The sequence below is a fragment of the Robiginitalea aestuariiviva genome, assembly GCF_029537735.1.
GTDB lineage: Bacteria > Bacteroidota > Bacteroidia > Flavobacteriales > Flavobacteriaceae > Robiginitalea > Robiginitalea aestuariiviva.
On record NZ_JARPUQ010000002.1, the window covers coordinates 301,133 to 413,780 of the forward strand.

The 112,648-nt window shown below is 56.2% G+C and carries 109 protein-coding genes and 1 tRNA gene (2 of these 110 cut by a window edge); 55 read left to right on the forward strand and 55 right to left on the reverse strand.

The window, feature by feature from the left end; all coding sequences use genetic code 11:
• The 3 genes in view from OZ410_RS08020 to OZ410_RS08030 are tightly spaced (at most 50 nt apart) and all read right to left on the reverse strand, a layout consistent with a single transcriptional unit that may run on beyond the window.
• Positions 1-47 carry the beginning of a hypothetical protein gene (locus OZ410_RS08020; RefSeq protein ID WP_277707432.1) on the reverse strand. It extends 547 nt beyond the left edge of the window, so only the first 47 of its 594 coding nucleotides appear in the window; its start codon is at positions 45-47; the stop codon falls past the left edge of the window.
• A 4-nt stretch (positions 48-51) separates the two neighbouring features.
• Positions 52-630: a 3-keto-disaccharide hydrolase gene (locus OZ410_RS08025; RefSeq protein ID WP_277707433.1), complete on the reverse strand. Its 579-nt coding sequence runs from the start codon at positions 628-630 to the stop codon at positions 52-54.
• A gap of 50 nt (positions 631-680) precedes the next feature.
• Positions 681-1,181 carry a hypothetical protein gene (locus tag OZ410_RS08030; RefSeq protein ID WP_277707434.1) on the reverse strand — a complete coding sequence of 167 codons (501 nt, stop codon included), beginning with the start codon at positions 1,179-1,181 and terminating at the stop codon, positions 681-683.
• Positions 1,182-1,477: 296 nt separating this feature from the next.
• On the opposite strand from OZ410_RS08030, the gene katG reads away from it, so the two are divergent.
• From katG to OZ410_RS08045, 3 genes are all read left to right on the forward strand, one after another.
• Complete coding sequence (gene katG / locus OZ410_RS08035; protein ID WP_277707435.1) at positions 1,478-3,715, forward strand: catalase/peroxidase HPI; 2,238 nt, start codon at positions 1,478-1,480, stop codon at positions 3,713-3,715.
• A 163-nt stretch (positions 3,716-3,878) separates the two neighbouring features.
• Entirely contained in the window at positions 3,879-4,733 is an 855-nt protein-coding gene (locus OZ410_RS08040) for an SPFH domain-containing protein (protein ID WP_277707436.1), read from the forward strand.
• 3 nt (positions 4,734-4,736) lie between these two features.
• On the forward strand, positions 4,737-4,907 hold the full coding sequence (locus OZ410_RS08045) for a type II toxin-antitoxin system antitoxin (protein WP_277707437.1): 171 nt from the start codon (positions 4,737-4,739) through the stop codon (positions 4,905-4,907).
• Between the two features lie 33 nt (positions 4,908-4,940).
• Here the strand turns inward: OZ410_RS08045 and OZ410_RS08050 are convergent, their stop codons facing one another.
• Positions 4,941-6,470, reverse strand: coding sequence for a carbon-nitrogen hydrolase family protein (locus OZ410_RS08050; RefSeq protein WP_277707438.1), 1,530 nt, complete (start codon positions 6,468-6,470; stop codon positions 4,941-4,943).
• A gap of 156 nt (positions 6,471-6,626) precedes the next feature.
• Between OZ410_RS08050 and OZ410_RS08055 the strand changes: the two genes are divergently transcribed.
• Complete coding sequence (locus OZ410_RS08055; protein ID WP_277707439.1) at positions 6,627-7,157, forward strand: DinB family protein; 531 nt, start codon at positions 6,627-6,629, stop codon at positions 7,155-7,157.
• 36 nt (positions 7,158-7,193) lie between these two features.
• Here OZ410_RS08055 and OZ410_RS08060 read toward each other — a convergent pair whose 3' ends face one another.
• From OZ410_RS08060 to OZ410_RS08090, 7 genes are all read right to left on the reverse strand, one after another.
• Complete coding sequence (locus OZ410_RS08060) at positions 7,194-7,640, reverse strand: SRPBCC family protein (protein ID WP_338156650.1); 447 nt, start codon at positions 7,638-7,640, stop codon at positions 7,194-7,196.
• A 166-nt stretch (positions 7,641-7,806) separates the two neighbouring features.
• The gene (locus OZ410_RS08065; RefSeq protein ID WP_277707440.1) at positions 7,807-8,595 is read right to left on the reverse strand and encodes a PhzF family phenazine biosynthesis protein; all 789 of its coding nucleotides are present in this window, start codon (positions 8,593-8,595) and stop codon (positions 7,807-7,809) included.
• A gap of 206 nt (positions 8,596-8,801) precedes the next feature.
• The gene (locus OZ410_RS08070) at positions 8,802-9,650 is read right to left on the reverse strand and encodes an aminotransferase class IV (protein WP_277707441.1); all 849 of its coding nucleotides are present in this window, start codon (positions 9,648-9,650) and stop codon (positions 8,802-8,804) included.
• A gap of 95 nt (positions 9,651-9,745) precedes the next feature.
• The gene (locus OZ410_RS08075) at positions 9,746-11,029 is read right to left on the reverse strand and encodes an MFS transporter (RefSeq protein WP_277708353.1); all 1,284 of its coding nucleotides are present in this window, start codon (positions 11,027-11,029) and stop codon (positions 9,746-9,748) included.
• A 9-nt stretch (positions 11,030-11,038) separates the two neighbouring features.
• Positions 11,039-13,732 (reverse strand): prolyl oligopeptidase family serine peptidase, encoded by a 2,694-nt coding sequence (locus OZ410_RS08080; RefSeq protein WP_277707442.1) that lies wholly within the window; start codon positions 13,730-13,732, stop codon positions 11,039-11,041.
• A gap of 68 nt (positions 13,733-13,800) precedes the next feature.
• Entirely contained in the window at positions 13,801-14,442 is a 642-nt protein-coding gene (locus OZ410_RS08085) for a response regulator (protein WP_277707443.1), read from the reverse strand.
• A 6-nt stretch (positions 14,443-14,448) separates the two neighbouring features.
• Entirely contained in the window at positions 14,449-16,302 is a 1,854-nt protein-coding gene (locus OZ410_RS08090; protein ID WP_277707444.1) for a tetratricopeptide repeat-containing sensor histidine kinase, read from the reverse strand.
• Between the two features lie 316 nt (positions 16,303-16,618).
• On the opposite strand from OZ410_RS08090, the gene OZ410_RS08095 reads away from it, so the two are divergent.
• Positions 16,619-17,944 (forward strand): adenylate/guanylate cyclase domain-containing protein, encoded by a 1,326-nt coding sequence (locus OZ410_RS08095; RefSeq protein WP_277707445.1) that lies wholly within the window; start codon positions 16,619-16,621, stop codon positions 17,942-17,944.
• Positions 17,945-17,987: 43 nt separating this feature from the next.
• On the forward strand, positions 17,988-19,385 hold the full coding sequence (locus OZ410_RS08100; RefSeq protein WP_277707446.1) for an FAD-binding oxidoreductase: 1,398 nt from the start codon (positions 17,988-17,990) through the stop codon (positions 19,383-19,385).
• Between the two features lie 587 nt (positions 19,386-19,972).
• Here OZ410_RS08100 and OZ410_RS08105 read toward each other — a convergent pair.
• Positions 19,973-20,046, reverse strand: a tRNA-Arg gene (locus tag OZ410_RS08105).
• Positions 20,047-20,122: 76 nt separating this feature from the next.
• Between OZ410_RS08105 and OZ410_RS08110 the strand changes: the two genes are divergently transcribed.
• Positions 20,123-20,635, forward strand: coding sequence for an adenine phosphoribosyltransferase (locus OZ410_RS08110; protein WP_277707447.1), 513 nt, complete (start codon positions 20,123-20,125; stop codon positions 20,633-20,635).
• On the opposite strand, the gene OZ410_RS08115 is transcribed toward OZ410_RS08110, so the two are convergent.
• The 3 genes from OZ410_RS08115 to OZ410_RS08125 all read right to left on the reverse strand — a co-directional run bounded on the left by OZ410_RS08115 (position 20,629) and on the right by OZ410_RS08125 (position 23,570).
• Positions 20,629-20,784, reverse strand: coding sequence for an SsrA-binding protein (locus OZ410_RS08115; RefSeq protein ID WP_277707448.1), 156 nt, complete (start codon positions 20,782-20,784; stop codon positions 20,629-20,631). The two genes, OZ410_RS08110 and OZ410_RS08115, sit on opposite strands and share 7 nt — an antisense overlap.
• Positions 20,785-21,291: 507 nt before the next feature.
• Entirely contained in the window at positions 21,292-23,208 is a 1,917-nt protein-coding gene (locus tag OZ410_RS08120) for a M56 family metallopeptidase (protein ID WP_277707449.1), read from the reverse strand.
• On the reverse strand, positions 23,208-23,570 hold the full coding sequence (locus OZ410_RS08125; RefSeq protein ID WP_277707450.1) for a BlaI/MecI/CopY family transcriptional regulator: 363 nt from the start codon (positions 23,568-23,570) through the stop codon (positions 23,208-23,210). Before OZ410_RS08125 ends, OZ410_RS08120 begins: the two co-directional genes overlap by 1 nt.
• Before the next feature lie 226 nt (positions 23,571-23,796).
• On the opposite strand from OZ410_RS08125, the gene OZ410_RS08130 reads away from it, so the two are divergent.
• Positions 23,797-24,732: a calcium/sodium antiporter gene (locus OZ410_RS08130; RefSeq protein WP_277707451.1), complete on the forward strand. Its 936-nt coding sequence runs from the start codon at positions 23,797-23,799 to the stop codon at positions 24,730-24,732.
• Between the two features lie 57 nt (positions 24,733-24,789).
• Here the strand turns inward: OZ410_RS08130 and OZ410_RS08135 are convergent, their stop codons facing one another.
• Positions 24,790-25,806: a glutamine synthetase beta-grasp domain-containing protein gene (locus OZ410_RS08135; RefSeq protein WP_277707452.1), complete on the reverse strand. Its 1,017-nt coding sequence runs from the start codon at positions 25,804-25,806 to the stop codon at positions 24,790-24,792.
• 215 nt (positions 25,807-26,021) lie between these two features.
• Between OZ410_RS08135 and OZ410_RS08140 the strand changes: the two genes are divergently transcribed.
• The 5 genes from OZ410_RS08140 to pyrF all read left to right on the forward strand — a co-directional run bounded on the left by OZ410_RS08140 (position 26,022) and on the right by pyrF (position 31,948).
• Positions 26,022-28,196 carry a glutamine synthetase III family protein gene (locus tag OZ410_RS08140; protein ID WP_277707453.1) on the forward strand — a complete coding sequence of 725 codons (2,175 nt, stop codon included), beginning with the start codon at positions 26,022-26,024 and terminating at the stop codon, positions 28,194-28,196.
• Positions 28,197-28,245: 49 nt separating this feature from the next.
• Positions 28,246-29,424, forward strand: coding sequence for an AIR synthase related protein (locus OZ410_RS08145; protein ID WP_277707454.1), 1,179 nt, complete (start codon positions 28,246-28,248; stop codon positions 29,422-29,424).
• Between the two features lie 64 nt (positions 29,425-29,488).
• A complete protein-coding gene (locus OZ410_RS08150; protein WP_277707455.1) occupies positions 29,489-29,917 on the forward strand; it encodes a QcrA and Rieske domain-containing protein in 429 nt (142 codons plus the stop codon).
• Positions 29,918-30,059: 142 nt separating this feature from the next.
• Positions 30,060-31,136, forward strand: a complete 1,077-nt coding sequence (gene prfA / locus OZ410_RS08155) for a peptide chain release factor 1 (protein WP_277707456.1) — start codon at positions 30,060-30,062, stop codon at positions 31,134-31,136.
• Positions 31,137-31,138: 2 nt separating this feature from the next.
• Positions 31,139-31,948 (forward strand): orotidine-5'-phosphate decarboxylase, encoded by an 810-nt coding sequence (gene pyrF / locus OZ410_RS08160; RefSeq protein WP_277708354.1) that lies wholly within the window; start codon positions 31,139-31,141, stop codon positions 31,946-31,948.
• Positions 31,949-31,961: 13 nt separating this feature from the next.
• Here pyrF and OZ410_RS08165 read toward each other — a convergent pair whose 3' ends face one another.
• Entirely contained in the window at positions 31,962-32,156 is a 195-nt protein-coding gene (locus OZ410_RS08165; protein ID WP_277707457.1) for a hypothetical protein, read from the reverse strand.
• A gap of 142 nt (positions 32,157-32,298) precedes the next feature.
• Between OZ410_RS08165 and OZ410_RS08170 the strand changes: the two genes are divergently transcribed.
• Entirely contained in the window at positions 32,299-32,823 is a 525-nt protein-coding gene (locus tag OZ410_RS08170) for a hypothetical protein (RefSeq protein WP_277707458.1), read from the forward strand.
• Positions 32,824-33,034: 211 nt separating this feature from the next.
• Here OZ410_RS08170 and OZ410_RS08175 read toward each other — a convergent pair whose 3' ends face one another.
• Positions 33,035-33,757 (reverse strand): DUF4197 domain-containing protein, encoded by a 723-nt coding sequence (locus OZ410_RS08175; RefSeq protein ID WP_277707459.1) that lies wholly within the window; start codon positions 33,755-33,757, stop codon positions 33,035-33,037.
• Between the two features lie 59 nt (positions 33,758-33,816).
• On the reverse strand, positions 33,817-34,665 hold the full coding sequence (gene purU, locus OZ410_RS08180) for a formyltetrahydrofolate deformylase (protein WP_277707460.1): 849 nt from the start codon (positions 34,663-34,665) through the stop codon (positions 33,817-33,819).
• A 137-nt stretch (positions 34,666-34,802) separates the two neighbouring features.
• On the opposite strand from purU, the gene OZ410_RS08185 reads away from it, so the two are divergent.
• Positions 34,803-38,258, forward strand: coding sequence for a methylmalonyl-CoA mutase family protein (locus tag OZ410_RS08185; protein WP_277708355.1), 3,456 nt, complete (start codon positions 34,803-34,805; stop codon positions 38,256-38,258).
• 3 nt (positions 38,259-38,261) lie between these two features.
• Here OZ410_RS08185 and OZ410_RS08190 read toward each other — a convergent pair whose 3' ends face one another.
• Positions 38,262-38,666, reverse strand: coding sequence for a hypothetical protein (locus OZ410_RS08190; protein ID WP_277707461.1), 405 nt, complete (start codon positions 38,664-38,666; stop codon positions 38,262-38,264).
• Positions 38,667-38,767: 101 nt separating this feature from the next.
• On the opposite strand from OZ410_RS08190, the gene OZ410_RS08195 reads away from it, so the two are divergent.
• The 3 genes from OZ410_RS08195 (at position 38,768) to OZ410_RS08205 (ending at position 41,567) form a co-directional block, all read left to right on the forward strand.
• Positions 38,768-39,235 (forward strand): Lrp/AsnC family transcriptional regulator, encoded by a 468-nt coding sequence (locus tag OZ410_RS08195; protein ID WP_277707462.1) that lies wholly within the window; start codon positions 38,768-38,770, stop codon positions 39,233-39,235.
• A gap of 113 nt (positions 39,236-39,348) precedes the next feature.
• A complete protein-coding gene (locus tag OZ410_RS08200; protein ID WP_277707463.1) occupies positions 39,349-40,803 on the forward strand; it encodes a hypothetical protein in 1,455 nt (484 codons plus the stop codon).
• A 110-nt stretch (positions 40,804-40,913) separates the two neighbouring features.
• The gene (locus tag OZ410_RS08205) at positions 40,914-41,567 is read left to right on the forward strand and encodes a DUF1684 domain-containing protein (RefSeq protein ID WP_277707464.1); all 654 of its coding nucleotides are present in this window, start codon (positions 40,914-40,916) and stop codon (positions 41,565-41,567) included.
• A gap of 71 nt (positions 41,568-41,638) precedes the next feature.
• On the opposite strand, the gene OZ410_RS08210 is transcribed toward OZ410_RS08205, so the two are convergent.
• The 6 genes from OZ410_RS08210 to OZ410_RS08235 all read right to left on the reverse strand — a co-directional run bounded on the left by OZ410_RS08210 (position 41,639) and on the right by OZ410_RS08235 (position 45,623).
• The gene (locus OZ410_RS08210) at positions 41,639-42,679 is read right to left on the reverse strand and encodes an outer membrane beta-barrel protein (protein WP_277707465.1); all 1,041 of its coding nucleotides are present in this window, start codon (positions 42,677-42,679) and stop codon (positions 41,639-41,641) included.
• A 119-nt stretch (positions 42,680-42,798) separates the two neighbouring features.
• Positions 42,799-44,043 (reverse strand): ammonium transporter, encoded by a 1,245-nt coding sequence (locus tag OZ410_RS08215; RefSeq protein ID WP_277707466.1) that lies wholly within the window; start codon positions 44,041-44,043, stop codon positions 42,799-42,801.
• Between the two features lie 26 nt (positions 44,044-44,069).
• Positions 44,070-44,408, reverse strand: coding sequence for a P-II family nitrogen regulator (locus OZ410_RS08220; RefSeq protein WP_277707467.1), 339 nt, complete (start codon positions 44,406-44,408; stop codon positions 44,070-44,072).
• Between the two features lie 275 nt (positions 44,409-44,683).
• Positions 44,684-45,058: a fluoride efflux transporter CrcB gene (crcB, locus tag OZ410_RS08225; protein ID WP_277707468.1), complete on the reverse strand. Its 375-nt coding sequence runs from the start codon at positions 45,056-45,058 to the stop codon at positions 44,684-44,686.
• A gap of 78 nt (positions 45,059-45,136) precedes the next feature.
• The gene (locus tag OZ410_RS08230; protein WP_277707469.1) at positions 45,137-45,316 is read right to left on the reverse strand and encodes a hypothetical protein; all 180 of its coding nucleotides are present in this window, start codon (positions 45,314-45,316) and stop codon (positions 45,137-45,139) included.
• A 118-nt stretch (positions 45,317-45,434) separates the two neighbouring features.
• Complete coding sequence (locus OZ410_RS08235) at positions 45,435-45,623, reverse strand: hypothetical protein (protein ID WP_277707470.1); 189 nt, start codon at positions 45,621-45,623, stop codon at positions 45,435-45,437.
• 65 nt (positions 45,624-45,688) lie between these two features.
• Here OZ410_RS08235 and OZ410_RS08240 point away from each other — a divergent pair, with 65 nt between their 5' ends.
• Positions 45,689-46,075: a nucleoside triphosphate pyrophosphohydrolase family protein gene (locus OZ410_RS08240; RefSeq protein ID WP_277707471.1), complete on the forward strand. Its 387-nt coding sequence runs from the start codon at positions 45,689-45,691 to the stop codon at positions 46,073-46,075.
• A gap of 3 nt (positions 46,076-46,078) precedes the next feature.
• Here OZ410_RS08240 and OZ410_RS08245 read toward each other — a convergent pair whose 3' ends face one another.
• On the reverse strand, positions 46,079-47,152 hold the full coding sequence (locus OZ410_RS08245; protein WP_277707472.1) for a branched-chain amino acid aminotransferase: 1,074 nt from the start codon (positions 47,150-47,152) through the stop codon (positions 46,079-46,081).
• A gap of 132 nt (positions 47,153-47,284) precedes the next feature.
• On the opposite strand from OZ410_RS08245, the gene OZ410_RS08250 reads away from it, so the two are divergent.
• The 8 genes from OZ410_RS08250 to OZ410_RS08285 all read left to right on the forward strand — a co-directional run bounded on the left by OZ410_RS08250 (position 47,285) and on the right by OZ410_RS08285 (position 54,636).
• The gene (locus tag OZ410_RS08250) at positions 47,285-47,782 is read left to right on the forward strand and encodes a DUF4920 domain-containing protein (RefSeq protein WP_277707473.1); all 498 of its coding nucleotides are present in this window, start codon (positions 47,285-47,287) and stop codon (positions 47,780-47,782) included.
• A complete protein-coding gene (gene mnmC2, locus OZ410_RS08255) occupies positions 47,760-48,458 on the forward strand; it encodes a tRNA (5-methylaminomethyl-2-thiouridine)(34)-methyltransferase MnmC2 (protein ID WP_277708356.1) in 699 nt (232 codons plus the stop codon). Before OZ410_RS08250 ends, mnmC2 begins: the two co-directional genes overlap by 23 nt.
• 61 nt (positions 48,459-48,519) lie before the next feature.
• Positions 48,520-49,437, forward strand: a complete 918-nt coding sequence (locus OZ410_RS08260; protein ID WP_277707474.1) for a TIGR01777 family oxidoreductase — start codon at positions 48,520-48,522, stop codon at positions 49,435-49,437.
• A gap of 108 nt (positions 49,438-49,545) precedes the next feature.
• On the forward strand, positions 49,546-50,115 hold the full coding sequence (locus tag OZ410_RS08265; RefSeq protein WP_277707475.1) for a nucleotide exchange factor GrpE: 570 nt from the start codon (positions 49,546-49,548) through the stop codon (positions 50,113-50,115).
• A gap of 4 nt (positions 50,116-50,119) precedes the next feature.
• A complete protein-coding gene (dnaJ, locus tag OZ410_RS08270; RefSeq protein ID WP_277707476.1) occupies positions 50,120-51,232 on the forward strand; it encodes a molecular chaperone DnaJ in 1,113 nt (370 codons plus the stop codon).
• 216 nt (positions 51,233-51,448) lie between these two features.
• Positions 51,449-52,384, forward strand: coding sequence for an ABC transporter ATP-binding protein (locus OZ410_RS08275; RefSeq protein WP_277707477.1), 936 nt, complete (start codon positions 51,449-51,451; stop codon positions 52,382-52,384).
• Positions 52,377-53,717, forward strand: coding sequence for an ABC transporter permease (locus OZ410_RS08280; RefSeq protein ID WP_277707478.1), 1,341 nt, complete (start codon positions 52,377-52,379; stop codon positions 53,715-53,717). Before OZ410_RS08275 ends, OZ410_RS08280 begins: the two co-directional genes overlap by 8 nt.
• Before the next feature lies 1 nt (position 53,718).
• Positions 53,719-54,636 (forward strand): mechanosensitive ion channel family protein, encoded by a 918-nt coding sequence (locus OZ410_RS08285; protein WP_277707479.1) that lies wholly within the window; start codon positions 53,719-53,721, stop codon positions 54,634-54,636.
• 85 nt (positions 54,637-54,721) lie between these two features.
• On the opposite strand, the gene modC is transcribed toward OZ410_RS08285, so the two are convergent.
• The 3 genes from modC to modA are packed head-to-tail and all read right to left on the reverse strand — an operon-like array spanning position 54,722 to position 57,246.
• Positions 54,722-55,804, reverse strand: a complete 1,083-nt coding sequence (gene modC / locus OZ410_RS08290) for a molybdenum ABC transporter ATP-binding protein (protein WP_277707480.1) — start codon at positions 55,802-55,804, stop codon at positions 54,722-54,724.
• A complete protein-coding gene (gene modB, locus OZ410_RS08295; protein ID WP_277707481.1) occupies positions 55,791-56,477 on the reverse strand; it encodes a molybdate ABC transporter permease subunit in 687 nt (228 codons plus the stop codon). The genes modC and modB overlap by 14 nt, the downstream gene beginning before the upstream one ends.
• Entirely contained in the window at positions 56,464-57,246 is a 783-nt protein-coding gene (modA, locus tag OZ410_RS08300) for a molybdate ABC transporter substrate-binding protein (protein WP_277707482.1), read from the reverse strand. The genes modB and modA overlap by 14 nt, the downstream gene beginning before the upstream one ends.
• Before the next feature lie 201 nt (positions 57,247-57,447).
• Between modA and OZ410_RS08305 the strand changes: the two genes are divergently transcribed.
• Entirely contained in the window at positions 57,448-58,611 is a 1,164-nt protein-coding gene (locus tag OZ410_RS08305; RefSeq protein ID WP_277707483.1) for a sigma-54-dependent transcriptional regulator, read from the forward strand.
• A 3-nt stretch (positions 58,612-58,614) separates the two neighbouring features.
• Here OZ410_RS08305 and OZ410_RS08310 read toward each other — a convergent pair whose 3' ends face one another.
• Positions 58,615-59,301: a hypothetical protein gene (locus tag OZ410_RS08310; RefSeq protein WP_277707484.1), complete on the reverse strand. Its 687-nt coding sequence runs from the start codon at positions 59,299-59,301 to the stop codon at positions 58,615-58,617.
• Positions 59,302-59,489: 188 nt separating this feature from the next.
• On the opposite strand from OZ410_RS08310, the gene OZ410_RS08315 reads away from it, so the two are divergent.
• The 3 genes from OZ410_RS08315 to OZ410_RS08325 all read left to right on the forward strand — a co-directional run bounded on the left by OZ410_RS08315 (position 59,490) and on the right by OZ410_RS08325 (position 62,815).
• Positions 59,490-60,389 (forward strand): PPK2 family polyphosphate kinase, encoded by a 900-nt coding sequence (locus OZ410_RS08315; protein WP_277707485.1) that lies wholly within the window; start codon positions 59,490-59,492, stop codon positions 60,387-60,389.
• Between the two features lie 95 nt (positions 60,390-60,484).
• On the forward strand, positions 60,485-61,840 hold the full coding sequence (locus OZ410_RS08320) for a M28 family peptidase (RefSeq protein WP_277708357.1): 1,356 nt from the start codon (positions 60,485-60,487) through the stop codon (positions 61,838-61,840).
• Between the two features lie 51 nt (positions 61,841-61,891).
• Complete coding sequence (locus tag OZ410_RS08325; protein WP_277707486.1) at positions 61,892-62,815, forward strand: peptidylprolyl isomerase; 924 nt, start codon at positions 61,892-61,894, stop codon at positions 62,813-62,815.
• A gap of 53 nt (positions 62,816-62,868) precedes the next feature.
• On the opposite strand, the gene OZ410_RS08330 is transcribed toward OZ410_RS08325, so the two are convergent.
• Positions 62,869-63,063, reverse strand: coding sequence for a cold-shock protein (locus OZ410_RS08330; protein ID WP_277707487.1), 195 nt, complete (start codon positions 63,061-63,063; stop codon positions 62,869-62,871).
• A 107-nt stretch (positions 63,064-63,170) separates the two neighbouring features.
• Positions 63,171-63,809 carry a peroxiredoxin gene (locus tag OZ410_RS08335; RefSeq protein WP_277707488.1) on the reverse strand — a complete coding sequence of 213 codons (639 nt, stop codon included), beginning with the start codon at positions 63,807-63,809 and terminating at the stop codon, positions 63,171-63,173.
• Between the two features lie 102 nt (positions 63,810-63,911).
• Here OZ410_RS08335 and OZ410_RS08340 point away from each other — a divergent pair, with 102 nt between their 5' ends.
• Entirely contained in the window at positions 63,912-64,454 is a 543-nt protein-coding gene (locus OZ410_RS08340; RefSeq protein ID WP_277707489.1) for a YfiT family bacillithiol transferase, read from the forward strand.
• Here the strand turns inward: OZ410_RS08340 and OZ410_RS08345 are convergent.
• Both OZ410_RS08345 and OZ410_RS08350 read right to left on the reverse strand, forming a co-directional pair.
• The gene (locus tag OZ410_RS08345; protein ID WP_277707491.1) at positions 64,432-65,013 is read right to left on the reverse strand and encodes a GNAT family N-acetyltransferase; all 582 of its coding nucleotides are present in this window, start codon (positions 65,011-65,013) and stop codon (positions 64,432-64,434) included. The genes OZ410_RS08340 and OZ410_RS08345 overlap by 23 nt on opposite strands.
• The gene (locus tag OZ410_RS08350; RefSeq protein WP_277707492.1) at positions 64,995-65,558 is read right to left on the reverse strand and encodes a thioredoxin family protein; all 564 of its coding nucleotides are present in this window, start codon (positions 65,556-65,558) and stop codon (positions 64,995-64,997) included. The genes OZ410_RS08345 and OZ410_RS08350 overlap by 19 nt, the downstream gene beginning before the upstream one ends.
• Positions 65,559-65,636: 78 nt before the next feature.
• Here OZ410_RS08350 and OZ410_RS08355 point away from each other — a divergent pair, with 78 nt between their 5' ends.
• Positions 65,637-66,554 carry a bile acid:sodium symporter family protein gene (locus tag OZ410_RS08355; RefSeq protein WP_277707493.1) on the forward strand — a complete coding sequence of 306 codons (918 nt, stop codon included), beginning with the start codon at positions 65,637-65,639 and terminating at the stop codon, positions 66,552-66,554.
• Positions 66,551-67,591 carry a 1-acyl-sn-glycerol-3-phosphate acyltransferase gene (locus OZ410_RS08360; protein WP_277707494.1) on the forward strand — a complete coding sequence of 347 codons (1,041 nt, stop codon included), beginning with the start codon at positions 66,551-66,553 and terminating at the stop codon, positions 67,589-67,591. The genes OZ410_RS08355 and OZ410_RS08360 overlap by 4 nt, the downstream gene beginning before the upstream one ends.
• Positions 67,592-67,594: 3 nt before the next feature.
• Here OZ410_RS08360 and OZ410_RS08365 read toward each other — a convergent pair whose 3' ends face one another.
• The 3 genes from OZ410_RS08365 to OZ410_RS08375 all read right to left on the reverse strand — a co-directional run bounded on the left by OZ410_RS08365 (position 67,595) and on the right by OZ410_RS08375 (position 72,507).
• Positions 67,595-70,120, reverse strand: a complete 2,526-nt coding sequence (locus OZ410_RS08365; protein ID WP_277707495.1) for a M14 family metallopeptidase — start codon at positions 70,118-70,120, stop codon at positions 67,595-67,597.
• A 171-nt stretch (positions 70,121-70,291) separates the two neighbouring features.
• Positions 70,292-70,678 carry a PUR family DNA/RNA-binding protein gene (locus tag OZ410_RS08370; RefSeq protein ID WP_277707496.1) on the reverse strand — a complete coding sequence of 129 codons (387 nt, stop codon included), beginning with the start codon at positions 70,676-70,678 and terminating at the stop codon, positions 70,292-70,294.
• A gap of 74 nt (positions 70,679-70,752) precedes the next feature.
• On the reverse strand, positions 70,753-72,507 hold the full coding sequence (locus OZ410_RS08375; RefSeq protein WP_277707497.1) for an ABC transporter ATP-binding protein: 1,755 nt from the start codon (positions 72,505-72,507) through the stop codon (positions 70,753-70,755).
• Between the two features lie 189 nt (positions 72,508-72,696).
• On the opposite strand from OZ410_RS08375, the gene nusB reads away from it, so the two are divergent.
• The 4 genes from nusB (at position 72,697) to OZ410_RS08395 (ending at position 75,932) form a co-directional block, all read left to right on the forward strand.
• Positions 72,697-73,638, forward strand: coding sequence for a transcription antitermination factor NusB (gene nusB / locus OZ410_RS08380; protein WP_277707498.1), 942 nt, complete (start codon positions 72,697-72,699; stop codon positions 73,636-73,638).
• A gap of 50 nt (positions 73,639-73,688) precedes the next feature.
• Complete coding sequence (locus OZ410_RS08385; protein WP_277707499.1) at positions 73,689-74,174, forward strand: DUF1573 domain-containing protein; 486 nt, start codon at positions 73,689-73,691, stop codon at positions 74,172-74,174.
• Between the two features lie 23 nt (positions 74,175-74,197).
• Positions 74,198-74,485 (forward strand): preprotein translocase subunit YajC, encoded by a 288-nt coding sequence (gene yajC, locus OZ410_RS08390; protein WP_277707500.1) that lies wholly within the window; start codon positions 74,198-74,200, stop codon positions 74,483-74,485.
• A 103-nt stretch (positions 74,486-74,588) separates the two neighbouring features.
• Entirely contained in the window at positions 74,589-75,932 is a 1,344-nt protein-coding gene (locus tag OZ410_RS08395; protein ID WP_277707501.1) for a Gfo/Idh/MocA family protein, read from the forward strand.
• Positions 75,933-75,935: 3 nt separating this feature from the next.
• On the opposite strand, the gene OZ410_RS08400 is transcribed toward OZ410_RS08395, so the two are convergent.
• The 3 genes from OZ410_RS08400 to pepT form a co-directional block, all read right to left on the reverse strand.
• Complete coding sequence (locus OZ410_RS08400; RefSeq protein ID WP_277707502.1) at positions 75,936-76,697, reverse strand: aspartyl/asparaginyl beta-hydroxylase domain-containing protein; 762 nt, start codon at positions 76,695-76,697, stop codon at positions 75,936-75,938.
• Positions 76,698-76,784: 87 nt separating this feature from the next.
• Positions 76,785-77,375: a YdeI/OmpD-associated family protein gene (locus tag OZ410_RS08405; RefSeq protein WP_277707503.1), complete on the reverse strand. Its 591-nt coding sequence runs from the start codon at positions 77,373-77,375 to the stop codon at positions 76,785-76,787.
• Positions 77,354-78,607, reverse strand: coding sequence for a peptidase T (pepT, locus tag OZ410_RS08410; RefSeq protein WP_277707504.1), 1,254 nt, complete (start codon positions 78,605-78,607; stop codon positions 77,354-77,356). Before pepT ends, OZ410_RS08405 begins: the two co-directional genes overlap by 22 nt.
• A gap of 88 nt (positions 78,608-78,695) precedes the next feature.
• On the opposite strand from pepT, the gene OZ410_RS08415 reads away from it, so the two are divergent.
• Together OZ410_RS08415 and OZ410_RS08420 are read left to right on the forward strand one after the other, a co-directional pair.
• The gene (locus OZ410_RS08415; protein ID WP_277707505.1) at positions 78,696-79,118 is read left to right on the forward strand and encodes a GAT domain-containing protein; all 423 of its coding nucleotides are present in this window, start codon (positions 78,696-78,698) and stop codon (positions 79,116-79,118) included.
• 89 nt (positions 79,119-79,207) lie between these two features.
• Entirely contained in the window at positions 79,208-80,254 is a 1,047-nt protein-coding gene (locus OZ410_RS08420; protein ID WP_277707506.1) for a quinone-dependent dihydroorotate dehydrogenase, read from the forward strand.
• On the opposite strand, the gene OZ410_RS08425 is transcribed toward OZ410_RS08420, so the two are convergent.
• On the reverse strand, positions 80,251-80,658 hold the full coding sequence (locus tag OZ410_RS08425; RefSeq protein WP_277707507.1) for a Dabb family protein: 408 nt from the start codon (positions 80,656-80,658) through the stop codon (positions 80,251-80,253). The two genes, OZ410_RS08420 and OZ410_RS08425, sit on opposite strands and share 4 nt — an antisense overlap.
• A 164-nt stretch (positions 80,659-80,822) precedes the next feature.
• Between OZ410_RS08425 and OZ410_RS08430 the strand changes: the two genes are divergently transcribed.
• From OZ410_RS08430 to OZ410_RS08460, 7 genes are all read left to right on the forward strand, one after another.
• Positions 80,823-81,689, forward strand: a complete 867-nt coding sequence (locus OZ410_RS08430; protein ID WP_277707508.1) for a hydroxymethylglutaryl-CoA lyase — start codon at positions 80,823-80,825, stop codon at positions 81,687-81,689.
• A 189-nt stretch (positions 81,690-81,878) separates the two neighbouring features.
• Complete coding sequence (locus tag OZ410_RS08435; protein ID WP_277707509.1) at positions 81,879-83,141, forward strand: DUF4856 domain-containing protein; 1,263 nt, start codon at positions 81,879-81,881, stop codon at positions 83,139-83,141.
• 93 nt (positions 83,142-83,234) lie between these two features.
• Positions 83,235-84,347, forward strand: a complete 1,113-nt coding sequence (locus OZ410_RS08440) for an imelysin family protein (RefSeq protein ID WP_277707510.1) — start codon at positions 83,235-83,237, stop codon at positions 84,345-84,347.
• Positions 84,347-85,714 carry an HTTM domain-containing protein gene (locus OZ410_RS08445; RefSeq protein ID WP_277707511.1) on the forward strand — a complete coding sequence of 456 codons (1,368 nt, stop codon included), beginning with the start codon at positions 84,347-84,349 and terminating at the stop codon, positions 85,712-85,714. Before OZ410_RS08440 ends, OZ410_RS08445 begins: the two co-directional genes overlap by 1 nt.
• On the forward strand, positions 85,695-88,163 hold the full coding sequence (locus OZ410_RS08450; RefSeq protein ID WP_277707512.1) for a TonB-dependent receptor domain-containing protein: 2,469 nt from the start codon (positions 85,695-85,697) through the stop codon (positions 88,161-88,163). The genes OZ410_RS08445 and OZ410_RS08450 overlap by 20 nt, the downstream gene beginning before the upstream one ends.
• A 98-nt stretch (positions 88,164-88,261) precedes the next feature.
• Complete coding sequence (gene guaB, locus OZ410_RS08455) at positions 88,262-89,734, forward strand: IMP dehydrogenase (protein WP_277707513.1); 1,473 nt, start codon at positions 88,262-88,264, stop codon at positions 89,732-89,734.
• Positions 89,731-91,194 carry a PQQ-dependent sugar dehydrogenase gene (locus OZ410_RS08460; protein WP_277707514.1) on the forward strand — a complete coding sequence of 488 codons (1,464 nt, stop codon included), beginning with the start codon at positions 89,731-89,733 and terminating at the stop codon, positions 91,192-91,194. Before guaB ends, OZ410_RS08460 begins: the two co-directional genes overlap by 4 nt.
• Before the next feature lie 20 nt (positions 91,195-91,214).
• Here OZ410_RS08460 and OZ410_RS08465 read toward each other — a convergent pair whose 3' ends face one another.
• Entirely contained in the window at positions 91,215-91,739 is a 525-nt protein-coding gene (locus tag OZ410_RS08465) for a thioredoxin family protein (protein ID WP_277707515.1), read from the reverse strand.
• A 59-nt stretch (positions 91,740-91,798) separates the two neighbouring features.
• Positions 91,799-93,040, reverse strand: a complete 1,242-nt coding sequence (lysA, locus tag OZ410_RS08470; RefSeq protein WP_277707516.1) for a diaminopimelate decarboxylase — start codon at positions 93,038-93,040, stop codon at positions 91,799-91,801.
• Positions 93,041-93,194: 154 nt separating this feature from the next.
• On the opposite strand from lysA, the gene OZ410_RS08475 reads away from it, so the two are divergent.
• The 5 genes from OZ410_RS08475 to OZ410_RS08495 all read left to right on the forward strand — a co-directional run bounded on the left by OZ410_RS08475 (position 93,195) and on the right by OZ410_RS08495 (position 96,832).
• Entirely contained in the window at positions 93,195-93,836 is a 642-nt protein-coding gene (locus OZ410_RS08475; RefSeq protein ID WP_277707517.1) for an LON peptidase substrate-binding domain-containing protein, read from the forward strand.
• 70 nt (positions 93,837-93,906) lie between these two features.
• Positions 93,907-95,100 carry an ADP-forming succinate--CoA ligase subunit beta gene (sucC, locus tag OZ410_RS08480; RefSeq protein WP_277707518.1) on the forward strand — a complete coding sequence of 398 codons (1,194 nt, stop codon included), beginning with the start codon at positions 93,907-93,909 and terminating at the stop codon, positions 95,098-95,100.
• Positions 95,101-95,353: 253 nt separating this feature from the next.
• On the forward strand, positions 95,354-95,713 hold the full coding sequence (locus OZ410_RS08485; RefSeq protein ID WP_277707519.1) for a hypothetical protein: 360 nt from the start codon (positions 95,354-95,356) through the stop codon (positions 95,711-95,713).
• Between the two features lie 155 nt (positions 95,714-95,868).
• Positions 95,869-96,270, forward strand: coding sequence for a TerB family tellurite resistance protein (locus tag OZ410_RS08490; RefSeq protein WP_277707520.1), 402 nt, complete (start codon positions 95,869-95,871; stop codon positions 96,268-96,270).
• A 136-nt stretch (positions 96,271-96,406) separates the two neighbouring features.
• Positions 96,407-96,832 carry an Hsp20/alpha crystallin family protein gene (locus OZ410_RS08495; protein ID WP_277707521.1) on the forward strand — a complete coding sequence of 142 codons (426 nt, stop codon included), beginning with the start codon at positions 96,407-96,409 and terminating at the stop codon, positions 96,830-96,832.
• Positions 96,833-96,950: 118 nt separating this feature from the next.
• On the opposite strand, the gene uvrB is transcribed toward OZ410_RS08495, so the two are convergent.
• The 5 genes from uvrB to OZ410_RS08520 form a co-directional block, all read right to left on the reverse strand.
• Positions 96,951-98,942: an excinuclease ABC subunit UvrB gene (uvrB, locus tag OZ410_RS08500; protein ID WP_277707522.1), complete on the reverse strand. Its 1,992-nt coding sequence runs from the start codon at positions 98,940-98,942 to the stop codon at positions 96,951-96,953.
• A 51-nt stretch (positions 98,943-98,993) separates the two neighbouring features.
• Entirely contained in the window at positions 98,994-100,424 is a 1,431-nt protein-coding gene (locus tag OZ410_RS08505) for a T9SS type B sorting domain-containing protein (RefSeq protein WP_277707523.1), read from the reverse strand.
• Between the two features lies 1 nt (position 100,425).
• Positions 100,426-102,090, reverse strand: a complete 1,665-nt coding sequence (locus tag OZ410_RS08510; protein WP_277707524.1) for a T9SS type B sorting domain-containing protein — start codon at positions 102,088-102,090, stop codon at positions 100,426-100,428.
• A gap of 189 nt (positions 102,091-102,279) precedes the next feature.
• Positions 102,280-103,113, reverse strand: a complete 834-nt coding sequence (locus tag OZ410_RS08515; protein ID WP_277707525.1) for an ABC transporter permease — start codon at positions 103,111-103,113, stop codon at positions 102,280-102,282.
• Positions 103,114-103,129: 16 nt separating this feature from the next.
• Positions 103,130-104,041, reverse strand: a complete 912-nt coding sequence (locus tag OZ410_RS08520) for an ABC transporter ATP-binding protein (RefSeq protein WP_277707526.1) — start codon at positions 104,039-104,041, stop codon at positions 103,130-103,132.
• An 80-nt stretch (positions 104,042-104,121) separates the two neighbouring features.
• Between OZ410_RS08520 and OZ410_RS08525 the strand changes: the two genes are divergently transcribed.
• Both OZ410_RS08525 and OZ410_RS08530 read left to right on the forward strand, forming a co-directional pair.
• Positions 104,122-105,204 carry a hypothetical protein gene (locus OZ410_RS08525; RefSeq protein WP_277707527.1) on the forward strand — a complete coding sequence of 361 codons (1,083 nt, stop codon included), beginning with the start codon at positions 104,122-104,124 and terminating at the stop codon, positions 105,202-105,204.
• A gap of 60 nt (positions 105,205-105,264) precedes the next feature.
• Positions 105,265-105,765: a YybH family protein gene (locus OZ410_RS08530; RefSeq protein WP_277707528.1), complete on the forward strand. Its 501-nt coding sequence runs from the start codon at positions 105,265-105,267 to the stop codon at positions 105,763-105,765.
• 224 nt (positions 105,766-105,989) lie between these two features.
• Here OZ410_RS08530 and OZ410_RS08535 read toward each other — a convergent pair whose 3' ends face one another.
• The 5 genes from OZ410_RS08535 to OZ410_RS08555 all read right to left on the reverse strand — a co-directional run bounded on the left by OZ410_RS08535 (position 105,990) and on the right by OZ410_RS08555 (position 111,027).
• Entirely contained in the window at positions 105,990-107,048 is a 1,059-nt protein-coding gene (locus tag OZ410_RS08535) for a nucleoid-associated protein (protein ID WP_277707529.1), read from the reverse strand.
• 25 nt (positions 107,049-107,073) lie between these two features.
• Positions 107,074-107,577, reverse strand: a complete 504-nt coding sequence (locus tag OZ410_RS08540) for an IS1096 element passenger TnpR family protein (RefSeq protein WP_277707530.1) — start codon at positions 107,575-107,577, stop codon at positions 107,074-107,076.
• Between the two features lie 31 nt (positions 107,578-107,608).
• Positions 107,609-108,655 carry a COX15/CtaA family protein gene (locus OZ410_RS08545; RefSeq protein WP_277707531.1) on the reverse strand — a complete coding sequence of 349 codons (1,047 nt, stop codon included), beginning with the start codon at positions 108,653-108,655 and terminating at the stop codon, positions 107,609-107,611.
• Positions 108,656-108,667: 12 nt separating this feature from the next.
• Entirely contained in the window at positions 108,668-110,098 is a 1,431-nt protein-coding gene (locus OZ410_RS08550) for a CCA tRNA nucleotidyltransferase (RefSeq protein ID WP_277707532.1), read from the reverse strand.
• Between the two features lie 101 nt (positions 110,099-110,199).
• Positions 110,200-111,027, reverse strand: a complete 828-nt coding sequence (locus tag OZ410_RS08555) for a zinc-binding alcohol dehydrogenase (RefSeq protein WP_277707533.1) — start codon at positions 111,025-111,027, stop codon at positions 110,200-110,202.
• 104 nt (positions 111,028-111,131) lie between these two features.
• Here OZ410_RS08555 and OZ410_RS08560 point away from each other — a divergent pair, with 104 nt between their 5' ends.
• Positions 111,132-111,944, forward strand: a complete 813-nt coding sequence (locus OZ410_RS08560; RefSeq protein WP_277707534.1) for a glycosyltransferase family 2 protein — start codon at positions 111,132-111,134, stop codon at positions 111,942-111,944.
• On the opposite strand, the gene OZ410_RS08565 is transcribed toward OZ410_RS08560, so the two are convergent.
• Positions 111,926-112,648, reverse strand: partial view of a glycosyltransferase family 2 protein gene (locus OZ410_RS08565; protein WP_277707535.1) — the 3' portion only. Its footprint extends 69 nt past the window's final position; only the last 723 of its 792 coding nucleotides appear in the window; its start codon lies off the right edge, out of view — the gene reads right to left on this strand; its stop codon occupies positions 111,926-111,928. The two genes, OZ410_RS08560 and OZ410_RS08565, sit on opposite strands and share 19 nt — an antisense overlap.

Here is a 112,648-nt window from a genome sequence, read left to right on the forward strand (position 1 = left end):
TGCAAAGAGGGCCACAACAACAAAAGGGAAAACAGCAGGTTTCTCATGGTATCAGTCGGGCATAATGGGATACAGGTGTACGTTGCGGAAACGGATGGTGCCCGTACCCGAAGCCTGCAGGCCTATGCGGCCAGCATGCAGTTCAGGCCTGGGGATCACAGCCGTCAGGGTGTCATTCACCCAGACCTTCAGGGAATCGGGGCCCGCGGCTACCCGGTAGGCATTCCAGCGGTTCAGGGTGTGTACCTGTGCCAGCGGGGTTACCCGGGTTACAATGGCCCCTGTGCGGTATTCCTGGCGGGGGTGCCGGTCCCAGATGTTGATTTCGTAGCAATCCGTGGCACTGAGCTCGGCCTGCGGGCAATGGATAAAAATCCCGCTGTTGATGGTAGCGTCCGGCAGGAATTCGAGTTCCAGCCGGTAATTCCCATAGGGCGCATTGGTCATCACAAAACCCGCGGTGGAGTCCGCCCGGCCCACCAGGGTCTGGCCTTCAAAGGCCCATTGGGCTTCCCCGTAGGCCTCCCAGTTCTGCAAGGCCGGGTCAAAAAGGGTTTCCGCCTTGCCGGAGCAGCCCGTCGCCAGGGTACTAATCCATCCCAGCAGGAACAAGGGGAGTAGTTTTCTCATGGCGGGAAATTACAAAAGGGGCGGGAATTGTAGGTCCGCAATTCGCACATTTAATCCTGCCGCTCGAAGATGCCCGTAACTTGTAGTGTCTGTTCTACAGGGCCATAGGGAAAAGCAACGTCGAGGGTCACTTCCCACCGGGACTCCGAAAGGCGTTTGCCGGAAATCACCCCTGAGGTTACGGGGTAACTGTCGTTGCTGGCGCAATAGCAAATTTGGCGGTAATAGGGTTTCAGCGAAGCCAGGGCCAGACCTCCCGCAGTAAAGGAAGTCAGTTCTGGGTCTATTTCAAAAAGCAGGATTTCCGTAAATCCGGTATCCGCAATATTCGGCTTCGCGGGAATGCTGTATTCATATCGGAATACGCGCCGGTCTCCAGAGCCCCGGGTGGCGATATACCTGGTGGCAGTATACGGGTCTGCCTGCGGGTCCGGGGGGATCACTATGGCATTCTCAAAATACTCCAACGTTGTGGTGGCCCGGGGTTCTTCTTCCGGGGAGGAACAGCTCAGCAGCAGGCATATACCAAGGGAAATCCAGCAGGTTTTCATAACGGCTTTTGGTTTAAGATACAAAAGCGCCGTGCCGGTGGCGTGCGGATCCCTGGAAATTCGTTGAACGGTAATGGGGTGCTGATGGGGGTAACCCATTGGAGCGGAGGTGATTTTCACGGAAAAACGCTTTTAAATCGCGGCGGTTATCCTTAAATTTAAGGTCCTTTCAAAACCGGGGGAAGACCTACCGGGATTCACTATTTCAGCATAGGTTTTTCCTATGGAAAATCCATTATCATAAGAAAGTGTAATGTTATTTTTGGACATCCGAAAACCTGTAAACCACAAACAACATGGGAGATAAAGATCATTCTCAAACTGCCTACGACGTAAACGATGCGTCTAAGTGCCCCTTTCTAAACGGGGAACTGAACCAGGCTGCCGGCGGGGGAACCACAAACCGCGATTGGTGGCCCAATTCTTTGAACCTGAACATCCTGCGTCAGCATTCGGAGAAAGTAAACCCGATGGACCCGGACTTTGACTATGCGGAAGCCTTCAAAAGCCTGGACCTGGAAGCGGTTAAAAAAGACCTGCGCGAGCTGATGACCGATTCCAAGGATTGGTGGCCCGCGGATTACGGCCATTACGGGCCCTTCTTTATCCGTATGGCCTGGCACGCGGCGGGTACCTACCGAATTTCAGACGGCCGTGGCGGGGGAGGTACAGGCGCTCAGCGTTTTGCGCCCCTGAACAGCTGGCCGGATAACGCCAACCTGGACAAGGCCCGCGTGCTGCTGTGGCCGGTTAAAAAGAAATACGGGAAAAAGATTTCCTGGGCGGACCTGCTGATCCTGGCCGGGAACGTAGCCCACGAATCCATGGGGCTGCCCATGTACGGCTTTGCCGGTGGGCGTGAGGACATCTACCAACCCGAAGAAGACATATACTGGGGGTCCGAAACCGAATGGCTGGGCAACCGGGAGCGCTACAATGATAAAGGGGAACTCGAAAAGCAGATGGGTGCTGCCCACATGGGGCTGATCTACGTGAACCCGGAAGGCCCCAATGGCAATCCTGACCCTGTAGCTGCGGCCCACGACATCCGCGAAACTTTTGGCCGGATGGCGATGAACGACTACGAAACCGTAGCCCTGATTGCCGGGGGGCATACCTTCGGGAAAACCCACGGTGCCGCCAAGGATACCGAATACCTGGAAGCCGAGCCCGCCGGTGCCTCCATCGAGATGCAATCCCTGGGCTGGAAGAACAACTTCGGTTCCGGGAAAGGTGCCGATACCATTACCAGTGGTCTGGAAGGCGCCTGGACGGATACGCCCATTGCCTGGAGCCACAAATACCTGGAAAACCTCTTTAAATACGAGTGGGAGCTTACCCAAAGCCCTGCCGGGGCACACCAGTGGAAACCGAAGGACGGGGCCGGAGCCGGTACCGTACCGGATGCCCACGACCCGGAGAAAAAGCACGCGCCCTTTATGCTGACCACGGACCTGTCTCTGCGGATGGACCCGGCCTATGAAAAGATCTCCCGCCACTTCCTGGAGAACCCGGAAGAATTCAAGGAGGCCTACCAGAAAGCCTGGTTTAAACTTACCCACCGGGATATGGGCCCCAAGGCGCGTTACCTGGGTGCTGAAGTACCTGCCGAAGACCTGATCTGGCAGGATCCGATCCCGGCCCGCGATTACGACCTGATCGATGCAGCCGATGTAGAAAGCCTGAAAGCTTCCATCCTTAAAAGCGGCCTGAGTGTTTCCGAACTGGTTGGTGCGGCCTGGGCTTCTGCCTCTACTTTCCGTGGTTCTGACAACCGCGGGGGCGCCAATGGCGGACGCGTTCGCCTGGAGCCCCAGGTTCAGTGGCAGGCCAATAACCCGGTTCAGCTGGGCCGAGTGCTGGATGCCCTTACCCAGATCCAGCAGGATTTCAACGGGGCACAAGCCGGAAACAAACAGGTTTCCATGGCAGACCTGATCGTTTTGGGCGGATGCGCCGCTGTGGAAAAAGCCGCAAGGGATGCGGGCCACGATGTAAGCGTACCCTTTACCCCGGGGCGTACAGACGCCACCCAGGAAATGACCGATCCGGAGTCCTTCGAACACCTGGAGCCCTTTGCCGACGGCTTCCGCAACTACCTGAAAGGAAAATCCGAAGCGAAGACCGAAGACCTGCTGGTAGACAAGGCGCAACTGCTGACCCTTACGGCACCGGAAATGACCGTGCTGGTCGGGGGGATGCGTACGCTGAATGCCAACTACGACGGCTCCAAGCACGGCGTCTTCACCGATCGTCCGGGAACCCTTTCCAACGACTTCTTCTCCAACCTGCTGGATATGGAGACCGAGTGGAAAGCCGTAGACGCAGACGAGGAGGTCTTTGAAGGCCGCAGCCGCGCTAATGGCAGCGTGAAGTGGACGGCTACCCGTGCGGACCTGATTTTTGGCTCCAATAGCGAGCTGCGGGCCCTTGCCGAGGTATACGCCTGCGACGATGCCCAGGGGAAATTTGTTCAGGACTTTGTACAGGCCTGGAACAAGGTGATGAACCTGGATCGCTTTGATTTGGCTTAAACCACCCGCTTACCTATAGCTTATGCGAAAGCGGCCCGGAAACGGGCCGCTTTTTTTTGGTCCGTACCCTGGTCCAATACCATTGAAGGCATAGAGAAAGGGAGTACTCCCTTGGTCATATCCCGAGAATATCTTATTATTATGATATCAAAATAGTATTATTATGAAAAAAGAAATCGACATGAAGCCGCGCAGCGGGTATACCATGCTGCTGGTGCTGTTAGCTGTCATTGCCGGTACGCTGGCTGGGTTGGTAATGCTGGAGAACCCCTGGTTTCTGCTCGGGGTCATCCTCATAGTGCTCCTGTTGCGGGGCTTCTTTGTGGTGAACCCCAACGGCTCCCGGGTACTGGTGCTCTTTGGGGCCTATAAGGGCACGGTAAAAGAAAATGGTTTTTTCTGGGCCAACCCCTTCTTCGCACGCCAGGGCATTTCCCTGCGGGCCCGGAATTTTGACAGTGAACGGGTCAAGGTGAACGACAAGATTGGCAACCCCATCATGATTAACGTGATCCTGGTCTGGCAGGTGGCAGACACCTATAAATCTGCCTTTGAGGTAGATAATTATGTGGAATTTGTCCGGGTGCAGACCGATGCGGCGGTCCGTAAACTTGCGGGTTCCTATCCCTACGATAATTTTGAGGACGAAGAATCCGAGCTCACGCTCCGTTCCGGGATGGACGAGGTGAACGAGGCCCTGGAGGTGGAAATCACCGAGCGCCTGGCCATTGCAGGGATCCGCGTAATCGAGGCCCGGATCGGGTACCTGGCCTATGCCCCGGAGATTGCCAATGCCATGCTGAAGCGGCAGCAGGCCGTAGCCATTGTGGCCGCCCGCAAAAAGATTGTGGAGGGTGCCGTGGGGATGGTGGAAGACGCCCTGGAGCAGCTCAGCCGGGACCAGATCATCGAATTTGACGAAGATAAAAAGGCCTCTATGGTCAGTAACCTTATGGTGGTCCTCTGCGGGGACAAAGAAGCCGTACCTGTGGTGAACGCCGGGACGCTTAACGCCTGATTTGTGAGCAAGCGAAAGTCATTTGTATTGCGGCTGGACCCGGAACTCTACAAGGCCGTCCAGAAATGGGCGGATGACGAGTTCCGCAGCGTTAACGGGCAACTGGAGTGGATGATCCATAAAGGCCTTAAAGATGCCCGTCGGTTGCCCAAAAAAGGGAAGGACCGGGAATAAGTTCCCGGTCCAACGTCTATATGGCGGTACGCATTAGCTTTTGCGCCGGAGTTCAAACACATCGGTGCGCCGGTCCTTGAGGTTGCGCACAGCTCCGAATTCGTGTAATTCCCGCAACAGGTCAATGTCCAGGTCGGCAATCAGGATCATTTCGGTATTGGGGGTGGCTTCGGCTTTGATCCCGTTTAAGGGGAAGGAAAAATCGCAGGGGGTAAAAACAGCCGACTGGGCAAACTGAATGTCCATATTGTGCACCTTGGGCAGGTTGCCCACACTGCCCGTGATGGCCACGTAGCACTCGTTTTCGATGGCACGCGCCCGGGCGCAGTTGCGTACCCGGGAATACCCATTCTGGGTATCCGTCAGGAAGGGGACAAACAGGATGTCCATCCCCTGGTCCGCCAGCAGGCGGCTCAGCTCCGGGAATTCGCTGTCGTAGCATACCAGCACGCCTATCTTCCCGCAGTCGGTGTCAAAAACTTTTAATTCGGAACCGCCCTGCATCCCCCAGACCTTGGCTTCATCCGGGGTCACATGTAGTTTCTCGTACCGTTCTACGGTGCCGTCCCGTTTACAGAGGTACCCTACATTGAAGAGGATGCCGTCCCGCACCTCCGGCATGCTACCGGTAATGATATTGATGTTGTAGGAAATGGCCAGCCCGGAAAACCGGGTCACGATTTCCGCTGTATGTCCGGCCAGTTCCCGGATGGCCTCGGGTTCGGAGAGGTGGTTGTTCTTGGCCATAAGGGGGGCATTGAAGAACTCCGGGAAAACGGCAAAGTCAGAACGGTAACCGGAAACCGCATCCACAAAATATTCCGCCTGCTGCATCAGGTCTTCCACCTGGTCGTAGGGGCGCATCTGCCACTGGATCAGCCCCAGGCGGATCACCTTCTTGCGCGTGGCGGCCTTCGTGACGGGTTTTTCGTAATAAATGTTGTTCCACTCCATTAGCACAGCGTATTCGTTCGAGGCCGTGTCGCCTTCCAGGTATCCTTTTAAGATCCGCATGGGGTGAAAATCGTTGGAGAGCTGAAAGTTCAGGACGGGGTCGTGGATGGCCTTCTGCCGCACCTTCCCGATGTATTCTTTGGGGCTCATCTGATCCGCATATTTGTGGTAGTTGGGGATGCGCCCCCCAAAGACGATGCCTTTCAGGTTCTGTTTTTCGCAGAGTTCCTTCCTGTAGTCGTACAGGCGGCGCCCCAGGCGCAGGCCGCGGAAATCGGGTTTAATAAAGACATCAATACCATAGAGGATGTCCCCCTGGTCGGTATGGGTGTTGAAGGTATAGTCGCCGGTAATGTCCCGGTAGGTATGCCTTTCCTCGATGAGGTCTTCGGGTACCAGGATGGACAGGGCACAACCCGCCAGTTCCCCGTTAATGCGGATCACCACCTGCCCCTCCGGATACTTCTCGATCAGCGCCCGCACATGGGGTTCCCTCCAGTAGGCATCCGGCATGGACGGATAGGCCGAAACCATGGCAGCTTGCAAATCCTGGTAGTCTTCCAGGGAGAGGTAGGTGAGTTCTATCTTGTCTATATCGCGTAATTCCATACCTGGTATATTCTGGCCTTTGCAGGCCATTTCCCCAAAGGTAAGGCCTAAAACGGGTTGGCTCCAAGTATGGGAAATGCTGCTATCCCTTTCGCCTTCGGAGGCATCAGATCCGCCATTTTACGTACCTTTTCCCAAATCCTTATCCCTTCAGACATGAAAACGTATTTCGCTATCCTGCTCCTGCTACTAATAGCGCCCGGGGTATTCGCCCAGGAAGAACCCAAAACAGACTTTACCCGCATGTACCTCCCGGTCTGGGAGGAAGCGCGCGAACACTGCCTGGCTGTGGCCCGTGCCATGCCGGAAGACTTATACAGTTATAAACCCACCGAGGTGAGCAAGACCTTTGGGGAACAGATGGTGCACATTGCCCATACCGTGGTGCTGCTCACCCAGCGCTATGTGCAGGGCATGGAAGTGGTGCCCAACACCCCGGACGCCTCCACCATGACCAAGGCGGAAATCCTTGCGCTCCTGGAGGAAGGATTCGACTATGTAACCGGGGTGATCCACACGGTAGAACAGGACCAACTGGACCAGACCTGCGTCATGTACCACAGCGGGAATACCGTAAGCCGGGCCTTTGCGTTTTTCTACGTGCAGGACCATATGGCCAACCACCGCTCCAAGGCCAATTTGTACGTCCGGATGAACGGAATAGACCCACCGGAGTATACCTGGTAGGGTCGGTGGTTGAAATGTACGGCCTCCGGGAGCTGCTTACCCTTTCGCCTGACCTTCTGCGTAGGCCTTTAGGCGCTGGTTCAGAAAGTACTCCCACCCGCCCCGGCAGCTTTCAGGTTTGAATTCCGGGATGTCCTGCGGAAAGGATTCCAGCCCTGAATTCCGCACCACAACCCGCGTATGTGTGCCTGCGGGCAAGAGTTCAAAAGTCACCTCCCCCCATCCGGGAATGTCTTTGTAAGTCCACTCCACAGATATCTGTTGCCCCGGCACCACCGTCCTTACCCGCCAAAAGGCATGGAAGTCCCGGCTTGAAGCGGGCATGACAAAATTTGTTTCAAATCCGACTTCCGCTTTGAAGTCGGGCATTTGTTCAAAAAACCACTGTTTCATGTGGATGGGATCTGTGAGCATGTCCCACACCTGTTGGGGTGGGCATGGTAGGACTTGGGAGACTTCAATGGGCGGGACATAGGACATCATTTACACGTTTTGGGGTTCCTTGCCAGGCTTGGGTAATCACAACTGCATGGGGTAGGTGCATCTTTGCATCCTTAAGGTAAGTGTTTTTGGGAAGGAAGGTGCAAAAATCGGTATTTGTATCCCGGGCCTTTGATAGTCTTGTGATGGTTTTAGGCCATCGCTACGACTAGTCCGTCCAGAAATGACCCACCGCGTAAGTGCGGGCCTGTCCGCGTAACAAGACCCGTTTACCCAGGTTCTGGCAGTGCAAGGTACCCCCGCGGGCCGAGACTTGCCGGGCCAGCAGAAAATCTTTTCCCAATTCCCGGGCCCAGAAGGGTACCAGGGAACAATGGGCGGATCCGGTTACCGGGTCCTCCAGGATGCTGGCCTGGGGGGTAAAAAACCGGGATACAAAATCGCAGGAATCGCCCGGGGCGGTTACGGCCACGCCCCCGGGATCCAGATTAATCCGGTCCAGGATACTCCGGTCTACGGCAAGGTCCCGGACGTGTTGCTCATTCGGGTAGACCAGTACGTAATCCCGGGCTTTAAAGGTGCGCAGGGGTGGGAGGCTCAGGGCTGCGGCAATGGGCTGCGGCAAATTGGCGGGTACAGGCATACGGGAAGGGAAATCCAGGGTATATCCGTCCGGGCCTGTGGTTACCTGTAATTCTCCGCTGGCCGTATAGAAGGTCAGCACCTCCCGGGGGTCATGCAGGATGGTTTTCAGGGCATGGGCCGCTGCCAGGGTGGCGTGGCCACATAAATCCATTTCGATCTCCGGGGTGAACCACCGCAGGCGGTAGCCATCTCTTTCCATAACCAGGAAGGCCGTTTCCGCCACCGCGTTTTCCCGGGCCAGTTGCAACAGGAGTGCATCCGGCAGCCACGTTTCCAGCGGGACCACACAGGCGGGGTTCCCTGCAAAAAGCCGGTCCGTAAAGGCATCGATCTGGTAAACGGGCAGTTTCATGCAGTTTTGGATGGCAGCCATTTGAGGCCTGGCATGTTAAAGGTAGCCATTCCGGGGGTGGCTGCAAGGCTTTTGCAGCGGTTGCGGGTATCTTGGTGACTGGGGGTGGGGGGGAGCCCCCCCAAAAAAAAAGCGAAGACATGCACTTAAAGGCAGGCCGTGCAAACAGCTAAAACCCGGGAGCCCGTGGTTAAAATGCCTTGTCTTTACCCTTGCTTCAGGCCCAGAAAGGCCTCCTGCAAGCGTTGGGTTACCGGCCCGGCGGCCGCTGTATTGAAAACATGCTTGTCCAGGCGGCCAATGGCCGTTACCTGCGTACTGGTCCCGGTCAGGAAGGCTTCGTCCATATGAGGGATGTCCGCAGCGGCAATGCCTTCCAGGCGTACGGGGATCTGAAGTTTTTCGCAGCACTCCAGCACCACCTGCCGGGTAATCCCGTCCAGGATGTACCGGTCTGCCGGATGGGTGTAAACCACCCCATCCTTCACAAAGAAGACATTGCAATGGGAGGCTTCCGTAACTACCCCTTCCCGCACCAGGACGGTTTCGTAACACCCGTTTTCCACGGCGTTCTGGTTGGCCATCACATTACCCAGCAAGGAAGTCATTTTAATGTCGCAGCGCGTCCAGCGAAAGTCTTCCATGGTAACGGCCTCCACGGGTTTGCCGGGGATGTCCGGCAGGGTTTTGGCCCAGGCGTACATCAGGACGGTGGGTTCCAACCCTCCCGGGAAGGCGTGTTGTCTGGGGGCTACCCCCCGGGTTACCTGTATGTACAACATGCTGTCTTTGTCCTCCAGGCCGGAGGCCTGTAACAGGGCAGGGACTTGTTGCTCCAGGGCCTCTACGTCCAGGCGGATCCCGATTTTCTTCAGGCAGGTGCGCAGCCGGTCCCAGTGAGCCGGCCCGTAAAAGAACTTCCCGCCAATGCGGGCCATCACCTCATAGATGCCGTCCCCGAAGATAAAACCGCGGTCAAAGACTGAAATGCGGGCCTTTTCGGCTTCCAGGATTTCTCCATTCAGGAATACGACTTTGGGATAGGTGGCTGCCATGGGAGGGATCATTTAACGGCCCTGAAGATACGCCGGAAATCTTAGAATACAGGCCTCAATTGGGGGCGCAGGCGTTAGGTTACCTTGAGAAAATTTCAAGCTCCGTCTGCTGGGTTATCCCTGGTTTTGCGGCCATACTTCCGGAAATACGCCCAGGCACACAGGCCCCCCACCAGGGAAAAGGCTGCCAGCATCCAGAACACATGGCGGTGTCCTTCAGGCCCTGGGGTGGCTTCCAGTAAATACCCGTAGGCCGGGCCGGCAAAGATGTCCGGGGTATAGCCCACCAGGGAAATCAGCCCTACCGCCGTACCGGTTAGCAGGAGCGGGATGCGGCCCGCCTTCATCACTGCAAAATACAGGGAACGCGCCGCATAGACTCCGGTGGCCACAATAAGCAGGGAGAGGAAAAACAACCAGGCCGCCGAAGGGGTAATCCAGCCAGAGGCAAAGAGTAGGGCACCCATAAAGGCAAGCCCAAAACTCAGCAACAGCCAGAGCGTAGTGTCCGACCGGTCGGCCAGAAAGCCAATCCCCACCCCAATTATGGGGCGGATAAAGAGCAACAGGGTGCCCACCTGGGCAGAGCCCACGGCGCCGTATCCCATCACCTCCGAGGCGTAAAGGGAATACACGTCTGTGATTTTATAACCCACATAGGCGCAGAGGATCATGAGCATCAGCAACCAGACGGAACGCAGGCGCAATACTTCCCGTACCTGCTGCAGGCTGATCCTTTCGAGTACCAGTTCGGCCTCCGCCTTGGGATCCATCCGCATAAAGGCCCAGACCAGGATGCCCACCAGGGCCACCAGGGTGGCAGAGACCAGCACTACGGAACGAAAGGCCCGCTGACTGTCCTCCACGCTTAGTTCCAGTCCCGAAGCCGGGATCAGCAGGGCCAGGATCCAGACGCCCAGGGCTCCGAACAGGGCGCCTACCAGCCCCCGGCCGCCATCCAGCAGGCCAAATGCCTTCCCCTGGGAGGAGGGGCCGCCCCAAACGCGCGTGGCTTTAATCATGGGCGCCCAGAACAGGAAGATGGTGGTAAAGCCCCAGTACCCGTACAAAACCTGCAGCGTCCCAAATGAAGGGAAGGTGGCGTAGACCAGCCCGCCCAGGGCGGTAAGCCAGAGGGCTGTGGCAATGAGCTTGCGCGGGGGGAATTTGTCGGCCAGGGGCCCGCCAAAAATATAGGAGACCAGGGCCACAATCCCGTAAACTGAGAAGCAGAGCCCAAGTTCAATATTATCCAACCCATAGGCCTGCAGTACCGTCGGGCGAAACACCCGGGCCAGCACAAAGGGGAGGATAAACACGGATTCCCCTGCCAAAATCAGCAAAGGGAGGTACCACCAGGAAAGGTTGGGTTTACCCATCATGCGCGGCTATTGTTCCCGCACAACCCGAAAGCCGGTATGCCCGGCCTCGGGGTGGGTTTCCGGGTCCATGGGATCTACAAAATCGTAGGCGCTGTAGTCGTATGCCTTCAGGGCCTCCCCGTCCATATAGTATTCCGCCACATTCCCGCCCAGGTCAAAGACTTCGGCCCCTTCCGCAAGTTTTACCATGGGGTGGCTGCCCCCATCATGGATCAGGGAGGCTTTCAGGCCTTCCATTTTTTGACGGAGCCCCGGCACATCCAAGGCGGTAAGGGCATAGCCGGCCCATTGGTTCAGGTTATTCTGGTTTTTATAGGCACTCCGGGCCTTCTTGTGCAGGCGCTCGGCCTCTTTGGCGTTGGGTAGGCGGTAGGTATCGCCGGTTTGGGTGCTCAGCCATAGGAGATAACCCGATATTTTTTCTGCGGAGAGGCCGGTTACCGGTCGGTTGGCCTGCAGGCGGTCAAAGGATTCCCCTGTATAGGCATGGTATTGGGCCAGGGTCACCTCATGCGCTCCTATGGCAATACTGTCCTTGCCCAGGGATACCATGGCGGGGTAAAGTTCTCCGTCCACTGATGTTCCAAGCAAGCCGTCTGCAGCCATCTGTTCCTGCAGTTTAAGTAGGCTGGCCAGGGGGCTGTCTTTTTTGAACGCCTCGTTCTCTGCCTTGGCTGTGCCAAAGAGGTAGGTGTCAATCCATGCGATCTCTTCCTTCATCTTGCGCAGTTGGTGGGTAATTTTCTGCAACCCGTGTGGCTGGCCGGGGAACCAGAGGAATTTCACCGGGGCCTGGCCTACCTGCTGCAGCCCGCGGTAGTATTCCCACCCCTGGTCCCGGGGAACCGCCCGGTCTTCACTGCCATGGAAGATAATGGTGGGCGTTTTGATCTTTTCGATTTCGAAGATGGGGGAGTATTTGATGTACCACTCGTTGTAATGCTTCCCGTTGGTGTCGTCCCAGGGCGCCCCCCCAAAATAGCTCTGGTCGAAGGTGACGCCAAAGCGGCAGGTGCCGTAGTCCGAGGTCCAGTTGATGTCGCCGGCCCCCGGGGCGGCCACCTTAAACATATCCGGGTATTTCAGGGTCATCCAGGTGGTCAGGATGGCCCCGTTGGACCAGCCCATGGTGCCCAGCTTGTCCATGTCGATCAGCCCCAGGCTGTTCAGGTGCATGATCCCATTGTAGATGTCAATCTGCTCCAGGGAATAATAATTCCCGTTTTTGATGGATTCGATAAAGGCCTGGCTGTGGTTTCCTGACCCGTGGTAGTTGGGCTTCAGCACAAAGGCCCCTTTATCCGTTAGGATCTGCGGGTAGGTAGACCAGCGCTCGGACCACTGGTCCTGGTCTACCCCGGTAGGCCCGCCGTGGATGCTCAGCACCAGGGGGTACTGCTTCCCGGCCTCATAGCCTTTGGGGTAGTAGAGGATGCCGTTTACCTCCTCGTCATTGGCCCCTTTCCAGTAGATGATTTCGGATTTGGCAATGGGTTTTTTCTTCAGTTTGTCGTTCAGGGAGGTAAGCGTTTGGGTACCTTCCAGCGTCACCCCCTTGCGACCAATGCGCACGGTGGCCAGGTAGTATTCCGGGAGTTGGGAGGCGGTGGAATGCCGGTAGAGGATGCGGCCCGACGCCTCGCTGAAAGCCAGGACGGCGCTGTGCTCCTTCCGGTTGCCCCATTCAAAATCCATACCGGCCCAGGCTGTTCCCCTTTTCTGGTAATAGCGCACTTTGCGCAAAGGGCCGTTGGCCAGTTGTGCAATCACATCATCCCCGTTGAGGTAGTAGGCCCCGCCCAGGCCATTTTCCCATCCCAGGGGGACTTTGGTATAGGTCCCGGCCGCCAGGTCGTAAAAGTAAAGTTCCCGGATGCCGGCCCCGTTCCACTGTGGGTCCGAGGAGGAGGTGGCCGAAAAGTAGAAGCCGCTGCCGCTGCGGGTAAACACAAACCCGCCGGGTTCCTGCAGTTCCCGGAACAGGGTCTGGCTGCTTCCCGTTTGCAGGTCCAGCAGCACATAATTGGGTTTGGGGTTGCCGTCCGTGCCGTAATCCGGGGAGGTAATTTCCGTATAGACCAGGTAGTTCCCATTTTCGGATACGGCATAACCCCCAATACGGTATCGGTTTTCGGTGATGCGGCGGATTTTCTTGTCCTTCAGGTTAAAGGCATAGAGCCTGCGCGGGTTCCAGTGCAGGGTGTCTTCCACGATATTGGTATTGTCCTTTTCGTGGGTAATGTCGTAAAGGGTTTTGCCTTCCCCGGCCACAAAGAGGAGTTCGGTGCTGCCCAGACGCTGCAGGCTGCCAATCCCATTTTCAAATTTGTGGACCTCTTCGGGTTCGCCCCCGCCCAGATTCAGTTTCCAGAGGGATTTCCCTTTTTCGCGGGTGGAGAGGAAATACAAGCTCTGGCCATCCGCAGCAAATACTGCATTGGATTCGCTGGATTTCCCCCGGGTGAGTTGCACGGGCTTAGGGGAGTCTTCGCCCAGGCGGGCCAGGTAGAGCTGGCTTACAAATTTATCCTCCTCCTTCAGGCCTTTGCGCTGGCTCCAGACCAGCTCGCTGCCGTCTTTGGAGAATTCGGCGTTGTCCACATACACGGTGTGGATGATGTCTTCAGGGGTCCATGGGTTTTGCTGGCCCCAGGCCAGGCAGGGAAGGGATGCCAGTAGCATCCAGGCAAATTTTCTCATCAGGGTTCTCGGTTGCGTTAAGCAGCCCCAAGATAGCGGATTTGGGGGAATGGGGGCGCTGCATCCATTTAAATAATCCCCCAGTCCATCGCTTTTTTGATCATGCCCACGGAGTTTTTAACCTCCATTTTTACAAAGAGGTTCCTTTTATGGGTGGCCACGGTATTGGTGCTTACGAACAGCTGGTCCGCAATTTCCTGGGTGGTGAGTTCCTGGGCGATCAGTTTCACCACCTCAATTTCCCGCTTGGTGATCATGGGGATGGCCCCTTCTTTGGCTTTGGGATGATCCGTCAGGCTTTCGATCATTTTTTCGGTCAGGTGGCTGCTGATGACCTTTTTCCCTTCATGGGCGTCCTTTATCCCCTGGATCAGGTAATCCTTGGACGCATTCTTTAGCAAGTACCCGGTAGCCCCGGCTTTAAACAAAGAGGTGATTATACTGCCTTCGTCATTGGTGGTCAGCATGATGATTTTCAAGTCCGGAAATGCCTTTCTGGCGTGCATGGTGGTTTCCAGCCCGTCCATAACCGGCATTTGAAGGTCCAGCAGCAAGACGTCTACCGGTTCTTTTTTAAGGAACTCCAGGGCTTCCAGGCCATTGCCTGCCGTGCCTACTATGTCCAGTGACCTGTCTTTGGCCAGGATGGCCTTTAATCCATCCACCATAATCTGGTGGTCGTCCGCGATAAGTACCTTGATCTTTTCCATACGCTATTATTGATTTAGCCGGGCCTGGTCCGTATCGGTTAGGGGGATATTGATCGTCACCAGCGTACCCACCCCCGGCCGGCTGTTGAGGTCCAGCGTGCCTCCTATAAATTCGGTCCGGAAGGCCATGCTCTTCAGGCCCATGCCTTTCTCTTTTTCCGCCGCATGCAGGTCAAACCCTATCCCATCGTCTTCTATGGTGAGGTCAAACCAGTCTTCGCTATAGGTAATCTGCACCAAAACCTCCGTGGCCTGGGCATACTTTACAATGTTATTCATGGCTTCCTGCACAATCCGATAAAGCATCACGTTGGTGGTATCGTCAAAAATCCTTTCGGTACCGTGTACCTGGAAATCTGCCTGGAACCCGTGAATGGCGTCCATTTTCAGGACCATATCCTCCAGGGCCCGGCGAAGCCCCAGTTTCTTAAGGGATTGCGGCATCATTTCGTGGGCAATCTTCCGCACCTCGGTACACGCTTCATCGATCATCTGGCTGGCGGTGCCATAGATCCTTTTGGAATTCTGGTCGTCGAAATTGATTTGTAAACTGCCAATGTTCACTTTCAGGCTCGACAGGAGGTTGCCCAACCCGTCGTGCAGGTCACGGGCAATGCGGGTGCGCTCGTTTTCCTGCCCCTCCAGCATGGAGCGCATGGAGATGATCTGCTGTTCCCGATGCACCTCATGGAGTTTTAACTTTTCGGACTTGATGCGATTCTTAAAATAGAGAAATCCGGATAAAGAGACCAGGAGCAACCCTATCAAAGAAAATAACAGCAGATTCACCCGCTGCTGGGATTTTTGATTGGTTACCTCTTCTTCAAGCAACTGTATCCTTAACTGGTCCGTTTCGAACCGAACCTTCATATCCGCAAAGGCTTCCAGGCTGCTTTCACTTAGTTTGGACGCTTCCTGCATACGGGTTTGCCGTTCCAGGATGTCATAGGCGGCCTTATAGTCCTGGTACAAAAGGTGTTTCTGGCGCCGCACATCCTGGATGTAATTCTGCAACCCCATCCGCTCCGCAAGTCCCGGGGCTTGTTCGGCCGTTAAAATCAGGTCTGTGGAATGCGCAAAGCCATGCGCCTGGATCGAATCAAACAGGGCGGTGGTATCCAGGCCTTTCCCGGCAGCCTCATACATCATCGACGCCACGCTTATCATCGATTCAACCACCCCGATATTCTGTGCCTGCTTCCGGTGTTTATAGCCTTCAAAGTAGTTGGAGATGGCTGCCCCCAGATCCCCGTTTAACCGGTGGCATTCCCCCATACCCTGGTAGAGCCGGGCAATATCGATATGGGCTATGGGGTCCTCACTTAACCGGTACTTCAGGGCCTGGCGATACTTTTTCAGGGCCTCCCCCGGGTTGCCCCCGGTGTATTCGGCTACAGCCCAATTATTCAGGATGCCTGCCTTGCGTTCTTCGTCCGGGATACGGGAAAAAAAATCATACGCGTTCTGAAAGGCGCGCATCGACTCCTCTATAGCACCGTATTCCAGTAGGATTACACCCCGGGTGTCGGCCACGTTTCCCAGGCCATACAGGTCATCGATGCGTGTGAAATAGGATGCGGCACTATCGAGGTAGGCCGTTTTCCGGTCCATGGCCTCCAGCTTCAGGCACCAGGCCAAGCGGTGGAAAGACTTGCCGATCAGTACCGGGCTGTTCAGTTTCCGGGCCAATTCCAACCCCCGGGAAGCATAGTCTTCTGCGGCATCCCCGGCATACAACAGATAGGCAATCCTGAGATAGGTCTCGCATTTCAGGGAGTCTTCCGGCATCGAAACAACCACGGAGCGCAAGCTGTCCAATTCACTGGACTGACCGCGCATCAGGACAATACTGAAGAGCATTAAAAAAATACATAGCCTTTTTGCGCCCATGCCGGTTTTTGTTTCGGTAAAAATCAGTGCCCCACATGCCCGTTTGGCAAGCACGTTCACCAGGGCCCTAATAAGGGGTTCGAATAAAGTCAAAGGTATTTAATTCCAAATTTCCGGCAATCCCTAAAGCAATGATTATCAGACTCACACAATTGTGTGATGCGGCCTCTGAGGGTTCTGTGATTTTTAAGAATCACAGTATAGGGTGTAAAATATCCCAGAGATCAAATCTAAATTTGAACTATTGGAAATCAACGAGTTAAAGCTCTTTTTAATGCTGTAACCCATGGCGAACCAAATTACTTATGCCGCGATTAACCGACAGGTCCCCTTCGAGGGGGCACCGGGGACCCTTCTGGATATCTCCATCAGGAATAAAATCCCACACCTGCACGAATGCGGCGGCAATGGCATCTGCACTACCTGCAGGATCCGGATTCTGGAAGGTTCCCAGAATTTAAGCCCCAAGACGGAGTTTGAAAAAACCAGTTCGCATGTTCGGAAGTGGGACCCTTCCATTCGCCTGGCCTGCCAGGCCAGGCCTCGGGGAGACGTCACCATCCAACGCCTGATCTGGTCCAGCGGGGAAGTCAACAACCTGCAAAAGGAACTGGTGCCCACCGGCAGGGCCGAGGAACGGCCCATCGCCATCATTTTCTGCGACATCCGGAATTTCACCAACCTCTCTTCCCACAACCTGAACTTCGATATCGCTTATATGCTGAACAAGTTCTACACCGCCCTGGGCGAGCCTATCCTGATGAACAACGGGGTTATTTACCAGTATGTAGGGGATGAAATTATTGGCGTTTTCGGGACCACGGGCGGCACGGCCCGAAAAAACTGCGAGGATGCCATCCGGGCGGCCCTGGGCATGCAATACGCCCTGGATGCCCTGAACCGCTCAGATTTAAAGGACATCGACATCAAACTCAAATCCGGGATCGGCATCAACTTTGGCACCGCATTTATCGGCCACCTGGGCCACCCCACGCACAAACAATTCTCCGTGATTGGCGATCCGGTCAATGTGGCCAGTAGGATACAGAATGAAACCAAGGTTACCGGCACCAACATCCTGATCTCCGATACCGTGCTGGCCAATGTGGACAAGGATATGATCGTAACCGGGCGAGACTTCCTGAACCAGGTGGCCGGCAAGGACGACCCGGTAAAACTGTATGAGCTGCTGGGCTTCCGGGAGATGGATCTGCAGCTGGAGTTGCAGGCATCCATGAACCTGATGCTGGAAGACGAGGAAGCGTTTGCTAAAATCTTCTATGAAAAAGTCTTTACCCTGGCACCCCATGTGCGGAACCTGTTTCGGAATAATATGACCGACCAGGGGAGGCTGCTTACCCATATGCTGGGGGGCATTGTGTATTCCCTGTCCAGGCCGGAACACCTGAAAAGGGGCCTGTCCAAACTGGGCCAGAGCCATGTACATTACGGGGTGAAGGATGAATACTATCCCGTGGTAAAGCAGGCCATGCTCGAAACCATAGACCAGGTACTGGGGGAGGCACAATCCCCCCAGGCCCTGACCGCCTGGGGCACCGCCCTGGATTTTGTGATTGAAGCCATGAGATCCGGTGCTCATGTACATGCTTGATTCATTGCAACCTATCAACCTCTTATAATTTAAAACTGAAAACATGTCAACAAAAACCAAGGTAAAGGAGCTTTCCAAATCGGATTTGGAAGCTTTTGCCAGCCAGATCAGAGGGGATGTCATATTCCCTGAGGATGAGAAGTACAACCAGACCCGGAAGGTCTACAATGCCATGATAGACAAGCGTCCAGGTCTGTTTGTAATGTGCGTGGACGTAGCCGACGTGATCTATGCCGTCAATTTTGGCCGGGAACACAACCTGCTGGTCGCTGTGCGCGGCGGGGGCCACAACGGCGGGGGCCTGGGGTTGTGTAACGACGGGATGGTCATAGACCTCTCCGGCATCAAATTCGTGCATGTAGATACGGACCAGCGCACCGTGAGGGTGGGCGGGGGCAATGTATGGGGCGAGGTAGACCACGCCACCCATCCGTTTGGCCTAGCGGTACCCGCCGGGATTATTTCCAGCACCGGCGTTGGGGGGCTTACTCTGGGCGGCGGGGTAGGATACCTGTCGCGAAAATACGGCCTCACCATAGACAACCTGCTTGAGGCAGACATGGTGCTGGCCGACGGCTCCTTTGTTACGGTGAATGCCAACCAAAATGCCGATTTGTTCTGGGCCATCCGGGGCGGGGGCGGCAATTATGGCATTGTAACTTCTTTTAAATTCCAGGCCCACCCGGTGAAAACGGTGGTGGGAGGCCCTACCCTGTGGCCTATTGAGCGGATAGATGAGGTGATGGCATGGTACCACGATTTTATCCATAAAGCCCCGGACGAGTTGAACGGCTTTATCGCAACCCTGGTGATCCCGGGCCCGCCCTTCCCGGAATCCCTGCACAACAGGATGTTCTGCGGTATTGTCTGGGCGTATCTGGGCGACCCTGCCCGGCAAGAGAAGGTGTTCAAACCCGTCATGGCGATGGAGCCGGAGTTCCACCATGTGGGCGAAATGCCCTATCCCTCCCTGCAAACCCTCTTTGACGGTATGCTGCCTCCGGGCCTGCAGTGGTACTGGCGTGCCGATTACTTCCAGGAACTGGGGCCGGAAGTGCGGGCCCAGCACCTGGAATTCGGTTCCAGGATCCCCACGCCCCTTTCGCAGATGCATCTCTACCCGATTAGCGGGGCCGCCGGCCGGGTGGGGAAGGAAGATACGCCCTGGGCCAACCGGGATGCCTTATACGCCGGGGTGATTGTGGGGGTAGACCCGGACCCCGCCAATGCCTCCAAAATCACGGACTGGTGCAAGGACTACTGGGAAGCCCTGCACCCGTATTCCACCGGCGGGGCCTACCTGAACTTTATTATGGACGAAGGGCAGGAACGGATCAAGGCCAGCTACAAAGGCAATTATGAAAGGCTTGCAAGAATCAAAAAGAAGTACGATCCCGGGAATTTCTTCCGGGTAAACCAGAATATCGTTCCCGCGGAATGAGAGCGAAATCCCCTGCTTGGCAGGGGATTTTGTTTTTCTGATTTCGGATAGATTAGACTAGGGGCAGGATTACCTACGGTGATCCTGAGTGTGCTCCCGCCTGAAAATGCAAACCCAGCACGGCCGCAGGCCGTGCGGGTTTGTTTTCCGTCCCCACTTTCAGACGCAAGCGCCTGACGCGGGTCCGAAAAACAAAACCCCGCAACGAGAGTTGCGGGGTTTGCGCTTTAAGTGACCACGCCAGATTACGCCGCTTCGCGTCGTTTTCCTGACGATCCCGTAGTCTAAATGAAAAGCTCGCCAAACTATCGTTTGGCTTCTTTTTTCGCCCTCCCTTCGGCAATCAAGCAAGTTTGTTGCCGCGCTCAGACGAAAAAAGCCCGCCTTGCGGGCGAGCTTTTCATTCTTAAGTGACCACGCCAGGATTAGTTCCTGATCCATGTCTAAGACCCTTCTGCAAATAGGAAACCTTGCAAAGCCATTAGGCTTTGCGGTTCTTTTTTCGTCCCCGCCTTACAAAAGCGAACTTTTGACGCCGGGTCCAAAAAAATAACCCCGCTCCAAGGAGCGGGGTTTCCTGCTTGATGTGACCACGCCAGGATTCAAACCTGGAACCTTCTGAGCCGTAATCAGATGCGCTATTCAGTTGCGCCACGTGGCCGATGGGTTTCCCTTAAAAAGGGATGCAAATATATTTCTTTTTACTTTTAAGGCAAAATATCAACCGCGGGTTTTACATGAATTTTAAAGCGCATATCCGGGACGTGCCGGATTTTCCTGCTCCGGGCATTGTTTTTAAGGATATTACCACCCTGCTGGAGCACCCGGAGGCATTCCGGGCGGCGGCGGATGCGCTGCTGGCCTTTGCCGATGGGCTGGAAGTAGACAAGGTGGTGGGCATTGAAAGCCGCGGGTTTTTCTTTGCGCCCTTGCTGGCCCGCGAACTGGGGGCGGGGTTTATCCCGGCCCGCAAGCCGGGCAAGCTCCCCAGGCGCACCCAGCGGCAGGATTACGAACTGGAGTACGGGACGGATGCCCTGGAGCTTCATGCGGAGAGCATTTCCCCGGGAGATAAGGTTTTGGTGCACGACGACGTACTGGCCACCGGGGGTACGGCCCGGGCCCTGTGCGACCTGGTAACCGCCCTGGGCGGGCAGGTGGTGCAATGTAATTTCCTGATAGAACTTACCTTCCTGGGCGGGCGGCAGAAGCTGGAAGGCCTCCCCCTGAAGGCCTTGGTGCGCTACTGACCCAGGGCATTACGCGTTACGTAATACCGCCAGCCAATCAGGGCCAGTTGCCATTTGCGGGCTTTGGCCAGGTCCAGCTGCCTTTTACTCAGGGAAGGCAGGAGCCATTTGTTGAGGCGGGCCAGGAGGCGGAAGAGGGTTTGCTTCATACCCCCAAAGATACTCGGTAAAAAAGAAAGGCTGCCCGCGGGCAGCCTTTCCTCGTGTTGGGGTTTGGCGCGGCGCTCAGAACAGGACCGAAATCAGGGCGATAACGAATTGCAGTACATATTTGGCGAGGGCGATCATAAGGCGGGAGTTTTTTGGAATTAGTGCTGTTATTGATTGTTCGTTGAGGGCCGAATATATGAGGAGGCGCAAATGGCCTCCAAATATTTTCTCTTAAAATAATGGAATTAAATACATTATTGTAAGTAATAAAATCCTTTAAACAACAATATGTAACCTTTTTCTCTACGATTGGGTTACATATATTAATTGTTCAGTTCCTTTGAGGTTATAAAGTATCGGTTTTCAAGGGCCTTTTTGCGGGTATTTTGGATTTTCTAGGCGAAAAACGGGTCAAAAAAGGCCGTTTTAATGGGGTTGCATTTTTTCCCATTAAAAAAGCCGGGCACGGTGCCCGGCTTTTTCATGCGCAACGGGATGGGTGGCATTTACTTTTTGGTGGTAATCAGGATCACCCCGTCTTTGGCTTTTTTGCCATAGGCCTCAATGGCTTTTTCGCCTTTAAGGACTTCGATGTGGTCAATGTTGTCCGGTGAAAGTGCCTTCATTTTTTTCTCGCTGGCCTTTTTGCCGTCAATATAGATCAGGGGTTGGCCGCCGTCCCCGGCTTCCACAAAGAAAAAGCTGCCGGTTTTAGGGGAAATCACCTCCAGGTCCGCCTCGTTATCGGATTCCTTCATGATCATCACTTCGGTTTGCACATTGTCCTTGTTGGCTTCCCGGATCCGGATTTTCTGAACCTTGCCTTCCTCCAGGCCTTCCTGCATCTGTTCGAATTCCGCCTCGCTGATCTGTTTCCCATCCATGATAATGACCTGTTCCCCGTCCTCTTCGCGGATTTCCACGGTATGGGTAATGGCCCTTCCATGTGGGATTTCCTCAATCTCCTGGCTTTCGCCGTCCCGCTTTACATGAATCTTGTGGATCTGTATATCCGCATCGGAATCTGCGTCGATTTCCTTGAGCTTCACCAGGATTTTTTTGGCGGTGCCCCCGGCTTTCAGGGTTTCGGCGTCCACTTCCTCCTCATTGATGAAGTAGACATTTTTACCGGATACCTCGTGCACCTTAATCGTTTCCTCTTCCGCTCCGTCTCCGGTTTTATATACCCAAACATGGGTGTTTTTATCCCCTTCCGGGCTGCTCAGGTGAAGGGTATGCCCTTTTTTGGATACCTGGCTGGCCTCGCCAATAAAGATGCCCCCTTCGGTATTGATCCGGATTACAATGTTTCGGATGGGTTCTTCCTCGCTAATGGCATAGGTGCCGCTAAAGCTGTCCCCCTTCTCGGATTTGCCCTTGATATCTAAATCGATGCCGGTGATTTCACCCTTTGCATTGCGAACGGTGGTATAGCTGAAATCCGCCCCTTCCGCAGCCATTTTTGCTTTGATCTCCAGCAGCTGCTCGTCCGAGGTGTCTTTGCCAATCACGAATTCCAGGACTTTTTCTGCCGTTGCAGCCTGAGGCGGGGTGCCTTCCAGCACATAGACGGTACGAACGTTAAAGGCCATCAGGAAGATGCCCAGTACGGGCAGGATAATCAGGTGTTTCAGGCGCCGGGCGCTTTTGGATTGGTTTTGTTGTAACATAAGGATTCGTTTTTTGATGAATGAACTATAAAAGGTGTTAACCAGGGGAGGCGAAAGCCTGTTCCCCGCTGAGACCCGGAGCAGGGCGTACTGGTACGCCTTTACCGATCTGGTGCGGGCCACGGTATGGGCGTCCGCCAGGAACTCCAGGTTTTGTTGGATGCTTTTCAGGTACCACCAGCTTATGGGGTTGGCCCAGAGGACTACGGCGGCCAGGCGCCCCAGCAGGATATCCAGGGAATGGTAAGCTGCAGCATGGGCCCGTTCGTGTTCCAGGATCAGTTCCAGTTCCCGTTCCTGATGCCGGTCCGGGTTGTAAAAGATGTACCGGAAGAAGGAGAAGGGGGCGTCTACCTGCCGGCTGGGCAGGTACCGGAATTTCCCCCGGGGTTCCGCCCGGTGGCGGTGCACCAGGCGCAGGATGCTCCAAAGCTGCCAAAGCAGGAGGGTTAACCCCAGGCCGGCCCCGGCCAGGTACCCCCACCCCAGGTAGGTACCCCAGGACAGGGCCGGTGCCGCTTCCGCTGCCTGCAGGGCGCCGGAAGCAGTGGATTGGGATCCTGCCGTGGCGGTCAGGGTTACCGTACGGGTAAATTCTACCAGGGGCAGCACCAGGGCTGCGGCCAGGCCTGCCAGCAGGTAAGCGCGGTTCAGGCCAAAGTGCGTTTCCCGTTTCAGGTAGGTCTGGTAGGAGAGGTAGAAGAGCCCCAGAATGGCGGAGGCCTTCAACAGGTACATGCCAAGCGCTTCCATCAGTCTTTTTGTTTTTCGATGTGTTGGATAATTTCCCGCAATTCGTCTGCGGAAATTTTTTCTTCCCGTGCAAAAAAGGAAACCAGGCCTTTATAACTGTGGTCGAAGAAATCCGCCAGGGTTTCGCCTATGAACTCCTTTCGATAGGCCTCTTTGGTTACCGTTGGGAAATACCGGTGGGTGTTCCCAAAGGCCTCATGGCCTACATATCCTTTTTCCTCCAGGTTGCGCACCATGGTAGACAGGGTATTGTAGTGGGGCTTGGGTTCCGGGAAATCGGCGAGCAATTCTTTAACGAAGGCTTTTTCGCGTTTCCAGAGGAGCTTCATCACTTCCTCCTCCTTATTGGTGAGTTTATGCATGGGGTGCGGTTTAAAGACTGCCGATAGGACCCGGGTGGGTTCACCACCCGGTGCCTCCGGCGGCAGGAACACAACGGTTCGTTTTTGATTGCAGGACAAACATAACGAAATGTTTCGTTAAGCAACTATAAAAATAGTTAAAAAACTATAAAAGTAGTAGAAAGCCCTGTGGCCCGGGCGCGGGAAGTATGCAGGCGGTATGGTATCTTTACGTCAAATCCCTAAAATGACGGAATCTTTTTACGTGCTCGCCGGGTTGGCCCTGCTGGTCCTGGGCGGCAATAGCCTGCTCAAGGGGGCGGTGGGTTTGTCCATGCGGCTCAACATCCCGCGCATCATAATCGGGATGACGGTGGTGTCCCTGGCTACCTCCGCCCCGGAACTTATTGTAAGTGCCAACGCGGCCCTGGAAGGCTTCCCGGACCTGGCCCTGGGGAATGTAATCGGCTCTAACATCGCCAACCTGGGGTTGGTGCTGGCGGTAACCCTGCTCATTGGGCATGTGGAAGTGCGCCCCAGTTTTTATGTCACGGACTGGCCCATGCTTATGCTGGCTTCCCTCTTGTTCTACGGTTTCCTGGCCTGGGACGGAGTGCTGGGCAGGGGAGAGGGTGCTGTTATGGTAGGGGTACTCTTCCTTTTTCTGATCTACCTGCTCCGCTTCCAGAAACCCGTGGTGGCCCAACCCCCGGAGGCGGCCCTGTCTTCCAAACCGCTTACCCTGGTGCTGGCCCATCTGGCCGTGGGCGGGGTGGCCCTTTGGGGCGGGTCTGAACTGCTGATTTCCGGCGCCGTGGGCCTGGCTGGTATCTTCGGGGTAAGCGAACGGGTAATTGGGATCACGGTAGTCTCTGTGGGTACCAGTATCCCCGAGCTGGCCGCCTCGGTCATTGCTATGGCCCGCAAAGAAAAAGCCATTTCCGTAGGCAACCTGATAGGCTCCAACATCTTCAACCTCCTGGCGGTACTCGGGATTACCGCCCTGATTACCCCCATCCCCGTGGTAGACACCCGTTTGCTGGACTCCGATGTGTTCTGGATGCTGGGGATTTCCTTCCTGATCCTGCCCCTGGTGTTTTTTCCCAAAGGCCTGCGCCTGGGCTGGCGCGACGGGCTGGTGTTGCTGGCCACCTATGCCACCTTTTTATACTTTACTCTGTAACCCCATAAAAAAACCCGGCCGATGGGCCGGGTTTCCTTATAATTAAGGATCGCGCAATTACTTGATGTCTGCGCTCTCCACAGTTTTGATGATGCGGGCGGCCACTTTGTACGGGTCCGCGTTGGAAGCCGGGCGACGGTCTTCCAGCCAGCCTTTCCAGCCTTTCTCCACAGTCATGATCGGGATCCGGATGGACGCGCCACGGTCGGATACCCCATAGCTGAATTCATGAATGGAAGCGGTTTCGTGTTGCCCGGTCAGGCGCAGGTCGTTTTCGTCTCCGTATACCGCAATGTGCTCTTCCGTTACAGGACGGAAGGCCTCGCATACTTTTTCGTATACCTCCTTGGAGCCGCAGGTACGCAGCAGGGTGTTGGAGAAGTTGGCGTGCATGCCACTTCCATTCCAATCCCCACGAACCGGTTTGGGGTGGTATTCAATGTACCAGCCGTAATCTTCGGTCAGGCGGTCCAGCAGGTAGCGGGCTACCCAAACCTGGTCCCCGGCGTTCTTGGCACCTTTGGCGAAAATCTGGAATTCCCACTGGCCGCAGGCTACTTCCTGGTTGATGCCTTCAAAGTTCAGGCCGGCCTCCAGGCAGTAATCCGCATGGCGCTCCACTAGTTCCCGGCCGTGGGTGTTCTTGCCGCCCACGGAGCAGTAGTAGAGCCCTTGGGGACCGGGGTATCCGCCATGGGGAAAGCCCAGGGGCAGGTCGGTATGGGTGTCCATGATAAAGTATTCCTGTTCAAAGCCAAACCAGAAATCGTCATCCACATCGGAATCGATGGTTGCGCGGGCATTGGAAGGGTGGGGCGTGCCGTCCGGGCTAAGGACTTCGCACATCACCAGGAAGCCGTTCTCGCGCCCCGGGTCGGGGTAGATGGCTACCGGTTTCAGGAGGCAGTCAGAAGAACCGCCCTCCGCTTGTTTTGTGGAGGAACCGTCGAATGCCCAAATGGGGCAGTCCTCCAGCTTCCCGCTGAAATTGTCCTCAATCTTGGTTTTACTTCTGAGGTTGGCTGTGGGGGTGTATCCGTCCAGCCAGATATACTCCAATTTTACTTTGCTCATGATTCCGAAGAGTTTATTGTTGATTATAATTTTGACCGTCAAAAATAAAGTTTTTGATCACTCATCCATAGTCCGAAGGGGGTATATTATCAAAAAAAGCACAATAATTATTAACACCCCCTTTTTTGTGGGGGGATATTGCTGAAAAAATAATTTTAGGGGCGTTCAGTACGAAATGTGTAATTTTACCGGCTACCACTTCAAATCTGGATGTCATGCACCGATTTCAGAACCCCGACCTGACTGGTCCGAACCCCGCAGAACCGGGCGCTGCCCGACGTTCCGAGACCTTTGCTTCTCACGTCTTTAACGAGGCCCGGATGCTGCAATACCTGACCGGGGACGCCTATAACAGCGTTAAAAGCGCGATTTTTTCCGGTTCCAAGATCGACCGGAAGATCGCAGACCAGGTGGCGGAAGCCATGAAGGCCTGGGCTATCAGCATGGGGGCCACCCACTATACCCACTGGTTCCAGCCCCTTACGGGAGCCACGGCGGAAAAGCACGACGCCTTCTTTGACCTGTTGCCGGACGGGCGGGCCATCGAAAAATTTGGTGGGGGCCAGCTGGTGCAACAGGAACCGGATGCCTCCAGTTTCCCGAGCGGGGGGATCCGCAACACCTTTGAAGCCCGCGGCTATACCGCCTGGGACCCGACTTCCCCGGCCTTTATTTACGGCAGCACCCTCTGCATCCCCACGGTTTTTGTCTCGTACACCGGGGAGGCACTCGATAATAAAACACCTTTACTGCGTGCCCTGCATGCCGTGGATGAAGCGGCCACCTCCGTGGCCCGGTATTTCGATAAAAATGTTTCCAAGGTGAACGCTACCCTGGGGTGGGAGCAGGAGTATTTCCTGGTGGATGCCCAACTGGCGCGCACCCGCCCGGACCTGATGCTTACGGGGCGTACCCTGCTGGGGCAGGCCGCCGCCAAGGGGCAACAGCTGGACGACCATTATTTTGGGGTGATACCTGGGCGGGCCTTTCGCTTTATGCGGGATTTGGAAGGGGAGTGCATGCAGCTGGGTATCCCCGTAAAAACCAGGCACAACGAGGTGGCGCCCAACCAGTTTGAACTGGCGCCCGTCTTTGAGGAGGCCAACCTGGCGGTAGACCATAACCTGCTGCTGATGGACCTGATGGAGAAGATTGCCGAACGCCATGGGCTGAAGGTGCTTTTCCACGAAAAACCCTTTGCCGGCATTAACGGTTCCGGGAAGCACAACAACTGGTCTTTGAGTACCGATACGGGCACCAACCTGCTAAGCCCGGGGAGCACGCCCATGAAGAACCTGCAGTTCCTGACCTTCTTTGTGAACACCATCAAAGCCGTAGACCGGTACGAGGAATTGCTGCGGGCCTCCATCGCTTCGGCCAGCAACGACCACCGGCTTGGGGCTAATGAAGCCCCCCCGGCCATCATCTCCATTTTTATCGGTTCCCAGCTCACCCAGGTGCTGGACGAACTCGAGGGGGTATCCCAGGGCAAGCTTTCGCCCGAGGAAAAAACGGAACTGAAACTGAATGTGGTGGGCAAGATCCCCGAGATCCTTTTGGACAACACGGACCGCAACCGCACTTCCCCCTTTGCCTTTACGGGGAATAAATTCGAGATCCGCGGGGTGGGGGCCAAGGCGAATTGCGCCAAGCCCATGACCGTACTCAATACCATTGTGGCCCGCCAGCTTACCGAGTTCCGGGAAGAGGTGGACAAGCTCATCGACAAAAAGAAACTGAAGAAAGACGAGGCCATCTTTAACGTGCTTCGCGAATACATCAAGTCCAGCAAACGCATCCGTTTTGACGGGGACGGTTACAGTACCCAGTGGGAGCAGGAAGCCGCGCGCCGCAAACTCAGCAACAACAAAAATACCCCGGAGGCCCTGCAGGTGCTCACCTCGGCCGAAAGCCTGGACCTCTTTGCCCGCACAAGTGTCCTGACAGAAAAGGAAATTCGCGCCCGGCAGGAGGTGGAACTCGAGACCTATATCCTGCAGACCCAGATTGAGGGGCGTGTCCTGAGCGAGCTGGTCTATGGGCACATCATCCCAGCCACGGTGGCTTACCAGAACAGCCTGCTGACCAATATCCACGGCATGAAGGAAGTATACGGGGCTGCCCACAAACCCCTGGCCGAAGCCCAGCTGGGGATCCTGGAACAACTCTCGGAACACCTGCAGGCCGTTCGCAAGCAGACCGATGCCATGACCGAGGCCCGTAAACGCGCCAATGCTATGAGCGATATCCGCAAGAAAGCCAAGGCCTATTGCGAGGCGGTGCTCCCGTATTTTGAGCAGATCCGCCATCATGCAGACCGTCTGGAACGCCTGGTGAGCGAAAAGGAATGGCCCCTGGCCAAGTACCGGGACCTGCTCTTCATCAAATAGGGAGTTGCCGGTCCGCGGGATTCCCGTATTTTTGCCCAAACCGATTGATATGGGATCCAACGCTTCCGAACGCTACCAGAAAAGGGGGGTATCCGCCACCAAAGACGACGTCCACAAGGCCATTGCCAAAGTAGACAAGGGCCTGTTTCCCAAGGCGTTTTGCAAGGTGGTGCCGGATTACCTCACGGGCGACCCGGACTACTGCCTGGTGATGCATGCGGATGGCGCGGGCACCAAATCTTCCCTGGCGTACATGTACTGGAAGCAAACCGGAGACCTTTCCGTCTGGAAAGGAATTGCCCAGGATGCCCTGGTGATGAACCTGGACGACCTGCTCTGCGTGGGGATTACCGATAACATCCTGTTGAGTTCCACCATTGGCCGGAATGCCAACAAGATTCCCGGCGAGGTGATTGCCGCCATCATACAGGGTACGGAGGAACTGCTGGAGGACCTGGCTGGCCAGGGGGTGCGCATCCACAGCACCGGGGGGGAAACCGCCGATGTGGGCGACCTGGTACGAACGGTTATCGTAGATTCTACCGTAACGGCTCGCATCCGCAGGGATGCCGTAATCGACAATGCCCGCATCCGGCCTGGAGACGTTATTGTGGGGCTGGCCTCCTATGGGCAGGCGACTTACGAGTCCGAATATAACGGGGGGATGGGGAGCAACGGCCTCACTTCCGCCCGCCACGACGTTTTTGAAAAGGCACTGGCCAAGGCCTTTCCCGAAAGTTTTGACCCCGAAGTGCCTGCAGACCTGGTGTATTCCGGCAGCGTGGGCCTTACCGACCCGGTGCCCGGGGTGCCCCTGGACGCCGGCAAACTGGTGCTTTCCCCCACCCGCACCTATGCCCCGGTTGTGCGAAAGGTGCTGGAGGAACTGGGTACCGAACCCATCCATGGGATGGTGCACTGCAGCGGCGGGGCCCAGACCAAGGTACTGCACTTTGTGGAAGGGGTGCATGTGGTGAAGGACAACCTCTTTCCCGTACCCCCGCTCTTTGAGCTCATCCAGCGGGAATCCGGGACCTCCTGGAAGGAAATGTACCAGGTGTTCAACTGCGGCCACCGCATGGAATTCTATGTGCCCGAGGCCGTAGCCGGGCAGCTCATGGCCATTTCCGAAGGTTTCGGCATTGAAGCGCGCATTGTGGGCCGGGTAGAAGCGGCCCCCCGTACCGGGCTTACCATTCAATCTGCCCAGGGGACCTTTACCTATTGACCCATACTTTTTTCCGGCCTTTCCCGTTCTTGAAGGAGGGAACTTCCCAAAAAAAAAGAACGTTATGGAACGGAAAGCTTTTTTGCGCAGCCTTGGCGCAGGCGCGGCCTTTGCCCTGGTATTCCCATGTACGCAGGGGTGTACCAAAGGGCCTGAATTAAAGACGGAGCCCATCCCGGAAGGGGTGGATTTTACGGTGGACCTGAGCGGCCCCGACGGCACGGCACTGCAAAATCCCGGCGATTTTATCCTGAGGAATTTTGTGGTGGTGGCCCGGAACCTGGAAGGGAATTTTGTGGCGGCCAGCCAGATCTGCAGCCACCAGCAAACGGACCAGGTGCGCTTTGTGACCAGCCAGGGGGGGATTTTTCAATGCTCCACCCACGGATCCCAGTTCAACCAGAGCGGCACCCCCATTAATGCGGTTACCAGTAACCCGCTGAAGATTTTCCAGACCCAGCTTAACGGCAACCTCCTTCGGGTATTTGAATAGTTGAGATACCGGGTTTTCCGGGGAGCGGAATCCCTCCGGCAAGCGGCCGGTCGGGAAGGGTTGCGCATGCCTGCTGCCCGTGTGCCTGACGGTGTAAATCCATCCAAAAATCGTACCTTCGCGCCAAACCCATCCCGCAGCAATGCTCGATAAACTCAACATCGTAAAACAGCGCTTCGACGAGGTCTCCGACCTGATTATCCAACCGGATATCATCGCGGACCAGAAACGGTACGTGCAGCTTAACAAGGAGTACAAGGACCTGAAAAAGCTTATGGACAAGCGGGACCTGTACGTGCGCCTGCAGGACCGAATTGCGGAGGCGGAAGAAATCCTGGCGGACGGAAGCGATGCCGAAATGGTCGAAATGGCTAAGCTGCAACTGGATGAATCCCGGGAGGCCCTGCCGCCCCTTGAGGAGGAGATCAAATTGTTGCTGATTCCCAAAGATCCGGAAGATGCCAAGGACGTGGTCATGGAAATCCGGGCCGGTACCGGCGGAGACGAGGCCAGTATTTTTGCCGGCGACCTGTTTCGAATGTATACCAAATACTGCGAATCCAAAGGCTGGCGCACCAATGTTATTGATTTAAGCGAAGGGACCAGCGGTGGCTTTAAGGAAATCCACTTCGAAGTAAGCGGGGAGGATGTATACGGCACCCTGAAATTCGAAGCCGGAGTGCACCGGGTGCAACGGGTGCCCCAGACTGAAACCCAGGGACGGGTCCATACCAGTGCCGCCACGGTGATGGTGTTGCCCGAGGCCGAGGATTTCGATGTACAAATAGACCCCAAGGATGTGCGGATCGATTATTTCTGTTCGTCCGGTCCCGGCGGGCAGTCTGTGAACACCACCTATTCCGCGGTTCGCCTTACCCACATCCCCACCGGCCTGGTGGCCCAGTGCCAGGACGAAAAATCCCAGCACAAAAATAAGGACAAGGCCTTTAAGGTATTGCGTTCCCGCCTGTACGACATGGAACTGGCCAAGAAGCAGGAAGAGGATGCTGCCAAGCGAAACTCCCAGGTGAGCAGCGGGGACCGTTCGGCCAAGATCCGGACCTACAACTACCCCCAGGGCCGGGTGACCGACCACCGCATTGGCCTGACCCTCTACGACCTGCAGAACATTATAAACGGAGACATACAGCGCATTCTGGACGAACTGATGCTGGTGGAAAATACAGAGAAGCTCAAGGAAGCTTCCGAGATCCTCTGATGATGACCCTGGAACACCTCGAACAGCACATCCGCCGGAAATCGTCCTTCCTCTGCGTGGGACTCGATACGGACCTGGACCGCATCCCGGCCCACCTGAAAGACCTCCCGGACCCTATTTTTGCCTTCAACAAGGCCATTATAGATGCCACCCGGGACTATTGCGTGGCCTATAAGCCCAATTCGGCTTTTTACGAGGCCTACGGGGCGGCAGGGTGGCAGGCGCTGCAGCGCACCATCGAATACCTGAACGCCACCTGCCCGGACCACTTTACCATTGCCGACGCCAAAAGGGGCGATATCGGCAACACGGCCACGCGCTATGCGAAGGCGTTTTTCGAAACCCTGGATTTTGATGCGATTACGGTAGCGCCCTATATGGGGCGGGATTCGGTTGAACCCTTTCTGGCCTTTGAGGGGAAGTATACCATCCTGCTGGCCCTGACCTCCAACCCGGGGGCCTTCGATTTCCAGACCCTGCAGACGCCCGGTGGTATGGTTTGCGAACGGGTGCTGGAAGAGAGCCTGGGCTACCAGGGGGCAGAACGCCTGATGTTTGTGGTGGGGGCTACCAAGGCGGAATACCTGGCAGAGATACGCAAGCGCGCTCCTAAGTCATTTTTGCTGATCCCGGGCGTAGGTGCCCAGGGGGGCAGCCTGGAAGAGGTATGCCGGTACGGATTAACGGAGCAGGTGGGGTTGCTGGTTAATTCCTCCCGCGGAATTATCTATGCCTCCAGTGGCCAGGACTTTGCGGAAAAAGCAGCCGAAAGTGCTGCCGACCTGCAGGCGCAGATGGCAAAGCTTTTGTGAGCGGATCAGGGGCTTACAGCAGGCTGTTCAGCAACCGTTCCACCTTTCTGGCCTTGAGCTCCAGAAAATTCCCGAACTGGGCATTGGAGGTTTTAACCTCGGCTGCCCGCTCCCTGAAATAGCGGTATTGGTTTTGCAGTAATGCGATCCCTTTTCGGCCTTCGGCCAGGGGGTGACTGGCCCCTACTTTGCAGAATTGTTGATTCATAGCACCCGTTTTTACAAATATACGATCCAAACCGGCTTTTGGATTAGAAAGGAGGGGTATATTTATCTAAAATTCAAGCGATTTGTCTATTTTTTAACACCAATGCGTCCCGGGGGTTTCCCGGTACTCGAAAACCCAGACTATGTTCAGATCTTTTTTATGGCTTTCCCTGCTGCTGACCTCACTACAGCTTGCCGGGCAGGAACCCGGAACACCCCCTTGCGCCTGTTGCCAGCCGGAACACCAGGCCTTTGATTTCTGGATCGGCTCCTGGGAGGTCCGCGATGCCTCCGGAAAACGCCTGGGTACCAACCGGATTGAAAAGCAACAGGGCGGCTGCCTCTTGCAGGAACACTGGGTGGGGGCCGGCGGGCAATCCACCGGCAGCAGTTTTAATTACTTCAACAGCAAGGAAGGCCGGTGGGAGCAACTGTGGGTGGATCGCTCCGGCACGGTCCTTAAGTTGTACGGTAACGGGGATGGCAACCGGATGGTCCTTACCTCCGAGCCTTTTCAGCGGGAAGGGCAGGCCCCGGGGCAGCATCGCATTACCTGGAGCCTCAGGCCGGACGGGACCGTACGGCAGCATTGGGAGGTTCTGGCAGGAGGGGAGTCCGTACAGACGCTCTTTGACGGGATCTATACCCGTATGCCCCAGGGGGAATAAAAAACCCCGGTTCTCGGGAACCGGGGTTTTCCAAACTAACTAACTCAAAAAATACTAACTCAAATAATTCGGTGGCAAAGTTCCATTCCGGGTGTTACTCCTGTTTTAAGCCTGGGTTAAACCCCCGTGAAACTGCATGCATTTACAAAACTAACGCAGGCAGACAAGGGTTTAGTATACAAGCGATTATGTTTTTTTGACCGGACGCAATTTATGGCCCCCCGGTGTAAGTGTCCTGCAGGGCAAACACCCGGCGCATCAGGTCCGAGCTGCGGGCACCGATATTTTTGCGAATCCGGACCTCTTCCTGCCCGATGGCCCGGTAGACCCCCTTCAGGGCTTCCCCGGTCACGTAATCCGACAGGTCCGGGTTAACCGGCTGTACCAAAGGGATGCGGTTATAGCGGCCTATGAGGTTTTCCCAGACCTGGTCTGCCCCGACCTTTTGGAAGGAGGTCTCGATAACTGGCAAAAATCGCGTATACAGGGCTTGCTGCGTTTTGTCCTGCAGGTAGGTGGTAGCGGCCGAATCCGGGCCCATCAGGATGTTGCGGGCATCGGTAAAGGTCATTTGTTTTACGGCATCCACAAATATGGGGGTGGCCGTACCTACGGCGTCCTCGGCGGCCCGGTTCAGGAGTTTCAGGCCCTCGTCCGCCAGGTCGTCCAGGCCAATATCCCGGAGGGTGCGGTCTACTTTGCGCAGGGGTTCCGGCAACAGGATGCGATAATCCGGGTTCCCGAAAAACCCGTTTTCCGCCCCCAGCTTAACCACCTGTCGGTCTATGCCCTGATCCAGGGCCTCCTGCAGGGCGGCGGCAATCTGCTCCTGGCTTACCGGCCCGCCGGCCGGCCATTGGTCCAGGACCTGTTGGAGTTCCCCGCATCCGGCCAGGGCCAGTGCGAGCACGGTAATTGCTATACGTTTGAACATGGGTAGTGTTTTAGAAATAAACGGCCGGGGCGGGGATTTTCGTGTACGCCTTCCCGGGATCAGGCAAAGATCACCGTCTTATTGTTGTAGACCAGGGTCTTATGGTCCAGGTGCAGGGCTACTGCACGGGCCAGCACCATTTTTTCCAGGTCCCGGCCCTTGGCGATAAAATCCGCTACACTGTGAATATGCGATACGGGGGTCACGTCCTGGGCAATGATGGGCCCTTCGTCCAGGTCTTCCGTAACGTAATGGCTGGTAGCCCCGATAATTTTCACCCCACGTTCAAAGGCGGCATGGTAGGGTTTGGCCCCGGCAAAGGCCGGCAGGAACGAATGGTGGATGTTGATGATGCGGTTGGGGTAGGCCGCGATCACCGGCGGGCCCACAATTTGCATGTAGCGCGCCAGGACAATGAAGTCTACCTGGTGGGCGGCCAGCAGTTCCAGCTGCCGGGCTTCGGCCGCAGCCCGGGTTTCCCGCGTAATGGGGATGTGGTAGTAGGGAATCCCGAACTGCTTCGCGATAGGCTCGCAATCCGGGTGGTTACTCAGGATAAAGGGGATTTCTACACGGAGTTCCCCTGCCTGGTAGCGCCCCAGCAGGTCGTAGAGGCAGTGGACGTATTTGGAAACGAACAGGGCCATGCGGCTGGCCCGGTCCAGGTGAAGGGACCAGGTCATTTCAAAAGGCCGGGCCAGGGTTCCTGAAAAGGCGTCACGGAAGGCGGATGCGTCCCAGGCGCCGGCATCGAAGTCCGCCTCCAGCCGCATGAAGAATACCCCGGCCTGCCGGTCTACGTGTTCATCCAGGTAAACAATATTACCGCCCTCTTGCTGGATCAGGCCCGTAACCGCGTGGATAATCCCGGGTTGGTCCGGGCAGTGGATGAGCAGGGTAGCGCGCATGCAGATCATTTTGGCGATAAAAGTAAGGGAATGGCAAGGGAATTGGCGGAAGGCGTATTATTTTTGTAAAATCCCGAGGGATTCCCCGGTTTTATTTGGAATATGATAAATATGCCGCCGGAATGGCGGCCCTCATTATGGAAGCTGCAAAACCCTACACCCCTGTCCACAAAGTACGAATGGTTACGGCCGCCTCCCTCTTTGACGGTCACGATGCGGCCATCAACATCATGCGCCGCATCATCCAGGCCACCGGGGTGGAAGTGATTCACCTGGGTCACGACCGCAGCGTATCCGAAGTGGTGGACTGCGCCATTGCAGAAGACGCCAACGCCATTGCCATGACCTCCTACCAGGGCGGGCACAATGAATATTTCCGGTACATGCACGACCTTCTGGAGGAACGCGGGGCCGGACATATCAAAATCTTTGGCGGGGGCGGGGGCGTGATCCTCCCGGAGGAGATCCGCGAGCTCATGGATTATGGGATTGAACGCATCTATTCCCCGGACGACGGGCGTGAAATGGGGTTACAGGGGATGATCAACGACCTGGTGTCCCGCTCGGATTACGATGTATCTGCCGTGGCCCTGCCCGAATCCAAATCCATTGCCGAGGGCCTGCGGCAGCAGGACCCCATGGTCCTGGCCCGCCTGATCAGTATGGCCGAAAACCAGCCCGAGGCCTATGCCAGGGTACGGGGACAGCTCCCGAAACCCGAAACCGTGCCGCCAGTGCTGGGCATAACCGGTACGGGGGGCGCCGGCAAGAGCAGCCTGGTGGACGAACTGGTGCGCCGCTTTTTGGCGGATTTCCCGGACCGGAAACTGGGGATTATTTCAGTGGATCCTTCCAAGCGTAAAACCGGCGGGGCCCTGCTGGGCGACCGCATCCGCATGAATGCCATCCACCACCCCAATGTCTATATGCGTTCCCTGGCCACCCGCCAGTCCAACCTGGCCCTCTCCCGTTACGTACAGGAGGCAGTGGAGATCCTGAAGGCTTCAGGTTTTGACCTGATCCTGCTGGAAACCTCCGGCATTGGGCAGTCCGATACGGAAATCCTGGAGCATTCCGATTGCTCCCTCTATGTGATGACCCCGGAATTCGGGGCGGCCACCCAGCTGGAGAAAATCGATATGCTGGACTTTGCGGACCTGGTGGCCATCAATAAATTCGACAAGCGCGGAGCCCTGGATGCGCTGCGGGATGTTAAAAAACAATACCGCCGTAACCATGGGATTTGGGAAGGTGAAGACGATGACCTCCCGGTTTTCGGGACCATTGCCTCCCAGTTTAACGACCCTGGCATGAACCGCCTGTACCGGGCGGTGATGCAGGCCCTTGCCGGGCGCGGGGCCGATTGGGCCCACCCGGGTACCCCAATGGGGTCGGAAATGTCCGAAAAGATCTTTATCATCCCCCCGGCCCGCACCCGCTATCTTTCCGAGATTGCCGAGAACAATCGCAGTTATGACGTTCGGGCCCGGCAGCAGGCGGTCGTAGCCGAACGCCTCTATGGCTACCATCAGTCACTCTGCGCCCTGGCCGGGGCAGACCCGCAGGCCTCATGGATGCCCTTTGCCGGGCCGGAGGGCCTGGACCTGGAGGGGCTTTTGCAACAGGCTAAAGAGGCGCAGCGGCCAACGGTGCGGGCCCTGGGTGAGGCCTTTGAGCAGGAGCGCAAAAACCTGAACCCCCACCATTGGGATTTCCTGCTGGGATGGGGTGGAATGAAGGCGCAGTATGCCGGGCCCGAATACCGATTTGAGGTCCGCGGTAAGGAAATCCGCATTGAAACGCATTCCAAATCCCTGTCCCACCTGGACATCCCCAAGGTGGTCCTGCCGCGGTACCGCAGCTGGGGAGACCTGCTGCTCTGGGCCCTGCAGGAAAATGTTCCGGGGGCATTTCCCTACACCGCCGGGCTGTACCCCTTTAAGCGCAAAGGAGAAGACCCGACCCGGATGTTTGCAGGCGAGGGCGGGCCGGAACGCACCAACCGCCGTTTCCATTACCTGAGCCTGGAGATGCCGGCCAAGCGGCTGTCTACCGCCTTCGATTCGGTAACCCTCTACGGCCACGACCCGGGCCACCGCCCGGATATTTATGGCAAGATCGGAAATGCCGGGGTTTCGATTTGCTGCCTGGACGACGCCAAAAAACTCTACAGCGGGTTCGACCTAAGCGACCCCCTCACCTCGGTAAGTATGACCATTAATGGCCCCGCCCCCATGCTTTTGGGCTTTTTCCTGAATGCAGCCATCGACCAGAATTGCGAGAAGTATATCCGGGAGCATGGCCTGGAACAGGAAGTAGACGCCAAGAAAGCGGCATACTTTAAAGGCAGTGGGACCACCCCGCCCGAATATCGGGGGGACCTGCCCGAAGGTCATAACGGGCTGGGGCTGTACCTGCTCGGGATCACCGGAGACCAGGTCCTGCCCGCGGAGGTTTATGCCGGTATCAAGGCCGAGACGCTCCGCCAGGTGCGCGGTACCGTTCAGGCCGATATTCTGAAGGAAGACCAGGCCCAGAATACCTGCATCTTTTCCACGGAGTTTGCTCTGCGGCTCATGGGGGACGTACAGGAGTATTTTATCCGCCATCAGGTGCGTAACTTCTACTCGGTTTCTATCTCGGGCTACCACATTGCCGAAGCCGGGGCCAACCCCATCACCCAGTTGGCCTTTACCCTGGCCAACGGGTTTACCTATGTGGAATATTACCTGAGCCGGGGGATGGACATCAATGCCTTTGGCCCCAACCTCTCTTTCTTCTTCTCGAACGGTATAGATCCGGAATATGCCGTAATCGGGCGGGTGGCCCGCCGAATCTGGGCCAAGGCTCTGAAGGAGAAATATGGGGCAGACCCCAGGGCGCAGATGCTCAAATACCACATCCAGACCTCGGGCCGTAGCCTGCACGCCCAGGAGATCGATTTTAATGATATCCGCACTACGCTGCAGGCCCTTTATGCCATCTATGACAATTGTAATTCCCTGCATACCAATGCCTACGATGAGGCTATAACCACGCCTACGGAGGAATCCGTGCGCCGGGCCATGGCCATTCAGCTCATCATTAACAAAGAGCTGGGGCTGGCCAAGAACGAAAACCCCTTGCAGGGGGCCTTTATCATTGAGGAGCTTACCGAACTGGTAGAGGAAGCCGTGCTTTCAGAATTTGACCGCATCACCGAACGGGGCGGGGTGCTGGGCGCCATGGAAACCATGTACCAGCGTTCGCGCATACAGGAGGAAAGCCTGCATTACGAAACCCTGAAGCACTCCGGGGCCTATCCCATTATTGGGGTGAATACTTTCCTGAATTCCAAAGGGTCGCCCACGGTTCTGCCCGCAGAGGTAATCCGCGCTACGGAGGAAGAGAAACAGGCTCAGATTGCCACCCTGGAACGCGTGCACGCCCAGCATGGGGAGGCCGCCCGGGAAGGTATCCGGCAATTGCAAGCGGCCGCAGTGGAAAACGCCAACATGTTCGACGCCCTGATGGAGGTGTGCAAAACGGCCTCCCTGGGCGAGGTCACCCAGGCGCTCTTCGAGGTAGGCGGGCAGTACCGCCGCAACATGTAGGGGTTAATCCAGCAGGCTTTTTCGCCATTTCTTGAAACTCCGGCGAAAGTGCTTCACTTCTTCCCGGAGCAGGTCCAGGTATTCCCGTTCCCGCACTCCGTCTTTTTCCAGCCCGCGGCAATACATGGCCAGGTTTTGGATCATGACCTGTATAAAGTGAATGCTGTGCTGGCGGGTGAGCATAGAGGTGGTCCCTTCTGCCCGGGCAATCTGCTGGGGAATCAGGATGGCATCCGTAAGCAGGGAATCGGCCATCTGATCGCGCAGGCTGTTGGATTTAGCCAGGGTAAGCAGGTCTTTGTTGTAGGTCACAAAGGAGGCAATTTCCCGGCTCATAGTCCGCAGGGATAAGGCTTGGCGGTATACCGGCAGGTCTTTGATGCGCTGGTAGGACATCTTCTTTTTCAATTTTTCATAAAGATACGGGCCAATCCAGGGCTATATTATTTGCTTTATAAATGAAATAAGCTATCTTGCCTTATAATATTAGGTATTTTATAAAATTTGATATGGATTATAAATTGGATTCGCTGCATTGGAGTATCCTGGGTGCCCTGCAGAAGAACGCCCGGGCTTCCCTGGCCGGCATTGGCAGGGCGATTGGCCTGACCCCCCCGGCCGTGGCCGAACGGGTTAAGCGCCTGGAAGACCTGGGGGTGATTGAGGGATACTGGGCTTCCGTATCCCATACCAAGGCCGGGTACCAGCTCAAGGCGATTATTACGCTGCGCGCCTTTATGGGCAAGCTCAAGCCCTTTCTGGAGCAGGTCAAAACCCTGGAGGAGGTTATTAACTGTTATCGGATTACCGGGAACGAAAACATCATTATGGAAGTGGTCTTGAGGGACCAGTTCCACCTGGAGCGTTTTATTGACCGCCTGATCCAGTATGGGGAGACCCGAACCCACATCATCCTGTCGGAAGTAATTTCCAATGCCCCTATACGCAGGCTTTCGCCCACGGAAGAAACCCAATAGGGAAAATCTGGGCCGATTTACCTATTTTGGATAGGTAGTTTCCCCGGGGCCGCAGTCTGGATTTTCCGCCCGCTTTAAATGAGATTGGCGGGATTTTTGATGCAGTGTTGACTATGAAAAAATGCTTCTTTCTCTATTTCCTTTTGGTATGTGGCTGGGCCACAACCGAGGCGCAGGCCCAGATTACCGTCCGTAAAGGGTTGGTTATCGACAGCCTGGGGTTACAGGATTCCGTAGGCAGCCAGTTAAGTTTGTTCCTTCCCTCGTATTTCACCCCGGACCGAAAATGGCCGCTGCTCTTCCTGATCGAGTCTGAAGCGACCCGCTACCAGTCCATGCGGCACCTGAAGAATGCCGCGGAAAAAAACGGCTATATCCTGGCCTCCTCCCGCATGATGGGCAGCGATATTCCTCTAACCCAAAAGGTACTGTACTTCAGCCAAAGCGTGGAGATGGTCTCCAGCCTGGTGCCCCTGGATCCTTCCCGCATCAATGTAGGGGGTTATGGCTCCGGTGCCCTGGTGGCGACCTTGTTGCCGGGGCTGCTCAACAAGATACAGGGCGTGCTGGTACTGGGGTCTGCTACTCCCAACTGGGGGCTGATGCCCCGTACCAGCAGGCGTTTCCATTTTGTGGGGATTTACGGGCAGCAGGATTACCGCTTTCTGGATATGCTGGACTCGGAAACCCTGCTGGACCAGCGCAAAATTCCGAATCATCTCTTGTACTTTGACGGGGGCGCAGAACGCCCGGACGACGAATTCCCCGTTCGGGGGTTGCAATCCCTGACCCTGATGGCCATGGCTCGTAAATGGATCCCCCAGGACACCGTGACCGTGGCAACGGCAAAAGTTGCATGGTTGCAATACGTGCGCAAACTGCGCAACAGCGGGCAGTTCCTCTTGGCACACGACCAGTTGGAAGAGGCCATAGCCTTGCTGGCGCCCCTGACCGACGTGGATGGCCTCCGGGTGATGGAGCGGGAATTGCGAAGGAATAACGGGTATCGGGCCCAGCGGCGCGATTTTGAAGTTTTTCAGTTGCGGGAACGCTTTATGCGAGACGACTTTGCCCTGTACCTGGAAGAGGACGTCCTGAATTTCAACCTGAATAACCTGGGGTGGTGGCGGTTCCAGATGGAAAAGCTGGAAAAGCATAAGGCCAGCCCCAAACGGGAGGAACAACTGATGGGGGCTCGCCTGGAATCTTACCTGAATGCCCTGGTGGACGAATACCTGGTGATTGCCGCCGCCCAGCAAGCCCAGGAAGCCGGAGACGAGGTGCTGCTGCGCATGGTGAAGACCATCACGTCCCCGAAGGATTTCGGGAATTACCTGAAATTGATTTCCCTCACGTCCAAATACGAAGATTACGGAACGGCCCTGTTCTATATGGAGGAGCTCCTTAAGCAGGGCTTCCGGGACCGCGCCGCCCTGTATGATCTGGAGCATACGGCCTTGCTCCGTATCAGTCCGGAATTCAATGACCTTGTAGCCAAATATCTGAAGGATGCCCGCTACGAGTTACCCGAGCCGCCGGCTCCCGAACCCCAGAAGGAGGACGGATAATTCCCGTGTCCCAGAGGCACCCGGATGGGTTTAGGGTTTGCACGCTTGGTTCTAAGATGCGATCTTTACCGGGCGGCTTTCCCCCGGCTGCGACATTCAAACCCATTCCTATGAACCTTCGAACACCTATGCTTTTGGGGGTCGCAGTCCTTATGGTGGGCTGTAACCGGGGCAAACGCTACCATGAAACCAGCCAGACCGAACCCGTTCCCGTGGAATCCCATACGGGCCTACAGGCCGTGCTGGAATTCCAGGAGGAGCTCAATGCCGAATACCGGGACCCGGAAACCTCCCCCCTTACCGACGAGGACCTCCCCCGTTTTCAGGGGCTTGCCTTTTTTGAACCGGATACCTCTTACCAGGTTTGGGCCCGGTTGTCCCGGACGCCGGAAGCTTTGCCCTTTGACATGCCCACCACCACGGACCGCCTTTCGCGGGAGCGGCAATACGGCACCCTGCATTTTGAACTGGAAGGAGAAGGATTCTATCTGAAGGTGTACCAGAACCTGCAACTCATGCAGGAGGAAGGGTTTGAGGATTATCTCTTTCTCCCGTTTACGGATGCCACCAATGGGAAGGAAACCTATTACGGGGGGCGGTACATGGACCTGCGCATTCCGGCCGGAGATAGCTTGCTGTTGGACTTCAACCAGGCCTATAACCCCTATTGTGCGTATAATCCCGACTATTCCTGCCCCATTGTGCCCAGGGAAAACCATTTGGACATCCCGGTACGTGCAGGGGTCATGGCTTATGGGCCCTAAATGAAAACCCCCGGCACCAGGCCGGGGGCTTTCCCATTAACCAAACTAAACAAAATGGGCGGCAAAAAGCCTTAGAAGGAGTAGACCGCGGCCAGCAGGAAGGAAGCGAGGCTTTTGGTCGGATCCAGGTCATTGTTGATAAAAGCGTCGTCCGAAGCGCTGTCCAGACGGATTTCCGGTTTGATCATCAGGTCGCCTACAGTAGCGCTGCCGGTCAGGGTCACGGCCAGTACGCTGGAATCCTCCAGGCCGGTACCGATAGCCCCGTAATCCCCGGTTTCCACGAAGTATTCTGCCCGCAGGCCCAGGGCGAAATTCTCGGAGGTGCTGTACTGCGGGTACAGGGCTACCCCTGCAAAGCCCAGGTCTTCGTCGTCAAAATAGGCGGCGTTTACCCCCAGGTAGAAATCTTCGGTAACATCGAAGCCCCCGGTATAATCGATTTCATAAGCACCCTGGCTGTACACGAAGTTCAGGTATTGCCCGGAGTACCCCAATTGGGCACCCACGGCGTAATCCCCGGTGGGGTTGAACTCGGTGAGGTCGGTGGGGTTCATCACCGCCAGCATGGCGGACCAGTCGTTGCCCAGGTCAAAATCGGCTTTTAAACCGGTGTGCGAAAAAGGCCCGTAAGAGAACAGGTAAGAGGTGCTGTAGTTAAAGTTGGCCGCCGGGGAGATAACCTCATACCCCAGGAAGGTGTTGAAATTCCCGAAGGTAAGGGTTACGCTTTCCGAAACGTTCCAGTACACGTACAGCTGGTTTACGATATTCCCGGTCATGGAATACATGGGGGAGGCAAAAACGGCATCCGTTCCGCGGGGCCCGAAAACCAGGTCTGCCACAAAGCCCACCTTTTCGCCTTCATAGGTGGCAATCAGGTTGGCCATGCCCAGGGAAAAGCCCGGCAGGTTGGCAAAGGAAGACCCGGGTGCAATGGCATCTTCGTCGTTGGGGGCGGTCAGGTTGGCCCGGTAATAGGCGTCAACGGTTCCGCTCAGGGTAAACTTCTTCTCTGCTTCCTCTTCCTGGGACCAGGCAGAAAAGGCCGATAAAAACGTAAGGCCAATAAGCAGATATTTTCCGAAATTTGTATTTGTAATCGCTTTCATAGGATTCATGTTTTGCTCTGAAAAGCAGAGTGATTGTTTTTGACTTGTGAGTTCGTTGAAATGATTGCGTTTTTAAAGACGGAGCGTTTGGCAGAACGCTCCGTCCCTTTTATTAAGGTTTAGTGCTGGTTCATCCGGAAGTCCGCATAGGCGTCCATGCCGTGCTCGTGTATATCCAGCCCGTCCAGCTCCTCTTCCTTGTCTACGCGGATACCCACGGTTTTCTTCAGGATAAAGATGAACAGGAAGGCGGTCACAATACAGAATACCCCTGCTGCGCCTACCCCGGTAAGCTGGTAAAGGAACTGGTCTATGCCGGCTTTGTCGCCAAAGATGCCTACAGCCAGGGTGCCCCAGATTCCGCAAATCAGGTGGACGGTTACGGCGCCAACCGGGTCGTCCAGGCGGATGCGGTCAATCAGTGCCACCCCGCCAACGATGATGGCGCCGGCAATAAGCCCAATCACCACAGCTTCATTGGGGGACATCAGGTCTGCGCCGGCAGTGATGCCCACCAGGCCGCCCAGGATCCCGTTCAGGAACATGGTCAGGTCGTAATTCTTATACGCCAGCGTCGATACTACAAAGGCACTTACCCCTCCGGCAGCCGCAGCCAGACTGGTGGTCACCAGCACCAGGGAGGTCAGGGCCGGGTCTGCGGACAGGACGGAACCGCCGTTAAAGCCGAACCAACCCAGCCAAAGGATGAGGACCCCGGCCGTAGCCAGCGGGATATTGTGTCCGGGAATAGCCTTGGGTTTCCCATCGTCACCGAATTTCCCGATTCGCGCGCCGAGCAGCCAGATAGCCACCAGGGCGCCCCATCCGCCTACGGAGTGTACCAGGGTAGACCCTGCAAAATCATAAAATCCGGCCTCTTCGCCACCCAGGGTGGAGAGGAACCCACCGCCCCACTGCCAGGAACCCACAATCGGGTATACCAGGCCTACGTAGAGGAGGGTAAAGATCATGAACGGTCCCAGTTTGATTCGCTCTGCCACAGCCCCGGAAACAATGGTGGCAGCGGTGGCGGCAAACATGCCCTGGAAGAGGAAGTCCGTCCAGTAGGTGTATCCGCCGTCTGCATATTCGGGGGTGAGCCCGGCAGCGTCGGTTTCCAGGCCAAAGCCTGCAAATCCGAGGAAGCCGTTGAACTCCCCGGGGTACATGAGGTTAAAGCCCCCGATGTAGTACATCAGCAGCCCTACGGTAATGATGAAAATATTCTTGAAAAGGATGTTGATGGTGTTTTTCTGGCGGGTGAGCCCGATTTCCAGAAAAGCAAAGCCCAGGTGCATGAAGAACACCAGGGCGGTGCACAACATCATCCATACGTTGTTAGCTGTAAATAATCCAGTATCCATAACGAAAAATCTTTTGAGTCGGTTAGTTAGTTAATGCCGGCATGGCCGCTTTCCTTGGTTCTGATGCGATAGGCTTCGATAATGTCGGATACGAAGATTTTTCCATCCCCGACATTTCCGGTATATGCCGTTTCGAGCAGGGTGTTGATGGTGCGCTCCAGGAAACTGTCGCTGACAACGATCACCAGGTACCTGCGCTGGATATCGGAAGTGCTATAGGAGATCCCCCGGTATACATGTCCCTGTTTTTCGTTTCCAACCCCGGTAACATCCCAGTAGCTGAAAAAATTCACCTCGATTTGATGCAGGGCCTTTTTGACCTCATCAAACTTGGATTTTCTGATAATGGCTTCCACTTTTTTCATGAGTAGTAGTTTTTGTTGATCGGGCCAAATATATATTAAATTGAATACCCCCTCAAAAAACAGGGGGTAGGGGCAGGATTTTTATTATACTTTTAAATATACCCCCTAAAAAATGAGGGTATCATTTTTATAAAGGGTAATTATTTGGGTATTGCTGAATAGTTTGAAGGGAAACGAGGGAAATGCTGAAAAAATGCAGGGAATTACGGACAAAACATTGCCGTATTGTTAATAAATAATCAAAAACGTTGATAAAAGTTAGGAATATCCAGGGGCTAAGCCAGAAAGCGGGCCAGCCAAAAGCCAAGCATTACCGCGCCTATGCCCAGGGCAATGCTACCCAGGCTGTAGGCGAGGAAGGGGAGGTAGCTCCCCTGCTTTAGGAGCAGGAACTGCTCCAGGCCAAAGGTAGAAAAGGTGGTGAAGCCACCACAAAACCCCGTTGCCAGCAAGGCAGCCTGGGCGGGGTTGGTGGAGCCGGTGCGCAGGGTGGTGCCCAGGAGCAGGCCAATAAGCAGGCAGCCCACCACATTTACCAGGAAGGTGCCCAGGTAAAAACCGGAAATAAGGGGGTTCAGGTATTGGCTGACCAGGTATCTTAGACCACTGCCAATCCCACCGCCGAGTATGACTAACAGCAATGGCTTCATCTAGGGCCGGTGTTGGCGTAAAGGGTTGGAAACGGCAATGGCCGCCCCAGTGGAGGGTAAATCTAAGAAAAGTTTGCCTTACACCGCTTTGCGGTACTCGGAATCCAGGGTGTCCAGACGAAGGTTTTTGAGCTTCAGGGTAGGCAGGCTCGCCGAACGTGACCTGTTTTTACGCTGAAAACGCACCGAGGTGCTGAAGATCAGCAACAGGGCGTTTAGTAAGACAACAGCGGTAAAAATGGTAAAGAATACAACCATGGACGTAGGTTCTTTGAAAGCTATAACGCAAAAGTACGGCTTTTCTTATATTTTCCGTAAAATTTCACGCTATCACAGATATAAATGGGAATTTTTGCCGTATCCGTAATTGCGGGTGTTAGAAACTGAGTATGTACTTTAAAAGGAAGAGGATGATTACGAAACTGACAAAGGCCAAAAGCACCCATCCGACCCCTTTGTACTGCTTTTTGGTGGTCTCACGGTCCGATCGGTAGACCCAGACCATGGCTGCTGTAAAAGCAACGATAAAAAAGAGGGCGAAGGCAATTTGTCCGGAGGAAAACATCTTTCTATTTTTAGCCGCCTGCCGTGGCAGACCTGCGGGGCAAAATTAATCCAAAATCACGCCAAATGAAAGAAAAAATCGCCGCGGTTGCGGCTTTCCACGAGGCCTTTGGCCTGGGTATATCCGATACTCCCATCGCCCATCTCGGGGCAGAGAAAAACCTGCTGCGCTACAAACTCATGCGGGAGGAAAACGAGGAATACCTGGACGCCGCCATGCAAGGGGACCTGGTGGAGGTGGCCGATGCCCTGGGCGACATGTTGTACATCCTTTGCGGCACCCTGTTGGAGCACGGCTTGCAGCATAAGATCGAGGCGGTTTTTGAAGCGATACAGCGCAGCAACATGAGTAAACTGGGTGCCGACGGTAAGCCCATATACCGCGAAGACGGCAAGGTGATGAAAGGCCCGGATTACTTCACCCCGGATATCGCTTCGGCCCTGGAAGACTAAGGGTTATTTGCCCCCAACGGCATACCGCCATCCAAACGGGTCTTCGGCCCGGTTGTACTGGATGTCCGTAATACGTTTCTTGATGTAGGCTGCATAGGAATCCTCCAGCTCAGGCAGGGCGTAGCGTTTGCCCTGGTACCCGAAACCGCTGATGGGAGAAACTACCGCTGCCGTTCCGGCCCCGAACATTTCCTTCAGGGTGCCGTTGGCCGCGGCCTCCAGTAATTCGGAAACACGGATTTTACGAACTTCGGTGGCAATGCCTTCTGCCTCTGCAAGGGTGAGGATACTCTTGCGGGTGATTCCGTCCAGGATGCGGTCGCTGGTAGGGCTGGTCAGCAGGGTATCCCCGATGCGGATAAAAATATTCATGGCCCCGGCTTCCTCTATGAATTCGTGGGTGTTGTCATCTGTCCAGACCACTTGCTGGAACCCGGCTTCCTTGGCCAGGTGGGTGGGGTAGAACTGCCCGGCGTAGTTGCCGCCAGCCTTGGCATATCCCACACCTCCGTTGGCCGCGCGGGAATAGGTTTCTTCAATCCGGACGTCCACTTTCCCGGAAAAATAGGCCCCTGAGGGGGCACAGGCAATGATAAAGGTATAGGCATCTGCCGGGGAGGCGTGAAAACCGGTCCCCGATGCAAAAATGAAGGGGCGGATGTACAGGGAGCTCCCAGCCTGGGTGGGGATCCAGTCCGAATCCACCTCCAGCAGGGTTTTGAGGCCTTCCATAAACAGGGTTTCCGGCACCTCCGGGATGGCCAGGCGGGCCGCAGATTTGTTCAGGCGCCGCGCGTTTTCCAGCGGGCGGAACAGCCAGGTTTGCCCCTGGGCATCCTTATACGCCTTCATGCCCTCAAAGACTTCCTGTCCATAGTGGAATACCTTGGCAGACGGTTCCAGGGAAATAGGGCCGTAGGGTACGATCCGGGCGTCCTGCCAGGCGCCGTCCCGGTATTCGCAAATGAACATATGGTCTGCAAAAACGCTGCCGAAGGGCAGGTTGTCAAAATCGACCTCGGGCAGGCGGGATGCCTTGGTTTTGGTGATGGTGATGGCTTGGGTGGTGAACTCCATATACCTCGGTTTTGGAAGCATAAAAGTACATAATATTCTTCTGGCATACCCTTTAATTTCCGCCATAAAATCCTGACCTTTGGCAGAAGCAACAAAGCGATAAAGATTATGCGGCATTTTAACAGTATTCTTTTGGTTTTTGCACTCGCCGCGGGGTGTGGGCAACAGAAATCGCAACAGGAAAATACGGGCATAGCTCCCGAAGCACCAGCAGTGGAGGCCAGTGATGCGGCTGTGGCCCTGGGCGCCCCGATTCCCGAAGGCGCGGTGCTGGATGCGGCCAGGGCTGCAGCCCTGTTCGGGAACCTTAGCGCAACAGACACCCTGCAAACCACCTTTGAAGCCGAGGTGCTGGAGGTCTGCCAGGCCAAAGGCTGCTGGATGAAACTTGCTCTGCCCGGGCAGGACCCGGTAATGGTCCGATTCAAGGATTATGGGTTTTTTGTGCCCAAGGACCTGGCAGGTACCCGGGTCACAGTATCCGGGAAAGCCTTCGTTTCTGAGGTTTCAGAAGCCGATCGCAGGCACCTGGCCCAGGACGCCGGAGCCCCGGAGGAAGAAGTACTGGCCTTAGTCGGCCCGGTAAAGGAAGCCGGTTTTGAAGCCGATGGTGTCCGATTCCGCCAATAAAGGTTCCCGCCAATGGGTGCGGACCGCCGATGGTTCGCCCACCCTGCACCTTCCGGAATGGGACGAACACTACCACTCGGTGCACGGGGCCCTGCAGGAATCCCTGCACGTCTTTATAGAGGCCGGGCTCAGGCACCTGCCTCCGACCAATCCCCTGCACATCCTGGAAATGGGCTTCGGCACCGGGCTAAACGCCCTGCTGACTCTGCTCGAAACCCGGGAAGGGTATCCTGAGGTGGTGTACACGGCCCTGGAAGCTTTTCCCCTGGAGCCAGCCGAATGGGAGCCGCTGGACTATGCCACCTCCCTAAAAAGCCCCGATGCGGCCGCGGCCTATGCTGCTTTGCACCTGGCGCCCTGGGAATCCCGGGCCCGGGTGGCCCCACACTTTCACCTTTGCAAGCGGCAGATGGATTTTCGGGAATTTCAGGATACCGGCGGCTACCACCTGCTGTATTTTGACGCCTTTGGGGCCCGGGTACAACCGGAACTCTGGACCGAAAAGATCTTCAGGGCCATGTTCAACGCCCTGGAACCCGGAGGGGTGCTGGTGACCTATGCCGCGAAAGGCAGCGTACGCCGGGCCATGCAGGCAGCCGGCTTTGGCGTGGAGCGCCTCCCTGGCCCGCCGGGGAAACGGGAAATGCTGCGAGCCACCCGCCCGCCCCAATGTTAAATCCCCTTTAAAGCCTTCGCCTTTCCCCTCCCGGCACCGTATTTTTGTTAAAAATTTGCTTTTGAGTGTTCTGATCACCGGCGCCACAGGCCTGGTAGGCAATACCCTGGTGGCCCAATGCCGAAATGCCGGCATCTCCGTAAAATACCTGACCCGAAGTGCTGACCAGCTTCGCAGCGAAGCCGGGATGGAAGGTTTTCTCTGGGACCCTGGTAAGGGCACCATAGACCCCGCCTGTTTTGAAGGCGTCCGCTGGATCGTAAACCTGGCCGGGGCACCCATTGCCAAGCGGTGGACACCCACCTACAAAAAGGCTATCCTGCAAAGCCGGGTGCAGAGCCTCAATACCCTGTACAAAGGCCTGGAAGCCCTGGGGAACCATACCGTTGAGCACCTGGTTTCCGCCTCGGCGATCGGTATTTACCCGGATTCGCGTACTGCCTTTTATTCGGAAGGGGAAACCAGCCTGGATTCGGGGTTTCTGGGGGAAACGGTACAGGCCTGGGAAACGGCTGCCTTTCGTTTCCGGGAATTGAGCGTCGCGGTGGCGGCCCTGCGCATTGGGTTGGTGCTGGCAAAGGATGGAGGTGCCCTGCCCCAATTGGCCCGGCCGGTGCGCTTCTTTGCGGGAGCCCCCCTGGGGAGCGGGAAGCAGTGGCAGTCCTGGATCCATGTGCAGGACCTGGCCGATATGTTTCTGAGGGCTCTGGAAGACCGATGGGAAGGACCTTATAATGCGGTTGCCCCCAACCCGGTAACCCAAAAAAAGCTGATCCGGGAAACCGCTTCCGTCCTGGACCGCCCCCTTTGGCTGCCTCCGGTTCCGGGCGCCTTCCTTCGGCTGGTGCTTGGTGAAATGGCCCAGGTGGTGCTGGCCAGCCAGCGCGTGAGTTCCGAGAAGGCCCAGATGGAGGGCTTTACCTTCCGGTATGCCAACCTGAGGCCTGCCCTGGAAGACCTGCTGGGTTCGGGTTCCTGAACGGACTATTCCGACATCCCCGCCTTTTTTCGTGACATTTTGACATTATTCCCGAATTGGCAGTACTTTTGCCGCTTATCAATCACGAAATAAACGGCATCAGCAACGATGAGTACAGATAAGGATATGCAACAAGAGGAGGTGGTAGATCCCCAAGGGGGCCAAACCGCCCCGGCAGGGGATTCGGAACCCCAGGGCGATACCGGCGAAACCGGCGGGCAAACCGCGGACGTCGTGGAAGGATTGAAGGCAGAACTGGCAGAGGAAAAAGACAAATTCCTGCGCCTGTTCGCCGAATTCGAGAATTATAAGAAACGCACGTCCCGGGAACGTATGGAGTTGTTTAAGACGGCCGGGCAGGAGGTGATCACCACCATGCTCCCCGTATTGGACGATTTTGACCGCGCCCTGAAAGAACTGGGGCGTTCGGAAGATGAAGAGCTTTTTAAAGGGGTGTCCCTGATCCACAACAAATTCCGGGAAGCCTTACGCAGCAAAGGCCTGGAGGAAATTTCCGTAAAGGAAGGGGATGCCTTCGACGCCGAGGTGCACGAGGCGGTAACCCAGATCCCGGCCCCGAAAAAGAGCCTGAAGGGTAAAGTTGTAGATGTGATCGAAAAGGGATTCACCCTGGGCGACAAAATCATCCGTCACCCCAAGGTAGTGGTGGGAAACTAACGACATGAAGCAGGATTACTACGAAATACTGGGCATCAGTAAAGGTGCCAGCGCCGCGGAAATCAAAAAGGCCTATCGCAAGAAGGCTATTGAATACCATCCGGACAAGAACCCGGGCGATTCCAAGGCCGAGGAAATGTTCAAGAAGGCGGCCGAGGCCTATGAGGTCCTGAGCGACCCGGACAAAAAGGCGCGTTACGACCAGTACGGCCATGCGGCCTTTGAGGGCGGTGGCTTTGGCGGCGGCGGAATGAATATGGAAGATATCTTCAGTCAGTTCGGGGATATTTTCGGCAGCGCCTTTGGCGGTGGCTTCAGCGGCTTTGGCGGCTTTGGCGGCGGCCAGCGCCGCGTAAAGGGCAGCAACCTCCGCATCCGGGTAACCCTGGACCTGGAGGAAGTGGCCAACGGGGTGGAGAAAAAAGTGAAGGTGAAGCGGAAGGTGCAGGCCCCGGGGGTTACCTATAAAACGTGTGCCACCTGTGGCGGCAGCGGGCAGATCACTAAGATTACCAATACCATCCTGGGCCGGATGCAGACGGCTACCCCCTGTACCCAATGCGGGGGCAGCGGGCAGACCATCGACTCCAAACCTTCGGATTCCGATGCCCATGGGCTGCAGGTTCGGGAAGAGACCGTTTCCATCCAGATTCCGCCGGGAGTGGAATCCGGGATGCAGTTAAAAGTTTCCGGCAAAGGGAACGAGGCCCCCGGAAACGGGGTGCCGGGAGACCTGCTGGTGGCCATTGAAACCCGGGAACACCCCACCCTGAAGCGGGAGGGAGACAACCTCCACTACGATCTGTATATCAGCATGCCGGACGCCGTGCTGGGTACCTCCAAGGAAATCGATACCGTGGGCGGCAAGGTTCGCATCAAGCTGGAAGCCGGTATTCAGTCCGGGAAAATTCTGCGCCTGCGCCACAAGGGGATCAAGAGCCTGAACGGGTATGGCACCGGAGACCTGCTGGTGCATGTAAACGTCTGGACCCCCAGGGAACTCAATAAGGAACAGCGCGCCTTTTTTGAACGGATGCAGGAGGATGAAAATTTTGCCCCTAAACCCGAGAAATCGGAGAAATCCTTCTTCGAAAAGGTAAAAGACATGTTCTCTTGACGAATAATACCTGCGGCTTTGAAAAAAAAATGTATATTTGGTTTGATATTGGGACTCCAATATTAATTTTCTTTTTCATAGCAATTTTTTTCCCATCCTCGATGCCCGCATTGGGGATGGGTTTTTTGTGGGTAATCCTACCGGCAGGCAGGCTGTGGCAGCCCTTCACAATCCTGCCCAAAACCGCTATCTTTACGAACCTTAAAACCCACCTGCATGGAGCCCGTTCTGTCGGTTCAAGACCTCAGTAAGCAGTTTGGCACCTACACGGCCCTGGACCGCGTTTCCCTGGATATTCCCAGGGGATCCATCTTTGGCCTGCTGGGGCCCAACGGGGCCGGGAAGACCACGCTGATCCGTATCATCAACCAGATTACCTATCCGGATTCGGGCAGCATCTGGCTGGACGGGCAGCCCCTGGGTCCCGAACACATTGCCCAGATCGGTTACCTGCCGGAAGAACGCGGCCTGTATAAAAGCATGAAGGTAGGGGAGCAGGCGCTGTATCTGGCCCAGTTAAAAGGTCTGAGCCGGGCAGACGCCCGGGAACAGCTGCGCTACTGGTTCGACAAACTGGACATCGGCCACTGGTGGAACAAAAAAGTACAGGAACTCTCCAAGGGCATGGCCCAGAAAATCCAGTTTGTAGTTACCGTTTTGCACCGGCCCAAACTCCTGATCTTCGACGAACCCTTTAGCGGGTTCGACCCCATCAATGCGGCCCTGATCAAGGACCAGATCCTGGAGCTGAATGCCCAGGGTGCATCCATCATCTTTTCCACCCACCGGATGGAATCGGTAGAGGAACTCTGCCAGCACATTGGCCTGATCCACCGCTCGCGCCTGATCCTCAAAGGCCGGTTGTCGGCCATAAAAAAGGAATACCGGCAGGGGAAATACAAGGTACAGTGGGAGCCCGCGAATAGGGAGGCCGGCCTGGGGCCCCTGCAGGAGGCCCTGGAAGTGTCCGCGGCAACTTTCGATGCAGAAGAGGGAATTTGGGATTTTACCCTGAAGCTGGGGGATGCGGACAAGGCGGCCGCCCTGCAGTTCCTGTCCACCCACGGCAACCTGGCTGCCTTTTCCGAATGGATCCCCACCGCCGAGGAAATTTTTATCCGAACCGTCCAAAAACAGGAAGCAAATGGCTAAGCTCTGGTTGATTATCCGTCGGGAATACCTGGCCAAGGTACGCAACAAATCCTTTGTGGTCATGACCTTTCTGAGCCCCATACTACTGGTGGGGATGGTGGTGCTGATCGCCTACCTGACCCAGGTAAACGACAACGAAAAACGGGTAGTGGCCGTCCTGAACCAGAGCGCATTCTTTGGGAATTCCTTTACCCCCGGCACCGGGGTATCCTTTGTGGATTTCAAGGGGATTAGCCTGGAGGCGGCCAAAGACAGCGTTACCGGCATGGGCTTCTACGGCCTTTTGCACCTGCCCCCGGCCGGAGATGCCGAGGCCGTGGCCCGGGAGGCCTTTCTCTATACACGGGAGGTTCCCAGCACCTCGGTACTGACCGAGGTGGAAGACGCCCTGGAAGACGACCTGAGGGCCTACCGCCTGGAGGCTATGGGGGTTACCCCCGGGGAGTATGCCCAGGTGCGACAGGGGTACGACCTGCAGACTGCCACCTTCCGCGGGGAACGCAGCCATAAGGGGATCAATGAGTTCAAAGCCATAGTGGGCGGGGGCTTCGGGTACCTGATCATGATGTTCATCATTATCTATGGGGGTTTTGTGATGCGATCGGTAATCGAGGAAAAGACCAGCCGTATCATCGAGGTGATCATTTCCTCGGTCAAGCCCTTCCAATTGATGATGGGCAAGATTATCGGGACATCCCTGGCCGGGGTCACCCAGTTTCTGATATGGATTCTTTCCGCAGGGTTGCTCCTGACGGTGGCCCTGCTATTTATGGACATTGACCCGGGGGTGCTGATGCAGGGCCCGGGCATGGGCGGAGCCCTGGAACAGCAACTTTCCAGCAGCGCCCTGGCAGACGACCAGACGGCCCGCCTGATGCTGGAGGAATTCGTGCAGCTGCCCATGGGGCTGTTGTTGTTCTTTTTCCTGGTATACTTTGTGCTGGGGTACCTGATCTACAGTTCCATCTATGCCGCCATAGGAGCGGCGGTAGACAACGAAACGGACACCCAGCAGTTTATCCTGCCGGTAATCCTGCCCCTGATGCTGGCCATATATGTGGGCTTTTTCTCAGTGTTCAGCAACCCCCACGGCCCCATAGCCGTGGCGTTTTCGATCTTTCCGCTTACGTCTCCCATCGTGATGCTGATGCGCCTGCCCTCCGGGATCGGACCCACAGGGGTACCCTATTGGGAGCTGGCAGCCTCGCTTTCCCTGCTGTTGCTTACCTTTATAGGGATTGTATGGCTGGCTGCCAAAATCTACCGTATCGGGATTTTGATGTACGGCAAAAAGCCCACCTACAAGGAACTCTATAAATGGCTGAAATACTGAGATGATACAAGACACTGCGTCCCCGGTAAAAGACTTTATAGAAAAGGATTTCTGGTCAGAGATCACGGACTTCCTCAATTTGGGCCTCCATGTGGGTGAAGGGGAGAACTCCATTCATATTACCATCGGACTGTTGCTCACCCTGAGTGTGGCCCTGGTGGGGACGGCGGTGTTGTTGCGGTGGCTGCGTTCCTTCCTGACCCGGAAGATGGTACAGGAAGACAAGATGAAGTTCGTCACCATCTTCAAGTACATCAAATACGTGATTTACGTGGCGGTGGTCCTGCTCACCATGAGTGCGGCAGGCATCGACATCACCCTGCTGATTACCGCCTCGGCGGCCCTGTTTGTAGGGGTAGGCCTGGCCCTGCAGGAACTCTTCCAGGATATCATTGCCGGCATCCTGATCCTGGTGGATAAGTCCCTTCGCGTTGGGGATATTGTGGAGGTGGACGGCAAGGTAGGCAAGGTCTTCGAGATCAAGCTGCGCAGTACCCGTGCCCTGACCCGGGACGACAAGGTGCTGGTGATCCCCAACCACAAGTTTTTAAGCGAAGTCATCTACAATTATACCCAGAACCACCGTACCACCCGCGAAGCCGTGAGGGTGGGGGTGGCTTATGGCAGCGACGTGCAAAAGGTCACGGACCTCTTGCTCAAATCCCTCGAAAACCAGAAAGGTATCCTGAAGAATCCCAAGCCCTTTGTGCTTTTTGATGACTTCGGGGATTCCGCCCTGCTGTTCTCGGTCCATTTTTTCATTAATGATTCCTTCTCGGACCCCCGGATCAAAAGTGAGATCCGTTACCGCATAGACGCCCTGTTCCGCGAACATGGGGTGACCATTCCCTTCCCGCAACGGGATGTGCATTTCTTTGCCCATACCCCCGTTTCCGTCCAACAGAAAGGCGGGAAATAAAGGACACTGTCTTTTTACCGGAGGGCTGCCTGTTTTTTGCGGGCGGTAGGCCTATTTTGGAGTTGGGTGGGGGTGGGGGCCGAATTCAGCCGATTACCTGCACAGCCACGGATTTGATCAGGCACCACACAGCCTTCCCGGGTTCCAGGCCCAGTTGCCTGAGGGCGGGCCCGGTGATTTCCACGGCCAGGGGTACCCCGGTGTCTACCAGGCACAGGGGCCGGTCACCGTTTCCGAGCAGGGCCAAAACTTTCCCGGGAATCTGGTTTTGAATGGAAACCCCGTCCAGCCGGTTTTGGGACAGGGCTATATCCGAAGCCCGGATCACCACCCGCACCCTGCTTCCCGGGGCAGGGGGCGTGCCCTCTACCTGGCATTTCAAGTGGGGTTGCTGGGATTTGCCGGGCCATTGCAATTCGATCAGACTGCCGGTTTCCGTGGGCCAGGCCACTTCCATTTGCATGGAATTCCCCACCGGTTCATCCCCCAGCAGGGTCATGGCCTCCGCCTGCCGGAGCAACTCCACATAATGATTGTGCCCAATGCAATGTCCGTCCCGGATCAGGCAGAGCCTGCTGGTGAGTTTCAGCAGGTCCTCCAGGTTGTGGCTTACCACCCACAACGGAATATTTACCCGTTGCTGAACCTTCAGGATCAGGGGGATAATCTGCCGCCGCATCCCCTGGTCTACTGCCGCAAAGGGCTCGTCCAGCAGCAGCATATCCGGGGCCGAGAGCAGGGCCCTTCCCAGGGCGGTACGCTGTTTTTCCCCTCCGGAAATACCCTGGGGCTTGCGGTGGAGCAGCCCTTCCAGGCCCAGGAGGTCAATAATTTCGTCATAGGCCACCAGGGGTTTGCCCTGGTAGGGCAAGCCGTATTTCAGGTTTTGGGCCACAGTCATATGCGGAAACAGCCGGCCTTCCTGAAAGACATACCCAATACGGCGTTCCCTGGGGGCCAGGCAGATCTTGCGGGCGCTGTTGAAAAGGACACGCCCGTTTACGCCAATATGACCGGCTTGCGGTTTTTCAAGGCCGGCAACCGCCTGCAGCAGGGAAGTTTTGCCAGACCCGCTGGGGCCGTAAATCCCCGTGATGCCCCCGGCAAACACTTCCTTTATGGCCAGGGTAAACCGGTCCCTTTCCAGTCTGATATCAACCTCGGTCATGCCTCAATTTTTTAATATACCATTCCGAAAGCAACATGGCCGCCAGGGAAATCCCTACGGATACCAGTACCAGGCGCAGGGTGGCCTCTTCCCCCCCGGGAACCTGCATCAGGGCATAAATGGCCAGGGGGAGGGTTTGGGTTTCGCCGGCAATATTTCCGGCAAAGGTGATGGTGGCCCCGAATTCGCCCAGGGAACGGGCGAACCCCAGGATGGCGCCGGAGAGGATGCCCGGCATGGCCAGGGGCACCGTGATCCGAAAAAAAGTCTTCAGGTTTCCGGCCCCCAGCAGGCGGGAAGCGTCCTCCAGGCGGGTGTCCACCATTTCCATGGCTGTGCGTACCGAACGCACCACCAAGGGGAAGGAAACCACAGCCGAGGCGATCACTGCCGCGTGAAAACTAAAGGCCAGCCGAAGCCCGAAAGCGGATTCCAGCCATTGCCCCAGCGGGCTGCGGGCGCCCAGGGCCAGCAATAACAGGTATCCCGTAGTTACCGGGGGCATGACCAGGGGCAGGTGGAGGAGGCTTTCCACGACAGCCTTGCCGCGGAAGCGGGAACGGGCCATTTTATAGCCTACCCACAAGGCCAGCGGCAGGGTTATCACCATACAGGCCACCGCCACGCGCACCGAAAGGCCAATGGCCTGCCATTCTGCATCACTGAAGCTCATGGGCTATGTTTTTTAAGGGGTCGGGAGGGGTGAAACCGAATGCTTTCCAGATGGTTTGGGCCTCGGGGCTTTGCAGGAAGGCCATATAGTCCTGTGCCATCCCGGTATCCGTACACCGGCCGGCTGTGTACCGGATGGGGGCATGCAGGCTGTCCGCCAGGGTTGCCAGGACCCTGACCTTGGCGGAATGGCGGGCATCCGTGGCATACACCAGGCCCAGGGGCGCTTCGCCCAACTCCACCACCATCAGGGCGGCGCGCACATCGGCAGCCGGGAGTAGATGTTTTTCCATGGGCTGGGGGAAGCCCAACCGTTCCAGGGCCTGTTGCCCGTACTGGCCGGCCGGGACATGGGCCGGGTCGCCCATGGACAAGCGCTTACCCTGCAAAAGTTCCCTCCACGCCCAGGTGCCGGGGTCTCCAGCAAGGGTAACCGGGCTGTCCTGCGGGGCAATAAGCACCAGGGAATTACCCGCTACTTCCACCAGCCCTGGCGGGCGCAATAGCCCCAGGCTGTCCAGGTAACGGCTCCACCGGGGGTTGGCACTCAGGTAGATATCTGCAGGGGCGCCGGCCCGGATTTGCCGGGCCAGGGTCCCACTGGAGGCCAGGTTCAGGCGGATGTCCAGATCCCGCCCGGAGGCAAAGGCATCCGAAAGGGCTTCCATCACTTCCGCAAGGCTGGAAGCGGCATAAATATGCAGGGGCTGTGCCCGTGGGGTAGGGCGGCAGGCGCCAAAAAGCCCAAGCCCAAACAGGATGAGCAACACGGCGCGTCGATATGTGGTTGATGGGCGGTGCATCACATACAGGTTGCGGTCTACCGGTAAATGTACTATTCTTTTGCGACCCGGCACGGGCCCTGGGGCGTGGCCGGATTCCTGGCCCGGTTCTTGCCCCGTAACTGGAAAGTTTGGGCGGAACCACCTACCTTTGAAGGGAGAATCCGCATCCGTTAAAAAAAGAATACCATGTCCAGAATTCTAGTAATTGAAGATGAAGCCGCCATTCGCCGGGTCCTGGTGAAAATCCTGGCCGAAGAAAACGAAGCCTATCAGGTAGAAGAGGCCGAAAACGGCCTTGAAGGTTTGGAAATGCTCAAGAAAACCGACTACGACCTGGTGCTTTGCGACATCAAAATGCCCAAAATGGATGGGGTGGAGGTCCTGGAGGCCGCGGGGAAAGTCCGGCCGGAAATTCCCTTTATCATGATCTCCGGCCATGGAGACCTGGACACTGCGGTGCAGACCATGCGCCTGGGTGCCTTCGATTATATTTCCAAACCCCCGGACCTGAACCGGCTGCTCACCACGGTACGCAATGCCCTGGACCGTAAGGAACTGGTGGCGGAAAACCGCATCCTAAAAAAGAAGGTGAGCAAGAATTACGAGATGATCGGGGAGAGCGAGGCCATTCGTACCATCAAGGAAATGATTGATAAGGTGGCCCCTACCGATGCGCGGGTCCTGATTACAGGGCCTAACGGGACGGGGAAGGAATTGGTGGCCCATTGGCTGCACCAGAAAAGTGAACGCAGTTCCGGGCCGTTTGTAGAAGTCAATTGCGCTGCCATCCCTTCGGAGCTTATCGAGAGTGAACTCTTCGGGCACGTAAAGGGGGCTTTTACCTCTGCGGTAAAGGACCGGGCCGGGAAATTTGAAGCGGCCAGCAAGGGAACGCTCTTTCTGGATGAAATTGGCGATATGAGCCTGTCCGCACAAGCCAAGGTGTTGCGGGCGCTGCAGGAGAGCAAAGTTTCCCGGGTGGGCTCGGACAAGGACATCAAGGTGGATGTTCGCGTGGTGGCGGCCACCAATAAGAACCTGAAAGCCGAAATCGAGGCCGGGCGCTTCCGCGAGGACCTCTACCACCGCCTGGCAGTGATCCTGATCAAGGTGCCTGCCCTGAACGATCGCCGGGACGATATCCCCTTGCTGATCGACCATTTTGCGGGCAAGATCGGACAGGAACAGGGGATTCCCCCCAAAGGCTTTTCCAAAGGAGCCATCGACCAGCTGCAGCAATACGACTGGACGGGGAATATCCGGGAATTGCGCAATGTGGTGGAGCGCCTTATTATCCTCGGCGGGGCCGAGGTTTCCGAGGCGGACGTCAAGCTCTTTGCGAGTAAATAAGGATTAGTTGGAACAGTCTCCGAGGGCCTTCAGGGCATTCTCGGTAATATCCTTGGTACGCATGTTGTAGTAGCGTTTGGCCGGGGTCAGGTCTTCCCGCAGCAGCTGGCGTTCGCAGTGGGCGTAAATGCGCTCTACAAATTCCAGGGCCTCGCGGCAGGGGACATCCTGCACCACATCTTCCAGGGATTTCCGGTATTTTTCCAGGGCCAGGTCAATCTTACCCTCAATCTGGTCCATAGATAGGGAACCCGCAGGAGCTTTTACTTCAGGGGCGTCTGCGGTATTCAGGGCCAGGCGGTCGTCTCCGTACCGGCTGCCGTGGGATTCGTGGTCTTCCAGGGCATCCCGGCTGGCCAGGGCATATTCCATAGCGCGCTGCAGCAGGATGCGCGCCCCTTCCAATGTACTCACCCGGGTGGCCAGTTTAAGGCTTTCCAGGCTTTCGTGTATGTTCTTATTGGCGTAATCGCACCCGCAGTCCTCAAATTGGGGGCGGGCTTTTTCGATGGTGTTCACGGCCTTATAGGTGTGGTACCGGGTCATGTTGATCTCCTCGGCAGCCATGGCCTTTTCCACGTGGTTGCGAATAAAACCGATCAGGGATTCCGCACTGGCGCAGGACTTTTCGGGAGCTGCGGAAAATACCAGCAGGGCGGCGAATACAAGCAGGGGGAATTGCACTTTCATAGGTCGATATATAAGCCCGAACACCAGGTGCGGGGGTAGGATTTGGGAAGATAAAACTACCCTATTGGCCTGAGGATCACCATTTTTTTCGTTTTGGTGCCCGATTCAGCCGACCTGCGCCCTGCCGCCTCGTTAAAGGGCAGGATTTCTCCGGGGAACGGCTGGCGTGATTTTAGTATCTTCAGCCCATGGATAAAATTAAAGCAAAGGACTATCGGGCCCACGCCCACACAGAGATAGGGGCCCTGCCTACCTACGAGGATTTCGGGCTTTCCGAAAAGGCCCTGAAGAAGAAGCTGGAGCACTTGCGCAAGCGCCTGGGGAAATTTCAGGACAAACTCTACGCCCATGACAAATACGCCGTACTGGTGTGTATTCAGGGGATGGATACGGCGGGGAAGGACAGTCTGATCCGGGAGGTCTTTAAGGATTTCAATGCACGGGGGGTGGTGGTACACAGCTTTAAGGTACCCACAGATTTGGAACGGAGCCACGACTACCTCTGGCGCCATTACATTGCCCTGCCCGAGCGCGGTAAATTCGGCGTTTTTAACCGGACCCATTATGAGAATGTACTGGTCACCCGCGTGCATCCGGAATACATCCTGGGGGAATGCCTGCCTGGCATACACGAGGTATCCGATATGGACCAGGCCTTTTGGGACAAGCGCTTTGCCCAAATCAACGCCTTCGAGAAAAGCCTGGCGGAGAACGGGACCATCATTTTCAAATTCTTTCTGAATATTTCTAAGGAAGAGCAACGCCAGCGCTTGCTGCGCCGCCTGGACAAGCGGGAGAAAAACTGGAAGTTTTCCCCGGGAGACCTAAAGGAACGCGAACTCTGGGACCAGTACCAGGCCTGCTACCAGGAGGCTATCCAGAAGACCACCTTTGTCCACGCCCCCTGGTATGTGATCCCTTCGGACAGCAAGCCCGCTGCCCGCTATTTGCTCACATCCATCCTCTACGAACAGCTTACCCGCTATACAGACGTGCAGGAACCTGAGCTTTCCGACGAAATCAAGGCCCACCTGCATGAATACCGGGCCCAACTGCAGGCCGAACGCGATACCACCCCAAAATCCTAACGACCATGAAGAATCGGAAGCAATCCCTTACCGGTGGTGGCCTGGCGCTGCTACTGACACTATTGCTAAGCGGCGTTCCAGGGCCCGGGGCCCGGATGGCTGCCCAGCAGAACGATGTCGATATGTTGCGCCACCTGTACAATATGGCATTGACCCGCGGTAAAGCCTATAGCTGGCTGGACCATCTCTCCAACCAGATCGGGGGGCGGTTGTCGGGGTCGGTACAGGCCGAACAGGCCATTGCCTATACCCAAAAGGAACTGGAAGCCCTCGGCCTGGACCGGGTGTGGCTGCAACCCGTAATGGTCCCCAAATGGGTGCGTGGGGCAGCGGAATTCGCCTATATCGAAAGTGCCCCGGGCAATACCACCAATGTGCCCATCTGCGCCCTGGGCGGCTCCGTACCCACCCCGGCCGGGGGGATTAAGGCGCCGGTAATAGAGGTGCAGGGTCTCGAGGAATTGCAGGCCCTGGGCCGGGAGGCCGTGGAAGGCAAGATCGTATTTTTCAACCGCCCCATGGACCCCACCCAGATCAATACCTTCCGGGCCTATGCCGGGTGCGTGGACCAGCGCGCCTCAGGTGCGGCAGAGGCAGGTATGCTGGGCGCTGTTGGTGTTATTGTGCGGTCTATGAACCTGAGGCTGGATGACTATCCGCATACCGGTTCCCTCCGGTACGGAGACACCCCGGAGGCCATGCGCATCCCCGCAGCGGCCATCAGCACCAACGGGGCAGAGTTGCTCAGCACCACGCTTAAACTGAACCCGGACATCCAATTCTATTTCCGGCAATCCTGCAGGCAATACGATGATGTTCCCTCCTACAATGTCATTGGCGAGATCCGCGGCAGCACCTACCCGGAGGAGATTCTGCTGGTGGGTGGGCACCTGGATTCCTGGGATCTGGGCGACGGTTCCCACGACGATGGGGCCGGGTGTGTACAGAGTATGGAAGTGTTGCGATTGTTCATGGAAACGGGATACCGGCCCCGGCGAACCCTGCGGGTGGTCCTTTTTATGAATGAAGAGAATGGCCTGCGCGGCGGCCGGGGCTATGCAGAGGCGGCAGCACAAAAGGGGGAAAAACACCTCTTTGCCCTGGAAAGTGATTCGGGCGGGTTTACGCCCAGGGGCTTCTCCTTCGATTGCACGGACGAGGCCTTTGCGCAAATTGCCGCCTGGAAACCCCTATTTGAACCCTACCTGATCCATCAGTTCGATCGGGGGGGCAGTGGGGCGGACATCGGGCCCCTGAAACCCCAGGGCCCAATTCTGGCAGGTTTGCGGCCGGACACCCAGCGGTATTTTGACTACCATCATGCAGAAACGGATACCTTCAGCGCGATAAACCGGCGGGAGCTGGAGCTGGGAGCGGCCACCATGGCTGCCCTGGTCTACCTGGTAGACCGTTACGGGGATGCCCTGGCAGTCTCCACCGGGGGGCAGTAGGCCCGCCTGACTGGTGGGAAATGCCTATCTTTGCGCCCTAAAACCAAGCAGATGCAAGAAGGAATCTACGCAAAATTCAACACGAGTAAAGGAGAAATCCTGATTAAGCTGACCCACGATAAAACCCCCGGCACGGTAGGCAACTTTGTGGGCCTTGCCGAGGGCAACCTGCCCAAGCAAAACGGAAAACGCTATTACGACGGGCTTACCTTCCACCGGGTTATCCCGGACTTTATGATTCAGGGCGGATGCCCGATGGGGACCGGTACCGGAGACCCGGGCTATAAGTTTGACGACGAATTCCACCCCGAACTCAAACATAACGAACCCGGGGTGCTTTCCATGGCCAACGCCGGCCCGGGCACCAATGGAAGCCAGTTTTTTATCACCCATGTGGCCACCCCCTGGCTGGATGGAAAACACACGGTATTCGGGCATGTGGCCCAGGGGCAGGACGTGGTGGACGCCATAGCCCAGGGCGATAAAATTGAAAGCCTGGAAATTGTACGGGTTGGTGCCCAGGCCGAAGCCTGGGATGCCGTAAAGGCTTTTGAGGCGTTTGTATCTTCCAAAGAAGAGCGGAAGGCGCGGGCCAAGGCCGAAATGGAGGCCCAACTGGAAGCCCATGCCAAAGGTTTTGAAACAACGGCCAGCGGCCTCAGGTATAAGATCCTGGAAGCCGGTAATGGGGCCAAACCCAAACGCGGGGACCGCGTGGCCGTACACTATGAAGGGGCCCTGCTGGATGGCACGATGTTCGACAGCTCCGTTAAGCGGGGGGAACCCATAGAATTCCTGCTGGGTGAAGGACAGGTAATTCCGGGCTGGGACGAAGGCATTGCCCTGCTCTCCGTAGGCGATAAGGCGAGACTGCTGATCCCGTCCGAACTGGCCTATGGTTCCAGGGGCGCAGGAGGCGTGATCCCGCCGGATGCGCCACTGTTGTTCGATGTTTCCCTGGAGGGCATCTCCTAAAAAAAAAATCCCCGGCCATCAGCCGGGGATTCTTTTTTTAAAGAAAGTGGAAGTTATTCGACAATTCGGACATCTACCGCATTCAAACCTTTCTTGCCTTGTTGCAGCTCGAAAGATACAACATCACCTTCGCGGATCTCGTCGATTAAGCCGGAGATGTGTACGAAATGGTCTTTTTGTGAACCTTCTTCAGTGATAAACCCATAACCTTTGGACTCGTTGAAGAATTTTACTGTTCCTGAATTCATAATAAAAATTAAAAAGATTAAGGCTGCGAAGGTAAGTGTTATAATCCAGCATTCGGACTTTTCGGTCTAAAACTTTTAAAAATAATGAGTTAGGACCAGTGCGGAGGCTATGCCGTGGGATCCGGGGTAAGCCGCAGATAGGGCTTCAGCTCCTCTACCTGGTCGCCAAAAAGGGTATGTGCCTCCGGGGTGGGGATGGCAGGGCTCACCACCACCTTCTGCCCGTGTTCCCAGTTGGCAGGGGTGGCTACCTTGTGATAGGCGGTTAGCTGCAGGGAATCGATAACCCGCAACAACTCGTAAAAATTCCGGCCGGTGGAAGCGGGGTAGGTCAGGATCAGTTTGATCTTCTTGTCCGGACCAATGATGAATACGGAACGCACCGTAAGGGTGTCGTTGGCCTTAGGGTGGATCATGTCGTAGAGGTCCGACACCTTGCGGTCTGCATCGGCAATAATGGGGAAATTAACTTCCGTATCCTGTGTTTCTGCAATGTCCTGCAGCCAGGCCTGGTGGGAATCCAGGGGGTCTACGCTCAGCGCTATCACCTTTACCTTGCGGCGGTCAAATTCATCTTTGAATTTGGCGGCAGTCCCGAGTTCCGTGGTACACACCGGGGTGAAGTCCGCCGGGTGGGAAAATAAGATGCCCCAGTGGTCCCCCAGAAAGTCATAAAAATTCAGGGTTCCCTGAGTGGTTTCTGCTGTAAAATCGGGAGCGGTATCTCCCAGACGTAAAACGGCCATTGTTCAAATATTATAGTTAGCCCATAAAAATAGTAGATTAATAAGAGAATTTATCTTGTGCCGGGGTTAAACTTCTATTAATTTTAGGGCAAAGTGTGAGATATGGAAGCAGAAGCCCTGGAAAAACTCAGATACCCTATTGGTCATTTCCACGCCCCGGACCACATTTCTCAGGTGCAGCTCAGGGATTGGATCGCGGAACTCGAAGCCCTGCCCACCCGCCTGAAGGATTTGGTGACACCCCTTTCGGAGGCCCAGCTGCAAACCCCATACCGGCCGGGTGGGTGGACCGTACGCCAGGTAGTACACCACCTTTCGGACAGCCACCACAACAGTTATATCCGGTTTAAATGGGCTTTAACGGAAGATAACCCGGTGATCAAGGCCTATAATGAAATGGCCTGGGCCGAACTCTTCGATACCCGGACCGCGCCCATTGGCCTGTCTTTACAACACCTGGAAGCCATCCACGCCAAACTGGTCTATCTGCTGCGCGGGCTGGACGGGCAGGCCCTGGCCCGGACCTTTGTGCATCCGGACTCCGGGGCGGCAACTTCCCTGGAAGAAAATGTCGGGCGGTATGCCTGGCACGGCAACCACCACCTGGCGCATATTCAGGGGCTTATTGACCGAGAGCACTGGTAGGGGCCGTTTCCCGACCCAATACCCACATGGCTTTTTCCCCGGGCAGGACCTCGGGGTAGGGCACCTGGGTTTCTCCGAGAATCCGGAATCCCCGCTGCTGATAAAAGGACAGGGCAGGGCCTTTTTGCATGGCTTCCAGCCAAAGGTATGCAGCGCCCCTGTTCCGGGACCAGGCCAGCAGGTGGTCCATAACGTGCCCGCCCAGGCCCATGCCCGTAAACGCTTTTTTAAAGTAAATCTTTTCGAGGAAGACCTGTGGCTTCCCGGGAAGGGGGCCGCCGGGCTTGCCTACCACCCATTTGCAAATGCCTGCGGCCTGGCCGCCGGCCCGTACCACCCACAACCAGGAATCCGGGTTATCCAGGTCCGGCGTAACCTTTTCGGGGATAAAGTTCCGCGAGAGGTAGGGATGGGGGTTGCCCTGGGGCCATAAATGGCAGTAATGGTCGGTGTAGGCCTGCCGCCCTGTTTGCAGGTAGGTATCTATCAGCCCCCGGGAGAGGCGTTCCATGTACAGGTCTGATGCTCCCGCTACCCGGATCAGGGTGTTGTTTTCCATTTGATGTTGCAGCCAATGCTGGGTTTTTGGTCTGCGGAAACCGGGCGGCCCTCCAGCAGCGCTCCTAGGGCGGCCTCCAGGTCTTCGCCGGTTACCGGAATCCCGTTGCCGGGACGGGAGCCGTCCAGCTGCCCCCGGTACACCAGCTCCAGGTTTTGGTCAAAGAGGTAAAAATCCGGCGTGCAGGCGGCATCGTAATCCCGGGCCGTCTCCTGGCTGGCATCATAGAGGTAGGGAAACGGATATCCTTCTTCTTTTGCCGTGGCCTGCATCAGGTCCGGATGGTCCTGGGGGTAATGTTCCACATCGTTGCTCGAGATTGCCACAAACCCGACTCCCCGGGGTTGGTATGCCAGGGCCAGGCGTACGATTTCGGCATTGACGTGTTTGACAAAGGGACAGTGGTTACAGATAAACATGACCACCGTGCCCCGGTCTCCCCGGATATCCTCCAGGCCCAGTTCCGTCCCGCTTACTGTATCCGGCAGGCGGAATTCCGGTGCCCGGGTTCCCAGGGGTAGCATGTTGCTGGGTGTACGTGCCATGGGTTAGCGGGTTTTGAGGGTCTCAAAGGTACTGAAACTTGTTTAATCCCTAGAGGATGCCTACCTTCTCAAATTGGTATGGAAAACTCCCTGGACCACCTGCAAATCCGTTTTGACACGGATACCCTCTGGATGCTGAACCTGGCCCTGGCCTTTGTAATGTTCGGCATCGCCCTGGATATCCGCCTGTCGGATTTCCGGCAGCTCTGGAAGGCGCCCCGGGCCGTGCTTACGGGCGTGGCCTGCCAGTTTCTGCTGTTGCCCGCCCTGACTTTCCTGCTGGTCTGGTGGCTGGAACCCCGGCCCAGTTTTGCGCTGGGGATGATCCTGGTAGCCAGTTGCCCCGGGGGCAATGTCTCCAATTTTATGACGCACCTGGCCCGGGGGAATACGGCCCTGTCCGTAAGCCTGACGGCCATTGCCACCCTGCTGGCCGTGTTTATGACCCCCATGAACCTGGAAGCCTGGGGCAGCCTCTACGGGCCAACGGCCGAAATTCTCCGCGCTATCCATATTGACCTTTTCGAAATGATACGGCTGGTAGCCTTGTTGTTGGCCATACCCCTTTGCTGCGGGATGCTCCTGGGGCATTTCCGGCCCCGGACGGCACATGCCCTGGCACGCTATTTCAAGGGGGCTTCCCTCTTGTTTTTTATGGGGTTAATTGGCCTGGCCCTGTGGCGGGACCGGGAGGTTTTTGCGGCCTATGTGGGGGCGGTCTTTGGGATTGTCCTCCTGCATAACCTGCTGGCGCTATCCACAGGGTTCGGTGCTGCACGGCTCATGCGGTTGGGCGCCCGGGAAGTGCGAACCATAACCATCGAGACGGGCATCCAGAATTCCGGACTGGGTCTTTTGCTTATATTTACTTTCTTTGATGGCCTGGGCGGGATGGCCCTGGTGGCTGCCTCCTGGGGCATCTGGCACCTGGTTTCCGGTTTGCTGCTGGCCGCCCTCTGGAGCCTGGCCCGGACCCGAAAAGAACCGGTACTTTGAAAAAGCTTTTTTACGCCCTGCTGAAACCCCTGATCCGCACGGCCTTTCGCTGTTATTACCAGCGCCTGCATTTTGAAGGCATGGAACAGGTACCTGCAGACAAGCCCGTGGTGCTACTACCCAACCACCAGAATGCCCTGTTGGATCCGCTGATTTACGCCGCCTTTGCCAGGGCGCGAAAACCCTATTTCCTGACCCGCTCCGATGTGTTCCGGGGAGGGTTCCTGGAAGCGGTCTTTGAGGCCTTGCGGATGATCCCCATCTACCGCATGCGGGACGGCCGCCATACCCTGAAGCGGAATGCCGAGGTTTTTGACCGGTGTGCCGCCCTGTTGGCTGCCGGGGAACACCTGCTGCTTTTCCCGGAAGCCAATCATAACCTGAAGCGGCAGGTCAGGCCACTATCCAAAGGGTTTACCAGGATTGTACAACACGCTATGGAGTTGCATCCGGGCCTGGACCTGCAATTGGTCCCGGTAGGCATCAATTACCAGGACGCGGCGGGCTTCCCGGACCGTGTTACCTATATGTTCGGGGCGCCTATTCCGGCTTCCCGCTGGAAGTCCGTCAAAGACCCCAATGCCTTTGCAGCCTCCATGAAACAGGCGGTATTCGAGGTCCTTTCACAGCAAACTACCCATGCCGATCCCGAGCGGGACTATGAAACGCAGATCCAGCCTCTGGAGGCCAAAGGCGCAGACTTCCTGCAGCCTGCTGCGGTAAACGCATACCTGAAGGGACAGGCCGATGCCTTGCCGGTTAGACGCATGAAAAAAGGCGGAAGCTACAGGTTATGGGACCTGCTGTTCCGCCTTGTGAATTTCCCGGTGTGGCTGCCCTGGAGGTGGGTGGCGCGCCACAAGGTATGGGAACCGGAATTCCTCAGCACCTTTCGCTTTGGCTTTGCTATCATGGCCTTCCCGGTTTATTTGCTGCTGCTTTTTCTTATGGTGGGCAGCCTGGCAGGGTGGGTTGCCGGCCTGGCAACCGCCACCCTGCTTTTCCTGCATAATCTGGCCTATGTGAAGACCCGCTAGGGGCTACATGATGTGGCCAAAGAAGATGGCGTTCATCAGTAATTTGTTAGTCCCGTACCAGAAGGCCCGGAAATTGGTGTTGTCCGTAAAGAGGATTACCCGGCCGCTGCCCTTGCGGGTTACCTTAAAGGGCACGCTGCCTGAGATAAGCTTGGCATTTTCTTCCGAAATATACCCGCTTAGCAGGGGGTTGTCCAAATACCGGATGGGGTTGTCATAGCTGTTCTTTTCCGGCTCCAGGTATACGTTGGAATTCCGGAACAGGGCCAGCCGGTCGTTTTTATAGCCCCAGCTTACGGGGTGGGAGCGGTCCAGGCGGGATTCGAAGATGGCCCCCCCGGTAACCTGTGCCCCCAGGAAATCCTGTTTCTGGTCAAAGCGGATATCCCTGGCCACCAAACTGCTGTCCTTGCGCATTTTCAGGTCCATCAGGTCGGCCCGTTTCAGCCAGTTGGCAGCATTGGTATAGGCAATCAGGGTGCCGCCGTCGGACACCCATTCCTTGATTTTGGCCGTGGCCCGTTCCGACAGGGCAGTCCCCCAGGAGCTCGGCACAATGATATCGGTATACCGGTCCAGGTCTGCCCGGTTCAGGTAATCCGTATCGATCTTAGTCAGTTCAATGCCGTAGCGGGTGTCCAGCAGGTGCCAGATTTCCCCGGCATCGTAGGAGCGGATCCCATTGCCCACCAGCATGGCAATTTTGGGGGCGCGAACCCGTTCAAATTCCCGGCTGCCCAGGTCGATGCCTTCGGTGACCCCGGTATTTACGCCCGCAATTTGCACCCCGGTATCCGAGGCGGTTTTTTGCAGGAAGCTATACAAAGCCTCCGGGTCCAGCTCCTGTCCCTGCACAGGGATCATGATGGTCCCGTAGTCGTAAGACTGCCCGCCCAGACGGAAGGGCTCCCGGGCTACCTTGGCGCGAATGCCTTTCTGCAGCAGGGTATTCAGCACCTTAGGGGTGTAGTATTCATGCCATTGGAAGAGGTAGGCGTACTGGCTTTTCCGGTCTACTCCGCCTCCGAGTTCGGGCAGGCGTTCCAGGGCCGGCCCCACCTCGGGCAGGCTGCCCAGTTCGGCGTAATCCAGGTTAAAGGCCAGGGGGAAAGTCCAGGCGGAGATATCGTAAAACAGGCTGTCTGTAAAGGAGGTGCGCTTCTCGAACATCGCCCGGATCAGCCGGGGGTTCTTTTGGTTCAAAGGCACCACATAGCTGTGACCTTCCGTGTAGGTCTTGCCGTTAATGGTGCGCTCCCCTTTCAGCGGGTGCACGGCAATGCGGTGGCGGTGCAGGATCTCGGCCAGGTGCCGCGCCTTGGCCGCGTCTTTGGCATCCCCGAAGATGTAGGCTGGGTTTCCACGCCCGCTTTCGGACCGCAGCTGGGCGTAGTAATCCCTGCGGAAATCCAGGAGTTTGGTGCGCATGTTCCAGGCCGCCTCAATGGTGGAAAGGGCCGCCGTAAACTGGTTGCGGATGGTGAAGGGGAAGGTCAGAACCCCGTTGTCGCTTTCCTGCATATGGCCCCGGGAGCTGGCCTGCTCAAACAGGATACCGATGCTGCCCATTACATCCGGAAAGGTAGAGCCCTTACCGTAGTAAAAGTCGTCATAGTCTTCTTCTGAATAATACAGGGAACCGATTTTGTTCAGGGCCTTGGCATGGTAGGATCCGATCTCGGCGGTGAGTTCCTGATTCCTTTTCGGGGTAAGGGGGTGAACGCGGGAAGGCTCCCCGGGCTGGAAGAAGAAGGTGGAATTTGTACCCATTTCGTGGTGGTCCGTCAGCACATTGGGCAGCCAGTCGTGAAAGGTCACGATGCGCGCCCGGCTTTCGGGCAGTTGTACCGGCAGCCAGTCGCGGTTCAGGTCAAACCAGTAGTGGTTGGTCCGCCCCCCTGGCCAGGCTTCGTGGTATTCCCGGTCGTTGGGGTCTGCCGTGGTGGCGATGGCTTTATGGGTATTTGCCCAGTGGGCAAACCGCTGCAGGCCGTCCGGGTTGAAGGAGGGGTCCATCAGGATAACCATTTCCCGCAGCATTTTTTCGATTTCAGGCCCCTGGGCCGCCGCCAAATAGTAGGCGTAGGCCAGGCCGGCATTGGCCCCGCTGGGCTCGTTGCCGTGGATGGAAAAGCCCTGGTACACCACAACCGGCATGTTGTCCAGGTCCATGGCGGCCGCGCCGGGGGTGGTCAGTGCCAGGTGGTTCTGACGGATCTCGTCCAGGCGGGTGTGATTTTCAGGGGCGGTAACCTTCAGGAGCAGCAGGGGCCGCCCCTCGAAGGTAGTGCCGCGGTTTTCCAGCACCATACGGTCGCTGGCTGCCGCCAGGGCGGTGATGTACTGCACCAGCTTGTCGTGGGTTACGTGCCACTGGCCTACCTGGTGCCCGATTACGGACTCTGGGGTGGGGATGTCCGGATTATAGGAAATCTGTTGGGGGAGGTAGTACTCCAGGCCGGGGGTTTCCTGTGCCTGAGCCGGCGCCAGGGCGGCCAGCAGCAGGATTGCAAAAATGGATCTTTTCATAGGTGTTGGTCTTTGGAAATAGGCTCCGGTTATGTCCGGTTGTCTGGTAAAGCGTAAAGATAACCATAGGCCACGGCCGGGCCAAACGCCTCCCGGGCTAAAAAAGGCCAGCCGTGCCAGGGATAAAAAAAAAAGGCCGCCGGGGCCTTTTTGTTTTTTGGGGAGGGACGGTCAGATATCTTCAAAGTCCACATCGACGAATTTGTCGCTGCTGGGCAACCCGTTTTGGGAGCCGTGGTCCGTTGCCTCGTCTTCGCCTTTGCGGAAATCCTTCTGGTGGCGTTCGGAGATAACCTCTTCCCCCTTCTGGTCTATGATAAACCCCGTGGTGTCGTCCAGGATATCCCGGAACGCATCGAAGTCCTCTTTGTAGAGGTAAATCTTGTGTTTCTTGTAATGGAAAGACCCGTCGTCGTGGGTGAATTTCTTACTCTCCGTGATGGTCAGGTAATAATCCCCGGCCCGGGTGCTGCGCACATCAAAAAAATACGTTCTGCGTCCGGCCCTCAGCACCTTGGAAAATATCTCTTCCTGGTCCGTCAATTCATTTTCACGCATTACTAGGAATTTGGTTGAAGCTTGGCTATAAGGTTCTCAAAAATGTGAAAAAAATGCTAAATCAGCAACTTTTTCTACTTTTCTTTCCCCGATAACTGGCTGTGGTACAGCTCCCGGTAGTAGCCTTCCTGCCCCAATAATTCTTCGTGCGTGCCGGCCTGGATCAGCCGCCCGTTGTCCAGCACCAAGACCTGGTCTGCATGGATGGCCGAAGAGACCCGGTGGCTCACAATGAGGGTGGTTTTGTCGCGGGAGGCCTTTTTCAGGTTAGACAGGATGGCCTCCTCCGTTTCGGTATCCACGGCGGAAAGGCAGTCGTCAAAGAGGTAGATCACGGGGTCTTTCAGCAGGGCCCGGGCAATGGATACCCGTTGCTTCTGCCCGCCGCTCAGGGTAATGCCCCGCTCCCCAAGGATGGTCTGGTACCCTTTGGCAAAGCCTTCGATGTTCCGGTCTACAACCGCCATGCGCGCAGCGGCCTCGATTTCCTCCATGCCGGCGTCTTCCTTCCCGAAACGGATGTTATTCTCTATGGTATCCGAAAAGAGGAAGGCATCCTGGGGCACGGCCCCGATGGCCTTGCGCAGGGAATCCAGATGTACCTGGGGTATGGGGGTATCGTCAATCAGAATCTGCCCGGAAGAGACGTCGTAGAGACGGGCAAGGAGCTCCAGTACCGTAGATTTTCCCGACCCGGTTTTTCCCAGGATGGTCAGGGTTTGCCCGGGCAATACCTTGAAGGAGAGGTTGTGCAGGGCCTCAATGCCTGTATCCGGGTAGGTAAAGGACACGTTTCGGAACTCGATCTTGCCCCGGACTTCGGTGGGGTGGGTGGCGGTATTGCGGATCTCGGGCTCCTGGTCCAGGAATTCGTTAATGCGTTTCTGGGAAGCTTCCGCCCGCTGTACAATGGAGGTGAGCCAGCCCACGATGGCCACCGGCCAGGTAAGCATGTTCACATAGATGATGAATTCCAGGATGGTCCCCAGGGTATCGATTTCCCCCCGGAAATACTGTTTGCCCCCCACGTAGATCACAAAAATATTACTCACCCCGATCAGGAGGATCATCAGCGGGAAAAACCAGGCGTTTACCTTGGCCAGGTCCATGCTCTTGTCCTTCCCTTCCTGGGCCAGCTCGCTGGCTTCCCGGTTTATGCGGGGCTCTATGGCATAGGCCTTGATCACGGAAATCCCGGAAAAGGATTCCTGGGCAAAGGTGGAAAGGGTAGACAAAAAGGCCTGCACCCGGGTGGAGCGCTGGTGGATGATCCGGCTGATCCAGTAGATCAGCACGGAAAGTACAGGCAGGGGTACCAGGGCATAAAAGGCCATGGTGGGGGCTTTGATAAACATCAGGGGGATCAGGCAGACAAAGAGCGTCAGGGTTTGTATGCCGTACATGATGGCCGGGCCCGCGTACATGCGCACCTGGCTCACGTCTTCACTGATGCGGTTCATCAGGTCTCCGGTGCGGTTGTTTTTGTAAAAATTCAGGCTCAGCCGCTGGTAGTGGTCAAAGACCTCGTTTTTCAGGTCGAATTCGATGTAGCGGGAAACATTGATGATGGTTTGGCGCATCAGGAAGGTAAAAAAGCCCGAAAGCAGGGCCGCCCCGATAATGATCCCGATAAATTCCAGGAGTTGCGCCCGGGCTTCGGTAAGGCCCAGGGCCCCGTTGCCGTATTCCTCTACAACCTCCACGATGTTTTTTACATAGGAAGGCATTACCAGCTGAAAGACGCGGGCAATGATGGTGATCAGGGTCCCGATCAGGAGTTTGCCCCAGTATTTCCGGAAGTATTTATTGAGGTGTTTGAGTGCTTTCATCGGCCCTTGCAGCACCCCGGTAACCACGGCGGGGGGGTGCCGGCGCACAAAGATAACCCTTTGCTGCCAATGCCGTGTTAGGGAATTCCTAAACCGGGAAGCCGCTTCGGGTGGCCTGGATGCATTTCGGGTTGTGGCATGTCGAAATCTATTTCTATTTTTGCGGCGTCACGATTGAAAGTTCTTTACATGCTAACCAGACGGCATATCCGGGTAAAAGTAATGCAGAGCATCTATGCCCTGAGCCTTTCCGAGCAGGGCGGCCTGCAGGAATCTGAGGCGTTCCTGCGCCGCAGTATCGGGCAAACCTTCACCCTCTACCTGCTCATCCTCGGAATATTCCGGGAACTGCAGCAATTTGCCGAAGCCCAGCTGGCCCTGGGGGCCAACAAGTACCTTAAGGACGGGCCCCGGCGCCCGGACGCCTCCCGACTGGCGTCCAATGCCCTTTTCTCTGTCCTGGCGTCCAGCGAGCGCCTGGCAGCTGAACTCAAAAAACGCAAACTCAAACAGTGGTACCTGAATGAGGAATACATTAAAATCCTCTACCACCAGATCCTGGAAAGCCCGGAATACGAAGCGTATTGCCAGGAATCTCCCGGATGGGCTACAGACCGGGACTTTGCCCTGCTGGTCTTCCGGGAAATCATTGCCCCCAACGATAAGATTTACGACTTTCTCGAGGATGAGGGCATTACCTGGGTGGATGACCTGCCCCTGGTAAATACCTTTATCCTCAAACGCCTGGGCAAGATGCGGGAAGATGCGGAGGAAGGCTTTCTGTTCCCCGCCCTGATGAAGAATACCGAAGACATGGCCTTTGCCCTGGAGCTGCTGCAGAAGACGCTGCTGAACAGCGAGGCCCTGGCCGGGGAGATCGAGGGCAAGACCCCCAATTGGGACAAGGACCGCATTGCAGAGATCGACCGCATCCTGCTAAAGATGGGGATTGCCGAACTGCTGTACTTCCCGTCCATCCCGGAGCGGGTCACCATTAACGAATATCTGGAGATCGCCAAGGAGTATTCCACCCCCAAGAGCAGCATCTTTATCAACGGCATCCTGGACAAGCTGATCCGGGAGTACAAGGCCTCCGGCCGCCTCAAAAAAATGGGGCGGGGCCTGTTATAATCAAATTATCCTTATTTTTGGGGGAATAAAAAATTCTAATGTAGACCATCATGAGAAAAGCAACTGTCATTCTGAGCGTCCTGGCCTTTACCGCCTTTACCTCTTGCAAAGACAAGGCTTCCGAGAAGATCGATGCCGCCAACCTGGAAGTAGCCGCCCAACGGGACGAGGCTTCCAAGAACATGCCTGAAATTACTTTTGACAAAGCCGAACACGATTTCGGAACCATCGAACAGGGTGCTGCCCAGGAAACGGTATTTAATTTTACCAATACCGGGAATGCCCCGCTGATCATCACCAGCACCTCCGCCAGCTGTGGTTGTACCGTACCGGATGCCCCGGTAAATACCCCCATCGCCCCCGGAGAATCCGGTGAGATCAAGGTAAATTTCAATGGGTCCGGCAGCGGGCAGGTTACCAAGACGGTTACGGTTCGCGCCAATACCTCCAAGGGTACCGAAATGCTGCGCATCAAGGCCTTTGTAAACCCCCGGGCCGGAGCCGCCCCGGCCGCTATTGGACCGGTAGCCCAGTAATCCCTTAAAAACCTAAGACAATTATGGAGGGCTTTCAACAGTTTCTCCCGATGATCCTGATTTTTGCGGTGGCGTATTTCTTTATGATCCGCCCGCAGATCAAGCGTCAGAAGGACGAGAAAAAATTTACCGAATCCCTGAAGCGGGGAGATCGGATCGTAACCAAAAGCGGGCTGCACGGCAAGGTAGTGGACCTGAATGACAAGGACGCTTCCTGCATTATCGAAACCATGGCCGGCCGCCTGAAATTCGATCGTTCTGCCATTTCCCTGGAGATGAGTAAAAAAGTAAACCAGGGCGACGCGAAATAAGCTGGCCATACGGCCACGCCAGAAAAAGCACCGGAAATCCCGGTGCTTTTTTTTTTGACCCCGCTGGAAATTGCTACCTTTTTATCCCTAAACCCTCCTGAAGATGCATACCCGCAGATCCTTTTTGAAAACCGGTGCCCTGGGCCTCTCCGCTTCGGCTGCAAGCCTGGTGGTACCCACGTCCCTCTGGGCCCGCCCCCGCTACATCCTGGGGGCCAATAACCGCCTGCGCCTGGGCCTGATCGGCTGCAATGGCATGGGCTTCTCCAACCTTTCGGCCTTTATGCAACAGGAAGATGTGGAGGTGGTGGCCCTGTGCGATGTGGACCGCAGCGTCCTGGAACGCCGGCAGGCCGATGTGGTGGCCGGCGGGCGCTCCAAACCCAAAGGGTATTCCGATTACCGGAAGCTGGTGGAGCGCAAGGATATCGATGCGGTGATCATTGGTACCCCGGACCACTGGCACTGCCGGCAGTTGCTCGATGCCCTGGATGCCGGGAAGGATGTCTATTGTGAAAAGCCCATCGCCAACTCCATAGAGGAATGCGACCGCATGCTTATGGCCGTGCAGCAAAGCGGCCGCATGGTGCAGATCGGGCAATGGCAACGCAGCCAGCCCCATTTTGTGGACGCCATTTCCTTTGTGCATTCGGGCGCCTTAGGGCCTATCCGCCTGGTCAAGGCCTGGGCCTACCAGGGGTGGATGCGGCCCGTTCCCGTAGTGCCGGACGGCCCGGCCCCGGAGGGCGTGGATTACGATATGTGGCTGGGCCCGGCCCCTAAACGGCCGTTTAACCCCAACCGTTTCCATTTTAATTTTCGCTGGTTTTGGGACTATGCCGGTGGGTTAATGACGGACTGGGGCGTCCACCTGATCGACTACGCCCTGTACGGGATGCAGGCCACCACTCCTAAATCCGTGATGGCTTCCGGGGGGAAATTCGCCTATGCGGACGATGCCTCTGAAACCCCGGACACCTTGCAAACGGTTTACGAATTTGACGGGTTTAACCTGTTGTGGGAACACGCCACAGGTATTGACGGCGGAAATTACGGTCGCAACCACGGGATCGCCTTTGTAGGGAATAACGGCACCCTCGTTGTGGATCGCGGGGGCTGGGAAGTGATCCCGGAGGTGGAACACGAAAGCTGGCGACAGTTGCGGGACCAACCCAAAATGGAGGCCATACCCTTGCAGGCGGCGGCCGGGGGCGGGCTTGGGCCGCATACGCTCAACTTTGCCGAAGCGGTGCGCAACCGGGACGCCTCTATCCTGAAAGCCCCGATTAGCGTGGGGTACCACGCTGCGCGCGTATGCCATATGGGGAATATTGCCTATAAGGCCGGGAAGCGGCTTTTTTGGGACGACGGGCAGGCTGCCTTTACGGACCCGGGAGCCAATGCCCTGATGGGGGCTACCTACCACAACGGCTGGACCCTGAAATAACCCCTACACAAAAAAGAACCCCAGGTTCCGGTGGAATTCCACCTCCCACTGCCGGTGTTTCTCCTGGGCTTCGCGCACATAGGAGGAATGTGTAATCCACCGGATGATGGCCCGGTTTAGCCCGGCCCATGGGGGGCGGAAGGGGCGTTCCACATCCAGTAGTAATACCACTCGGGCCTCGTGGCTGTCATTCCAGACCTCATGGTCATAGGTATCGTCGAACACAATTACTTTTCCGGGTTCCCAGGGGTGGGTTTCTTCAGCCACCCGCATCCTGCAGGCCCCCGGCCTTCCTGGGACGATAAGTCCGAGGTGACTTCGGATAATCCCCTTGAAAAGCCCTTTGTGGGCAGGGATATGTTTTCCGGCTGAAATGACGGAGAAAAAGGCGGTTTTCATCCCGGGGATATCTTCGAGCAGGTCCGTGGTCCTGGGGCACAACCGGCAATTGAGTTCGGCTTTTTCCCCAAAACCGTACAGGAAAAAGGTCTTCCAGTTCTGGTCCTGGTTCAGCACCTGTTGCTCCTGCTGAATGTCCTGTATGCCCGGGAGCAGGTGTTGCAGTTTTTTCAGCTGCAGAAACTCGTTGCGTATTTCGGTCCAATGCGCCTCCAGGGTACGGGTCCAGGCAAAATAACGATTGTCCATCACCGGCCGGTCCGGCACGGTGGCAAAGCGGGCCATACCCCTGCCAATGCCCAGGAGCATGGGCCTGAAGATCCGGAACTTGATCTTTTCGCGCAGGTAAAACCAGAAGTGTTTCATGGCCTGATCGATGGTGCCGGGGAAGGACCCGGGGGAAGTCAAAAAGGTATTGCACCTCCCAAAATCGGTCAATGACACAAGTCAGCCTTAGCGGTAGGCGTCATTCAGGCCGGCCCCGGCCCGGATCATGGGCAGGATTTTGGCCAGCCTCCGGGCTTTGGTAGCCTCCTGCTTGGCCGTGGCAATGTATTCCATGTATTCCTTCTGTTTATAGGGGGGCAGGGCTTCAAACCGGGCGCGAAGCGCAACCTCCTTGGCGAGTTCGGCTTCGAGTTCGGGGGCGGTAAAGACCCCGGTTTTAGGCTTTGGGGGCAGCTTTATTCCCTTTTCGGCTATGGCAATGGCTTCAGAGATATAGGAGGCTACGGCCTGCAGGTTTACCTGGGGCATTTCAGTAAACTTCCAGTGCCGCATGGCCCGGGTTTTGCCTTCCTGGGCGTTTTCCAGGACCCCGAGCGGGTCCGTAAGGAAGACCCCGTTGAAAAACCAGATCCCGAAATGCTTTTTAAAAGCCATCAGCCCAAGGACATTCGCCCCGCCCAGGGTATATACCGGCGCACTCCACTTGAAATCTTCTTCCAGGACAGACTTCAGGACTTGCTCCCGCAGCAGGGCCAGGCCTTCCCGGAAGGGGCCTTCCGCTTCAAAATAGGCAGCTATGCGGGCGCTTTTGTCCATGTATCCAGGGGTTTGCCAGCTACAAGTTCGCAAATTTTTACAATTACCGATACGGCCTTCTCCATGCTTTCCACAGGCACGTACTCGAATTTGCCGTGGAAATTATGGCCGCCTGCAAAAATATTGGGGCAGGGGAGGCCCATATAACTGAGCTGGGAACCGTCCGTCCCCCCGCGGATGGGTTTGACAATGGGGGTAACCCCCACCGCCTGCATGGCCTCCTCTGCCACGGTCACTATGGGGAAGACGGGTTGTATCTTTTCTTTCATATTGTAATACTGGTCTACCATATCTATTTCAATGGAGGTCTGGTAGGTCCGGGCGCAGGAATCTGCCCAGGCCTGCAAGTGCGCCTTCCGGGCCTCAAAGGCCTCCCGGTTGTGGTCCCGGATAATCAGCCGGGCCGAAGCCGATTCGATCTGCCCCCGGATGTCGTGGATGTGGTAAAACCCTTCCCGCCCTTCGGTGCGCTCGGGGACTTCGCTTTCGGGTAACCCGCCCAGCACGGCCTGCAGTACCCCTATGGCGTTGATCATCTTGTTCTTGGCGTACCCCGGGTGTACGCTCCGCCCGGTTACCCGTACTTCGGCCCGGGCGGCGTTAAAGTTCTCGTATTCGAGTTCCCCCACCTGGCTGCCGTCCATGGTATAGGCCCATTGGGCCCCGAAGGCCTCCACGTCGAAATGGTGGGCGCCCCGGCCGATTTCCTCATCTGGGGTAAAGCCCACCCGAATGGTGCCATGGGGGATTTCGGGATGGCTTTTCAGGTATGCCATGGCGGTAATGATCTCGGCGATCCCGGCCTTGTCGTCCGCGCCCAGCAGGGTGCTACCATCGGTCACTACAAGTCGCTGCCCGCGGTACTCCAGGAGTTCCGGGAATTGTTTGGGCGACAGGACCAGCTTTCCTTCGGCATCCAGGGGGATGTCGCCCCCGTCGTAATTCGAAACGATTCGAGGGTTCACCCCCGTCCCAGAAAAATCCGGGCTGGTATCGTAATGCGCTATAAACCCGATGGTGGGCACCGGGGCTTCCACATTCGACGGCAGGGTGGCCATCAGGTAGCCCCGCTCGTCCAGCGTTACGTCTTCCATTCCGATTTCCTCCAGTTCCCGCACCAGCAACCTGGCCAGGTCCCACTGTTTTTCAGTGCTGGGCGTGGTATCGGATTCGGGGTTACTCTGGGTGTCGATGCGCACGTAGTTCAGGAAGCGTTGCAGCAGGGATTCCATATACTTTTTCCGGATTTAATAAGTTAATACTTTAGGGCCGGGGCTCAGGAATGGTACCTGCACCACCGGGACAGCCAAAATACAAAGAATGAGGTATCGGATAGGCATAGTGGCGCTGGCCTTTTGGGCAGCCTGCATGGGTAAGGGCTTTGCCCAGGATTGCACCCTGGGAATCGGCGGGCCGGATACGGACCTGATCATCCAGGTCTTTGAACTCGACACGGTGCAACAGGCCCAACTCCAGGGCTGGGTACAGGAGCTGCAGGCTGTAAATACCCCCTTGCGGCAACAGGTACGGACCCTGCTGGATACCCATCCCCAGAAAACCGACGAAGACCTGGCGGCCCTGGGCCAGAAGTTCGATGCCCTGAAGGAAGCCATGGTAGCCAATGCCCGCCGTTTTGACCAGCTGTTGCTGGGCACTTTTAATCCCGCCCAGTACGAGCGGTACACCGCCCTCTGCGAGGAGGTGCATCGCCAGCCCCTTGCCCCCCTGGATCCGGGCCAATAACCGGCCTTTCCTGAAATTTAAAGGGAAATTCCCACCCCGGCTGGCAGAGCCGGAGGGAAGTTGTAACTTTGCCAAAACCCGGCACCTTCATGTACACCCACCTGCTGCGCCCCCTCTTGTTTCTCTTCGATCCTGAACGCGTTCACCACTGGTCCTTTACCTGGATTCATTGGGTTCACCGCCTGGGCTTGGGCGGGTTAATCCGGCGGATTTACCGGGTAGAAGACCCCGCTTTGGAACGGGAGGTTTTCGGGTTGAAATTCCCCAATCCCGTGGGCCTGGCGGCCGGGTTTGATAAAGACGCCCGCCTCTACAACGAACTGGCCAATTTCGGTTTCGGGTTTATCGAAATCGGCACCCTCACGCCCAAACCCCAGGAAGGCAACCCCAAAAAACGCTTGTTCCGCCTGAAGGCAGACCAGGCCATCATTAACCGGATGGGGTTCAACAACCAGGGGGTGTTTGAAGCCGTGGAACGGCTGAAAAAAGACCGGCGGGTACTTATAGGAGGGAATATTGGCAAAAACAAGGTTACTCCCAACCGGCTGGCTGCCAAAGATTATATGATCTGCTTTGAAGCCCTTTTCCCGGTAGTGGATTACTTTGTGGTCAATGTGAGCTCTCCCAACACCCCGGGGCTGCGGGAGTTGCAGGATAAGGAACCCCTTACGGAACTGCTGCAGCTCATGAAGCGGGAAAACCGAAAGTGCGCCCTGGTAGCCGATACCCGTGAAAAGCCGATTTTATTGAAAATTGCCCCGGACCTGACCGATGCCCAGTTGCTGGATATCATCGAAATCGTAAAGGCCTCCGGGATAGACGGCGTGATCGCTACCAATACCACCATTGCACGGGACCACCTCCGGTCCGATATGTACCTGCAGGAGGAAAAGGGTGGCCTGAGTGGCAAACCCCTGCGGGCAAGGGCTACTGAGGTCATTCGTTTCCTGCACCAGCAAAGCGGGGGCGCCTTCCCCATCATTGGAGTAGGGGGGATCCACTCGGCCGAAGATGCCCTGGAGAAGCTGGAGGCTGGCGCCAGCCTGGTACAGCTCTGGACGGGGTTTGTTTACGAAGGGCCGGCATTGATCCGACGCATCAACCGGGCACTGCTCCGGCAGGGAAGTAAACCTTAGTCGGCGGCCTTCTCCCGGGCCCAGTAATCCAAAACTACCACATCTTCAATGTAGGGTCCTGCCACTTCGCCAAAGGCTTTGTGGTCCGGGTGGGGCAGGTAGGCATCGCGGTCCGCTTCCGAGCGGAAAGTCAGCAAAAAGCCGTGGGTCAGGCCCTTATTCAGCCCCTCAGGGCTGTTGTTGATTCCCCATTCCATATGGACAATTTGCGGGATTTTGGAAGGCAACTCCAGGAAGGCGGCTTCAATTTCGCGGAGCTTGGCCTCGGGCGTATCCGCTTTGAATTTAAACAGGACCACGTGCCGCAGCAGGGCTTCTGGTGCCTCCGGGGACTGCTGCCCGCTTACGCCGCCCATGGCACCTACCAGGGTGCACAGGATTACTGCTTTCTTCAGGGTTTTCATGGGAAAGGTTATTTGATCGGAAGGTACGAAAATTGCGCCCGGGGAGGGGAACTACTCTGCGTCTGATTGCATCCCGGTGTTGTCAATCATCCACCCCATAATCCACCACCGCACCCTACCCCGGAAGGGGAATAAGTAGTACTTTTATAGGCCAATAAAATCCAATGGGGGAGCGTGTAAAAATTGTGGAATGCCCGAGGGATGCCATGCAGGGGATTAAAACCTTTATCCCCACGGAGGCCAAAACCCGGTATTTGCAGGCCCTGCTGAATTGCGGGTTCGACACCCTGGATTTCGGGAGTTTTGTCTCCCCCCGCGCCATTCCCCAAATGGCCGATACGGCCGCGGTGTTGTCCGGCCTGGACTTGAGCCGGACCCGGACGCAGCTGCTGGCCATTGTGGCCAACCTCAGGGGGGCTCAGGAGGCCGCCGAGCATCCGGAGATCCGTTACCTGGGCTACCCGTTTTCCATTTCCGAAAACTTCCAGATGCGCAACACGCACAAGACCATTGCGGAGTCTATGGACCTGCTCAAAGGGATACTGGAAGTGGCCGGCCGCCGGCAGAAGGAGGTGGTGGTCTATATCTCCATGGGCTTCGGCAATCCCTACGGCGATCCGTGGAGCCCTGAAATTGTCTCAGAGTGGGCCGAGACCCTGGCTGGGATGGGGGTAGGCATCCTGTCCCTGTCCGACACCATTGGCAGTTCCTCCCCTGAGGTGATCCGGCAGTTGTTCGGGGACCTGATCCCCCGCCACCCCCAGGTGGAATTCGGGGCGCACCTGCACACCCACCCTACCTCCTGGTTCGAAAAGGTGGATGCGGCCTTCGGGGCCGGCTGTCGCCGTTTTGACGGGGCCGTACAGGGCTTTGGGGGTTGCCCCATGGCCCGGGATGAACTTACCGGGAATATGCCCACCGAAAAAATGCTTTCCTATTTCACCGCCCGCAAGGTGGATACCGGGGTGCAGTGGATGGCTTTTGAAGCGGCATTTAATAAGGCTTCCGAACTTTTCCAGCAGTACGTTTGATTTTTTAACATTTCTTCTCCAGGTTTTAAATGAAAGAAAACCAGCTCGATACAAACGGACTTGAAAAATTGTTTAGAATTAGTTTAAATAAATCTTGCTGAAAAAAACTTCCTGAGGTATTTTCGCTTTGTAATTTAAATTTAATCTAAATAACAACTCATGCGATTTCTTAGATATACCATACTGTGCGTGGCATTCCTTGCCCTTTCCTGTTCGAAAGATGAAAGTGAGGATCCCGTAGCCGCTACCTGTTCCGATGGCATACAAAACGGGGATGAAACCGGCGTGGACTGCGGCGGCTCTTCCTGTACCCCCTGTCAACAGGCTGTAGAGGCGCCCTTAACCTATACCTTCGAACGCGACGGTGCCTCTACGGTAGATTTTAATGGCCAAACCACCCGCCTGCTGATGGGGGAGGAAATCCTGGTGGCTCTTATGGACGAAACCCGGACCGCAGAGACCCTCCTTTCCATGTATGCCCACCAGCAGGATGCTGCCGACTTTCAGGACACCCAACTGAATGCCTCGGACAAAAACCTCAAGAGCAAGACGGCTGCCTCGGTGGACTTCTTTGCTGCCAATGCCACGGATCAGGCCCTGATCCGCGCCGATTTTGAAGGTTGGGTACAGCGGCAGGTAGACGAGGTATTCCCGAACTGGTTTGTGGCTGCGGCCCCGGGTGTTGCCGGGCAGATTGCGGACGGGACCTCCACCCGTTATATCACCACGGACGGGTTGGAGATGAACCAGCTTTTCAACAAATCCCTGATAGGTGCGCTAATGCTGGACCAGACCGTTAACAATTACCTGAGCCCTGCTGTGCTCGATGCGGGAAATAACCGGACTGAGAATGACAACCAGGTCCTGGAAGCAGGTAAACCCTACACCATTATGGAACACAAGTGGGATGAGGCTTATGGCTATGTTTTTGGGCTCAATGCGGACCCGGCCAACCCCAATGCAGACCTGGGCGCCGACAGCTTCCTGAACAAGTACCTCGGAAGGGTAGAGGGAGATTCAGATTTCCAGGGCATAGCCGATGAAATCTATGATGCGTTTAAACTGGGCCGGGCAGCCATTGCTGCCGGGGATTACACCCTGCGCGACGAGCAGGCAGCCCTGATCCGCCTGAGGCTGTCCGAAATCATGGGCATCCGGGCGGTGTATTACCTGAACCAGGCCAAATTGCTGCTGGAACAACCCGCTCCGGAATACGGTACAATCTTCCACGACCTGTCCGAAGGTTACGGGTTTATCTACAGCCTGCAATTTACCCGTAAGCCCGGGGAAAATGCCCCCTACTTCAGCAAGGCCGAAGTGGATGCCATGCTAACCGACCTGATGGACGACGGCGCCAACGGACTATGGGATGTGACCCCTGCCACCCTGGGGCAACTGGCAACGGATATTGCTGCACGGTTTAGCTTTACCCTGGAACAGGCCGGGAATTGATCCGGTTTTTGAAACCGGGATCGAAAACACACAGGCAATCCAAATGGATTTTGTACTTTTGAACCTCTTTATTTAGATTGAATAAAAAGTGTAATGAAAAGACTTTCTTTTACCCTGTTAACCGGTCTTGCCCTGCTTTTCGGATGTTCCTCAGACGGGGACCCCACGCCGGGGGAAGACCCTAATCCCCAGCAGTTTGATCGCCGTCCTATGCTGGAGAACTGGGCGGATAACATCATTATTCCTTCCTACCAGGCCTTCCTGCAGGCACAAGCCACCTTGGAGGCGGATTTCACCGCTTTTGCAGCCACACCGGATGTAAGCACCTTGCAGCAGGTGCGCCAAAGCTGGCGGCAGGCTTACCTGAGCTGGCAGCGCGTCGATATGTTTGAAATGGGGCCGGCCGAAACCGACGGCCTTCGTCTGCAGGTGAATACCTACCCGACAGATGTAGCCCTGGTGGAAAGTAACATTAACGCCGGCACCTATGACCTGGCCCTCCCTTCCAACCGGGATGCCAAGGGCTTCCCGGCCCTGGATTACCTGTTAAACGGGCTGGGGGCGGATGATGCGGCCATTGTACAGCAGTTTTCGGCCAATGCCGGGTACGGGACCTACGGGGCGGATGTTATTGAGGATATTTCCGTTCGGGTCAATGCGGTGCTGACCGCATGGCAATCCGGGTATCGGGATACCTTTGTAAACAACGACGGGGCTTCGGCCACGGCTAGCGTGGACCGCTTTGTAAACGATTATATCTTTTACTATGAGCGCTTCCTGAGGGCCGGGAAAATGGGAATTCCCCTGGGGGTCTTTACAGGCACCCCGGCCCCCCAAACCCTGGAAGCCTACTATAGCCCAGAAGATGCCAAGGCATTCTTCCTTGAAGGGTTGGATGCGGTTCAGGACCTCTTCAACGGGCGCCATGCCAGCGGCTCCGGGCCCAGCCTGGCCTCCTACCTGCGGGAACTCAATACCCTGAAGGATGGGCAGGCCCTGGACCAGCGCATCAATGCCCAATGGGATGCCGCCCGTGCCCTGGTAAGCGGTTTGGGCAGCTTCCGAAGCGAAATTGAAGAAAATAACCCGCCCACAGATATGCTGCTGGCCTACGACCAGGTGCAGGCTGCCGTTCCCTTGCTGAAGGTGGATATGGTGTCTGCCATGAGCATTGCCATCGACTTTGTGGACGCAGACGGAGACTGATGCAACGCCACCTGTCCCCATATTTCTCACAACATGCAGAGGCCGCCCCATTGGCGGTCTTTCGCATTTTCTTTGGGATCATGATGTTCCTGGGGGTGGTGCGGTTCTGGGCCTATGGATGGATTGAAAAATTCTACCTGGAACCGGATTTTCATTTTACCTATTATGGGTTCGGATGGGTGCAGCCCCTGGGGGGCTGGACCTACGGCCTTTTTGTGTTGTGCGCCCTTGCTGCCCTGGGCGTGGCCCTGGGCTGGAGGTACCGCTGGTCCAGCGTCCTGTTTTTCCTGTCCTTCACCTATATCGAGCTGATGGACAAGACTACCTACCTGAACCACTATTATTTCATTAGCCTGCTGGCCTTTGTGATGATCTTCCTGCCGGCACAGGCCTATTTCAGCCTGGATGCCGCGCGGAGGAAAGACCTGCGCTTCCAGCAGGTGCCGCGCTGGGCCATAGACCTGTTGAAAGTGATGCTGGCCCTGGTGTATTTCTATGCCGGCCTGGCCAAGCTCAATTCGGATTGGCTGCTGGAGGCCCTGCCCCTCAAAATTTGGTTACCCGCCCGGTTTGACCTGCCCGTGCTGGGGGGGCTTATGGGGCAGGAGTGGGTGCACTATGCCTTTAGCTGGGCCGGGGCACTCTACGACCTGAGTATACCCTTCCTGTTGTGGTACCGGCCCACCCGCGGGATTGCTTTTGCCCTGGTGGTGATCTTTCACACCCTTACGGCCATCCTGTTTCCCATCGGGATGTTCCCGTATGTGATGATTGTATCCGCCCTGGTGTTTTTCAGCCCGGGCTTTCACCGGCAGCTCCTGGGGGTTGCGGGGCGGCGGCTGGGGGTAGCGCGCTCCCGCTTCGACACCGGACGGGCCTGGAGGCCCGGAAGCCTTGTCCGGGACCGGGCCCTGAAGGGTATGCTGGGCCTTTTCCTGCTGGCACAGCTGTTGCTGCCCTGGCGGTACCTCTGTTACCCGGGCGAACTGTTCTGGACGGAAGAGGGCTTTCGATTCTCCTGGCGGGTCATGCTCATGGAAAAATCCGGCTACGTACAGTTCAAGGTGGTTCGGCAGCAAGACGGGAAATGGTTCTATGTGGACAATACCGATTTCCTGACGGCCTTCCAGGAAAAGCAGATGAGCTTCCAGCCCGATTTTATCCTGGAATACGCCCATTACCTCCGGGACCATTTCCAGGCCCAGGGGCACGGGGAAGTGGCCATTTACGCAGACGCTTTCGTGGCCCTGAACGGCCGCCCCAGCCAGCGCTATATAGACCCGCAGCGGGACCTCGCAAAGGAAACGGAGTCTTTTGCGCATAAAACATGGATTTTACCTTTCAACGATGAGATTACTGGCCTTTAGTGCAGCCCTGCTGCTGAGCATCCTCCAACCGGCATTCGGTCAACACACACTTACCGGGACCCTGACCAATACCCGGGGCGAACCCATTGCCGACGCCGAGGTGTATCTGAAAGAGCCACAGGCCCTTGAAAACACATCGGCCCGGGGAACTTTCCGTTTTGAAAACCTGGAGGCAGGCACCTACACCCTGGTGGCCTTTGCCTATGAATATAAGGTGCTGGAGCGGGTGGTGGCTATATCCGCAGACACCGGCTTGGAACTTACCCTGGAAGACCTGGGGCTGGACCTGCCCGAGGTGGTGGTACGCCGGGAGCGGGAAAAGGTCTTTGCCCTGAAAAAACTCAAAACGGTAGAGGGGACCGCCATCTTTGCCGGGAAAAAATCCGAGGTGATCCTGGTGGAAAACCTGGTGGGGAACCTGGCGGCCAACAACCCCAGGCAGATCTACAACCAGGTGGTGGGCCTGAATATTTTTGACTATGGGGATGCCGGGCTGCAGCTGAACATTGGCGGACGGGGCCTGGACCCCAACCGCACGGCCAATTTTAACGTGCGCCAGAACGGGTACGACATCAGTGCAGACGCCCTGGGATACCCGGAAAGCTATTATACGCCCCCGGCAGAGGCCCTGGGGCAGATCCAGGTGGTGCGGGGTGCGGCTTCCCTCCAGTACGGCCCACAGTTCGGGGGCCTGGTAAACTTCCGCTTTAAAACCCCGAACCCCGGCCGCAAGATCGAGTGGATCTCCCGCCAGACCCTGGGGTCCTTCGATCTGAAAACCAGCTTTAACAGCCTGTCCGGTACCCTCGGGAAATTCAGCTACTATACCTATTTCAATTACAAGGAAGGGAACGGGTTTCGTCCCAATTCCCAGTTCAACAGCCGGAATTACCACGGGCATTTCGGGTATCGCCTGGGCCCGGACACCCGGATCTCTCTGGAGGTTTCCCTCCTGGATTACCTGGCCAAACAACCCGGGGGCCTCACCGATGCCCAGTTCCTGCAGGACCCGGAGTTCAGCAACCGGGACCGGAACTGGTTTGACGTGTCCTGGAACCTCTTTGCCCTGCAGCTGGAGCACCGCCTTTCCGAGCGCACGGACCTGAGCCTGAACCTCTTTGCCCTGGATGCCTCCCGCAGTGCCCTGGGTTTCCGTACCAACCGGGTTTCCCAGCCGGACGATCCGGAGGCGCCCCGGGAACTTTTGGTTGACGAATTCCTGAACTGGGGTGCCGAGGGCAGGGTGCTTACCCGCTACAACCTGGGCGAACGCAAGGCCGTTTTGCTGCTGGGGTCCAAGTATTACCAGACCTCCAACACCCAGCAGCAGGGTCCGGGCAGCGCGGCCGCAGACCCAGACTTTACCTTTGCCACGGCAACCTATCCGAATTACGAGCGCCAGTCTAACTTTGAATTCCCTAACCTGAATGTGGCGCTTTTCGGGGAAAACGTCTTTCCCCTGAGCGACCGCTTTACCCTTACGCCGGGCTTCCGCTTTGAGTACATCAAGACCCAAAGCGAGGGGGCTTACCGCAACATTGTGCTGGATTTGGCCGGCAACCCCCTGCTCAACGAAGAAGTGCCGGACAACCGGGTGTTCGAGCGCAGCTTCCTGCTGTTGGGGCTGGGGGCTTCCTACCAGGTAACCCCGGCCCTGGAAGGGTACGCCAACCTGTCCCAGAATTATCGCTCGGTGACCTTTAACGATATCCGGGTCGTTAACCCTACCTATCAGGTAGACCCGAACATTTCGGACGAAAACGGCTTTACGGCCGATGCCGGGATCCGGGGTAGTGTGGGGGAGGCCCTGAGGTACGACCTGAGCCTCTTTGGTATGCTGTACGACAACCGCCTGGGCGAAATCCTGCGCAGTGAAACCCGCACCGATGCGAGCGGGCAGGAGGTAGAGACCGGGCGGGTGGTGCGTTTCAGGGGCAATATCGGGACCGCCCTGATCCTGGGGGCGGAGGCCTTCGGGGAATGGAATCTGCAGCCCAGCCTCTGGCCACAGGACCCCCAGCGCCGCCTGAATCTTTTCGCCAACCTGGCCCTGACCGATTCCCGTTATACCCGCTCTGAAGAGACCAATGTGGAGGGCAACCAGGTGGAATTCGTACCCGTGGTAAACCTGAAATCCGGGCTGCGGTTTGGTTATCGCAACCTGCTGGGCAGCCTGCAGTATACCTTTCTTTCCGAGCAGTTCACGGATGCCACCAATGCCCCCAGGGATCCTCAGGACAACCAGCGGGGGATTGAAGGGACCATCCCGGCCTACGACATTCTGGACCTTTCCCTGAGTTATACCCTGGGGAAGTTTACCCTCGAAGGGGGGTTGAACAACCTGCTGGACCGCTCTTATTTTACGCGCCGGGCCACGGGATATCCCGGCCCGGGCATCATCCCGGCAGAGCCCCGGACCTATTACCTGACCCTGGGCTGGAAGCTTTAACGGAGACATTCTTCCGGGAACATTCCCAAGGGGGGCGTGCAGGTGCCCAAGTGAAGGCGAAATGTAGTATATTTGCACGCAATTAATCCTTAATTGCCATGGAAGCCCACCAATCCAAGATCCTGGGAGAAGGCCTCACCTACGACGACGTTCTCCTGGTCCCTGCTTATTCCGAAGTCCTCCCGAGAGAAGTAGACATCAGCACGCAGTTTACCCGCAACATCCGCATCAATGTACCCGTGGTTTCCGCGGCTATGGATACGGTTACCGAATCCCGCATGGCCATTGCCATGGCACGGGAAGGCGGCATTGGGGTGCTGCACAAGAATATGACCATCGAGCAGCAGGCCATGAAGGTGCGTCGGGTAAAGCGGGCGGAAAGCGGCATGATCCTGGACCCGGTTACCCTGCCGGCTCACGCCCTGGTGCGGGACGCCAAGGCCAGCATGAAAGAGCACAGCATTGGTGGCATCCCCATTGTGGATGGCGAAGGCCACCTGATTGGGATTGTGACCAACCGGGACCTCCGTTTCGAAAAAAACAACGACCGCCCGATCTCCGAGGTCATGACTTCCGAGAACCTGGTGACCACCGCCGTGGGTACCTCCCTGGCCCAGGCCGAGGACATCCTGCAGGAAAACAAGATTGAAAAACTTCCAGTGGTTGATGCCGATAACAAACTGGTGGGCCTGATTACCTTTCGCGACATTACGAAACTCACCCAGAAACCCATTGCCAACAAGGACCAGTATGGCCGCCTTCGCGTAGCCGCTGCCCTTGGGGTAACCGCCGATGCCCTGGAGCGGGCCGGGGCCCTGGTAGCTGCAGGCGTGGATGCCGTGGTGATCGACACAGCACACGGGCATACCCGGGGTGTGGTGAACGTGCTGAAGGAAGTAAAAAAGGCGTATCCGGAACTGGATGTAGTGGTGGGCAACATCGCTACGGGCGATGCCGCCCGATACCTGGTGGAAGCCGGGGCGGATGCGGTAAAAGTGGGCATTGGCCCGGGAAGTATCTGCACCACACGCGTGGTAGCCGGCGTGGGCTTTCCGCAGTTTTCGGCCGTCCTGGAAGTGGCTGCGGCCATTAAGGGAAGCGGCGTGCCGGTTATTGCCGACGGGGGCATCCGTTACACGGGCGACATTCCCAAAGCCCTGGCCGCAGGAGCCGACTGCGTGATGCTGGGCTCCCTGCTGGCCGGCACCAAGGAATCCCCGGGGGAAACCATTATTTACGAAGGCCGGAAATTCAAGTCCTACCGGGGTATGGGCTCTGTGGAGGCCATGAAGGAAGGCAGCAAGGACCGGTACTTCCAGGATGTGGAAGACGATATCAAGAAACTGGTGCCGGAAGGCATTGTAGGGCGTGTACCTTACAAAGGGGACCTTTTTGAGAGCATCCACCAGTTTGTAGGCGGGTTGCGCGCCGGGATGGGGTACTGCGGGGCTGCGGACATCCCCACCCTGCAGGAGAAGGCCAAATTTGTGAAGATTACGGCCAGCGGGATTCACGAAAGCCATCCCCACAACGTAACCATTACCAAGGAATCCCCGAACTACAGCCGATGACCGGTTTCCGAACAGGTCGGGATGCCAGTGGGAAAATCACTTTCCAATGGCGGGCCTTGCTGTTTTCCGGGCTGGCGTTATTGTGCCTGCAGTGCCGGGAGCAGGCTGTTGAAACCCTGGGGCCTGACCCCGTATCCGAACAAGCTTCTAAACCCAAAGATTCTTTGATCCTGCCCGGCGGCTTTACCTCCGTGGTGGTAGCGGACAGTCTGGGCCCGGCCCGGCACCTGGCCGTAAATGACAATGGGGACATCTATGTGAAACTGCGCAAACCCGAACAACCCGAAGGCCTCGGAAATGTGGCCCTTCGCGACCGGGACGGAGACGGGCGCGCGGACAGCATTGTCCGTTTTGGCCGTTATCCCAACGACGGGGCATTTGCCACGGAAATGCGGATCCACAACGGCTACCTGTATTTCAGTTCAGAACTGGTGGTGTACCGCCAGAAGTTGCAACCCGGAGAACTGGTGCCGCAGACCGAGGAAGAGCGCCTGGTGCAGGACCCTTATCCCATCCGCTGGCACAATGCCAAGGTCCTGGCCTTTGACGAATCCGGGGGGATGTACGTTACCTTTAGCGCTCCCACCAATGCCTGCGAAGACGGGGAGCTCACCCGGCAGGACCCGCAGGGGATCGTAAGGGGAGAAAACCCTTGTTCCCAGTTGGACATCCTTGGAGGGATCTGGAGGTTTGATGCGGCCAAAAAGGATCAGCAGCTGGCAGATGCCCGGCGTATCGCTACTGGGGTACGCAGCGTGGTAGGGATGGCCTGGAACCCGCAGACACATGCCCTGTACGCTGTAAACCACGGCCGGGACTACCTCTACAACCATGCACCTATGTATTACCGGGCCTGGCACGACGCTGTGATGCCGGCCGAGGAATTTTTCCAGGTGAAAGCAGGGGGGGATTACGGCTGGCCTTATACCTATTACGACCCCTTTAGAAAACAACGGATGCTGGCCCCGGAATACGGGGGGGATGGCAAAACCCCGGCCACAGGGTACTCGGATATCCTGATGCCCCTGCCAGCCCACTGGGCGCCCAACGATTTGTTGTTTTACCAGGGGACCCAGTTTCCCGAGCGCTACCGCAACGGGGCCTTTGTGGCCTTCCACGGTTCCATGAACCGGAACCCCTATCCCCAGGGGGGCTATGTGGTAGGGTTTATCCCGTTTGAAGACGGAAAACCCGTGGGTACCTGGGAGGTTTTTGCAGACGGGTTTGCCCAGGCCGAAGTGCTCCGCACCCACGAAGATGCGCAGTTCCGTCCTATGGGGCTTGCCGAAGGCCCTGATGGCAGCCTGTATGTGGTAGATTCCAAGAAGGGAAGGGTCTGGTGCATTCGCTACGCAAATCCCGACCGGCCTTTCCGGGAGGCCGATTTAGCTGTGCTCGATCGCAGGAAAAACACTGTTTCTTACCTCAAGCAGCCTGAAGAGGGAGGGGAATTGAAATAAATAGCCGGGAAGGCAAAAACTTATCGCCCTTCCTGCCCGCTGTAGGATTTCCAGTCCTGGTCTTTGTAGATGTTGTCGCCAAAATACCGGGCCACCTTCATAAAGGCTTCGGGTTGCTGGTACCCGGGAACAGGCGAAAGCATGTTGAGCTGCTCATCCAGAAACACCACGGTGGGGTAACTCATACGGCCCTGTAACAGGGCGGCAGCCAGCTCGTGGTAGCCGCGGCGCCCGCTGGGCACAAAAGAAAAGGTTTGTCCTTTGTACAGGATGGGTTCCTGTTGTTCCGCATCCAGTTTGACCATATAGAAATTCTCCCGCATATAGGCGGCTACTTCAGGGTCCTGGAAGGTATCCTTGTCCATGCGCTTGCACCATCCGCACCAGTCTGTGTAAACATCCACGAATATTTTCTTGGGTTGCTGCTCGGATTGCGCCAGGGCAACGGCTTCTTCCCAGCTCATCCATTGGAGTTCCTGGGCTTTGAGGGGGGCTGCAGCCAGCAGGAGCACTGCAATCCAGACAAGGGCGAAACGATTTTTCATATGCGGCATTTGGGTACTGGTCGTACCGGTTATAAAAACCTAACGCTGCGGGCTGGGAATTATTTCACCTGCTGGGCGCTTTTGGCGCCTGGGGCGGGAAGGTTTACCTCCACCTGGTTGCGGATGAGATCCTCGAAGGATTCGCGCCGACGGATCAGGTGGGCCTGCCCGTCCATCCACAGCACTTCTGCCGGGCGGTAACGGGAGTTGTAATTGCTGGCCATGGTAAAACAATAAGCCCCCGCATTGCGGAAGCAGAGGATGTCCCCTTCGGAGATTTCGCTGATCCTCCGGTTGCTCGCAAACGTATCGGTTTCACAAATATAACCCACCACCGAATAATACCGTTGTTTGCCTTGCGGATTGGAAAGGTTTACAATCTGGTGGCTGGAGCCATAGAGCATAGGTCGGATTAGGTGGTTAAAGCCCGAATCCACCCCGGCAAATACGGTAGAGGTAGTCTGCTTCACCACATTCACCCGGGTGAGGAAAAACCCGGCTTCGCTCACCAGGAATTTCCCGGGTTCGAAGGCCAGCACCAGGTCCCGTCCGTACTCTTTGCAAAAGGCGTTGAAACGCCCGCCCAGTTTTTCGCCCAGTTCCTCCACATTGGTTTGGATGTCCCCTTCCTTGTAGGGCACCTTAAAGCCGCTGCCAAAGTCGATAAACTCCAGGTCCTTAAACTGTTTAGCCGTTTCGAAGAGGATTTCGGAAGCGTATAAGAATACGTCAATATCCAGGATGTCGCTGCCGGTATGCATGTGGATGCCGTTCACCTTCATCTGGGTGAGCTCCACAATGCGCAGCAGGTGGGGGATCTGGTGGATGCTGATCCCGAACTTGGAATCGATATGCCCCACCGAAATCTTGGTATTACCCCCGGCCATCACGTGGGGGTTGATGCGGATACAAACCGGGATGTCCGGGTGCTTGCCGCCAAACTGTTCCAGGATGGAAAGGTTGTCTATGTTGATCTGCACCCCCAGGCTGGCAGCTTCTTCAATCTCTTCAAGAGACACTCCATTGGGGGTGTAGATAATGTCTTCCGGGCGGAAGCCGGCCATAAGCCCCAGCTGTACCTCCTGTATGGATACCGTATCCAGGCCGCTGCCCATACTGTTGAGCAACCGCAGCACGGAGAGGTTGGAAAGGGCCTTTACGGCGTAGTTGAGTTTCAGTTGGCCCACACTGCTGAAGGCGGAGGTGAGGCGCTGGAACTGGCTTTGGATTTTGCCCGCGTCGTACACATAGACAGGGGCCCCGTATTCCCGGGCGATATTCAGCAGATCCTGAGATTGCATAGGTAAGGGATTTGGGCAAAGCTACACGATTCGCCTTGTTGGCCCAAAAAAATAAGAGTGTGTTATAAAAATATTCAAAATGTTACATATCAAACAAAGGTTTAGGGATGGCGGATTTGATTCTTATCCCGGGGCTTCGTAGCTTTAAGGAGCTATGAAACTCCCGCTTTTTCCATTGCAGACCGTTTTCTTTCCGGGCGAGACCGTACCCCTCCATATTTTTGAGGAGCGCTACAAGGTGCTGATTGCCGATTGCCGGGCGCAGGCCCGGACCTTTGGCATCCCTGTCTTTATCGACAATACCCTGGCTTATGGTACCGAGGTGCAGTTGCGGGAAATTGTCAACACCTATGCGGACGGGTCCATGGATGTGGTCTGCGTGGCCCGGCAGGTTTTCCGGGTAGAAACTTTTGAACCGGAATTTGGCGATAAGCCCTACCCGGGCGGGGAGGTGCGTTTTCTGGATACTGTAAACGATGCAGACCCGGACCTGACGGAGGCCGTGCTGGAGGCCTGCCGGGAATTATACCGCCTCATGGACCTGCCTTTTGGGCCCATCCGGAGGGAAGTGTTTGGCAGTTTTACCCTGGCCCACAAAATGGGCCTGTCTTTCCGGCAGGAATACGCCCTGCTGCAGATGCCCTCCGAGCAGCAGCGGTTGCGCTTTATCCTGGAACACCTCCAAGCCACTTCCACGGTTGTAGCGGACCTGAACCGCACCCGGGAACAGATCGAGATGAACGGGCATTTCCGGAATTTTGATCCCCTGGATTTTGAGGATTTCAAGCTGGATTAACCCCTGCCGATTCCATTAGGGGATGTCCCCCCCGTTTGCTATTTTTGCATCACGACAGAAAAAGACCGACATGAATCTACACGAATACCAAGGAAAAGAGATCCTGGCGAGTTTCGGGGTGCGTATCCAGCGTGGCATCGTAGCCCATAATGCTCAGGAAGCGGTAGATGCCGCCAAACAGCTCACCCAGGAAACCGGCACCAGCTGGCACGTGATCAAGGCCCAGGTACACGCCGGGGGCCGCGGCAAGGGCGGGGGTGTGAAACTGGCCAAAAACCTCAAGGAAGTAGAAGAAATTGCAGGGCAGATCATCGGGATGAACCTGGTAACGCCCCAGACTTCTGCCGAAGGAAAGAAGGTGCATCAGGTATTGGTGGCAGAAGATATGTATTACCCGGGCCCCGGGGAAACCAGCGAGTACTATATGTCCGTGCTGCTAAACCGGGCCAAGGGCAAGGTGATGATCATGTATTCTCCCGAAGGCGGGATGGATATCGAGCAGGTGGCCGAAGAGACGCCCCACCTGATCTTTACGGAGGAAATAGACCCGGCTACCGGGATCTTGCCCTTCCAGGCGCGACGCGTTGCCTTTAACCTGGGGCTTTCCGGTACCGCCTTCAAGGAGATGGTGAAATTTGTGATGTCCCTCTACAAGGCGTACGAACAGAGCGATGCCAGCCTGTTTGAAATCAACCCGGTGCTGAAAACCTCGGACGACAAGATTGCGGCCGTGGATGCCAAGGTTACCCTGGACGACAATGCCCTGTTCCGCCATAAGACCTATGCCGAGATGCGGGACCTGCGTGAGGAGAACCCCATTGAGGTGGAAGCGCGGGCCGTGGGCCTGAATTACGTGGACCTGGATGGCAACGTGGGCTGTATGGTAAACGGGGCCGGCCTGGCAATGGCCACTATGGACCTGATTAAAATGGCCGGGGGCGAACCTGCCAACTTCCTGGATGTAGGGGGTACGGCAGATGCCAAACGGGTGGAAGAAGCCTTTCGCATCATCCTGAAGGACCCCAATGTAAAAGCGATCCTGATCAATATCTTTGGCGGGATTGTACGTTGCGACCGGGTAGCCCAGGGGGTGGTCGATGCCTACAAGAACATGGGCGATGCCATTAAGGTGCCCATCATTGTTCGCCTGCAGGGAACCAACGCAGAACTGGCCAAAGAAATCCTGGACAATTCCGGCCTTGCCGTTCACTCTGCAGTCCAGTTTCAGGAAGCTGCGGACAAGGTCAAGGCGGTCCTGGCATAAGGGCGATAAACTATTTTTAATAAGCCGCGCAACATGCGCGGCTTTTTTTATGGCTCCTGGTCATGTTAAGGACAAGGCACAGGAATGTCGGATATTATGAATAATTACAGGCAAATTGTTAAAAAAGATGATAATTACCCCCTTTTGGGTTTAAAATATTGTTAAATACGCAATATTCTGTAACGACCGGCGGCCGGGGTCGTCTTTTAGGCATATTCATCAATCATCAATCTTCATTAAAAACAAACAAGTCATGAAAAAAGTACCTGTAATTCTCGCCGCCGCAGCCCTGATGCTAACTGCAAATGCCTTTGCCACCGAAGGCAAAACCAAGGCCAAAAGCAATGAGGCCGAGGCCCCCAAAACCGAAATTGCGGCCGAGATTGGCCAGATGTTAAAAGACCATCGCTTTGTACTGGAAGACAACCAGGAGCTGGAGGCTTCTGTGCGTTTTGTGGTAAACGAAGACAACCAGCTGGTGGTTTTGTCCGTTCGCACCCAGGACGACCGGGTGGAATCCTACCTGAAGGCCAAGCTGAATTACCAGGATGTTTCCGAAGCAGGTCTGGAAAAGGGCAAAACCTATGAAGTGCCGATTCGCTTTACCAGCTAAGATGCAAGGGTATAGCCTGTAAACCCAACTCTAAACCCCGGCTGCCTGGCCGGGGTTTTCTTGTATTTGGGCATAGTTTCCCGCCCCCGGGTATACGAAAACAGTTCCCGGGGAGTTATATGCATACGGGCGGCCCAAAATCCGCCTCATCGTCTATGGCCAATTACAGGGAAAAACTCGGCATCCTCTCGGAAATGATCTCCTTTGCCCGCGCGGATGATTCCATTAAGGAATCGGAATTCAACTTCCTGCTGGGGGTTTCCAAACAACTTGGGATTAGCCGCAGAGACTTTGATGCCTTGCTGGATGAAGGGGTAAATACCCTGATGCCCAAAACCCAGTTGGACCGCATTGTACAATTCCACCGCCTGGTGCTGCTTATGAACGTGGACCACGAAAGCCACCCGGATGAAATCCGCCAACTCAAAGATACCGGCCTGCACATGGGCCTGCCCCCTACAGCCATAGACCAGGTGCTCACTATTATGCACCAGTATCCGGACAAAATTGTACCCCCGGAGGTCCTGATGGATATCTTCCGGGCCCACTACAATTGATAAAACTGACGATACGGCAGTTTTTTTGTTTTAAATCCAGACATAACGGCAGTAATTTAGCCTCGGTACGGCATTTGCTTCTTTAGAGGTGCAGCTTCAGGGCTGCAGGAAGTTGAACCTTTAAAGAACAGATATTATGACTTTGATTCGCAGCAATACCGGTTTGTTTCCCACCCTTTGGAACGATCTGATGGCCCCCGACTGGTTCGGCGGCACCCACACCCCCAACCATACCCTGCCCGCGGTAAACATCCGCGAGAGCGAAACCGAATATGAATTGGAACTGGCGGTGCCCGGCATGAAGAAAGAAGACTTCAATATTGAGGTGGACGACAATGTGCTGACCATTTCCATGGAGCGGGAAGAGGTACAGGAACCCCGGGATCACGGGTATACCCGCCGCGAGTTCCGCTACACCAGTTTCAAACGGGCCTTTACCCTCCCGGAAACGGTAAATGAAGATGCCATTAAAGCCGAATATACGGCCGGTATCCTTCGGTTTGCCCTCCCCAAAAAGGAAGAAGCCCTGCCGAAGCCCAAACGCCTGATCGAGATCGGGTAAATCGTTAGAAAAGATTATGGCTGGCCCACCTAACGGGCCTCATAATGGTTGGTTTGTTTAGTTGGTTAGTTAGGGAAGCGCCCCGGAATTTCCGGGGCGCTTTTTTTAGGGACCCAACCTATCCGGCCTCCGACTGCAACATGCGGATTTCATCCCGCAACTGGGCGGCCCGCATAAAATCGAGTTCCTTGGCGGCCTGCTCCATAGCCTTGCGCTTCTGGCGGATCAGGTCCTGCCGCTGGGGTTCGGTCAGGTAAGCCATATCCGGTTCCTGGGCCTCACGGGACTTCTTCTCGAAGTGGAAAGTGGACACCGAATTTTTGGCCAGGGCATTGTCCAGGCTTTTTTTCAGGGCCTTGGGGGTAATGCCGTGTTTTTGGTTGTAGGCCAGCTGTTTTTCACGCCGGTAATTGGTTTCGTCTATGGTCTTCTGCATGCTGTCGGTAATCGTGTCTGCATACATAATGGCCTTCCCGTGCAGGTGGCGGGCGGCCCGCCCAACCGTTTGAGTCAGGGAGCGGTTGCTGCGCAGGAACCCTTCCTTGTCCGCATCGATAATGGCTACCAGGGAAACTTCGGGCAGGTCCAGCCCCTCCCGCAGCAGGTTTACCCCCACCAGCACATCAAAGAGTCCCTTGCGCAGGTCCTGCATGATCTCCACCCGCTCCAGGGTGTCCACGTCACTGTGGATGTACCGGCAACGCACTTCGATCCGGGTCAGGTATTTGGTGAGTTCTTCGGCCATGCGCTTGGTGAGGGTGGTAACCAGGGTGCGTTCGTCCCGCTGCACCCGCTGCTGAATCTCCTCCACCAGGTCGTCGATCTGGTTCTTGCTGGGCCGCACCTCGATTACCGGGTCCAGCAGGCCGGTAGGCCGGATGACCTGCTCTACATAGACCCCTCCGCTTTGCTGTAATTCGTAATCTGCCGGGGTGGCACTTACATAAATGACCTGTTGTTGCAGGGCTTCAAATTCTTCAAATTTCAATGGGCGGTTGTCCAGGGCTGCAGGCAGGCGGAAGCCGTAATCCACCAGGTTTTCCTTCCGGGAGCGGTCCCCCCCATACATGGCATGCACCTGGGGGATGGTTACGTGGCTCTCGTCCACCACCATCAGGTAGTCGTCCGGGAAGTAGTCCAGCAGGCAGAAGGGGCGGGTGCCCGGTTCCCGCCCATCCAGATAGCGGGAGTAGTTTTCAATCCCCGAGCAGTAGCCCAGTTCCCGGATCATCTCCAGGTCGAAGTTGGTGCGTTCTTCCAGACGCTTGGCCTCCAGGGGCTTGCCGATTTCCCGGAAGTAGTCGATCTGCTTCACCAGATCGTCCTGGATATGCCGGATGGCTTCCTGCAGGATGTCCGGGGAGGTCACAAACATATTGGCCGGGTAGATGGTCAGGGTGTCGTAGGTCTCCAGCACCGTATTGTTATACGGGTCAAAGGATTCGATTTCCTCGATTTCATCCCCGAAAAAATGAATGCGGTAGGCGTGGTCCGCATAGCTGGGGAAGACATCCACCACATCGCCCTTAACCCGAAAGTTCCCGTTTTTAAAATCGGCTGTGGTCCGGGCATAGAGGCTCTGCACCAACAGGTGGAGGAGTTTGGTGCGCGCCAGTACCTGGTCGCGCTCCAGACGGATCACGTTTTTCTTGAATTCCACCGGGTTGCCGATTCCGTAGAGGCAGGAAACCGAGGCCACAACCAGCACGTCCCGCCTCCCGGAGAGCAGGGAGGAGGTGGCGCTCAACCGCAGTTTTTCGATCTCCTCGTTAATGGAAAGGTCCTTCTCGATGTAGAGGCCGCTGCTGGGGATGTAGGCTTCAGGCTGATAATAGTCGTAATAGGAGACAAAGTATTCCACCGCATTGTTGGGGAAGAACTGCTTGAATTCGGAGTAGAGTTGGGCGGCCAGGGTCTTGTTATGTGCCAGGACCAGGGTGGGTCGCTGCACGGTTTCCACCACATTGGCTACGGTAAAGGTTTTCCCGGAACCGGTAACCCCCAACAGGGTTTGGTAGGGTTCCCCCTCGCGGATTCCCCGGCTGAGCTGTGCAATGGCATCGGGCTGGTCCCCGGTGGGTTTAAAATCGGATACGACCTGGAATTTCATAAGCGTAAAAGTACGAAGAAGGCTGCCGCCCCCAAAGCAGGATCATTTGATCTATCGCTTCAGGGCAAAATACCCGTGGATTACCTCCTGCTGCTGGGAAATGGCCTGGAACCAGTACACGGAGGAGGGCAGGGGCTTGCCATTTACGCTGCCGTCCCAGCCGCTGGTTTCCGGGTCCAGTTGCAGGAGGAAATTCCCGTACCGGTCAAAGATCTGTATACTGGCCAGGCGCGCATCCTCCAGGTCTTTGGGGGGCTCGTATTGCCAGCGGTCGTTAAACCCGTCGTTGTTGGGGGTGAAAAAGGCCGGGAAGTCTGCCGAGCTCAGTTTTCGCGCGACCTCCCGGGAGGAGGTGAAACACCCCTGGGGGTCCTGCACATACACCGTATAGGTGGCCAGGGGGAGGTTCTCAAAGACGGGCGACGGCTGGAACCCGGAATCCGGGTTCAGGGAGTACAGGTAATCCTGGGCCCCGTCCGTTTGTACGATAATGCGCAACCCATCGGGTTCCCGTGTGATATTCGCCCCGGTAATGACAGGGGGTACGGCGTCTGCCACTTCAAAATCCCGGACCAGGTTGCATACGGTAAATTCGTTGAGGGAACCCACCAGGTTGTAAGCCTCCAGGCGATAGTTGCCCGTTTCCGATATGCGTACCGTACGCTCCGTTCCGATCAGGATCTCCTGCCCCCCGGGACCCAAACGGTACCAGTTGTACCCATCGGCCAGGGATGGGGCTTCCAGATCCCGGAAAGATTCCCCGGGGCAGATGTTGAATCGCCGTCCAAACCCGGAAAGCGAGGGTTCGTGCAGGGAACAGTCTACCAGGGAGGCCCCGGTGGTAAAACTCTGTGTGGTACAGGTGGTTACGGCCGGCCCCAGGCGGTTATACGGGGTTACGGTTACAAAAATCTCGCGTTCGGTGGGGAAATTCCCTGCGGGGTTAAAACTCAGGCGGTTGCCCACGTCCCGGTTATCCAGGATTTCCGTTCCCCCCGGGGTGGTGCCTATACTCAGGAGGTACCCGGTGGCCCTGGGGCTATAGGCCCACGTCACTCCTTCATTTACGGGGAACCCGGCTTCCCCCGGTTGCGGATCCACCAGGGTGGTGCAATCCGGGGGCGTGGCAAAAGGGGCGGTTTTAAAGCGCCAGCCCGGGCAGGAAACCTGGGAGCCGTCGGCGCGGATCAGCACAAAACTCAGGTAAATCCAGGTGTCTTCCGGGAGGCCGGTTTCCGGCGTATAGGAACTGATAGGGGAGGAGCTGCGGTTGGTTAGGATGTCCACCCCGCCCGGGGTGGTACCAATGGAAATGATAAAGCCGGTCACCACTCCAGGGGCCGTCCAGGACAGGGTGGCATCCACAGGGATGTCTTCAGCCCCGTCGGCCGGGAAGACCGGACGCGGGCAGGCCTGACCCCAGCTGGCGCCTATTCCCAGCCACAAGCCTAACAAAAGCGATATGAAGAGCCGTTTACCCATATTATCGTTTCAGTACAAAATGCCCCATGACCACCCCTCCATTTCGGTCCACCGCCCGGTACCAGTAATCGCTGGGGGGTACCGGCCGCCCGTTAAAGGTTCCGTCCCATCCGGCAGACCCCGGGCCCAGGCTGGCCAGCAGGTTGCCGTAGCGGTCAAAAATATAGATCACCTGCACCGGGTTGTCCCCCGAGGCGGGTACCACATACTGCCAGGTGTCGTTGGTGCCGTCCCCGTTGGGGGTGAAAAACCGGGGAAAACCTTCCACGCTCAGGTCCGGCTGTATACGCGCCTGGTCCAGACCGCAGCCGTTTTTATCCCGGACGTAAACCGTATAGGTATCCAGCGGCAGGTTGGTAAAGCGATTGCTGTCCTGGTAAGGGCCGTCCGGGCTCCCCAGGGCATACTCGTATTGACCCGTGCCCTGCACCTGAACCTCCAGGCTTATGACCCCGACACCCAGGGTTACCCGCGTATCGGTTATGGAAGGTGCCTCGGAGGCCACGGCTTCGAAGACCTGGGAGGCCGTACATTCAAAATCCCCGCTGGGGCTGGAATAGGTACGGAAGGCTTCGTGCCGGTATTGCCCTTCCCCGGGGATATCAAAATCCGGGCCTTCCGCCAGCAGGCGTTCCCGCCCGGGACTGTCAATGACATACCAGCGGTAGCCGTCTGCGGCGTCTGTGGCACTTACAGTATTGACCGCGGCATCACTGCAGATGCCTACCTGCTCCGGGAAACTCACCTCGGGCCGCAGGTCTATCAGGTTGCCGTCCGCGTCAAAATAGGGCCCGCACCCCAGGATGGTGGAAAAAGTGGTATAGGTACATCCCTGGGCCTGCCCGGCTGTATTGTAAGGGGTGATGGTGATAAAGAAGATCTTGTTGGGTTCCAGTCGGATAATGGGGGTTTCCGTGGTATTGCGCAGGTCTGCATTGTCCAGGATATCGTTCTCAAACGGGGAGGTGCCGATGGATACCACATACCCGTCCGCTCCCGGAACAGCATTCCACTGGATTACCGGGGTAAGCGGGACGTTCGACTCCCCATCCTGGGGGTAAATGATGCCCGCACAGATGGGCAGGGTGGCCAGCGGTCCGGTGGTAAAGGAGAAGTCTACAGGGCAGGCTGTGGCCACCCCGTTCTCGTTTTCCGGAACAATCCGCACATAGATCGTGGTTTCTGCGGGCAGGTCCGCCGGCGGTGCCAGTTCCAGGGCTCCCGAAACCACCTGTTCGGTTACCAGGTCCTGCCCGCCCGGCGTGGTGCCTACCCGTACCCGGTATGCGGTGGCGGTGGGGCTGTAGCGCCAGCGGATGCGGGTGGCTACCGGCACGTCTTCGGCCCCATCGGCCGGGCTGAGCATCTCGGTACACCCAGGTGGGGTGGTGACGTCGGCCGTGGTGAAACTATAGGTGGTACACTCCGTATTGCCCTGTGACAGATTGAACAGGTAGATGGTTACGTAGAGGGTCGTGTTTTCGGGGAAGCCCTGGGGTGGGGTGTACCGGGTGCTGCTTCCTACCGATGCCAAAGGAAGTATCTCGGAACCCTGTGGGGTAGTGCCTATGGTGATGTTATAGGCCGTAACCCCGTCTACCGGGGTCCAGCTCAGGGTAGCATCCACCGCCACCCCGGTTTGCCCGTCTGTAGGAAAGACAGGCACAGGGCATTCTTGAGCAGCCATAGGGAGCCCAAGGAGCAGCCCGGCGGCGCATAGCAATTTTTTTAACATTCTCATCGGTCCAGGAAGGGTAAAATACGAAATAATCCGTAATCCCGAACCGGGTTCCGACAAGTGGTACGGCTTTGGGGCCGAAGAGGTTAAGGGGCATTGATCCCGGGCTTCCCGGGGTTAGAGGTCCCTTCGCTTCAGCAGCGCATAGGACCAGTAAACAAAGAGGGCAGTCCAGACCAGAGTAATCCCGAATTCGTAGACATGCAGCTGGTAGTCCAGCTTGAGGGTTTCCCCGATTTGTTCCGCCACGGACTGCACCGCATTCAGGCGGCTAACCGGTTCTTTAATCAGGTTGGCCATGGATTCCAGGGGGAAGAAATTCTTGATCTGCTGGGCGGTTTCCCAGGAGACGAATTTCCAGCCCAGGATGCCATAGGTGATCTGCTCCAGGATGGCCCAGAGGATCAGGAACCCCAGGGCAAAGGCCGAACGTTTGACCAGAACCCCCAGAAAGAGGCAGAAGCTGAAAAAGCCCACCAGTTTCACAAAGAAAGCCAACAGGAACCCCAGGTCGGAGAAAATGATGGAAACGGCCGTGTAATCCGAGTAGATGAGCCCCAGGATCATGGAAACCAAAAAGACAAAAACGGTGGAAATCCCGGCAAAACTCAAAACTGTCAGAAACTTGGAGGCGATAAACTCCTTTTTGGAGAGCCCGTCTATCAGGTTTTGCTTGATGGTTTTATTGCTGTATTCATTAGACATCATAGAGACGATCACTATTGCCAGGAACAGCTTGAAAATGGCTGTGACATAGGTGTTGAAATGCCAGATGTACGGGAAGTTGAAGATCCCCTGTTCTGCCAGGTGAAAGTCGATGGGGCCGATTTTGAAATGGATGGCGGCAATCAGGGCAATGGAGGTCAGTAGCGCAAAATAGGATATGATAAGTATCCGGCTGGCGCGGTTATTCCACAGTTTGATGAATTCGATTTGCAACAGGCGTTTCATAGACAGGTAGTGGGGGTTATACACCAGCAGGGGCGGCGTGGTTGGTTAGGGTCAGGAATTGTTGTTCCAGGCTCTCCTTGCGCTTTACCAGATGGGAAAGGCGGATGCCGTTTTCAAAACACAGGGCGTTAAGGGTATCGGCTTCCATTGGGGTTTCCAGATAGGCGGTCAGGAGTCCGTTCTCTTCCGTGAAACGGGAAAACTCGCTGCGACCCTGCAGGAAGGTTTTGAGTTTTTCAGGTTCGGCAGCTTTCAGCTCAAAAAAGCCATGACTGGCCAGCATTTCATCCACCTTTCCGGTGTAGAGGTTTTCCCCTTTGCGCAGGATAACCACATGGGTGCAAACCTTTTCCACTTCGTCCAGCAGGTGGGAGGCCAGCAGGATGGTAGTGCCCTGGGCGGCGATGTGCTTGATGAGTTCCCGGATTTGGTGAATGCCCTGGGGGTCCAGCCCGTTGGTGGGTTCGTCCAGGATCAGGATCTCGGGGTTGTTCAACAGGGCAGAGGCTATGGCCAGCCGCTGTTTCATCCCCAGGGAATAGGTTTTGAATTTGCTGTTGCGCCGCTCCCAGAGCCCGACCAGTTCCAGTTTCTCCCGGATGCGTTCCCGGGGCACTTCTTTGATGCGGCATACCAGTTGCAGGTTCTGCACCGCGGTCATGTAGGGGTAAAAATTGGGACGCTCGATTATGGCGCCTACCTTTTTCAGGGCCTCGTGGGTGGAGGTGGTCCCGTTAAACCAGCTGAAACTGCCCGAGGTGCGGTTCACCACGTTCAGGACAATACCCAGGGTGGTGGATTTTCCGCTGCCGTTGGGCCCCAGGATGCCGTATACATTGCCCTTTTCGATATGAAAGGACAGATTCTTGACGGCCGTGAGGGGGCCAAATTTCTTGGTTAGGTTGGTGACGGTAAGGATGGTTTCCAAGGGGAAAGGCTTTTAAGGATCCGTTTCCTAGTTGACGAAGAAATCCGTACTTTGTTACAAGGAACCTGAAAAGCGAGCGCGTGTCCGAGGAAAGACTCATGTCGAAAAAAAAACCGACCTACCCGGTCTGTCCGGAGCTGGATGCCTATTTGGAACAATACAGCCGCAAGACGGAAATTCCCATTTTTTATGAGGATTTGTTGCGGTTTTCCGGTTCTATTGTGGTCTATGACGACCACGGGGAGGATACCCTCTGGATCCGGGTGTATTATTCGGATACGGAGCGGCGGGAGATTGACGAGAGCCTGAAACGGGTCTATTCCATCCTGCACTCGGACGGGAGCGACCGCATCTTTCAGTTCCTCAATGTGGACGCAGTGGACTATTGCACCTTCGGGAATTCCAAACCCTTCCGCATTAAGGTGCGCAACATCCTGAACGACAACTTTACGTATTTCTATGTAAAAAAGGCCGATGCATCCCGTATCTATGGCCTGGAGCTGGAGCACCTGCTTTCCCCCTACAACATCAACTTCCTGGTTTACGGGAATACGTTAATCGAAGAGCATATTGCGGGCATCCCCGGGGATGTTTTTATCAAGGAAATGCTGCCGGATTGCAGCCCGTCGGAAAAATCTCAGCTGGCCAAGGAGTTTGTGAAATTCAACGAACGGTGTATGATCCGGTTGTTGGGCGATATGCGTTCCTACAACTACGTGATTGTGCCCATGCACGATTTTGACCATGTGGTCTACCGCATCCGGGCCATCGACTTTGACCAGCAGAGTTACGAGGGCAAGCTAAAGGTGTACCGCCCGCAGTTTTTCAAGGAGAATAACCCCATGGTGGATCTGGTCCGCAGCCGGTTGTTGTCGGATTCGGTGGACCAGTACAAGGTAGAGGAGCGTTCCTATGTGGCCAAGCGGATCCTCAGTTCCCACCGCCGAATCGGGAGACTGATTAAAATTGCACGGGCAGACCACATATCCACCCCTGAAAACATTGAGCGCCTGAAATCGGAAATCTATGACCTCACCCACGATGTGCAGTTCAAAGCCTGCAAGAGCATGGGCGATATCCTGGACGTGGCCCTGGATTTCGTGAAACGCAATTACGAAGATGTCAGCATGCGCCAGATTATCGAGAAGCGCATTAAAATATAGGCAATCCCCCAGCCAACAGGCTTCCCCCGGCCACTTAACGTTAAGTCAAAACCGTAAACCATGAAAAAAGCCATAGTATGGATTGGCCTTTGCCTGTTATGGGCAGCCTGTACCCCGGGACCAAAATCAGAAACGCCTGAATCCGATCCCCAACAGGCCCGGGATTCGGCCCTGGCCCAGATTGAGGCGGCCAATGAGGCCATCACCCGCCTGACGCGGGAAGGGGAGTTCGAAGCGGCCGGGAAATTCTTTGCACCGGATGTGGTCCAGATGATTTCGGGACAGCCTCCCATCCAGGGACGCAAAGCCTGGGTAGCTGCACAGGCGGCTGCGGCGGAAATCGGGGACTGGAGCCTGGAACTGGAAGTGTTGGATTTTCGGTACTTCGGAGACCAGGCTGTGGAACGCGGCCGGGGGGTGCAGACCTTTGTTGCCAATGAAAACAGCCCAATACCGTCTATGGAAATGACGGGCGATTACCTGGTGCTTTGGGAAAGGACCGCAGATGGCTGGCAAATCCGCTACGATTACGTGGTGGTGGAGCCGCCGGCCGGGGAATAGAAGGATGGGTTAGGCATATTCTTTTGGGCTACACGCGTTAGGGGGATGCCCCCGCCCCCCAACACCAATATATGAGCCCAAACGGCAAAATGCCATCAGCAGAAATTTTATGCCGGGCTGCAGGGAAGCTGCGCTTGGGAAGGGTACATTAACTGCAGGGGGAGGGGGAGATGCCCCCAGACTCGTAACCCGATGGCACAAGGTGTAAAACCCGGGTCGAAGCGTTAGGTTTTCTGCTCCTTGTTGAAATACACCAGGTAGTAGTACATCTGCCGTTCTTCGTCCCAGCCCTTTTCCACGAATTTCTCTGCGGACTCCGGGTTGATGAAGTTCAGTTTGATCTGGATGTTGGTATCCAGATCAATCACGTTTTTGATCTTTTTGCGGGTGTCGCTTACCGCCTTGTTGGCGATGTTGAAGTTGGAGACGTCTTCGATGCTGTATTTCGGCCCTTTTTCCACCTTATAGTGCTTGAACTCCGGGATCAGCTCCGGATTGTCCAGCACCTCATTCAGGAACTGGGTTTCCTCGAAGGCGTCATTTTTGGCAAAGTGGTTTACCGCCCGGTTCATAAAGAGCACTTCCTGTTGTTTGTCCTCTGCCGGCAGCACCACATCCTTGGCGAAGTTCTGGCAGAATTTCAGGTAGTTTTTGGTATAGAAATTTTCATCGGTGAGGGGCGACAGGCCCAGAAAATCTTCCAGCCAGTATTTGGCGTCGTAGCGGTTGCTGTCTACCGAGAGCACCTTGTAGCCATCTTCCCGCGAGCGGTTAAAGATCAGGCAACCTTTATCCAGCTTGTGGAGGTTCACCCCTTGCTGTACCATCATATCCAGGTTGGAACCCTTTTCCCGGAACTGCAGGAAGTCCTGTTTTACCTCGCTTTTAAAAATTCCCAGGGCATCGGTCCGCTCATTGTCCAGTTGTACATCCGTAAAGTAAGCCACATAGCATTCCCCGCTTTTGATATGAGGGTGGTTGGACTGCCCGTACAGGTGTTGGGCAATTTCCCGGCTTACCTCGTGGAGGCGCCCGGGATTGTCAAAAACGGCAGAGGCTGCTTCGTAGATCGGATGAAATTCCAGGGAAGCTTCATGGCGGAAACAGAAGTAGTTTTCCTCCTTTTCCCGGAAGGGTTTGAAAAAATATTCCTTCAGTAACCCGCTGATCTCATCATTGAGGGCATAAGGCGTTTCGGAGAGAAAAAGGGGCTCCGCCCGGTGTTTGTTGCCCACGCGGTGGAGGGAAACGGTATCGATTTGCGTAGCATACAGGTTCAGCATGGCCAGGGGTCAGATAAGGGTAAGGTTAATTCCAGTTTTCGTCGAAATCCATGTCGTCATAGCTGCCAAAGGGCTCCTCGAAATTGGCTTCCGGGCCTTCGTCATCGGCCTCAAAGCGTTTTTCGGGCGGGGCCTCCGGCACTTCCCCGAAACTAAAGAGCAGGTTCGGGTAACTCCGGCCATCCTCAAAATCGGCAATATCGGCCAGTTCCACGAAGAAGGTCCACATGTTCAGGAAATCGTATACGTAGAGCAACTTGGGGTTTTCCTCGTCCAGCACTTCGTGCAGGGCCGTATTGTGCATCAGGCGTTCGGGCCCGTCCCCCTCCCGCATATCGAACAATGGAATCTCCTCCTCCTGTTTCCAGTTTTCATCGCAGGTGTAGAAGGAGGCCATTTCCTCGCCCAGGAACCCAAAAGCCTGTGTAATGGCCGTATGCAGGTCTTCCAGGCTGTCGGTTGCCTCAATTTCAAGGTCGCGGAAAATATCCTCCTGGGCATCCAGGATAACGCGGATTTTATAGATCATGCCGTTGGGTTTTTCGCAGCGTCCGGCAAAGTTACGAAGAAATGCGGGTTTGGTTGGCCTGCCGCATCTGCAACCACAGGTACCATTGCGCCCCGAATAACAGGGCGGCCATCACCAGGTGCACAGGCTGGCTGCCGAAGGGGAATGCCAGGTAATTCATGGCGATGCCGCTCAACAGGATCAGCCCCACAAAAGTCAGGACGGGCCACATCAGCCGGTAGCCCAGGCCCCGGGAATAGATGCGGTACCCCACCCAGAGGTGCAGCAGGACCACTATGATCGAAAAAGAACGGTGCACCAAAAAGATGGTCGCAGGGTCCATAAGCCAGAATTCACGGGCGCCCTCACCCAGCAGGTCCGCCTGTTCATCCACATATTGCCGGACCTGACTGCCCATCAGGATCTGGAGCAGGCTCAGCAGAACAGTGGCGCCCCATAGCCCGAAGGTAAACGGGTCCCGGCGGTGCGTCGGGTTGGGCGCGGTATCCCTGAAAACAATCCAGGTAAGCATGGCCACAATGACCAGGGCCATAAACATATGCAGGGTAATGCGCACCGGTGCCAGTACGGAATAGACTACCGTGGCGCCCAGCCAGGCCTGGAAGCCGATGGCAATCACGGTAAGCCAGGCAAAGAGGACCCGCCCCTTCTTTTCAGGCCACCAGGCCAGGGAAAACAAAGCCATACCCAGGATGGCCAGGCCCGATAGGGCCCCCAAAAGCCGGTTGATGTACTCGGTCCAGGTGTGGGCCGCGTTAAAAATGGCATAGTCGTGTTTCGTATAGGGCTCCCAGTTGGCGGGGTCAAAGCGGTCCCTGGCTGTGAAATCCTCCCGGGCCAGCAGCAGGTTTTCCTTGAAAATGATCACCTGTCCTTCCTGGTATTCCCTTCCCCGGGTCCATTCCAGTTCGGAGGCTTCGGTAGGGGGAATCAGGTAGCCAAAGCATTTGGGCCAGTCCGGGCACCCCATCCCGCTGCCGGTCATGCGCACAACGGCCCCGGCCAGAATAACCAGGTAAACCAGGACCAGGGCTGTTTGGGCCATCCGGTAATATCCTTTTTTAGCACGTGTCCTCATGGTACTTCGCTTTTAGTGTTTCAGGGGCTCCAGCCCAATTTCCCGTCCTTTCCGGATCATATAATCCCTTGCAGCCCCGTGGGCATTCGGGATTTCCCCTTCCAGGATGGCTTCCTTGATGGCTTCCTTGATGATGCCGATCTCCCGGCAGGGTTGCAGCCCGAAGGTTTCCATGATTTCCTCCCCGCTTACCGGGGGCTGGAAATTACGGATGCGGTCCCGTTCCTCCACTTCCTGTATTTTCTCCCGCACCAGGCGGAAGTTCTTCAGGTAGCGTTTTTGCTTTTTCGGGTTTTTGGTGGTGATATCCGCCTCGCAGAGGGTCATCAGGTCTTCTACATCATCTCCGGCATCAAAGACCAGCCGGCGTACAGCAGCGTCTGTCACATAGTCATTGGACAATACGATGGGGCGCGAACTCATCATCACGAGTTTCTGTACGTACTTCATCTTTTCATTCAGGGGGAGTCGCAGCCGCTTAAAAAGTTTGTACACCATTTTGGAGCCCACGTATTCATGGCCGTGGAAGGTCCACCCGATTTTGGCGTCAAAACGTTTGGTCGGCGCTTTGCCGATATCGTGCAGCAGGGCTGCCCACCGCAGCCAGAGGTTGTCCGTGGTCCGGGAAATGTTGTCCACCACCTCCAGGGTATGCCAGAAGTTGTCCTTGTGCCGCTGGCCTTCCCGTTCCTCAATTCCCTGCAAGGCCACCAGTTCCGGCAGGATGTACTCCAGCAAGCCGGTTTTATGGAGCAGCCCCAGGCCTTCTGAGGGCTTTGGGGTGAGGAGGATTTTATGTAATTCGTCTGTGATGCGCTCCCGGGAAACAATCCGGATACGGTCTTTCTGGATCGAAATCGCGTTCAGGGAATCCCTGTGGATGCGGAACCCCAGCTGGGCGGCAAACCGGATGGCCCGGATCATGCGCAGGGGGTCGTCCGAATAGGTCGTTTCAGGCTCCAGGGGGGTGCGGATAAGCGCGTTTTCCAGGTCCTTTAACCCATTAAAGGGATCCAGCAGGCGCCCGAAGTCCTCCTCCCCCAGGGAAAGGGCCAGGGCATTGATGGTGAAATCCCTGCGTTGTTGGTCGTCTTCCAGGGTGCCGTCTTCCACCAGGGGTTTGCGGCTGTCCCGCTGGTAACTCTCCTTGCGGGCCCCCACAAACTCCAGTTGCATCCCCTGGTGTTGCACCATGGCTGTGCCGAAATTCTTGAAGACGCTCACCTTGGGGTGGCCGGGCAGGCGTTTGGCTACCGCCCTGGCCAGGGCAATCCCACTGCCAACAGCCACAAAGTCGATGTCCTGCTTTTGCTCCCGGCCCAACAGGTAGTCCCGCACAAAGCCGCCAATTACATAGGCCTCCAGCCCCAATGCCTTGGCGGCAAGGCTGACTTCCTTGAAGATGGGGTCTTTCAGGGCTTTGGTATGGAAGGTTTGCATCATGGGGGTTCCTGGATTCCGACGGGGTACGCCCGGGGATTTTAACCAGCGCAAAGGTACCACTTAGGCGGAAGCTGTTAAAATCCGGGGCCGATTTTCCGGGTTTAGGATTTGGGGATCGGAAGGCAGCCAAAACGGGCGGTCAGGGCCTCCCATTGGGTGCGGTTCTGGTCCTGATTGATATTCGTCTTCTTCAGGGAGTATTTCTGGGTCCCGATAATCGGGATGGGCTCTTTCACCGGTTCTCCCGGCGAAACCACCCGGGTGCCGGCCAGGAGCCCCATCATTTTAAACCAGAGGTCGTCCGCCCTGGGGCACAGCTCCATAAAGGTTTCCCGGTCCTGTACCCGCTCATCCAGAGAACCAGGGGGGTAGAGCACGCCTCCTGCCCCTATGGCCATTACGGCTTCGGCAGGGGTGTCAGGGCCTTGATAGGTCCATGCCTTGTAGGGAAGCAGGTTTCCCTGGGCATCATACCGGATGCGCCGCAACTGGTGGCCAATGATGCAGCCGGGGTGTTGGCGGTGGGAGGCGTACAGGCTTTCCAGCCAGCGGCGACGGTACATCAGATCGTCGTCGCAGGTTACAATAACGTGCCCGGGAAAGGCCTCCAGGGCGTGGATCAGTTTTTTATGCGGGGCCGTAAGGGGGGTGGGCCGGATTTCAAAACGGTCGTGGACCAGGGCCTGCAGCCGCTTCGGGATCTTGGGCAGGTCGGGTTCGGGTAGCCAGAGCACTATTTTTTCCGGGACCCGGGTCTGAGTGAGCAGGCTGCGCACCACCAGGTCTACACGCGGCAGGCGCGGGGGGATGGAGGTAAAGGAAACCACTACGGGCACTTCCGCTGCGGCAGGCTGGAACAGGCGGCTCCGGGGGGTAGCCCGCAATTGCAGGCTGCGGAAAACGGATTTGGGGATTTCCTTTAATTTCATGTCATTTGCACGGCCGGCGGTCTGGCGCGAATGAAAAGCCGCCTCCGGCAAAAATAGACAATTGGGGTTTCATTACTTTTGCAGGAAAGCTAAATCGGTGCGTTATGCCTAAAGTGTCGGTCATTGTCAGTACCTATAACTCGGAAAAATGGCTGGAGAAAGTCCTTTGGGGCTTTAACTGTCAGTTGTTCCGGGATTTTGAGGTGGTGATCGCTGACGACGGTTCGGGCCCGCCTACCCGCGAGCTGATCGACCGGATGCGGCAAGAGGTCTTTTACGATATCCAGCATATTTGGCAGGAGGACGACGGTTTTCAGAAGTCCCGTATTCTGAACAAGGCAGTAGAAGCCTGCAGGGCCGACTACATTATCATGACGGACGGGGATTGCATCCCCCGCAATGATTTTGTGCAGGTCCACCACATCAATAAGGAAGCCGGGTATTTTATTTCAGGGGGCTACTACATGCTGCCCATGAATATCTCACAGCAGATTTCCCGGGAAGACATCGAGTCCCAGCGGTGTTTCGACATCCACTGGCTGAAGCATTTAGGCATCCCGAAAACCTTTAAGAACAACAAGCTCACGGCCCGTGGCTTCCTCTCCAAAATCCTGAACACCCTTACCCCCACCAACGCCAGTTGGAACGGGCACAACAGTTCGGGATGGAAGAAGGACATCCTGAATGTCAACGGTTTTGACGAGCGCATGCAATACGGCGGGCAGGACCGGGAGTTGGGCGAACGGCTGATGAATTTCGGGATCAAGTCCAAACAACTCCGCTACAGTGCGGTCTGCGTGCACCTGGACCATAAAAGGGGGTATAAGACGCCGGAGTCCCTTGCCAAGAATGCGGCCATCCGTAAGGAGACCCGTAAAGACCGGAAGGTTTGGACGTATTACGGCATTACCAAATAGTACGCCAGCTCGTTTTTCTTTTCGAGTTTTTTGAGTTCCCGGTACCGTTCCCATACGCCAAGGGCATTCAGGTAGCAGATGGTCAGCCCTTTGCGCCCGTCCAGGATTCCCAGGCGAAGCACATAATGGTTTACAAACTTCCAGGCGGTCTTCAGCACCATCAGGGCGCGGTTAAACCGGCGCTCCTTGTAGAAATCCTCCCGGGCCTTTAAGCGGCCGTAGCGGAGCATCTTCCCCTTGTAATCCTCGTAATTCTTGTAGCAGTAGTGGATGAGCTTTTCGCGTAAAATACCCGAGGTGCCATTTACCTCCAGGGTTTCATGCACAATTTTGCGGTCCGTAAACCGGGCTTTGCTGCGGCGGAAAAGCCGGTAATTTTTGTCGGTTTGCCACCCGCTGAAACGCAAGGGGCTGCGGCCGAACATAAACTGTCGGTAAAACCAATAGGCCGCGTGCTCCGGCTCCCGGGCCAGGGTGGCCTGTATTTCGTCCTGCAGGGCAGGCGGAATTACTTCGTCCGCATCCAGGAAAAGAACCCAGTCGTGCGATGCCTGGCTCAGGGCAAAGGACTTTTGCAGGGTGAAATTTTCAAAGGGATGTTGGATAACCCGTACCCGCGGTTGTGCACACAGGTACTCATAAGTGCCGTCTGTGCTGTAGGAATCCACGACCAAAATCTCGTCCGCAAAGCGGATGGATTCCAG

Excerpts from the sequence above, each read along its gene's own strand:
- OZ410_RS08025 (WP_277707433.1), bottom strand. The coding sequence starts at position 630 with ATGAGAAAACTACTCCCCTTGTTCCTGCTGGGATGGATTAGTACCCTG.
- OZ410_RS08030 (WP_277707434.1), bottom strand. The coding sequence starts at position 1,181 with ATGAAAACCTGCTGGATTTCCCTTGGTATATGCCTGCTGCTGAGCTGT.
- katG (WP_277707435.1), top strand. The coding sequence starts at position 1,478 with ATGGGAGATAAAGATCATTCTCAAACTGCCTACGACGTAAACGATGCG.
- OZ410_RS08040 (WP_277707436.1), top strand. The coding sequence starts at position 3,879 with ATGAAAAAAGAAATCGACATGAAGCCGCGCAGCGGGTATACCATGCTG.
- OZ410_RS08050 (WP_277707438.1), bottom strand. The coding sequence starts at position 6,470 with ATGGAATTACGCGATATAGACAAGATAGAACTCACCTACCTCTCCCTG.
- OZ410_RS08055 (WP_277707439.1), top strand. The coding sequence starts at position 6,627 with ATGAAAACGTATTTCGCTATCCTGCTCCTGCTACTAATAGCGCCCGGG.
- OZ410_RS08060 (WP_338156650.1), bottom strand. The coding sequence starts at position 7,640 with ATGATGTCCTATGTCCCGCCCATTGAAGTCTCCCAAGTCCTACCATGC.
- OZ410_RS08065 (WP_277707440.1), bottom strand. The coding sequence starts at position 8,595 with ATGAAACTGCCCGTTTACCAGATCGATGCCTTTACGGACCGGCTTTTT.
- OZ410_RS08070 (WP_277707441.1), bottom strand. The coding sequence starts at position 9,650 with ATGGCAGCCACCTATCCCAAAGTCGTATTCCTGAATGGAGAAATCCTG.
- OZ410_RS08075 (WP_277708353.1), bottom strand. The coding sequence starts at position 11,029 with ATGGGTAAACCCAACCTTTCCTGGTGGTACCTCCCTTTGCTGATTTTG.
- OZ410_RS08080 (WP_277707442.1), bottom strand. The coding sequence starts at position 13,732 with ATGAGAAAATTTGCCTGGATGCTACTGGCATCCCTTCCCTGCCTGGCC.
- OZ410_RS08085 (WP_277707443.1), bottom strand. The coding sequence starts at position 14,442 with ATGGAAAAGATCAAGGTACTTATCGCGGACGACCACCAGATTATGGTG.
- OZ410_RS08090 (WP_277707444.1), bottom strand. The coding sequence starts at position 16,302 with ATGCTCTTCAGTATTGTCCTGATGCGCGGTCAGTCCAGTGAATTGGAC.
- OZ410_RS08095 (WP_277707445.1), top strand. The coding sequence starts at position 16,619 with ATGGCGAACCAAATTACTTATGCCGCGATTAACCGACAGGTCCCCTTC.
- OZ410_RS08100 (WP_277707446.1), top strand. The coding sequence starts at position 17,988 with ATGTCAACAAAAACCAAGGTAAAGGAGCTTTCCAAATCGGATTTGGAA.
- OZ410_RS08110 (WP_277707447.1), top strand. The coding sequence starts at position 20,123 with ATGAATTTTAAAGCGCATATCCGGGACGTGCCGGATTTTCCTGCTCCG.
- OZ410_RS08115 (WP_277707448.1), bottom strand. The coding sequence starts at position 20,784 with ATGAAGCAAACCCTCTTCCGCCTCCTGGCCCGCCTCAACAAATGGCTC.
- OZ410_RS08120 (WP_277707449.1), bottom strand. The coding sequence starts at position 23,208 with ATGGAAGCGCTTGGCATGTACCTGTTGAAGGCCTCCGCCATTCTGGGG.
- OZ410_RS08125 (WP_277707450.1), bottom strand. The coding sequence starts at position 23,570 with ATGCATAAACTCACCAATAAGGAGGAGGAAGTGATGAAGCTCCTCTGG.
- OZ410_RS08130 (WP_277707451.1), top strand. The coding sequence starts at position 23,797 with ATGACGGAATCTTTTTACGTGCTCGCCGGGTTGGCCCTGCTGGTCCTG.
- OZ410_RS08135 (WP_277707452.1), bottom strand. The coding sequence starts at position 25,806 with ATGAGCAAAGTAAAATTGGAGTATATCTGGCTGGACGGATACACCCCC.
- OZ410_RS08140 (WP_277707453.1), top strand. The coding sequence starts at position 26,022 with ATGCACCGATTTCAGAACCCCGACCTGACTGGTCCGAACCCCGCAGAA.
- OZ410_RS08145 (WP_277707454.1), top strand. The coding sequence starts at position 28,246 with ATGGGATCCAACGCTTCCGAACGCTACCAGAAAAGGGGGGTATCCGCC.
- OZ410_RS08150 (WP_277707455.1), top strand. The coding sequence starts at position 29,489 with ATGGAACGGAAAGCTTTTTTGCGCAGCCTTGGCGCAGGCGCGGCCTTT.
- prfA (WP_277707456.1), top strand. The coding sequence starts at position 30,060 with ATGCTCGATAAACTCAACATCGTAAAACAGCGCTTCGACGAGGTCTCC.
- pyrF (WP_277708354.1), top strand. The coding sequence starts at position 31,139 with ATGACCCTGGAACACCTCGAACAGCACATCCGCCGGAAATCGTCCTTC.
- OZ410_RS08165 (WP_277707457.1), bottom strand. The coding sequence starts at position 32,156 with ATGAATCAACAATTCTGCAAAGTAGGGGCCAGTCACCCCCTGGCCGAA.
- OZ410_RS08170 (WP_277707458.1), top strand. The coding sequence starts at position 32,299 with ATGTTCAGATCTTTTTTATGGCTTTCCCTGCTGCTGACCTCACTACAG.
- OZ410_RS08175 (WP_277707459.1), bottom strand. The coding sequence starts at position 33,757 with ATGTTCAAACGTATAGCAATTACCGTGCTCGCACTGGCCCTGGCCGGA.
- purU (WP_277707460.1), bottom strand. The coding sequence starts at position 34,665 with ATGCGCGCTACCCTGCTCATCCACTGCCCGGACCAACCCGGGATTATC.
- OZ410_RS08185 (WP_277708355.1), top strand. The coding sequence starts at position 34,803 with ATGGAAGCTGCAAAACCCTACACCCCTGTCCACAAAGTACGAATGGTT.
- OZ410_RS08195 (WP_277707462.1), top strand. The coding sequence starts at position 38,768 with ATGGATTATAAATTGGATTCGCTGCATTGGAGTATCCTGGGTGCCCTG.
- OZ410_RS08200 (WP_277707463.1), top strand. The coding sequence starts at position 39,349 with ATGAAAAAATGCTTCTTTCTCTATTTCCTTTTGGTATGTGGCTGGGCC.
- OZ410_RS08205 (WP_277707464.1), top strand. The coding sequence starts at position 40,914 with ATGAACCTTCGAACACCTATGCTTTTGGGGGTCGCAGTCCTTATGGTG.
- OZ410_RS08210 (WP_277707465.1), bottom strand. The coding sequence starts at position 42,679 with ATGAAAGCGATTACAAATACAAATTTCGGAAAATATCTGCTTATTGGC.
- OZ410_RS08215 (WP_277707466.1), bottom strand. The coding sequence starts at position 44,043 with ATGGATACTGGATTATTTACAGCTAACAACGTATGGATGATGTTGTGC.
- OZ410_RS08220 (WP_277707467.1), bottom strand. The coding sequence starts at position 44,408 with ATGAAAAAAGTGGAAGCCATTATCAGAAAATCCAAGTTTGATGAGGTC.
- crcB (WP_277707468.1), bottom strand. The coding sequence starts at position 45,058 with ATGAAGCCATTGCTGTTAGTCATACTCGGCGGTGGGATTGGCAGTGGT.
- OZ410_RS08230 (WP_277707469.1), bottom strand. The coding sequence starts at position 45,316 with ATGGTTGTATTCTTTACCATTTTTACCGCTGTTGTCTTACTAAACGCC.
- OZ410_RS08235 (WP_277707470.1), bottom strand. The coding sequence starts at position 45,623 with ATGTTTTCCTCCGGACAAATTGCCTTCGCCCTCTTTTTTATCGTTGCT.
- OZ410_RS08240 (WP_277707471.1), top strand. The coding sequence starts at position 45,689 with ATGAAAGAAAAAATCGCCGCGGTTGCGGCTTTCCACGAGGCCTTTGGC.
- OZ410_RS08245 (WP_277707472.1), bottom strand. The coding sequence starts at position 47,152 with ATGGAGTTCACCACCCAAGCCATCACCATCACCAAAACCAAGGCATCC.
- mnmC2 (WP_277708356.1), top strand. The coding sequence starts at position 47,760 with ATGGTGTCCGATTCCGCCAATAAAGGTTCCCGCCAATGGGTGCGGACC.
- OZ410_RS08265 (WP_277707475.1), top strand. The coding sequence starts at position 49,546 with ATGAGTACAGATAAGGATATGCAACAAGAGGAGGTGGTAGATCCCCAA.
- dnaJ (WP_277707476.1), top strand. The coding sequence starts at position 50,120 with ATGAAGCAGGATTACTACGAAATACTGGGCATCAGTAAAGGTGCCAGC.
- OZ410_RS08275 (WP_277707477.1), top strand. The coding sequence starts at position 51,449 with ATGGAGCCCGTTCTGTCGGTTCAAGACCTCAGTAAGCAGTTTGGCACC.
- OZ410_RS08280 (WP_277707478.1), top strand. The coding sequence starts at position 52,377 with ATGGCTAAGCTCTGGTTGATTATCCGTCGGGAATACCTGGCCAAGGTA.
- OZ410_RS08285 (WP_277707479.1), top strand. The coding sequence starts at position 53,719 with ATGATACAAGACACTGCGTCCCCGGTAAAAGACTTTATAGAAAAGGAT.
- modC (WP_277707480.1), bottom strand. The coding sequence starts at position 55,804 with ATGACCGAGGTTGATATCAGACTGGAAAGGGACCGGTTTACCCTGGCC.
- modB (WP_277707481.1), bottom strand. The coding sequence starts at position 56,477 with ATGAGCTTCAGTGATGCAGAATGGCAGGCCATTGGCCTTTCGGTGCGC.
- OZ410_RS08305 (WP_277707483.1), top strand. The coding sequence starts at position 57,448 with ATGTCCAGAATTCTAGTAATTGAAGATGAAGCCGCCATTCGCCGGGTC.
- OZ410_RS08310 (WP_277707484.1), bottom strand. The coding sequence starts at position 59,301 with ATGAAAGTGCAATTCCCCCTGCTTGTATTCGCCGCCCTGCTGGTATTT.
- OZ410_RS08315 (WP_277707485.1), top strand. The coding sequence starts at position 59,490 with ATGGATAAAATTAAAGCAAAGGACTATCGGGCCCACGCCCACACAGAG.
- OZ410_RS08320 (WP_277708357.1), top strand. The coding sequence starts at position 60,485 with ATGGCTGCCCAGCAGAACGATGTCGATATGTTGCGCCACCTGTACAAT.
- OZ410_RS08325 (WP_277707486.1), top strand. The coding sequence starts at position 61,892 with ATGCAAGAAGGAATCTACGCAAAATTCAACACGAGTAAAGGAGAAATC.
- OZ410_RS08330 (WP_277707487.1), bottom strand. The coding sequence starts at position 63,063 with ATGAATTCAGGAACAGTAAAATTCTTCAACGAGTCCAAAGGTTATGGG.
- OZ410_RS08335 (WP_277707488.1), bottom strand. The coding sequence starts at position 63,809 with ATGGCCGTTTTACGTCTGGGAGATACCGCTCCCGATTTTACAGCAGAA.
- OZ410_RS08340 (WP_277707489.1), top strand. The coding sequence starts at position 63,912 with ATGGAAGCAGAAGCCCTGGAAAAACTCAGATACCCTATTGGTCATTTC.
- OZ410_RS08345 (WP_277707491.1), bottom strand. The coding sequence starts at position 65,013 with ATGGAAAACAACACCCTGATCCGGGTAGCGGGAGCATCAGACCTGTAC.
- OZ410_RS08350 (WP_277707492.1), bottom strand. The coding sequence starts at position 65,558 with ATGGCACGTACACCCAGCAACATGCTACCCCTGGGAACCCGGGCACCG.
- OZ410_RS08355 (WP_277707493.1), top strand. The coding sequence starts at position 65,637 with ATGGAAAACTCCCTGGACCACCTGCAAATCCGTTTTGACACGGATACC.
- OZ410_RS08365 (WP_277707495.1), bottom strand. The coding sequence starts at position 70,120 with ATGAAAAGATCCATTTTTGCAATCCTGCTGCTGGCCGCCCTGGCGCCG.
- OZ410_RS08370 (WP_277707496.1), bottom strand. The coding sequence starts at position 70,678 with ATGCGTGAAAATGAATTGACGGACCAGGAAGAGATATTTTCCAAGGTG.
- OZ410_RS08375 (WP_277707497.1), bottom strand. The coding sequence starts at position 72,507 with ATGAAAGCACTCAAACACCTCAATAAATACTTCCGGAAATACTGGGGC.
- nusB (WP_277707498.1), top strand. The coding sequence starts at position 72,697 with ATGCTAACCAGACGGCATATCCGGGTAAAAGTAATGCAGAGCATCTAT.
- OZ410_RS08385 (WP_277707499.1), top strand. The coding sequence starts at position 73,689 with ATGAGAAAAGCAACTGTCATTCTGAGCGTCCTGGCCTTTACCGCCTTT.
- yajC (WP_277707500.1), top strand. The coding sequence starts at position 74,198 with ATGGAGGGCTTTCAACAGTTTCTCCCGATGATCCTGATTTTTGCGGTG.
- OZ410_RS08395 (WP_277707501.1), top strand. The coding sequence starts at position 74,589 with ATGCATACCCGCAGATCCTTTTTGAAAACCGGTGCCCTGGGCCTCTCC.
- OZ410_RS08400 (WP_277707502.1), bottom strand. The coding sequence starts at position 76,697 with ATGAAACACTTCTGGTTTTACCTGCGCGAAAAGATCAAGTTCCGGATC.
- OZ410_RS08405 (WP_277707503.1), bottom strand. The coding sequence starts at position 77,375 with ATGGACAAAAGCGCCCGCATAGCTGCCTATTTTGAAGCGGAAGGCCCC.
- pepT (WP_277707504.1), bottom strand. The coding sequence starts at position 78,607 with ATGGAATCCCTGCTGCAACGCTTCCTGAACTACGTGCGCATCGACACC.
- OZ410_RS08415 (WP_277707505.1), top strand. The coding sequence starts at position 78,696 with ATGAGGTATCGGATAGGCATAGTGGCGCTGGCCTTTTGGGCAGCCTGC.
- OZ410_RS08420 (WP_277707506.1), top strand. The coding sequence starts at position 79,208 with ATGTACACCCACCTGCTGCGCCCCCTCTTGTTTCTCTTCGATCCTGAA.
- OZ410_RS08425 (WP_277707507.1), bottom strand. The coding sequence starts at position 80,658 with ATGAAAACCCTGAAGAAAGCAGTAATCCTGTGCACCCTGGTAGGTGCC.
- OZ410_RS08430 (WP_277707508.1), top strand. The coding sequence starts at position 80,823 with ATGGGGGAGCGTGTAAAAATTGTGGAATGCCCGAGGGATGCCATGCAG.
- OZ410_RS08440 (WP_277707510.1), top strand. The coding sequence starts at position 83,235 with ATGAAAAGACTTTCTTTTACCCTGTTAACCGGTCTTGCCCTGCTTTTC.
- OZ410_RS08445 (WP_277707511.1), top strand. The coding sequence starts at position 84,347 with ATGCAACGCCACCTGTCCCCATATTTCTCACAACATGCAGAGGCCGCC.
- OZ410_RS08450 (WP_277707512.1), top strand. The coding sequence starts at position 85,695 with ATGAGATTACTGGCCTTTAGTGCAGCCCTGCTGCTGAGCATCCTCCAA.
- guaB (WP_277707513.1), top strand. The coding sequence starts at position 88,262 with ATGGAAGCCCACCAATCCAAGATCCTGGGAGAAGGCCTCACCTACGAC.
- OZ410_RS08460 (WP_277707514.1), top strand. The coding sequence starts at position 89,731 with ATGACCGGTTTCCGAACAGGTCGGGATGCCAGTGGGAAAATCACTTTC.
- OZ410_RS08465 (WP_277707515.1), bottom strand. The coding sequence starts at position 91,739 with ATGAAAAATCGTTTCGCCCTTGTCTGGATTGCAGTGCTCCTGCTGGCT.
- lysA (WP_277707516.1), bottom strand. The coding sequence starts at position 93,040 with ATGCAATCTCAGGATCTGCTGAATATCGCCCGGGAATACGGGGCCCCT.
- OZ410_RS08475 (WP_277707517.1), top strand. The coding sequence starts at position 93,195 with ATGAAACTCCCGCTTTTTCCATTGCAGACCGTTTTCTTTCCGGGCGAG.
- sucC (WP_277707518.1), top strand. The coding sequence starts at position 93,907 with ATGAATCTACACGAATACCAAGGAAAAGAGATCCTGGCGAGTTTCGGG.
- OZ410_RS08485 (WP_277707519.1), top strand. The coding sequence starts at position 95,354 with ATGAAAAAAGTACCTGTAATTCTCGCCGCCGCAGCCCTGATGCTAACT.
- OZ410_RS08490 (WP_277707520.1), top strand. The coding sequence starts at position 95,869 with ATGGCCAATTACAGGGAAAAACTCGGCATCCTCTCGGAAATGATCTCC.
- OZ410_RS08495 (WP_277707521.1), top strand. The coding sequence starts at position 96,407 with ATGACTTTGATTCGCAGCAATACCGGTTTGTTTCCCACCCTTTGGAAC.
- uvrB (WP_277707522.1), bottom strand. The coding sequence starts at position 98,942 with ATGAAATTCCAGGTCGTATCCGATTTTAAACCCACCGGGGACCAGCCC.
- OZ410_RS08505 (WP_277707523.1), bottom strand. The coding sequence starts at position 100,424 with ATGGGTAAACGGCTCTTCATATCGCTTTTGTTAGGCTTGTGGCTGGGA.
- OZ410_RS08515 (WP_277707525.1), bottom strand. The coding sequence starts at position 103,113 with ATGAAACGCCTGTTGCAAATCGAATTCATCAAACTGTGGAATAACCGC.
- OZ410_RS08530 (WP_277707528.1), top strand. The coding sequence starts at position 105,265 with ATGAAAAAAGCCATAGTATGGATTGGCCTTTGCCTGTTATGGGCAGCC.
- OZ410_RS08535 (WP_277707529.1), bottom strand. The coding sequence starts at position 107,048 with ATGCTGAACCTGTATGCTACGCAAATCGATACCGTTTCCCTCCACCGC.
- OZ410_RS08540 (WP_277707530.1), bottom strand. The coding sequence starts at position 107,577 with ATGATCTATAAAATCCGCGTTATCCTGGATGCCCAGGAGGATATTTTC.
- OZ410_RS08545 (WP_277707531.1), bottom strand. The coding sequence starts at position 108,655 with ATGAGGACACGTGCTAAAAAAGGATATTACCGGATGGCCCAAACAGCC.
- OZ410_RS08550 (WP_277707532.1), bottom strand. The coding sequence starts at position 110,098 with ATGATGCAAACCTTCCATACCAAAGCCCTGAAAGACCCCATCTTCAAG.
- OZ410_RS08555 (WP_277707533.1), bottom strand. The coding sequence starts at position 111,027 with ATGAAATTAAAGGAAATCCCCAAATCCGTTTTCCGCAGCCTGCAATTG.
- OZ410_RS08560 (WP_277707534.1), top strand. The coding sequence starts at position 111,132 with ATGCCTAAAGTGTCGGTCATTGTCAGTACCTATAACTCGGAAAAATGG.